Source organism: Lactococcus sp. S64 (assembly GCF_016516525.1).
Taxonomy (GTDB): domain Bacteria; phylum Bacillota; class Bacilli; order Lactobacillales; family Streptococcaceae; genus Lactococcus; species Lactococcus lactis.
Map to the genome: position 1 here is coordinate 115,344 of NZ_JACVUQ010000005.1, position 101,243 is coordinate 216,586.

At 35.6% G+C, this 101,243-nt stretch carries 103 protein-coding genes, 1 tRNA gene and 2 pseudogenes (1 of these 106 only partly in view); 16 read left to right on the top strand and 90 right to left on the bottom strand.

Annotated elements, in window-relative coordinates:
* The 6 genes from arcC (IAE51_RS07205) to argS form a co-directional block, all read right to left on the bottom strand.
* Nucleotides 1-914, bottom strand: partial view of a carbamate kinase gene (arcC, locus tag IAE51_RS07205; protein ID WP_012898533.1) — the 5' portion only. 31 nt of this gene lie to the left of the window's left edge; the window shows 914 of its 945 coding nt (coding positions 1-914); the start codon lies at nucleotides 912-914; its stop codon lies beyond the left edge, outside the window.
* A gap of 31 nt (nucleotides 915-945) precedes the next feature.
* Nucleotides 946-1,890, bottom strand: a complete 945-nt coding sequence (gene arcC, locus IAE51_RS07210; RefSeq protein ID WP_033900764.1) for a carbamate kinase — start codon at nucleotides 1,888-1,890, stop codon at nucleotides 946-948.
* A gap of 16 nt (nucleotides 1,891-1,906) precedes the next feature.
* A complete protein-coding gene (locus IAE51_RS07215) occupies nucleotides 1,907-3,487 on the bottom strand; it encodes a basic amino acid/polyamine antiporter (RefSeq protein ID WP_200095114.1) in 1,581 nt (526 codons plus the stop codon).
* Nucleotides 3,488-3,617: 130 nt separating this feature from the next.
* Entirely contained in the window at nucleotides 3,618-4,682 is a 1,065-nt protein-coding gene (gene argF / locus IAE51_RS07220; RefSeq protein WP_004254507.1) for an ornithine carbamoyltransferase, read from the bottom strand.
* A gap of 183 nt (nucleotides 4,683-4,865) precedes the next feature.
* Nucleotides 4,866-6,098 (bottom strand): arginine deiminase, encoded by a 1,233-nt coding sequence (arcA, locus tag IAE51_RS07225; protein WP_004254504.1) that lies wholly within the window; start codon nucleotides 6,096-6,098, stop codon nucleotides 4,866-4,868.
* A 301-nt stretch (nucleotides 6,099-6,399) separates the two neighbouring features.
* Entirely contained in the window at nucleotides 6,400-8,094 is a 1,695-nt protein-coding gene (gene argS, locus IAE51_RS07230; RefSeq protein ID WP_010906279.1) for an arginine--tRNA ligase, read from the bottom strand.
* A gap of 67 nt (nucleotides 8,095-8,161) precedes the next feature.
* Between argS and argR the strand changes: the two genes are divergently transcribed.
* A complete protein-coding gene (gene argR, locus IAE51_RS07235; RefSeq protein WP_004254487.1) occupies nucleotides 8,162-8,620 on the top strand; it encodes an arginine repressor in 459 nt (152 codons plus the stop codon).
* A 182-nt stretch (nucleotides 8,621-8,802) separates the two neighbouring features.
* Here the strand turns inward: argR and murC are convergent, their stop codons facing one another.
* From murC to IAE51_RS07270, 7 genes are all read right to left on the bottom strand, one after another.
* Complete coding sequence (murC, locus tag IAE51_RS07240; protein ID WP_025016838.1) at nucleotides 8,803-10,134, bottom strand: UDP-N-acetylmuramate--L-alanine ligase; 1,332 nt, start codon at nucleotides 10,132-10,134, stop codon at nucleotides 8,803-8,805.
* Nucleotides 10,135-10,336: 202 nt separating this feature from the next.
* Nucleotides 10,337-10,930: a hypothetical protein gene (locus IAE51_RS07245; RefSeq protein WP_010906281.1), complete on the bottom strand. Its 594-nt coding sequence runs from the start codon at nucleotides 10,928-10,930 to the stop codon at nucleotides 10,337-10,339.
* 215 nt (nucleotides 10,931-11,145) lie between these two features.
* Complete coding sequence (locus tag IAE51_RS07250) at nucleotides 11,146-14,250, bottom strand: DEAD/DEAH box helicase (protein WP_180259821.1); 3,105 nt, start codon at nucleotides 14,248-14,250, stop codon at nucleotides 11,146-11,148.
* A gap of 253 nt (nucleotides 14,251-14,503) precedes the next feature.
* On the bottom strand, nucleotides 14,504-18,856 hold the full coding sequence (locus tag IAE51_RS07255; protein WP_200095099.1) for a SpaA isopeptide-forming pilin-related protein: 4,353 nt from the start codon (nucleotides 18,854-18,856) through the stop codon (nucleotides 14,504-14,506).
* A 422-nt stretch (nucleotides 18,857-19,278) separates the two neighbouring features.
* Nucleotides 19,279-20,982, bottom strand: coding sequence for a pyruvate oxidase (spxB, locus tag IAE51_RS07260; RefSeq protein WP_012898585.1), 1,704 nt, complete (start codon nucleotides 20,980-20,982; stop codon nucleotides 19,279-19,281).
* Between the two features lie 226 nt (nucleotides 20,983-21,208).
* The gene (locus IAE51_RS07265; RefSeq protein ID WP_200095100.1) at nucleotides 21,209-22,165 is read right to left on the bottom strand and encodes a serine hydrolase domain-containing protein; all 957 of its coding nucleotides are present in this window, start codon (nucleotides 22,163-22,165) and stop codon (nucleotides 21,209-21,211) included.
* A 72-nt stretch (nucleotides 22,166-22,237) separates the two neighbouring features.
* On the bottom strand, nucleotides 22,238-23,017 hold the full coding sequence (locus IAE51_RS07270; RefSeq protein ID WP_010906285.1) for a CppA N-terminal domain-containing protein: 780 nt from the start codon (nucleotides 23,015-23,017) through the stop codon (nucleotides 22,238-22,240).
* Between the two features lie 353 nt (nucleotides 23,018-23,370).
* On the opposite strand from IAE51_RS07270, the gene IAE51_RS07275 reads away from it, so the two are divergent.
* A complete protein-coding gene (locus IAE51_RS07275) occupies nucleotides 23,371-24,156 on the top strand; it encodes a CPBP family intramembrane glutamic endopeptidase (protein WP_058204403.1) in 786 nt (261 codons plus the stop codon).
* A gap of 42 nt (nucleotides 24,157-24,198) precedes the next feature.
* Here IAE51_RS07275 and gla read toward each other — a convergent pair whose 3' ends face one another.
* Nucleotides 24,199-25,068 carry an aquaglyceroporin Gla gene (gene gla / locus IAE51_RS07280; RefSeq protein ID WP_012898588.1) on the bottom strand — a complete coding sequence of 290 codons (870 nt, stop codon included), beginning with the start codon at nucleotides 25,066-25,068 and terminating at the stop codon, nucleotides 24,199-24,201.
* 171 nt (nucleotides 25,069-25,239) lie between these two features.
* Between gla and IAE51_RS07285 the strand changes: the two genes are divergently transcribed.
* The 3 genes from IAE51_RS07285 (at nucleotide 25,240) to IAE51_RS07295 (ending at nucleotide 29,235) form a co-directional block, all read left to right on the top strand.
* Nucleotides 25,240-27,531: a Xaa-Pro dipeptidyl-peptidase gene (locus tag IAE51_RS07285; protein ID WP_058203724.1), complete on the top strand. Its 2,292-nt coding sequence runs from the start codon at nucleotides 25,240-25,242 to the stop codon at nucleotides 27,529-27,531.
* 1 nt (nucleotide 27,532) lies between these two features.
* The gene (locus tag IAE51_RS07290; protein ID WP_012898590.1) at nucleotides 27,533-28,243 is read left to right on the top strand and encodes a gamma-glutamyl-gamma-aminobutyrate hydrolase family protein; all 711 of its coding nucleotides are present in this window, start codon (nucleotides 27,533-27,535) and stop codon (nucleotides 28,241-28,243) included.
* A 149-nt stretch (nucleotides 28,244-28,392) separates the two neighbouring features.
* Nucleotides 28,393-29,235 carry an amino acid ABC transporter substrate-binding protein gene (locus IAE51_RS07295; protein ID WP_039116268.1) on the top strand — a complete coding sequence of 281 codons (843 nt, stop codon included), beginning with the start codon at nucleotides 28,393-28,395 and terminating at the stop codon, nucleotides 29,233-29,235.
* Between the two features lie 87 nt (nucleotides 29,236-29,322).
* Here IAE51_RS07295 and IAE51_RS07300 read toward each other — a convergent pair whose 3' ends face one another.
* From IAE51_RS07300 to IAE51_RS07315, 4 genes are all read right to left on the bottom strand, one after another.
* A complete protein-coding gene (locus tag IAE51_RS07300; protein WP_004254437.1) occupies nucleotides 29,323-30,645 on the bottom strand; it encodes an FAD-dependent oxidoreductase in 1,323 nt (440 codons plus the stop codon).
* 106 nt (nucleotides 30,646-30,751) lie between these two features.
* Nucleotides 30,752-32,203, bottom strand: a complete 1,452-nt coding sequence (gene gltX, locus IAE51_RS07305) for a glutamate--tRNA ligase (RefSeq protein WP_010906290.1) — start codon at nucleotides 32,201-32,203, stop codon at nucleotides 30,752-30,754.
* Nucleotides 32,204-32,366: 163 nt separating this feature from the next.
* Nucleotides 32,367-32,897, bottom strand: a complete 531-nt coding sequence (locus tag IAE51_RS07310) for a cysteine hydrolase family protein (protein ID WP_074453830.1) — start codon at nucleotides 32,895-32,897, stop codon at nucleotides 32,367-32,369.
* 98 nt (nucleotides 32,898-32,995) lie between these two features.
* Nucleotides 32,996-33,919: a phosphatase PAP2 family protein gene (locus IAE51_RS07315; protein ID WP_200095101.1), complete on the bottom strand. Its 924-nt coding sequence runs from the start codon at nucleotides 33,917-33,919 to the stop codon at nucleotides 32,996-32,998.
* A 228-nt stretch (nucleotides 33,920-34,147) separates the two neighbouring features.
* On the opposite strand from IAE51_RS07315, the gene IAE51_RS07320 reads away from it, so the two are divergent.
* On the top strand, nucleotides 34,148-34,642 hold the full coding sequence (locus IAE51_RS07320; RefSeq protein ID WP_012898594.1) for a GNAT family N-acetyltransferase: 495 nt from the start codon (nucleotides 34,148-34,150) through the stop codon (nucleotides 34,640-34,642).
* Nucleotides 34,643-34,734: 92 nt separating this feature from the next.
* Here the strand turns inward: IAE51_RS07320 and IAE51_RS12210 are convergent.
* From IAE51_RS12210 to IAE51_RS07345, 5 genes and pseudogenes are all read right to left on the bottom strand, one after another.
* Nucleotides 34,735-34,962, bottom strand: a pseudogene (locus IAE51_RS12210) (DUF1048 domain-containing protein); the annotation flags it as partial.
* An 81-nt stretch (nucleotides 34,963-35,043) separates the two neighbouring features.
* A pseudogene (locus IAE51_RS07330) lies at nucleotides 35,044-35,391 on the bottom strand (DUF1048 domain-containing protein).
* Nucleotides 35,378-35,740 carry a PadR family transcriptional regulator gene (locus IAE51_RS07335; protein WP_003129889.1) on the bottom strand — a complete coding sequence of 121 codons (363 nt, stop codon included), beginning with the start codon at nucleotides 35,738-35,740 and terminating at the stop codon, nucleotides 35,378-35,380. The pseudogene IAE51_RS07330 and the gene IAE51_RS07335 overlap by 14 nt, the downstream one beginning before the upstream one ends.
* A gap of 120 nt (nucleotides 35,741-35,860) precedes the next feature.
* Nucleotides 35,861-36,490, bottom strand: a complete 630-nt coding sequence (locus tag IAE51_RS07340; protein ID WP_003129888.1) for a hypothetical protein — start codon at nucleotides 36,488-36,490, stop codon at nucleotides 35,861-35,863.
* 64 nt (nucleotides 36,491-36,554) lie between these two features.
* Complete coding sequence (locus IAE51_RS07345) at nucleotides 36,555-37,640, bottom strand: PIN/TRAM domain-containing protein (RefSeq protein WP_200095102.1); 1,086 nt, start codon at nucleotides 37,638-37,640, stop codon at nucleotides 36,555-36,557.
* A gap of 230 nt (nucleotides 37,641-37,870) precedes the next feature.
* Between IAE51_RS07345 and IAE51_RS07350 the strand changes: the two genes are divergently transcribed.
* Nucleotides 37,871-38,557 carry a YoaK family protein gene (locus IAE51_RS07350; RefSeq protein ID WP_012898598.1) on the top strand — a complete coding sequence of 229 codons (687 nt, stop codon included), beginning with the start codon at nucleotides 37,871-37,873 and terminating at the stop codon, nucleotides 38,555-38,557.
* 43 nt (nucleotides 38,558-38,600) lie between these two features.
* Here IAE51_RS07350 and radA read toward each other — a convergent pair whose 3' ends face one another.
* The 34 genes from radA to rpsJ form a co-directional block, all read right to left on the bottom strand.
* Entirely contained in the window at nucleotides 38,601-39,962 is a 1,362-nt protein-coding gene (gene radA, locus IAE51_RS07355) for a DNA repair protein RadA (RefSeq protein WP_058203717.1), read from the bottom strand.
* A gap of 161 nt (nucleotides 39,963-40,123) precedes the next feature.
* The gene (locus IAE51_RS07360) at nucleotides 40,124-40,351 is read right to left on the bottom strand and encodes a heavy-metal-associated domain-containing protein (protein WP_010906294.1); all 228 of its coding nucleotides are present in this window, start codon (nucleotides 40,349-40,351) and stop codon (nucleotides 40,124-40,126) included.
* Nucleotides 40,352-40,649: 298 nt separating this feature from the next.
* Nucleotides 40,650-40,817: an isomerase gene (locus IAE51_RS12215; RefSeq protein ID WP_010906295.1), complete on the bottom strand. Its 168-nt coding sequence runs from the start codon at nucleotides 40,815-40,817 to the stop codon at nucleotides 40,650-40,652.
* Nucleotides 40,818-40,907: 90 nt separating this feature from the next.
* Nucleotides 40,908-40,980 (bottom strand) — tRNA-Thr (locus IAE51_RS07365).
* Between the two features lie 185 nt (nucleotides 40,981-41,165).
* Nucleotides 41,166-41,546 (bottom strand): 50S ribosomal protein L17, encoded by a 381-nt coding sequence (rplQ, locus tag IAE51_RS07370; RefSeq protein WP_003130558.1) that lies wholly within the window; start codon nucleotides 41,544-41,546, stop codon nucleotides 41,166-41,168.
* A gap of 18 nt (nucleotides 41,547-41,564) precedes the next feature.
* Nucleotides 41,565-42,503: a DNA-directed RNA polymerase subunit alpha gene (locus tag IAE51_RS07375; protein ID WP_003130557.1), complete on the bottom strand. Its 939-nt coding sequence runs from the start codon at nucleotides 42,501-42,503 to the stop codon at nucleotides 41,565-41,567.
* 47 nt (nucleotides 42,504-42,550) lie between these two features.
* A complete protein-coding gene (rpsK, locus tag IAE51_RS07380) occupies nucleotides 42,551-42,934 on the bottom strand; it encodes a 30S ribosomal protein S11 (RefSeq protein ID WP_010906297.1) in 384 nt (127 codons plus the stop codon).
* A gap of 20 nt (nucleotides 42,935-42,954) precedes the next feature.
* Nucleotides 42,955-43,320: a 30S ribosomal protein S13 gene (rpsM, locus tag IAE51_RS07385; RefSeq protein ID WP_003130555.1), complete on the bottom strand. Its 366-nt coding sequence runs from the start codon at nucleotides 43,318-43,320 to the stop codon at nucleotides 42,955-42,957.
* Between the two features lie 17 nt (nucleotides 43,321-43,337).
* The gene (gene rpmJ, locus IAE51_RS07390) at nucleotides 43,338-43,454 is read right to left on the bottom strand and encodes a 50S ribosomal protein L36 (RefSeq protein ID WP_001808836.1); all 117 of its coding nucleotides are present in this window, start codon (nucleotides 43,452-43,454) and stop codon (nucleotides 43,338-43,340) included.
* A 53-nt stretch (nucleotides 43,455-43,507) separates the two neighbouring features.
* On the bottom strand, nucleotides 43,508-43,726 hold the full coding sequence (gene infA / locus IAE51_RS07395) for a translation initiation factor IF-1 (protein ID WP_003130554.1): 219 nt from the start codon (nucleotides 43,724-43,726) through the stop codon (nucleotides 43,508-43,510).
* 297 nt (nucleotides 43,727-44,023) lie between these two features.
* The gene (locus tag IAE51_RS07400; protein ID WP_010906298.1) at nucleotides 44,024-44,671 is read right to left on the bottom strand and encodes an adenylate kinase; all 648 of its coding nucleotides are present in this window, start codon (nucleotides 44,669-44,671) and stop codon (nucleotides 44,024-44,026) included.
* 139 nt (nucleotides 44,672-44,810) lie between these two features.
* Nucleotides 44,811-46,130, bottom strand: coding sequence for a preprotein translocase subunit SecY (secY, locus tag IAE51_RS07405; RefSeq protein WP_003129919.1), 1,320 nt, complete (start codon nucleotides 46,128-46,130; stop codon nucleotides 44,811-44,813).
* A 77-nt stretch (nucleotides 46,131-46,207) separates the two neighbouring features.
* Nucleotides 46,208-46,651, bottom strand: a complete 444-nt coding sequence (gene rplO / locus IAE51_RS07410; protein WP_003129920.1) for a 50S ribosomal protein L15 — start codon at nucleotides 46,649-46,651, stop codon at nucleotides 46,208-46,210.
* A 274-nt stretch (nucleotides 46,652-46,925) separates the two neighbouring features.
* Nucleotides 46,926-47,105: a 50S ribosomal protein L30 gene (rpmD, locus tag IAE51_RS07415; protein ID WP_003129921.1), complete on the bottom strand. Its 180-nt coding sequence runs from the start codon at nucleotides 47,103-47,105 to the stop codon at nucleotides 46,926-46,928.
* Between the two features lie 10 nt (nucleotides 47,106-47,115).
* Complete coding sequence (gene rpsE, locus IAE51_RS07420; protein WP_003129922.1) at nucleotides 47,116-47,622, bottom strand: 30S ribosomal protein S5; 507 nt, start codon at nucleotides 47,620-47,622, stop codon at nucleotides 47,116-47,118.
* 18 nt (nucleotides 47,623-47,640) lie between these two features.
* A complete protein-coding gene (gene rplR, locus IAE51_RS07425) occupies nucleotides 47,641-47,988 on the bottom strand; it encodes a 50S ribosomal protein L18 (RefSeq protein WP_003129924.1) in 348 nt (115 codons plus the stop codon).
* A gap of 215 nt (nucleotides 47,989-48,203) precedes the next feature.
* Nucleotides 48,204-48,740: a 50S ribosomal protein L6 gene (gene rplF / locus IAE51_RS07430; RefSeq protein WP_003129925.1), complete on the bottom strand. Its 537-nt coding sequence runs from the start codon at nucleotides 48,738-48,740 to the stop codon at nucleotides 48,204-48,206.
* A gap of 216 nt (nucleotides 48,741-48,956) precedes the next feature.
* Nucleotides 48,957-49,355, bottom strand: coding sequence for a 30S ribosomal protein S8 (gene rpsH, locus IAE51_RS07435; RefSeq protein ID WP_003129932.1), 399 nt, complete (start codon nucleotides 49,353-49,355; stop codon nucleotides 48,957-48,959).
* Nucleotides 49,356-49,563: 208 nt separating this feature from the next.
* A complete protein-coding gene (locus IAE51_RS07440; protein ID WP_058206486.1) occupies nucleotides 49,564-50,187 on the bottom strand; it encodes a DUF6287 domain-containing protein in 624 nt (207 codons plus the stop codon).
* Between the two features lie 154 nt (nucleotides 50,188-50,341).
* Nucleotides 50,342-50,527, bottom strand: coding sequence for a type Z 30S ribosomal protein S14 (locus IAE51_RS07445; protein ID WP_003129946.1), 186 nt, complete (start codon nucleotides 50,525-50,527; stop codon nucleotides 50,342-50,344).
* Nucleotides 50,528-50,545: 18 nt separating this feature from the next.
* Nucleotides 50,546-51,088: a 50S ribosomal protein L5 gene (gene rplE / locus IAE51_RS07450; protein ID WP_003129948.1), complete on the bottom strand. Its 543-nt coding sequence runs from the start codon at nucleotides 51,086-51,088 to the stop codon at nucleotides 50,546-50,548.
* A gap of 19 nt (nucleotides 51,089-51,107) precedes the next feature.
* The gene (rplX, locus tag IAE51_RS07455) at nucleotides 51,108-51,413 is read right to left on the bottom strand and encodes a 50S ribosomal protein L24 (RefSeq protein ID WP_003129951.1); all 306 of its coding nucleotides are present in this window, start codon (nucleotides 51,411-51,413) and stop codon (nucleotides 51,108-51,110) included.
* 134 nt (nucleotides 51,414-51,547) lie between these two features.
* On the bottom strand, nucleotides 51,548-51,916 hold the full coding sequence (rplN, locus tag IAE51_RS07460; protein WP_003129953.1) for a 50S ribosomal protein L14: 369 nt from the start codon (nucleotides 51,914-51,916) through the stop codon (nucleotides 51,548-51,550).
* A 22-nt stretch (nucleotides 51,917-51,938) separates the two neighbouring features.
* A complete protein-coding gene (gene rpsQ, locus IAE51_RS07465; RefSeq protein WP_003129955.1) occupies nucleotides 51,939-52,199 on the bottom strand; it encodes a 30S ribosomal protein S17 in 261 nt (86 codons plus the stop codon).
* A gap of 20 nt (nucleotides 52,200-52,219) precedes the next feature.
* Nucleotides 52,220-52,429 (bottom strand): 50S ribosomal protein L29, encoded by a 210-nt coding sequence (rpmC, locus tag IAE51_RS07470; protein ID WP_003129957.1) that lies wholly within the window; start codon nucleotides 52,427-52,429, stop codon nucleotides 52,220-52,222.
* Nucleotides 52,429-52,842 carry a 50S ribosomal protein L16 gene (gene rplP, locus IAE51_RS07475; protein ID WP_003129958.1) on the bottom strand — a complete coding sequence of 138 codons (414 nt, stop codon included), beginning with the start codon at nucleotides 52,840-52,842 and terminating at the stop codon, nucleotides 52,429-52,431. Before rplP ends, rpmC begins: the two co-directional genes overlap by 1 nt.
* Before the next feature lie 3 nt (nucleotides 52,843-52,845).
* Nucleotides 52,846-53,499: a 30S ribosomal protein S3 gene (gene rpsC, locus IAE51_RS07480; protein ID WP_003129960.1), complete on the bottom strand. Its 654-nt coding sequence runs from the start codon at nucleotides 53,497-53,499 to the stop codon at nucleotides 52,846-52,848.
* A 12-nt stretch (nucleotides 53,500-53,511) separates the two neighbouring features.
* Nucleotides 53,512-53,859 carry a 50S ribosomal protein L22 gene (gene rplV, locus IAE51_RS07485; protein ID WP_010906302.1) on the bottom strand — a complete coding sequence of 116 codons (348 nt, stop codon included), beginning with the start codon at nucleotides 53,857-53,859 and terminating at the stop codon, nucleotides 53,512-53,514.
* Nucleotides 53,860-53,874: 15 nt separating this feature from the next.
* The gene (gene rpsS, locus IAE51_RS07490) at nucleotides 53,875-54,153 is read right to left on the bottom strand and encodes a 30S ribosomal protein S19 (RefSeq protein WP_003129963.1); all 279 of its coding nucleotides are present in this window, start codon (nucleotides 54,151-54,153) and stop codon (nucleotides 53,875-53,877) included.
* A gap of 159 nt (nucleotides 54,154-54,312) precedes the next feature.
* Complete coding sequence (gene rplB, locus IAE51_RS07495; RefSeq protein WP_003129965.1) at nucleotides 54,313-55,143, bottom strand: 50S ribosomal protein L2; 831 nt, start codon at nucleotides 55,141-55,143, stop codon at nucleotides 54,313-54,315.
* A 15-nt stretch (nucleotides 55,144-55,158) separates the two neighbouring features.
* Complete coding sequence (locus IAE51_RS07500; RefSeq protein WP_003129966.1) at nucleotides 55,159-55,452, bottom strand: 50S ribosomal protein L23; 294 nt, start codon at nucleotides 55,450-55,452, stop codon at nucleotides 55,159-55,161.
* Entirely contained in the window at nucleotides 55,452-56,078 is a 627-nt protein-coding gene (rplD, locus tag IAE51_RS07505) for a 50S ribosomal protein L4 (RefSeq protein ID WP_003129968.1), read from the bottom strand. The genes IAE51_RS07500 and rplD overlap by 1 nt, the downstream gene beginning before the upstream one ends.
* A 25-nt stretch (nucleotides 56,079-56,103) precedes the next feature.
* On the bottom strand, nucleotides 56,104-56,727 hold the full coding sequence (rplC, locus tag IAE51_RS07510; protein ID WP_003129970.1) for a 50S ribosomal protein L3: 624 nt from the start codon (nucleotides 56,725-56,727) through the stop codon (nucleotides 56,104-56,106).
* Nucleotides 56,728-56,745: 18 nt separating this feature from the next.
* Complete coding sequence (gene rpsJ / locus IAE51_RS07515) at nucleotides 56,746-57,054, bottom strand: 30S ribosomal protein S10 (protein ID WP_003129973.1); 309 nt, start codon at nucleotides 57,052-57,054, stop codon at nucleotides 56,746-56,748.
* A 312-nt stretch (nucleotides 57,055-57,366) separates the two neighbouring features.
* On the opposite strand from rpsJ, the gene mscL reads away from it, so the two are divergent.
* On the top strand, nucleotides 57,367-57,735 hold the full coding sequence (gene mscL, locus IAE51_RS07520) for a large-conductance mechanosensitive channel protein MscL (RefSeq protein WP_010906303.1): 369 nt from the start codon (nucleotides 57,367-57,369) through the stop codon (nucleotides 57,733-57,735).
* Nucleotides 57,736-57,774: 39 nt separating this feature from the next.
* Here mscL and IAE51_RS07525 read toward each other — a convergent pair whose 3' ends face one another.
* From IAE51_RS07525 to IAE51_RS07570, 10 genes are all read right to left on the bottom strand, one after another.
* Nucleotides 57,775-59,064: an MATE family efflux transporter gene (locus tag IAE51_RS07525; protein ID WP_033900722.1), complete on the bottom strand. Its 1,290-nt coding sequence runs from the start codon at nucleotides 59,062-59,064 to the stop codon at nucleotides 57,775-57,777.
* Nucleotides 59,061-60,551, bottom strand: coding sequence for a threonine synthase (gene thrC / locus IAE51_RS07530; RefSeq protein WP_058206485.1), 1,491 nt, complete (start codon nucleotides 60,549-60,551; stop codon nucleotides 59,061-59,063). Before thrC ends, IAE51_RS07525 begins: the two co-directional genes overlap by 4 nt.
* A gap of 102 nt (nucleotides 60,552-60,653) precedes the next feature.
* Nucleotides 60,654-61,211, bottom strand: a complete 558-nt coding sequence (gene nusG / locus IAE51_RS07535) for a transcription termination/antitermination protein NusG (RefSeq protein ID WP_003129977.1) — start codon at nucleotides 61,209-61,211, stop codon at nucleotides 60,654-60,656.
* Nucleotides 61,212-61,408: 197 nt separating this feature from the next.
* Nucleotides 61,409-61,603: a preprotein translocase subunit SecE gene (secE, locus tag IAE51_RS07540; RefSeq protein ID WP_003129978.1), complete on the bottom strand. Its 195-nt coding sequence runs from the start codon at nucleotides 61,601-61,603 to the stop codon at nucleotides 61,409-61,411.
* A 110-nt stretch (nucleotides 61,604-61,713) separates the two neighbouring features.
* A complete protein-coding gene (rpmG, locus tag IAE51_RS07545) occupies nucleotides 61,714-61,863 on the bottom strand; it encodes a 50S ribosomal protein L33 (RefSeq protein WP_010906305.1) in 150 nt (49 codons plus the stop codon).
* Nucleotides 61,864-61,903: 40 nt separating this feature from the next.
* A complete protein-coding gene (locus tag IAE51_RS07550; protein WP_039116455.1) occupies nucleotides 61,904-63,721 on the bottom strand; it encodes an acyltransferase family protein in 1,818 nt (605 codons plus the stop codon).
* A 101-nt stretch (nucleotides 63,722-63,822) separates the two neighbouring features.
* A complete protein-coding gene (locus tag IAE51_RS07555) occupies nucleotides 63,823-66,054 on the bottom strand; it encodes a PBP1A family penicillin-binding protein (RefSeq protein ID WP_003129980.1) in 2,232 nt (743 codons plus the stop codon).
* Nucleotides 66,055-66,362: 308 nt separating this feature from the next.
* Complete coding sequence (locus IAE51_RS07560; RefSeq protein ID WP_012898614.1) at nucleotides 66,363-66,998, bottom strand: DUF421 domain-containing protein; 636 nt, start codon at nucleotides 66,996-66,998, stop codon at nucleotides 66,363-66,365.
* A 16-nt stretch (nucleotides 66,999-67,014) separates the two neighbouring features.
* On the bottom strand, nucleotides 67,015-67,446 hold the full coding sequence (locus IAE51_RS07565; protein WP_010906308.1) for a DUF3290 domain-containing protein: 432 nt from the start codon (nucleotides 67,444-67,446) through the stop codon (nucleotides 67,015-67,017).
* A 113-nt stretch (nucleotides 67,447-67,559) separates the two neighbouring features.
* Nucleotides 67,560-67,937, bottom strand: a complete 378-nt coding sequence (locus IAE51_RS07570) for a pyridoxamine 5'-phosphate oxidase family protein (protein ID WP_033900715.1) — start codon at nucleotides 67,935-67,937, stop codon at nucleotides 67,560-67,562.
* 204 nt (nucleotides 67,938-68,141) lie between these two features.
* On the opposite strand from IAE51_RS07570, the gene IAE51_RS07575 reads away from it, so the two are divergent.
* Complete coding sequence (locus IAE51_RS07575) at nucleotides 68,142-69,008, top strand: RluA family pseudouridine synthase (protein ID WP_200095104.1); 867 nt, start codon at nucleotides 68,142-68,144, stop codon at nucleotides 69,006-69,008.
* Between the two features lie 38 nt (nucleotides 69,009-69,046).
* Here the strand turns inward: IAE51_RS07575 and IAE51_RS07580 are convergent, their stop codons facing one another.
* The 21 genes from IAE51_RS07580 to rlmH form a co-directional block, all read right to left on the bottom strand.
* Entirely contained in the window at nucleotides 69,047-69,856 is an 810-nt protein-coding gene (locus IAE51_RS07580) for a metal ABC transporter permease (protein WP_014570791.1), read from the bottom strand.
* Nucleotides 69,849-70,586, bottom strand: a complete 738-nt coding sequence (locus IAE51_RS07585; protein ID WP_012898617.1) for a metal ABC transporter ATP-binding protein — start codon at nucleotides 70,584-70,586, stop codon at nucleotides 69,849-69,851. The genes IAE51_RS07580 and IAE51_RS07585 overlap by 8 nt, the downstream gene beginning before the upstream one ends.
* A gap of 176 nt (nucleotides 70,587-70,762) precedes the next feature.
* Nucleotides 70,763-71,605: a metal ABC transporter substrate-binding protein gene (locus IAE51_RS07590; protein WP_017865154.1), complete on the bottom strand. Its 843-nt coding sequence runs from the start codon at nucleotides 71,603-71,605 to the stop codon at nucleotides 70,763-70,765.
* Nucleotides 71,602-72,039 (bottom strand): zinc-dependent MarR family transcriptional regulator, encoded by a 438-nt coding sequence (locus IAE51_RS07595; RefSeq protein WP_010906313.1) that lies wholly within the window; start codon nucleotides 72,037-72,039, stop codon nucleotides 71,602-71,604. The genes IAE51_RS07590 and IAE51_RS07595 overlap by 4 nt, the downstream gene beginning before the upstream one ends.
* 80 nt (nucleotides 72,040-72,119) lie before the next feature.
* Complete coding sequence (gene comGG, locus IAE51_RS07600) at nucleotides 72,120-72,404, bottom strand: competence type IV pilus minor pilin ComGG (RefSeq protein WP_017865155.1); 285 nt, start codon at nucleotides 72,402-72,404, stop codon at nucleotides 72,120-72,122.
* Nucleotides 72,405-72,442: 38 nt separating this feature from the next.
* Entirely contained in the window at nucleotides 72,443-72,889 is a 447-nt protein-coding gene (gene comGF / locus IAE51_RS07605) for a competence type IV pilus minor pilin ComGF (RefSeq protein WP_058203710.1), read from the bottom strand.
* A complete protein-coding gene (gene comGE, locus IAE51_RS07610) occupies nucleotides 72,852-73,148 on the bottom strand; it encodes a competence type IV pilus minor pilin ComGE (protein WP_033900709.1) in 297 nt (98 codons plus the stop codon). Before comGE ends, comGF begins: the two co-directional genes overlap by 38 nt.
* Nucleotides 73,120-73,551 (bottom strand): competence type IV pilus minor pilin ComGD, encoded by a 432-nt coding sequence (gene comGD / locus IAE51_RS07615; protein WP_029344526.1) that lies wholly within the window; start codon nucleotides 73,549-73,551, stop codon nucleotides 73,120-73,122. Before comGD ends, comGE begins: the two co-directional genes overlap by 29 nt.
* The gene (gene comGC / locus IAE51_RS07620) at nucleotides 73,511-73,894 is read right to left on the bottom strand and encodes a competence type IV pilus major pilin ComGC (RefSeq protein ID WP_080735951.1); all 384 of its coding nucleotides are present in this window, start codon (nucleotides 73,892-73,894) and stop codon (nucleotides 73,511-73,513) included. The genes comGD and comGC overlap by 41 nt, the downstream gene beginning before the upstream one ends.
* Nucleotides 73,895-73,907: 13 nt before the next feature.
* Nucleotides 73,908-74,981, bottom strand: a complete 1,074-nt coding sequence (gene comGB / locus IAE51_RS07625) for a competence type IV pilus assembly protein ComGB (protein ID WP_200095115.1) — start codon at nucleotides 74,979-74,981, stop codon at nucleotides 73,908-73,910.
* Nucleotides 74,875-75,813 (bottom strand): competence type IV pilus ATPase ComGA, encoded by a 939-nt coding sequence (comGA, locus tag IAE51_RS07630; protein WP_058206479.1) that lies wholly within the window; start codon nucleotides 75,811-75,813, stop codon nucleotides 74,875-74,877. The genes comGB and comGA overlap by 107 nt, the downstream gene beginning before the upstream one ends.
* Before the next feature lie 120 nt (nucleotides 75,814-75,933).
* Complete coding sequence (locus tag IAE51_RS07635; protein ID WP_162551487.1) at nucleotides 75,934-80,853, bottom strand: PolC-type DNA polymerase III; 4,920 nt, start codon at nucleotides 80,851-80,853, stop codon at nucleotides 75,934-75,936.
* 172 nt (nucleotides 80,854-81,025) lie between these two features.
* Nucleotides 81,026-81,562 (bottom strand): hypothetical protein, encoded by a 537-nt coding sequence (locus IAE51_RS07640; RefSeq protein WP_023189020.1) that lies wholly within the window; start codon nucleotides 81,560-81,562, stop codon nucleotides 81,026-81,028.
* A 5-nt stretch (nucleotides 81,563-81,567) separates the two neighbouring features.
* Complete coding sequence (locus IAE51_RS07645) at nucleotides 81,568-82,899, bottom strand: FAD/NAD(P)-binding oxidoreductase (protein ID WP_033900703.1); 1,332 nt, start codon at nucleotides 82,897-82,899, stop codon at nucleotides 81,568-81,570.
* Nucleotides 82,900-82,914: 15 nt separating this feature from the next.
* A complete protein-coding gene (locus tag IAE51_RS07650; protein WP_003130592.1) occupies nucleotides 82,915-84,765 on the bottom strand; it encodes a proline--tRNA ligase in 1,851 nt (616 codons plus the stop codon).
* Nucleotides 84,766-84,834: 69 nt separating this feature from the next.
* Nucleotides 84,835-86,121, bottom strand: coding sequence for an RIP metalloprotease RseP (gene rseP / locus IAE51_RS07655; RefSeq protein ID WP_033900700.1), 1,287 nt, complete (start codon nucleotides 86,119-86,121; stop codon nucleotides 84,835-84,837).
* 18 nt (nucleotides 86,122-86,139) lie between these two features.
* Entirely contained in the window at nucleotides 86,140-86,943 is an 804-nt protein-coding gene (locus tag IAE51_RS07660) for a phosphatidate cytidylyltransferase (RefSeq protein ID WP_003130590.1), read from the bottom strand.
* Complete coding sequence (locus IAE51_RS07665; RefSeq protein ID WP_003130589.1) at nucleotides 86,943-87,677, bottom strand: isoprenyl transferase; 735 nt, start codon at nucleotides 87,675-87,677, stop codon at nucleotides 86,943-86,945. The genes IAE51_RS07660 and IAE51_RS07665 overlap by 1 nt, the downstream gene beginning before the upstream one ends.
* A gap of 372 nt (nucleotides 87,678-88,049) precedes the next feature.
* The gene (gene yajC / locus IAE51_RS07670) at nucleotides 88,050-88,382 is read right to left on the bottom strand and encodes a preprotein translocase subunit YajC (RefSeq protein WP_003130588.1); all 333 of its coding nucleotides are present in this window, start codon (nucleotides 88,380-88,382) and stop codon (nucleotides 88,050-88,052) included.
* A 94-nt stretch (nucleotides 88,383-88,476) separates the two neighbouring features.
* On the bottom strand, nucleotides 88,477-89,175 hold the full coding sequence (locus tag IAE51_RS07675) for a DNA alkylation repair protein (RefSeq protein ID WP_033900689.1): 699 nt from the start codon (nucleotides 89,173-89,175) through the stop codon (nucleotides 88,477-88,479).
* Between the two features lie 18 nt (nucleotides 89,176-89,193).
* Nucleotides 89,194-89,673, bottom strand: coding sequence for a 23S rRNA (pseudouridine(1915)-N(3))-methyltransferase RlmH (gene rlmH / locus IAE51_RS07680; protein WP_003130585.1), 480 nt, complete (start codon nucleotides 89,671-89,673; stop codon nucleotides 89,194-89,196).
* 375 nt (nucleotides 89,674-90,048) lie between these two features.
* Between rlmH and IAE51_RS07685 the strand changes: the two genes are divergently transcribed.
* From IAE51_RS07685 to IAE51_RS07705, 5 genes are all read left to right on the top strand, one after another.
* The gene (locus tag IAE51_RS07685; RefSeq protein ID WP_200095106.1) at nucleotides 90,049-91,275 is read left to right on the top strand and encodes a S1C family serine protease; all 1,227 of its coding nucleotides are present in this window, start codon (nucleotides 90,049-90,051) and stop codon (nucleotides 91,273-91,275) included.
* A 125-nt stretch (nucleotides 91,276-91,400) separates the two neighbouring features.
* The gene (locus IAE51_RS07690) at nucleotides 91,401-92,399 is read left to right on the top strand and encodes a glycosyltransferase family 4 protein (protein ID WP_023189027.1); all 999 of its coding nucleotides are present in this window, start codon (nucleotides 91,401-91,403) and stop codon (nucleotides 92,397-92,399) included.
* Between the two features lie 125 nt (nucleotides 92,400-92,524).
* Entirely contained in the window at nucleotides 92,525-93,865 is a 1,341-nt protein-coding gene (locus tag IAE51_RS07695; protein WP_010906331.1) for a glycosyltransferase family 4 protein, read from the top strand.
* Nucleotides 93,866-93,972: 107 nt separating this feature from the next.
* A complete protein-coding gene (locus IAE51_RS07700; RefSeq protein WP_003130579.1) occupies nucleotides 93,973-94,197 on the top strand; it encodes a YkuJ family protein in 225 nt (74 codons plus the stop codon).
* A 141-nt stretch (nucleotides 94,198-94,338) separates the two neighbouring features.
* On the top strand, nucleotides 94,339-95,343 hold the full coding sequence (locus IAE51_RS07705) for a hypothetical protein (protein WP_058206476.1): 1,005 nt from the start codon (nucleotides 94,339-94,341) through the stop codon (nucleotides 95,341-95,343).
* A 39-nt stretch (nucleotides 95,344-95,382) separates the two neighbouring features.
* On the opposite strand, the gene IAE51_RS07710 is transcribed toward IAE51_RS07705, so the two are convergent.
* On the bottom strand, nucleotides 95,383-96,135 hold the full coding sequence (locus IAE51_RS07710; protein WP_003130577.1) for a tRNA1(Val) (adenine(37)-N6)-methyltransferase: 753 nt from the start codon (nucleotides 96,133-96,135) through the stop codon (nucleotides 95,383-95,385).
* A 355-nt stretch (nucleotides 96,136-96,490) separates the two neighbouring features.
* Nucleotides 96,491-99,124, bottom strand: a complete 2,634-nt coding sequence (gene polA / locus IAE51_RS07715; protein ID WP_200095108.1) for a DNA polymerase I — start codon at nucleotides 99,122-99,124, stop codon at nucleotides 96,491-96,493.
* Between the two features lie 237 nt (nucleotides 99,125-99,361).
* On the opposite strand from polA, the gene IAE51_RS07720 reads away from it, so the two are divergent.
* A complete protein-coding gene (locus IAE51_RS07720) occupies nucleotides 99,362-100,171 on the top strand; it encodes a Cof-type HAD-IIB family hydrolase (protein WP_200095110.1) in 810 nt (269 codons plus the stop codon).
* Nucleotides 100,171-101,094, top strand: coding sequence for a LacI family DNA-binding transcriptional regulator (locus IAE51_RS07725; RefSeq protein ID WP_200095111.1), 924 nt, complete (start codon nucleotides 100,171-100,173; stop codon nucleotides 101,092-101,094). The genes IAE51_RS07720 and IAE51_RS07725 overlap by 1 nt, the downstream gene beginning before the upstream one ends.
* Nucleotides 101,095-101,243 lie beyond the last annotated feature (149 nt).

Here is a 101,243-nt window from a genome sequence, read left to right on the forward strand (position 1 = left end):
TTGAGGAAGTCTTCAAGATTTTCCAAAGAAGTAATTGTTGCAGGACGACCGGTACGAGCAACAAATTCCATTGCTGCTTCGACTTTCGGAAGCATTGAACCTGCAGCAAATTGACCTTCTTCAATATAAGCTTTCATTTCTGCCATTGTTACTGTTTCTAGTTTTTTCTGATTAGGTTTATTGAAATTAACAAAAACATTATCTACCGCAGTCAAAATCAAAAGGTTATCTGCTTCAACAAGTTCAGCTACTTTCGCTGCTGAAAAGTCTTTATCAATAACAGCTTCAACCCCTTCATAACCATCCTTAGTTTCAATGACAGGAATTCCACCACCACCAGATACAGTCACCAAAACACTTGATGAGATTAGTGGCTTAATCGCTTCGGCTTCAACGATACGTGTTGGTTTAGGACTTGGAACTACTCTTCGATAGCCGCGGCCAGAATCTTCAACAAATACCCAGTCGGGGTATTGAGCTTTCATTTCTGCCAATCCTTTTTCATCGTAGAATGGACCAATTGGTTTAGTAGGTTTTTCAAAGGCTTGGTCATCTTTATCAACAACTGTACGAGTCACTACAGAGATGACTGGAACACGTTCCATATTATTTTTTATCAAAGCTCTCGTAAAAGCTTGCCCCATCCAGAAACCAATTTGTCCTTGAGTCATTGCAACAGCTGTATCAATTGGCATAGCTGGATTTTTAGGACTATCCGCCGCTAATTGTTGCAATAAAAGATTTCCGACTTGTGGTCCGTTACCATGAGTGACAACCATTTCCACATCATTATTTCTAATAAGAGGAATTAATTGTTCTGCTGTTGTTTCAAGTGCTTTTTCTTGCGCTTTTGCTGTTGGGTCATCTGTTAAAATAGCGTTACCACCTAGGGCTACGACCATACGTCTTACCATGAAATTATTTCTCCTCTATTTTTTTTCTTATTTAAGGAACAATTCTTGTTCCACTACCAGATTTGACAAAATTTTCAACATTGTCAAGGCTAGTAATTGTAGCAGTCTTACCTGTTCGTTCAACAAAACTAACAGCTGCTTCGACTTTTGGTCCCATTGAACCTTTTGCAAAGCGTTCTTCGTCAACATATTTGCGCATTTCAGAAACTTTGACTGTTTCCAAATGAACTTGGTTTTCTTTCCCATAGTTCAAATATACGTCACCACCGCTTGTTAAAATCAAAAGCTCGTCTGCTCCAACCATCTCAGCCAGTTTAGCTGCAGAGAAATCTTTATCAATTACGGCTTCAACACCTTGATAACCATTACCATCTTTAATGACGGGAATTCCACCACCGCCAGAAGCAATCAATAGACTACCAGATTCTAAGATTGGTCCAAAAGCTTTGGCTTCAATAATTTCAAGTGGTTTAGGACTTGGAACAACTCGGCGATATCCGCGACCAGCGTCTTCCATTAATTCCCAATCAGGAAATTGCTTCTTAATTTCTGGCAATTGTTCTTCTGTGTAAAAAGGACCAATTGGTTTACTAGCATTTTTAAAAGCTGGATCATTTTCATCAACCAATGTTTGAGTCACTGCTGAAATAACTGGATAACGCTCCAAGCCATTATTTGCCATTGCTCTTGTAAATGCTTGAACGGTCCAAAAACCAATCTCACCTTGGGTCATTGCTCCAACTGTATCCAATGGCATAGCTGGATTTTTTTCACTATCTGAACCTAGTTGTTGTAAAAGTAAGTTTCCAACCTGTGGTCCATTTCCATGAGTCACAACCATTTGCCGGTCATTATCTTTAATTAATGGCATCAATTGTTCAGCTGTAACTTCAAGTGCTTCTTTTTGAGCCTTCGCTGATGGGTCTTTCGACAGAATAGCATTCCCACCAAGGGCTACAACAATACGTTTTACCATTTCTGTACCCCTTCGCTTAATTTTTTATTTCTTTTTTGTTAATATCGTTACGAACGACAAAGTAAACAATAAATGTCACTACAATCAGTGGAACAACAGCAACAAGTAATGTATTACCATCAATTCCAAGTGCATCTTGCAAGCCAAGCCAGTTTCCATATACTCCAAAAACAGCAAGGATTCCTAAAACTGTTAAAACAAAAGTTGCAATTAATTCTGCTGTGGACATTTTAGTGCCATATTCTTTTTTGCCCAAAGCATAAAGAATGAAACCAACAGCATAGAGAATTAATGAAAGCCAAACAAATTGCCAACCTGAATAGTACAATGCTAAAATTTGGAAAGCAGCTGCGATGAAACCAATAATAATGTTACTTGTTTTCTTTTCTTGAATCCCTAATTTAAAGAGGTATAAACCAACTAAGGCGTAACAAATCATGATAACAGCAGTACAAAGGTAAACAAAAACATTGTAAGCATCAGCTACAAAATAAGTAACAATCAAGAAGATTTGAACTATTAATTGTGTCAACAAAAGTGAGTTTTTAGGTGCACCTTTGTCATTAAGTTTACCAAACCAACTAGGAAGTAATTTTTGTTCTGACAATTGTTGTGTTGCCTCAACTGGAAGCATTGTCCATGATAACCAAGCACCAAGAAGTGAAATCACCAGACCAATGGCCATTAGTGAGCCACCCCAACCACCAACCATGGCGTTCAAAATATGAACTAAACCAGGTTGTCCTGTGTTTGCTAACTCTTGTTGACTCATAAAACCAAATGGTAATAATGAGAGCAAGATATAAATTACTAACAAGGCAATCAAACCAAGAATTGAAGCTTTACCGGCATCTGATTTACGTTTTGCACGGTCACCCATCATAGCAGCACCTTCAATACCGACAAAGACCCAAATCATAACCATAAGTGAACCTTTGACTTGACTGAATAAATCTCCGCCAGTCATATTTGACCAAGTTAAACTCTTGATGACACCATCAGCATTTGTATTCGCAACGAAATTTTGCCAGAAGTGAGCGCTGAATACTCCAGCTTTAAATGTTACTATTCCAGCAATTACAAAAACAAACAAGGGAATCAATTTTGCAACGAGGACAATTGCATTAATAGCAGCAGCACCTTCAACACCTCGCATAACGAGTAAGGTCAATCCCCACGAAACAATTGAAACAACAATTACTGACAGAATGGTCAAAGAACCATTCTTAGCTTGAAATACGCCGGGGAAGAAATAGTCAACGGAAGTCATCATCAAAACAGCAAAGGCAATGTTACCTGCCCAGGCAGATAACCAATAACCCCAGCCTGAGATGAAACCAACCATATTACCAAAACCAGCACGTGCATAATCTGATACACCTGAAAGTTCAGGTTTATTTACCACCAAATGATTTAGTGATAAAACCAACATTAAAATACCAAAACCAATAACGATCCATGAAATGATAACACCACCAGGTGATGCATTTGTTGCTAAATCGTTAGAGAGATTGAATACCCCACCACCAATTGCTCCAGAAACAATAATCGCAACTAAAGCAGCAAGGCCAATTCCTTTTTTATTTTCTGCGTCCATATCAATCCTTTCAGTGATTTCAACCGCCAAAACAGTCTAATTTTATCTTAGACTGCTTTCAACGACTTAAATCAAAATCTATCAGTTTACTGACAGCTCTGTCAGTAAACTGACAAATTATCTATTTTAATTATTTAAAATCTTCAGGAACTGCTGGGATAAATAAATTACCCAAAGTTGCAGCCATGATTGCTTTGATAGAGTGCATACGATTTTCTGCTTCTTCAAATTGGCGAGCATATTTAGAACGGAATACTTCGTCAGTCACTTCCATTTCTGTCAAACCATATTTTTCTTTGATTTCTTTACCATATTCAGTTTCAGTATCATGGAATGCTGGTAAGCAGTGCATAAAGATCAATTGACCATTGTCAGCATTTCCAGTCATTTTAAGCATATCCATTGTGATACGATATGGAGTCAAAAGTTTAACACGTTCTTCCCAGTTAGATTCTCCCATTGATACCCAAACGTCTGAGTAAATAATGTTTGCGCCTTTAACACCTTCTTCAATATTTGAAGTTGCAAGGGGTTTAGCACCTGATTTTTCAGCAAATTTATTTGCAATATCCATAACTTCTTTAGTAGGATGAAGTGAATCTGGAGCAACAATATGAACATTCACACCAAGCATAGAACCAGTTACGATAAGTGAGTTTGCCATGTTGTTACGACCATCGCCTACGTAGACTAATGTCAAACCTTTAAGATGTCCAAAGTTTTCTTTAACAGTCATAAAGTCTGCAATCATTTGTGTTGGATGCCAATCATCTGTCAAACCATTCCAAACTGGAACACCAGAGTATTTTGCCAAATCTTCAACTTCTTTTTGAGAAAATCCACGACGTTCGATAGCATCAAACATTGAACCAAGCACGCGAGCTGTATCTTCTGTTGATTCTTTAATTCCCAATTGAATATCGTTAGCTCCAAGGTATTCTGGATGAGCCCCAAGGTCAATTGCAGCAGTCGTAAAGGCAGCACGTGTACGAGTTGAAGTTTTTGCAAAGAGCAAGGCAATATTTTTACCTTCAAGGTAGTGGTGAGGAATATTTTGTTGTTTCAATGCTTTCAAATGAAGACCAAAATCAACAAGGTAGTTAATTTCAGCTGGTGTGAAATCTTTTTCAGCAAGTAAGCTGCGACCTTGGAATACTGAGTTTACTTCTGCTTTTGTAATAAGTGGTGATGTCATTATTTTTTCTTCCTTTTTCTATTTTTATTATATTTAATGAATTTTTTAAATTACATTAATAAGCTAGTGATTCACTCTTTCCTAAATAATTTAATTATCAAGCGAATCTACGAAATTATAAGTTTAAAGTTTCTCTTCCTAAGCTATCAATGAACTTACGAAGATATTTTTAAATCTTTAAGATTACAAATCTTCACGCCAAAGTGGTTGTGACATACAACGTGCACCACCACGGCCACGACCAAGTTCGCTTGAAAGAATTTCATGAACTTTGATTCCATGTTCTTTCAATAACTCAACAGTTACATAGTTACGGTCGTAAGTAACGATTTCGCCGGGTGCGATAGCAAGTGTATTTGAACCATCATTCCATTGTTCGCGAGGAGCTGCAATTGGATCACCTGCACCACATTCAATTAAGTCAAGTTCTGAAAGATTCAAGACTTTCTTGAGTGCTGCTTTAAGGTCAGTCAAATGTTCAATTTCAACTTCGTCATCTTTACCAGGGCGAAGAATGAAGACATTGATATTACCAGCACCATCCATAATTCCTGGGAAGACAGTAAATTGATCATGGTTAATCATTGTAAATACTGTATCCAAATGCATCATTGCATGGTTATGAGGAATTTCAACCGCAAGTACAGTGTCAAATGTTGAAAGAGGGTTTGCAAACAACTCTTTAGCAAGATTTTGAATTGTTTTAGATGAAGTACGTTCTGAAACCCCGATAGCTACTGTTGTCTTGTTAAGAATTAATTCATCACCCCCTTCGATACGAGTGGTATGGTTACGATCACGCCAGATTGGAGTATCTTTGAAACGTGGGTGATTAGCCATAACATACTCTGTAATCAAGCTTTCAGGTTGACGAGCTGGGAAGGTCATTTTATTAATGGTCATTCCGACACCCATTGAAGCTTGTGGGTCACGTGTGAAGTAGGCATTTGGTAATGGATTGAGGTAGAAATAATTTTCTGCATCAGATCCTGCCATATCGCTAAGTGCTGTACGTTTGATATCCAATTCATTTTTACGAACGCCAGCATAGATTTTTTCGACCATATCTTTTGTTGACATTGAAGTCAAATATTCAGTCAAACCATCATATGTGCGTCCTGGACGGTAACCCGCTTCGTGTAATAAGTGACTTAAGAATTCTTCTTTTGTTTCAGATGATTTTTCAAAAACTTCTGTTGCAAGATTTTCGATATAAACAGTTTCTGCACCATTATCACGCAAAGTTTGAGCAAAGAAATCATGCTCTTTTTGAGCAATTTTGAGATATGGAATATCATCAAATAAAAGTTGTTTCATTGTGTCTGGGGTAATATTTTCAACTTCCGCACCTGGGCGGTGGAGGAGGACTGATTTTAATTTCCCAATTTCTGAGTTAACATTAATTCCATTGTTCATTTTGGAGTATCCTTTCTGATTTCGATTCGGTATTATTGGAATCGTTTACAAGGAAATTATACATCTATGCATATTTTTTGTCAAGCACTTATGCTACACTTTACAAAGGTTTATTCATTTATACATGTTTTTTTATATTCTGACAATTTCACGTTTATTCATTTCTTTTGTTATCATGCGATTCTTAGGCTTTTATTAAAAAAGCTTATTTTACAAAAGTATTTTAAAAAGGCAACAAAAAAATCTCTTATCCTAAAGAATTAAATCTTTTTGATAAGAGATTAAGTGAAAAATTTATTTTTTACATATTTTCAGGTGCAGCAACCCCAAGAAGACGCAATGCTTCTTTCAAGACGATTGAAGTAGCGCTAATCAAAGCCAAACGGCCATCCAATTGAGCATCATCTTCTAAAATGCGAACATGAGCATAATATTTGTTAAAAGCTTGCGCAAGCGAAATTGCATATTTAGCAATAACAGATGGTTCATAATTATCTGCAGCACGTTTAACAACATTTGGGAATTCTTTTAATGCTTTAACAATTTCCCAAGCTTCAGCGTCAGAAACTGCGAGAGAAATATTATTAATATCTACCTTACGGTTTGCTTTACGTAAAATTGATTGAATACGAGCATGTGCATATTGAACATAAGGGCCTGTTTCCCCTTCAAATGAAACCATTTCGTCCAAGTCAAAGTCATAACCGTTATTTCTATCAGTTTTTAAGTCATAAAATTTAACAGCACCAACCCCAACTTGTTTGGCAACTTCTTCTTTATTTTCCAAATTAGGATTTTTGGCTTCAATTTGTTTTTCAGCACGATCAACTGCTTCGTCAAGTGCCATTTCCAATTTCACGACATGCCCTTTACGAGTTGAGAATTTTTTCCCACCTTGAGTTACCATACCAAATGGAACGTGCACCATATCGTCAGACCAATCATAACCAGCTTCTTTCAAAACTGCTTTTAATTGTTTAAAGTGATTGGTTTGTTCGCCACCAACAACATAAAGAGATTTCACGAAATTGAAAGTTTTTTTACGGTAAGCTGCTGTTGCAAGGTCACGTGTAATATAGAGTGTTGCACCATCTGTTTTCTTAATCAAAGCTGGATTGAGGTTATATTTTTCAAGGTCAACAATCAAAGCACCTTTTGATTCGTGTAAAAGATTTTTACTTTCTAAATCTTCAACAATGGCGTCCATTTTATCACTATAGAAACTTTCACCCATGAAGTGGTCAAAACTTACACCAAGTTTTCCGTAAATACGGTTAAATTCAATCAAAGAAACATCTGAGAACCATTTCCAAATGCGAAGTGCTTCCTCATCGCCTTGTTCCATTTTAAGGAACCATTGACGTCCTTCTTCATCGACTTCTGGATCTTCTTTAGCTTCAGCATTGATTTTGACATAAAGTTTCAAGAGTTCATCAATCGGATTAGCTGTAATTGTAGCTTCATCACCATATTTCTTGTAAGCTGTAATCAAAAGACCAAATTGTTTACCCCAGTCGCCCAAGTGATTGATTTTGATTGGCTGATAACCCAATTTTTCATAAATTTTGGCGATTGAATCCCCGATAACAGTTGAACGTAAATGCCCAATTGAAAAAGGTTTAGCAATATTTGGCGCAGACATGTCAATCGGAACATTTCCTCCTTGACCAATATTTGCATCACCGTAATGTTCACCTTCAGTCAAGACTTCTCGAATTACTTCTGAGGCAGTTGCATTTTTATCAAGGAAAAAGTTAACATATGGTCCTACTGCGATAACTTTCTCAAAGCCTTTTGTATCTATCTTCTCAGCAATTTCTCCAGCAATGATTTGTGGAGATTTTCGGAGAGTTTTGGCCAATTGAAAAGCTGGGAATGCTAAATCTCCTAAATCTGACGATTTAGGTTTTTCGATAATAGCCGCGATTTGTTCTACTCCAAGAACACCATCGATTGCAGCAGACAGTGCTTGGCTTACTAATTGTTTTTCATCCATTCATTAATTATACAGAAAAAACACTAATTTTGTCAATATATAGTCCATTATATGGTATAATTATGCTATGAAAAGAGATAAAAGATTAGAAATTATTAAAGAAATTGTGACAAATAATAAAATATCGACTCAAGAAGAGCTTCAATCTCTATTATTAGAACGCGGTGTAGAGGTAACACAAGCTACTTTATCAAGAGATATCAGAAAATTAAATATTATAAAAAAACGAGATAAAGGAGAGAGTTTTTACTCATTTTTGACTTCTGGCAATTCCAAAATTAATTCTGATTTGCAGTTGTATTTTTATAATTTTGTTATTTCAGCAAAATCTGTCGGAGCTTTAGTGGTTATTCGGACAAAATTGGGTGAGGCCGATGTGTTGGCGAATGCTTTAGATGACGAACGTGATAGTCGGACAGATATTTTAGGTACAATTGCCGGAGCAGATACTCTGCTCGTTATTTGTGCGTCCGAAAAAGCGGCAAATATTCTTACTGCGGAAATAAAGTATATTTTATTAGGATAATTTTTAAACAAATTAAGGTTCGTTTAAGCGTTTACATTTATACTCATATTACTCCCTAAATAATTTCTTCATAAACCCCTTTGATTCAAGTCGCACTCCCGTGACTTGAATTTTTTTTACTAACAAAAATTGAATAAAACAAAAAAAAGTACTGACCAAAAAGCTGTCAGTACTTTTTTATTTTATTGTAAGTTAGTTGAGACTTGGCTAAGTAACTTTTCAAAAGCAAGTTCATATTTTTGAATATTTCCTGCTCCCATAAAGACGTAAACCCCACGGTCATGATCCAACAATGGCGAAACATTGTCAAGATCAATTACTTTGGCTGGTTTACGAACTTTGTCAGCTAAATCTTGTGCCGTAATTTCATGATGGTCTACTTCACGTGCTGAACCGTAAATTTGAGCAAGGTAAACGGTATCCGCATGGTCAAGCACCTCTGCAAATTCGTCAGCAAATGCAATTGTTCTAGTAAAAGTATGAGGTTGGAAAACGGCAACGATTTCACGATCAGGATATTTTTGACGTGCAGCATCCAATGTTGCTTCGATTTCAGTTGGATGATGAGCAAAATCATCAATAATGACTGTCTCACCTACTTTTTTCTCAGTGAAACGACGTTTCACTCCACGGAAAGTCAATAAGTGGTCTGCAACTTCCGTCATATCCAACCCAAGATTATGACAAACGGCTACAACTGACAAGGCATTCAATACATTGTGTTTACCATAAGCTGGAACGACAAAATGACCAATTTTTTCACCGCGGAAATAAGCATCAAAAGATGAGCCACGTGTACTTCTGACCAAATTTTCGGCACGATAATCGTCATTAGCCTCAAAACCATAATAGTAAATAGGTGCTTTGGCAGTCAATTTACGTAAGTTAACATCTTCCCCGTAAGCAAAAATACCTTTTTTAATATTATTTGCATAATCTTGGAAAGCTGAGGTGACATCTTCAATTCCTTCAAAGTAGTCAGGATGGTCAAAGTCAATATTTGTCATAATTGTATATTCAGGATGATAAGGCATGAAATGACGTTCATATTCATCAGATTCAAAGACAAAATATTCACTTCCCTCAATCCCACGACCAGTTCCGTCACCAATCAAGTAAGAAGTGTCCACGATATTAGACATCACGTGAGCTAACATTCCAGTTGTTGAAGTTTTACCATGTGCACCTGCAACCCCAATGCTAGTAAAATCTTCCATGAAATGTCCCAAAAATTCATGATAACGTTTGAATGGAAATCCATTTTTATGGGCAAATGCAATTTCAACATTGTTATCATCGCGAAAAGCATTTCCAGCAATCAATTCAAATTCGGGCTTAATATTTTTTTCGTCAAAAGGCAAAAGTGGTACGTTAGCTTGTTCAAGACCACGTTGTGTGAAAAAGTAATCTGTTGAGTCCGAACCTTGAACTTTCTTTCCCATTTGATGTAACATTAGCGCAAGTGCACTCATGCCTGAACCTTTAATACCGGTAAAATGATATGTTTTTTCCATGATAAAATTTTCTGTCAGTAATTCTATTTCTTTATCAATCACTGACAGAAATTTCCCTTCTTTTCTTACAATTATTTTTTTATTTACTTAAATTTTTATGAGCTCAAAGACACACAAAATAACTGACAAGTGATATCTCCAAAGTAAATTTTACCATAATAAAATTTAACTTCTCTGTCAGTTTTTCATTTAAATTTGAAAATTAAACGATTCCACGGTCAAAGATATTTTTCCGCTTATTTTCAAAATAACTTCCTTTTTGTGTGTCATTAGCAGCGGCTCCATGTGGAACTGCCTTCTTCATTCCGCCTTTAGCGACTGCATCAGAAACGTTCATTCCTTGATTTTTCATATCCCGAATTGGGTTATCATTAGCTGAAGGTCGCTTATTCAAAATTGCTGATGTTGAACGACGAACTGTGATATCCTCCTTGTCCCGCTCCAATGGTGAAACATATTGTTTAGGAGGCTTTGGAAGTGTTGCTGCTGCCCGTTTTGCCCGTTCTTTTGACTCGTCAACGCTAGTTTTCTTAGGCATTTTATCATAGGAACTTACGCCGTCATGATTAGAGTTTAGCGGACGATGCTGTGTGCTAAAGCTTGTTTTAGCTTTATAAGGTTTGAAACTCTCAGGTCTCTTGGCATCAGTTTTTGGCTTATTATTTTCAATTGAAGCTTCATCCTGAAGGCTGGGATTTCTTGTCAGCAACTGCTGGTTAGTAAAAATTACCCGAGTATCTTTTTGAAGTGCTTCGTCATCACCAATAACTGGAAATACCACTCTTCTTTCTACCATGTTTTGCCCTACTTTTTTATAGTTTGTTTAATCTATTAATTACACTTTAATTCTTTATGAAGATGATGAAAGTTTATCAAAGAACATTGAAAACTCTTGTCTTTCCTAGCTTTTATAGAATTTTTCTTCTACTAGATAAAATATCAAAACAAGATTTAGATTCTAAGATAACCGTTTCAATATCCATTATAGCTTAATTTCTAAGTTTTTTAAAGCTATACTCCAAGAATTTCACGAATTTCTGCTTCACTAAGGACTTTATCCACTGTATCGCCTTCTAAAACATTAGCAATTAAATCCTTTTTACGCTCTTGGATTTCCATAATTTTTTCTTCAATTGTACCTTTGGTAATCAAGCGAATGACTTCTACCGTATTTTTTTGTCCCATCCGATGGGCACGCGCAATAGCCTGTTCTTCAACAGCTGGGTTCCACCACAAATCAACCAAAATGACGACATCAGCACTGGTTAAATTAAGCCCAACCCCACCAGCTTTTAGTGAAACTAAGAAAGCATCACGACTACCAGCATTGAAGGCTTGAACCATTGAAAGTCGATCTTTAATTGGAGTAGAACCAGTCAGTTTATAAGCGGTCATTTCTTGTTCTTCCATCAATTTTTCAATATGTGGAAAAACTTTTGTAAATTGAGAGAAAATCAAAGGACGATGGCCTGAATCTTTAATTTGCGCCAATAATTCTCGTAAACGTTCAAGTTTCCCAGAACTTCCTTTATAGTCATCCATAAATAATGCTGGTGTATTACAAATTTGTCTAAGTCGTGTAATTCCTGCCAGAATTTCAATTCTTGAACGTGATAAAGCCGCACTATCCATTTCTAAAACTTGTTTTTGCATCAATTCGAGTTGTGCTAAATAGATTACTTTTTGATCATCAGCTAATTGGTTATAGACCGTAATTTCCATTTTTTCTGGAAGTTCTTCAAGCACATCTTCTTTTTTACGACGCATAATGAAAGGTTGAATCAATCTTGAGATAACAGATGGTTCCATCTTATTGAATTTTTCACGTTTTGGTAAAAAGCCTGGCATCACCACTTGGAAAATGGCCCAAATTTCTTCAATTCGATTTTCTAGTGGTGTTCCTGAAAGGGCAAAGGTATGTTCAACATTCAGAGCAGATAGTGATTTATTGGTTTTACTACTATAATTTTTGACAACTTGAGCTTCATCCAAAAGTAAGTAATTCAATTTTTTATCCTGATAGTCTTCAAAATCTTTCAAGAAGCTACCATAACTTGTGATATATATTTGATGTTTTTCTTGAATTTCTTTACTTCGCTCGGCTTTTGTCCCGTCAATAACAGCAAAATCAATCTCATCAGTAAATTTTTCAAATTCACTTGCCCAGTTATAAGTAAGACTAGCTGGTGCGGTAATTAGAACACTCTCATCTTTTTTCAGATTAGAAAGAATAAAAGTAATCGCTTGAACCGTTTTACCTAATCCCATGTCATCAGCAAGAATTCCTCCCAAATTATAATGAGAGAGCATACTCATCCAGCGAACACCCGTTTCCTGATAAGAACGCAAGGAAGCCTTAATATGTTCTGGTTTCTCGTAAGGAAACTCTTCAGGATGCGTCAAGTGTTGATAGAGTGATTTAAATTTTTCAGAGAAGGAAGTTCCACCAATATTTTCAAATATTTTAGAAATTTGGAAACTTCGATTAATATTAACATGTAAACTGCTTCCTTGAATAACAAATTGGTCGTCAAGTTCGTTTAATGCAGCTTTCAAGCGGTCAAATTTTTCATTAAAATGATAAAATTTCCCACTTTCACTGATATAAAATTCAGCATTTTCTTGTAATTTTGCAATAACATTTGCAAATTCACCATCTTCAACCTGAGGAATATCAAAGGAAATATCTAAGAGTCCTCCCTGACTATCAATATGAATTTCAGGAACTTCATCCATTCTCATATTTCTTAAAGTTGGCGATAGTTCAATCTGACCAAGTTTTTGAAAAGCAGGTAAGATTTTCAAAAAGAAATTCTCTGATAAATTTTCTGGAATATTTAATGACGAATTAAAAGCCTTAGCAAACTGCAAACGTTCCATCAGTGCAAAAATCTTTTGCTCTTTACGCAAATCTCTTGAAAATTCTAGGGTTTCTAAATCGTGGAAACTATCTATTGAGAAACTTCCATAATCAAAAGTCATTGCCAAACTAATGGTCTGATCTTCCAACAAATCAAAAGTAAATTTAGCATCAAAAGGTCTGACAACAAAATGGTCTGGCGCTTCAATCTCTCCCAAAGTTGATAATTGTTGAAGAGCCTGAGCTAATTTATCCTTATCAGCATATGAAAATTTAATTTGTGATTTTTTAGCAAATTGCTTATCTAAAACAAGGAGCAGACGCCGTTGTTCTTGATTGAGTTTATAAAATACATTATTGGCATAAAGAAGTGAATAATCATAAAAATTATGATAATCCTCACTGTAGAGTTTCAACTCGATATAATCTTGCTGACTTTCAACCTTAAATTTAAAAATCTCCGAATCATTATCAAGGGCTATAAATGTAAAATAATTGACCGTTCTACCTGTAATCTGAAGTTGATAATTCTCTAAAGCTGAAACTAAGTCCATTGCTTCTTCAAGGAATAAAAATGGAATATTAAGATAACGCCCATTTTTAATATATAAGGATTTGGTAAGTGCTTCATCGGATTTACTATCAATTTTTAAAAGAAAAGTTAAAAATTCTTGACTTGCTTCATCAAAATTATCAAAAAAGAGGTCAATATAGTGTAGAGAACCCAAAGAATACTGACTATAATTTTTTAAAGCACGTAGAAAATAAGGAATATCTTTAATAACGTATGAGCGGCCCAAATTTTTACTTCTTAATTTTAAATCAAAATACAAAAAATAATCCATTGAAAAATAATCATAAAGCTGACTATTATCCTCAATTTGAACTTCGATAGAATATTGGTCTGTATTGAAATTTAATTGTGTCTCACCATTTACAGCATCTAAAAAAGCAACATTTTCACCAAAAAGCGCTCGTTCAGCTCCTTTGATTTCTTTATCTTTTGTTTCCTGACTTCCTTTATCTTGATTTTTTAGATACTCTTCTATCGCTGCAATGTGTTTGCAATAGCGGTGGTTTTGTTGAAAGACTGCACAAGTGCAACTATCTTGCGCGCCATCTAGGTCATAACTTACCTCTTCACCATCAATTTCTGCTGTTAGTTTAAAATCAGTTTCAATTGGGTCATTTAAGAAGCCTTTCGCATAGAGGGCGATTCCCTCACTTCGCACTCGTGCCGGCATCATTCTACTCATATTTTTATATTTTTCCTCGAATCAATTATTTCAAAATTTTGCGTATATTATACCATAATTACCATTTTTTTGCTAGAGTTTTCCTCTTTCTTATCAATTTTTTCAATAAGAGCTGTTTTAGTAAAGAATATCCTCCTCTTTTTACTACTTATTCGGTGTCATGGTTTTGACTAATAATCTTATTATAACAAATATTAAAAATACCGACTAGCTGTCAGTATTTTTTAATCATCATTATTTACAAATATATTTTCTACTTTCCACGATACTTTTTCAATAAGTAAGCTGAGATGATAAGTAGTAACCCAACTCCTCCTACACCGATTGCTCCAAGAGCAGGGAGTTCTATGTTCGGTTTATTTGTTTCTTGCTTATTCTGCATCTCATTATTTTCTTCTTTTTCTTTCTCTTTTTCTTCACTTCCTCCTTCAGCTATTTTGTAATTTGCAAATACTATCCCTATTTCATCTTCCAAATCACCTTTATATTCTTTAAAGTCTTCTAAACTTCCAAACTCTAGGATTTCTGGATGAGTTGCCGAACGTTTGGCTAATCTAATATGAATGGTAGCTTTATCTGCATATCCTTGTGCCTTATCCATGTATGCCACAATAACAGTGTTAGTCTTTTGATAACCTGCAGGCACCTCCTCTTCACTTATGATATAAAGATTACCTCTAGCCATATGGTCTAAGGTTCTAGAACCCTTTTCAGTAGAAAGAGTGGCTCCTGCTTTGGCATCAATAGAAGTCTTACTACTCGTTGAAATATCATTTCCTGACAAGTCCAAAGTGTCAAGATTTAAACGCTCAAGGCTGTCAAAATCTTGAGTCGGTTCAAACTTCTCAACCCACCTTAAAGCAAATTGGGTGTCCATTGGTCTATTACTTTCTCCATCAACTTTTTTTATTGTAAAACTATGAGTAATATTAGAATGAATCTCAAAAGAAATTAAATATTCTGAGATTTTTTCTTGGAAAGATGAGTCACTTTTTACTTTTTCGACCTGAGAATCAGTACTCTCTAATGCTTTGAATTCTGGATTCTTTGTTTTAATAAGCGAAACGACACCGAGTGTACTTGGCGTTTGATTGATACTTTCTAGTATTGATTCATCTGGGGTTTCAAGTAAATCTCCACCATCAATTTCAATGTTATTATCTTCTTCATGTTCTTTAAGTTCATCCATATTTGGTGTTGTGATTATCCATTGGGAGGTTTCTCCAAAATTTGGAAATAATCCAATCGAACTTTTTTTAACCAATTTATATTGAGTATCATACTCTAAACTAATTGGAGATGTACTTTCTTGACCATTATTTTCATTGTCAATAACAGTTAGCTTGCCATCTGAATTAGATTTTAAGGCTATTGTTTCTCCTGTAAAGTCATTATTAAATGTTTTTAGTATTCTATCAAAATTATTGATTCTTTTTACGGAATCCGAATCAGTAGAATTCCTACCTAAGCGAGTCAATTCAAAACTTACTCCAGCTAAAGGGGAGGTAAAGTCATCATCTATCTTATCAACTTCTAACTGCAAGGGCGGAACGGCCTGATTATAAAAAATTAGTGTGAGATGCAAATCACCATTTTCTTCTTCATTCAATACTAATCCATTTTTTCCACTTTCATTTTCATCTAAAAATGGAATATCTATACCCTCACTACCAATAGCAACAATGCTTCCATTAAATTTGACTCGGAAAAAGTGAACTTCATCATCTCTGTAATATCCATTTGGGCTAACACTTTCTTGCAAGGCGTAAAGACCGGGTAATAGATTATTTGTGATTTCAAGGGGCTTAAGTTGGGTCAATTCATCATCTACTGATTCTATCTGATATAAATTAAAAACTGCTCCATCAAGTTTTTCTTCTGAATCAACCGCTCTTTTATCAATTGTAACAGAGTTTCTAAATTCCTCTACATTTATATCATTAGTGATATTGAGACTAATCATGAATTTATTATAGTGTTCATCTAAAGCGATTTGCTCTCCATCAACTTTTATTATAGGCTGCCCATTTTCAAGTTCAGTTTTTATTTTCCATGGTCCTTCCAGTGAGTGACCGGGCGATTTTATTTCGTGGAGTTGATATTCTTCTCCGTAATTTAAACGGGTCTTATCAAATAAAATTTCACCTTTTTCGTTCGTTACTGCCTTGTCAATTTCTTCTCCTTGACTATTTTTAAGTACAAATTCCACCTCTGACAATGGTTCATTATCATGGTTAGATGTTTTGATTAGCTGTAATCTAAACTTCTCTATGTTAGCAATTGTAGTTTTGTCTTCCCCAATTGTTATCCAATCATATATTTCGCTATTAAGAACAATCTCATCTTTTATTTCATAAATGAATTCTTCGCCCAAAATAGAATACTTAGGTAAATTTTCTAACTGACTCCGCCATTCATCATCCTCTTTAAGCGTAACAGTCTTGGTCCAATCAGATGATATTTGAGCACTTCTTCGGCCTATAAGCAGCTCAACATTCTCAGGTATATTTTCTGAATTAGCTAACCATTGTTTTTCAAGGGTAAGATTTATTCCTGATGATTTTGCTGATGGTACTCCAAAATTTACTTTATTATCTGGGTTACTACCGTTTGGAGTCAACGTCGTTTCTCCATTCATTTGATACCAATAATTAGTTTTAAAATCATCGTTTTCAGTATTTAATCGAACCTGATAATGAATTTGAACTTCTTGATTTTTCCCAATATTAAGATTTGAAATTTCTAATCCTTTTTCGTTTATCTTACCTGTTGGTAAATTATCAATTGAGTCTTCTCCGACACTAGTAATTTCAAACTTTGTATCCTTATATTCAAACTGAGCACCTAGTGGGTCGAGAATCAATCCATTTGTAATTGTGTTAAATCGACTTAGAACGACATTTGCTTGATTTTTTAAATAATCAGTAATATCATTTGCACTATTTGCATCTTGGTATAATCCTGTCGTAGCTATTAGACTGGTCCGACTTTTGACTTCTTCTTGACTCAGATAGCTTCCATCATTCCCAAGTTGAATTCCAAGTGTATGAATTTCTGATATCTTTTGTTTAGAAATTTCTGCCTCTCCTAATGTTGCGGCCCAAGTGTCCCGAATTTCGATATTACTTCCACCATTTATATCTTTAACAGAATATGGGCTTTGAATCTTAGAAGTGTTTCCTGGTTCATCTCGGCTTTCAGCAAAGCTTTGACCATAAATGACATTATCAACTTTTGAGGCAGAATTTACTTTGTAACTAAACGTCGGAACACCATCAGTCATCAAAATCATCATTTTTTGATTATCACTGGAGTCCTGTTCAAGCATCTCAGTTCCCTTACGAAGTCCCAATTGAGTAAAAGTTCCACCTGAAAATTGTGGTGCTAATGCTTGATTAATTGATTTAACATGGCTTTCTGATGATACTTTATCTATCGGTACAGTGATATATCCACTAGCTCCCGTTACATAATTCCCGGGACTAGAATATCCAACAATTCCAACATTGACATAGTCTGCATAAGCAGTGTTTTGAATCGTTGATAAAAAATCGCTCACTCCTTGCCGAACAGCAGTTTCTTTTGCCCCTTGCATCGAGCCTGACATATCAATTACCAAAACAATATCAACTGGTTTTATTGGGTTTTGAACATTTCCTCGAACATTTAAATAAACATCGTATAAGCCTGGTGTTTCTGTTTCTTTTGCATATTTTCTTAAGGCAAAATCGACCGGATTATTAACTCCAGCGTATTCAATATACGAATTTTCTAAATTTGTTGCTTCTCCATTCCAACTATTGACTCCATCCCACTGTGAAGAAAAAGAATTCCAGCCTTGATGATTGACCACTGTTGTATTTCCCGTAGGTATCCAAGAATGACTTGGAGAAATTCCTGTCTCATCTTGTCTATATTCAGGAGAAATATTTTCATAATTTTGCGCTAAATCATTAAAACTAGCCTTTATCCCAAAGTTTGAAGGGTAAGAAAATGCTAATTGTGAATCTTTTTTTAATTGACTAACAGTTTCTTCTTGACTTGACTCGTTATTTAATACTTCTTCTGTATTTTTATTATCCTTCTCTTTTGAATCTGCTTTATTATTTTCTGGAATATATAAGCTAAAAATTGTTGATTCATTCTTCGCTAAAATATCTTCACTGATGACTTCTTGATCGTTTTCAATACGTTTAGCATCTGCCTGAATTTCTAAGTTTAACAATGAAATAGAGTTGTTAGCTCTAAGTACAATCTTTCCTTCATTCTCTTTTTCAAAATCTGAAATTATTGTATTTTTTTCTTTAAGTGTCCAGCTTTCATTTTCCTCTATTTCAATAGGCTGATTCCCTTCAAAAGAAAACTTTAACTTTAATTCTTTATCATTTTCTGTTTTATTTATTCTATAATCAATTTCCCATTCGTATTGATTTTCTAAAGCTCGCATACTATATGAGATATTGAATGATTCATCATTAATAAGCTCAACTTTATCTTTATAATTTTTTTGATTTTCTGCAAATACTTGATGACCTTGCAGTAAGTTTGGAACAAAGTTTAGAACTAAGATTATTATACTTAAACAAACCGTCCATTTTTTTATCATCTATCATTCCTTTCTTGCGAATTTCATATTTATCGAAATTATTTTGGTAGAATTCTACTCCTTTCTATTTTTTATCCATGCTTCATATTTGAGTTTTAGATTAAATCTTTTTGATTTATAATTTTATTATTTTCACAACCATAAACTCATTTTACATAATTATTATCTCATATTGTTCTTATTTCCCAAATTGAAATACATTGTTTTGCTTTAGTATTTATAAAAATACATTCGCTAAGACAATGAATAACGCCTACAAATTCATATATAGTGACTAATAATACTATGATTTGACTTTATTTTTTTATAATCCCTATCTAACAAAAACTAATTTTATTCTAATTTATTCTTTTATTTTAATCTATCTAAAAAAGACATTAGAGCTCTCTTCTAATGTCTTTTTATTCTAATATTATTTATTTTTATTCTTGAATCAATTTGCTAAATGGAATCAATCCTTGAGTTTGATATTCTTTTTCAAATTCAGCAGAATCAAGTTGCAATTGTTCAACAGGTAATGGACGATGGTCAAAGATGTTGACATTGATGACCGTTGGACGATTCGCTTCTTTAGCTTTTGCAAAAGCTTCTTTTAATTCTGACAAATTATTAACATCAAAACCTAAAGCTCCCAAAGCCGCTGCAGAAGCGCCAAAATTAGCACCTATCAAATCAATTCCTGAGTGTGGTTGTTTGGCATCATCTTGTTCTGCTTCGATAAATCCAAGGCTCTTATTGGTCAAAACAACATTGATAATTGGTAAGTTATATTTGACCTGAGTAAGAATATCAGGCATCACCATTGCCCAAGCTCCGTCACCAGAAATTGACCAAACTTGACGGTCTGGATATTGCGCTTTCGCACCAATTGCTGCAGGTAGAGCATAACCCATTGTCGCATACCAGCCACTTGTTGTGAATTTTTGATCCTTACTTGTATCGAGAAGTCTCATTCCATCAATTGTGACATTTCCTACATCAACTTGGAAAATGGCGTCATCAGTGGCCATGTCATTAATGGCTTTAAAGACAGGTTCTACTTCCAAAGGTGAGCTGTCAATAACTGAACGTTTTTCAAGCCACTCTACCCAATTTTCTTTGTCTGCTAGTGCTGCGCGATACCAATTTGTTTCTGGAAGTTGTTCTCCCACTTCCATTAATTTTTTAATTGTCAGTTTGGCATCTGCCAAAATAGCTAAATCTACTTGATGACGACGGCCAAATTTAGTTCCGTCAATATCAACTTGTATGTATTTAGCATCTTTAGGAATAAAGAAACTTTGAAATGGCATATCTGAACCTAAGAACAAAACAGCATCTGTGTTAGACGCAATTTCTACCCCAGGTTTAGAGGCCACTCGACCAGCTGACCCCATGTAAGCAGGGGCATTGTCAGGAATAATTCCTTTTCCTAAGGCAGAACTCAAAATTGGAGCATGAAGCATTTTAGAAAGTTCTAAGATTTCCTTGCGGGCTCCTCTTGTTCCTTGACCAATATAAATCAAAGGGCGTTTTGCTTCTTTTAATATTTTCCAAGCTTCTTGGATTTTTTCAGCCGCAGGTTCTAGTGGCAAAGGCTTTTGATATAGATTAGCGCTAGAAACATAATTATCTTCAATTTCTTGCCAACCTAAATCTTTGGGAATGGTAATGACAGCAACACCACGTTTGGCATAGGCTTGACGAATCGCTTCATCAACTACTGCTGGCATTTGTTCTGCGGTCATTACTGTTCTGTTATAGACACTAACGTCAGCAAACATTGGATTTTCATTTAATTCTTGGAAATAATTAGTGTTCATTGCACTCGTTGGAACTTGACCAACCAAGGCAAGTACTGGAACATGGTCATATTGAGCATCATATAATCCATTTAACAAGTGAACGGCTCCTGGTCCTGCTGAACCAAAGGTTACTCCGATTTCTCCGGTTACTTTTGCTTCCCCAACGGCTGCTAAAGCACCCACTTCTTCGTGACGAACTTGAATGTAATTTAATGTGTCTCTTCGGTTATATAATGCGTTCATTGTCGAATCAATTGACCCACCGGGTAAACCGTAAATATTTTTGACACCCCAATCTTCAATAACTTTTAACATTGCATCTGATGCATTTATTTTTGTCATGATATTCTCCTTGACCTTAAATCTATCAACTACTAACTACTTTGAAACTACTTTATATACTAATTTCTCCTTTCGCCGTAAGTAAATAAATTACTTTTCAAGTAAATTATAGGTCAAAAAAATCTAAATGTAAACTATTTGAGTCCAGCCATTTATTTTTTTAGTCTGTCAGCAATAACTAAAAAAGAACTGTAAACTAAACAGTACAGTTCTTTTTATTTAAGTCTTAATCTAAGGTCAAATGGCTGATTAAAAATTTTATCAAGAAGTCACGTTCTTCAATCCATTTTTCTCGATTATCTTTTAAATGGACACGATTTGATAAGAAAACGACTGCTTTTTTGATGTGAGGGTTAATTAACAGAAAAGTTCCGGTATAACCAGTATGAAGCAACCAATCATCATTTGGCCCGAGTAAGTCCCAAGCCAAACTTCTTTTTTTATCTCCGTCAGCATAATTTTTTGTCAGCTTTAAATATTTTTCTTCTTGAAAATAAGCTTGACTGAATAAAATTAAATCAGACATCGTTGAAAATAAGCCGGCTGAGCCACAATGATTTTTTAAAACTTGAGCTTTAGGGTCATGAACTGTTCCTACTGGGATATTTTGACTTGTTGGGACTGCATTTTCTACTGGTCCAAAACTTGTGTCAGTCATTTTCCAGTCTTCAAATACTTGTTTGTAAAAGATTTCATCCAGACTTTCTCCATAATATTCTTCTAATAAAAAACCTAGTAAAATAAAATTAATATCTGTATATTTGAAGGTCTTATTGTCAGTAATTTTAATCTGATTAATTGCTTCTGTCAGTTCTTTTGCGTTTAGCTTATCTCTATTTTTTATGAAAGGATCAATACCAGAAGTGTGTGTCAGTAATTGCCGCAAGCTGACGCTTCTGTCAGTAAATTTAGAATAATATTTTTGAAGAGGGGCATCAATTTCTAACTTTCCTGCTAGGACAAGATTAATGACGGCTGTTCCGGTGCCCACTACTTTTGTCAAAGAAGCTAAATCCCATTTTTTTCCCTGAGTGAGCTTGATTGTTTTAGGATAAATTGCTGAATTTCCTAAAAGATACTCATTAACTTTTTCTCCTTCAATAATTGCGAAATTGACACCTGGGAAAACGTCACGCTCAATATAATCTTCGATTATTTTTAAAAATTCTTGTTGATTTTTCATGTTTCAACCTTCGTTTCTGATTTATTTTGAGTAAAAAAACTTGTCAAAAATTAACAAGTTTTTTTAAAATTATTATTTTACAAACCAAAGTTCTACATGGTCAGGAACTTCTAATGAAAAAGTTTTAGCTGAGCCATCCAAATATGTTCCGTCCACATCAGAAAATTGATGAGCAAAATCTTTCAAATCAAAATCTTTATCAATCATGAACACTAAAAACTCAAGGTCAAGTACTTCATCGGTTCCTGCAGCTAAATCTTCGCTTTCTTCAACACTAAAAGTCAAAGTTACAAAAGGAAATTCAATTTGGTTATTGATTGCTTTAAGACCAAAAACTGATTCATAAAATTCAATAATTGATTGGTCAGCAACATTCAAATCCATTGCTATAATTTCAAAATCTGACAAACCTTTAAAAGTTTTATCTTCCTCAAGCTCAATTTCTGATTTATCAATTTCTGTCAGTGATGATAAATCTGTCAGTAAATCTGATGTTACCAAAAAAAGTTCTGCTTCAGGCGAAAGTGCTGAAAAAGCAAAGCCGTTTTTTCCTTTATAGACCTTAGAAATCTTGTCCAAGTTACGAACAATTAATTGCTCAATCTCAGATGAATTAGCTTTGATCACCGTTTGCCCGTGTTTTTTCAATCCTTCAACAGGACGAAAACCTGGTGATTCTTCTAATTGAAACCGATCTTTTTTCGCTTCATGCCCACCAAGCCATACCATTGCGCCTTCTTCTACCAAGACCTTAAAGCCAAGCACTTCACGGTAGAAATCTAAATTTTCTTCACGATTAAGCACACGATAGACTGGTTGAAAAGCGGTAATATGATTTATAATCTCGCTCATTTTAGCCTCCATTGATTACATTTACAAATAACTATCTCTTATTTTCGCAAATTTCAAGGAAATTATCAACGATTTATATCTTTTAGTTTTTCTTTCTACATTAAATGTGTAATTTTAAAATCTCAATAAAAAAACTCATAGTCGTTAACCATGGGCATTTTTAAGGATAGTTTTAAGTACATATCTAGGTACGAACAAAGTTAGACTGACCTTTTAGTGTGGTTGCCAGATATGCACATTTTTGAGGTAGCTCTATTTTACTACAATTTATTCAAGTTCAGATTAACAAAAGTTATCAACAAAAATGAAATATTTTCTTCTGCTGACAGCTATTACTATGCTATAATATTGACATGTTTAATATAGAAAAACTTCAATCATTAGCCAAATATCGTTGGGTAATTGTAATTATTTTGGCGCTACTTTTTTCAGCCCTATCTGTCAGTATTTTTCATTTGCCATTTTTAATGACAGCTCTCGTATTATCGATTGTTGGATTAATTTTTGCTTATCACAAATCAGTTTGGTTGGTGCTCTTTATTTTATCTAACTTACCAATGCTTGCGACAACCATTTTTGCTTATCAGCACCATTTCACAACCTTAGATACCGTCATCTTTTTCATTATCTTTTTACTTACGATTATTTCTTCTTATCTGATTGCTCGTAAAGCTGAACTCATCCCTAAAATAAGCTGGAAATATTTTCCTCCTTTAAAAATAATAATTGGTTTTGCTTTGCTTTTTCTGGTCTCTATTCTGACAGGAATTTTTGCTCAAATTATCAATCAAAGTCCAACAACCAGTAATCAAGATTCACTAAACGAATTACAAAAAGTGATTCCAATTGCTGTCTTTGCGACCCAAACACTTGCTGCTGGTTTTTTAGAGGAACTTGTTTATCGGGTAGGAATTTTTGAAGTCATTTTCAAAAATCAAAAATATTTTGCTTTTTTAACGGCATTGCTCCTTTTTGCTTACATGCATGGTCCTACTGACCTCTACAGCTGGTTAACTTACGGTTTAATGAGTCTCGTGCTTACCAGCCTTTATGCTAAATATCGCAATTTTTATCTTAATATGAGCGTCCATCTTCTTTGGAATCTCTTTGGGTTAGTAATTGCGCTTGTGCTTAAATAAAAAAAATACTGACAGAAATTCTGTCAGTATTTTTTTTATTTTTTAAAGATAAATCATTTTAAATAGAGCTACGGCTGCAAGTGATGCAAGAATTGGTGCCAAAACTGGAACCCATGCATACCACCATTTAGAAGAACCTTTTGCTTCACCCAAAACTGATTTTGGTAAGAGACTGTGAACCAAACGTGGACCAAAGTCACGCGCTGGATTCAAACCAGGTCCTGTAGGACCGCCAAGAGCGACTACAAGTCCCATAACAAGGAATCCTAAGAATAAGTGAGCAACCATTTTAGAAGCTGAAGCTCCTGAGGCTTGAACCCAAATCTGATTCATAATGTCTGATGAAGAAACATCTGCTCCTTGACCTTTCAAGTAGTTTGTCATCCAAGTAATTGATTGACTACCAAAGAAGATATTTGTCGCAGCAACTGCTCCGAAGAACAAGACGAATGATCCAACAAATTCATTCAAGAAACCATTAATTGTGGCTCCCAAACGAGTTTTTTCATCATTGTCATCAACATTATCGATTGTTGAGAAAGTTCCAAGAATAGCATTTGGATTTTGTGTTTTAAGATAGTATGGGCGATAAACCATAACAATCAATAATTGTCCAAACATCGCACCTAAAACTTGCGCAATAATATATTGAGCAACATGTGCCCAAGGGAAAAGTCCTGAGGCTGCAAGTCCAAGTGTGAAAGCTGGATTAATTTGTGAAGTAATATTACCGAAAGCAACTGCTGGTAGCATTACACCAAGTCCATAACCCCAACCAATAATCATCCAAGATTGTGCGTGAGCTTTTGTACCTTTAAGTTCAACGTTGGCAACCGCACCATTACCCATGATGATGAGTAGCGCAGTTCCGACAAATTCAGTGATATATTTCACTGTCCATGTAACATCCATTTTTTATGGAACCCTCCAAAATTTGATTTTAATATAATAACCTCAGCTATTATATCAGAAAAGCGCGCTTGCTTCAAATATTCATTGGAAATTAGACCCTTTTAGTCTGATTATTTACTGAAAATTTGCTATAATTAAAAGAATTATCATGCTTTTTATGGAGGACTTAAGATGCGCTTTAATCATTTTTCAATTGTTGATAAAAACTTTGATGAACAACTAGCAGAACTTGATCAGCTTGGGTTTCGTTGGTCTGTTTTTTGGGATGAAAAGAAAATTTTAAAAGATTTTCTCATTCAAAGTCCTACTGATATGACTGTTTTACAAGCAAATACTGAGCTAGATGTCATTGAATTCTTAAAATCCTCTATTGAATTAGATTGGGAAATTTTCTGGAATATTGCTTTGCAACTTCTTGACTTTGTTCCAAATTTTGATTTTGAAATAGGAAAAGCAACTGAATTTGCTAAAAAACTTAATCTTCCTCAAAGGGATGTTGAAATGACAACTGAAACTATCATCTCTGCTTTTTACTATTTACTTTGTAGCCGTCGTAAAAGCGGGATGATTCTTGTTGAACATTGGGTTTCAGAAGGTCTTCTTCCTTTGGATAATCACTATCACTTTTTCAATGACAAATCATTGGCAACTTTTGATTCTTCGCTCCTTGAACGTGAGGTCATTTGGGTTGAAAGTCCAGTTGATACTGAGCAAAAAGGAAAAAATGACTTAATTAAAATTCAAATTATCCGTCCAAAAAGTACAGAAAAGCTTCCGGTTGTGATGACCGCAAGTCCTTATCATTTGGGAATCAATGAGAAAGCAAATGATTTAGCGCTTCATGAAATGAATGTTGATTTGGAAAAAAAGGACAGTCACAAAATTCATGTCCAAGGAAAGCTTCCACAAAAACGTCCGTCTGAAACCAAAGAACTTCCTATTGTAGATAAAGCACCTTATCGCTTTACTCATGGTTGGACTTATTCTTTAAATGACTACTTTTTGACGCGTGGTTTTGCTTCTATTTATGTGGCTGGTGTTGGAACGCGTGGCTCAAATGGCTTCCAAACTTCAGGCGATTATCAGCAAATTTATAGTATGACTGCTGTCATTGATTGGTTAAATGGCCGAACTCGTGCCTATACTTCTCGTAAAAAGACGCATGAAATTAAGGCCACTTGGGCAAACGGAAAAGTAGCCATGACTGGAAAGTCATATTTAGGAACGATGGCTTATGGTGCTGCTACTACTGGAGTCGATGGACTTGAAGTCATTTTAGCTGAAGCTGGAATTTCTTCTTGGTATAATTACTATCGTGAAAATGGTCTTGTCCGTTCTCCTGGTGGCTTTCCTGGTGAAGATTTAGATGTGCTTGCTGCACTGACTTACTCACGAAATCTTGATGGTGCTGATTATTTAAACGGAAATGCTGAATACGAAAAACGTTTAGCAGAAATGACCACTGCTTTAGACCGTAAGTCTGGTGATTACAATCAATTTTGGCATGACCGAAATTATTTAATCAATTCTGACCAAGTTAAAGCTGACGTCCTAATTGTTCACGGCTTACAAGACTGGAATGTTACACCCGAACAAGCTTATAATTTTTGGCAGGCTCTGCCAGAAGGTCATGCCAAGCATGCCTTTTTACATCGTGGGGCTCATATTTATATGAATTCTTGGCAATCCATTGATTTTTCTGAGACAATCAATGCTTATTTCTCTGCCAAATTATTAGATAGAGATTTAAATTTAAATCTTCCACCCGTTATTTTACAGGAAAATTCTAAAGAACAAGTTTGGTCAGCTGTCAGTAAATTTGGGGGCGATGACCAGCTCAAACTCCCTCTTGGGAAAACGGCGGTTTCTTTTGCTCAATTTGATAACCACTATGATGATGAAAGCTTCAAAAAGTATTCTAAAGATTTCAATGTCTTTAAAAAAGATTTATTTGAAAATAAAGCTAACGAAGCTGTCATTGATTTAGAACTTCCTTCTGAGTTAACAATTAATGGTCCAATTGAACTAGAAATCAGACTAAAATTAAATGATAGTAAAGGGCTCTTATCTGCTCAAATTCTTGATTTTGGTCCCAAAAAACGGCTGGAAGATAAAGCAAGAGTAAAAGATTTTAAAGTTCTTGACCGTGGCCGAAACTTCATGTTAGATGATTTGGTTGAACTTCCTCTTGTCGAAAGTCCTTATCAGTTGGTCACTAAAGGATTTACCAATCTCCAAAACAAAGATTTACTGACGGTCAGTGATTTAAAAGCTGACGAATGGTTTACGCTCAAATTTGAACTACAACCAACGATTTATCATTTAGAAAAAGCGGATAAACTTCGGGTCATACTCTATAGTACTGACTTTGAACATACGGTTCGTGATAATCGTAAAGTGACTTACGAGATTGATTTATCTCAATCCAAACTCATTATTCCTATTGAAAGTGTGAAAAAATAAGATGGCAATTATTGGAATTCTTGGAACTCCTTACAATACAGTTGAACAATCCCCCTTTTGGTGGAACAAAGTAAGCTATACTCGTCAATCATTTATTGATGTTTTTCAGGATTTAGGTCATACTGTGATTATTCTTCCTGTTGACAAAACCGAAAATATAAAAAATTACCTGACACTGGTAGATAAAATTGTACTGACTGGTGGGGCAGATGTCAGTCCTTATCTATATGGTGAGGAGCCTAATGCTAAATTAGGAACAACTGATCCGATTCGTGACCGTTTTGAGCTTGCCACAATCAAAGCTGCTCTAGAAGCAAATAAACCTATTTTGGGCATTTGTCGTGGCCTACAGTTACTCAATGTTTATTTTGGCGGAAGTCTTTATCAAGACTTGAGTCAAACTTCAAGTCAGATAAAACATCTCCAAAGTCCAACACCACAAGAAATTCCAACTCATCATATTAGTGTTGAAAAAGAAAGTGCCTTGGGCTTCTTGCCTGAAAATTATATGGTTAATTCTTTCCATCATCAAGTCATTAAAGATTTGGGCCAAGGCTTGACGGCCATTGCTCATGGAAACGATGGCTTAGTTGAAGCGATTGAAAATAAAGAAAAACATGTGCTTGCTGTCCAATGGCACCCAGAATGTACTTGGGAAACTGAGCATTTTGATAAGAAAATTTTTGAAATTTTCGCTAACGGAACCATATAAAAGTTAAAAAACCGTCATAAATCTTTTTTATGGTGGTTTTTTTAAGATTATGTTAATATTATGTCTATATTAAAAGTCAGCTCACTCGTAACCAACTTCCAAATTTAAAATAAAAACTGAGCTGACGAAATTTCTGAGGAGAAATTGATATGAAAAAAATAAAATTGTTGACTCTTGCAACAGTTGGAATTGCCTCAATTGGCTTACTTGCTGCTTGCTCGTCAAAAGATAATTCATCTTCTAAATCAACAGATAAAGTAACAACCGTAACTGTTGCAACTTCTGCCGCTTCTGTCCCTTATGAATACAGCGAAAATGGCAAAATGACTGGTTTTGAATATGATATTTTAAAAGCTGCTGACAAAGACATGAAGGATTATAAATTCAACTTTAAAGTCTATGAAGATAGTGCGATTTTAGCTGCTTTAGACGGTGGTCGTGCACAAATTGCGGCAAATAATTTTGGTAAGACAAAAGCACGTTCTGAAAAATATCTCTTTAGCTATCCTGTTCGCCAAGGAATTGATGCGATTTTCTCAACATCTAAAGAAAATATTACAAAAATCTCTCAACTTGCTGGTAAAACGACAGAAATTCCTGCTGGAACCAACTATGGTGATATGTTTGAAAGCTGGAACAAAAATCATCCAGACAAAAAAATCAATGTAAAATACAGCCAACGTCCTTTAGCCGACCGTTTATCTGCTGTTTCTAGTGGACAAATTGATTTCTTATTTGCTTCTAAAGCACCCGCAGAAAATTTGATTAAAGAACATGCAATCACAGGTTTAGTGGATACTGTTCCAACAGACTTGGATAAACAACCAGAATTTAAGACTTATGATTACTTTATTCTTGATAACAGCCAAAGCAAGTTGCAAAAAGATTTGAATGTTGAACTCAAAAAACTTTATGATAACGGCACACTTAAAAAACTATCAGAACAATATTTCCATGACAGCCATATTCCAGCTGCTGATCAATTCAAATAATTAAAAAAACTCGTCAATGACGAGTTTTTTTACTGACAGAAATTTTTTGTGCGATACTCACTCATAAAAGAAAGCTGTCAGTAACTTTTATTTCACTTCATTTTGAAATAAATCATTCAGACCTTCGCCCATTGTTGGATGAGTGAAAATTTGGTCGCGTAAAATTTGATAGGGCGTATGCATTTTCATAGCCAAACTTACAAGATTGATGACCTCATGAGAATCTTCATGATATAAAGTTGCACCGAGAATTTCATCTGTTTTTGGGTCAACAAGAGCTTTAAGAATTCCGCGAGTATCTTGAACAACTTTAGACTTAACAATTGGTGCCGCAGCCATCTTAAATAAACGATAATTAACCCCAGCTTTTTTCGCTTGTTTTTCATCCAAGCCAATTCGAGATAAGGTTGGACTAATAAAAACAGAATAGGGCACGAGTGTTCTGTCACTTAATTTACGCGAGTGATCACCAAACAATTGATTATTGACAATCCGAAAATCATCTGTTGACAGATAGTAGAATTGTCCACCTCCCCGAACGTCACCAAGTGCCCAGATATTTTCTGTACTTGTTTTTAAATCATCATCAACTTTAATATAACCACTTTCTGAAAGTTCAACACCAGCTTTTTCCAAATTTAAGTCAGTAATATTAGGCCTGCGACCTGTTGCCACTAATATCTTGTCAGCTGAATAGGTCTGACCTCCTGCCAAAACTTCGCTGTCAGTAATTTTTTCAACTTTAACCCCAAGATGAATTTCAACTCCTGAAGCCTTTAAATCTTTAAAAATTTCCCTTGAAATATCGTCGTCTTCTTTGGGTAAAAATGTTGAATGAGGTTCTAAAATTGTGACCTTAGACCCAAATTTATTAAACATTCCGGCAAATTCTAAACCAATATAGCCCGCGCCGATGATAACTAATTTCTTTGGAAGTTCAGAAAGTTCCATCGCTCCTTCAGATGTAATTACATTTTTGGATTCTTGAATTCCTGAAATTTCGGGAATCACTGGAGTTGCTCCCGTATTGATGAAAATGCGTTCTCCAATCACTTTGCTTATCTTGTCACCATTAACGACCTCAAGGGTTTCTTGATTAATAAAACGCGCAATTCCATCCATGACATAAACCAATGGTTCGTCAGCTGCCCCGTGATAGGCTCCATTGTGTAAAATTTCACGAACCTTGTATTTAGTAGCCATTGCTTCTGAAAAGTTCATATTTTTTTGTCCGGCAACAATTAGAGTTTTAGAAGGTGCACAGCCAACGTTGGGACAAGTTCCGCCGTACATCGCCTGGTCACGTTCAATAATCAGAGCTTCTTCTCCGTGCTGCGACAATGTTTTTGCCAAAGCTCGACCAGCCTTACCGAATCCAATAATAATATTTTTGAAATGTCTTGTTTCCATAAGTCTCTCTTTTCGTTAGTTTATCTCCTTATTTTATACCATTTGAATGTCTGAGTGTTCTATTTTGGTTTAATAAAAAGACGCCACACGGCGTCTTTTTATTATATTATTTATTTAAAGCAGCGTCCAAATGAGCCAATACTTTTTCTTTTCCAAGAAGTGCAATTGTTTCTGGTAATTCTGGACCATGCATTGAACCTGAAGCTGCAATACGAATTGGCATCCAAAGCATTTTACCTTTTACGCCAGTTTCTTTTTGAGTCGCTTTAAAGAGTGGGAAAATATTTTCCACTGTAAAATCATTTTCAGGAAGCTCAGCCAATTTTGCACGGAAAGTACTCAAAGCTAATGGTGTTGTTTCAGCAGCCAACATTTCACGAGCTTCATCAGTCAATTCTGGGAAATCTCCATAGAAAAGGTCTGTTAATTCAACAATTTCATCTGCTGATTTCATTTGTGGTTGATAAAGTTTAACCAGTTCCTCAGCACGTTCATCAAAGCGATTAGCAGCAACAAGGAATGGTTTTGTCAATTCAAATACTTTAGCAAAATCAGCATTTTTGATGTATTCATTATCCAACCAGTCCAATTTCTTTTGGTCAAAGGCTGCTGGTGATTTAGACAAACGATGTTCATCAAAAAGTTCAATTAATTCTTCACGAGAGAAAATTTCTTTTTCTCCGCCAGGATTCCAGCCCAAAAGTGCAATAAAGTTGAAAATGGCATCAGACATGTAACCTTTTTTACGGTAGTCTTCAATAAACTGAAGTGTATTTGTGTCACGTTTTGATAATTTTTTCCCAGTTTCAGAATTAATAATCAAAGTCATGTGACCAAATTGTGGTGCTTCCCAACCCAAAGCATCGTAAACAACTAATTGTTTTGGCGTATTGGCAATATGGTCATCTCCACGGATAACATGTGAGATTTGCATATCATGGTCATCAACAACAACAGCAAAATTGTAAGTTGGGTAACCATCACGTTTTTGGATTACCCAATCTCCACCGATGTTTTTACCTTCAAATTCAATGTCGCCTTTAACAATATCATTCCATTTATAAATTGCTTTTTCATCAACAGAGATACGAACAACCGGTTCAATATTTTGCGCTTTGCGCTCCGCGATATAAGCTGCTTTTTCATCATCACTCATGCCAGCATATTCGTTAATATAGTGTGGAGCAATTCCTGCCGCTTCTTGTTTCGCATGGTCAGCTTCAAGTTCTTCTGGCGTTTTATAAGAATAATAAGCTTTTCCTTCAGTCAACAATTGGTCAATATATTTTTGATATAAAGGCAAACGTTCTGATTGACGGTAGTTTTCATGTGTTTCAGGACTTTCATCCCAATCCATTCCCAACCAACGAAGGTTTTCAAGTTGTGAACGCTCACCATCTTCTACGTGACGTTCACGGTCTGTATCTTCAATACGGATGATAAAATCTCCCCCGTGATGACGGGCAAAAAGATAGTTAAAAAGGGCTGTACGAGCATTCCCGATATGCAAAAGTCCTGTTGGTGATGGTGCGTAACGGACGCGGATTTTTTTATTCATATTAATCCAATTCTCCTCATAAATTCGTTCACTTCTTTTCTGTAAGAAATGAATCGTTCTTGGTTTTAAATAGCCTAAACTACTCTAACAATCACCTCTATTTTACCACAAATTAAGAAAGCATGCCGACCTAAAATTCATTTGTAATCTATCATTGACAAATTTAATCTAAGAATTGAAGAAATCGTTCATCCCAAAGATGGTTTTCATAAAAATCAACGATTTCTTTTGCTGACAGCCATTTACTATCAAAAGTTGAACTTGCCCCCCTTTGCATCCAATTTTGATAGCCCAGACCATGAGCAAAAACAAGCGTCGTGTTAACACAAAATTCAGTTTGAGCACCGCAAAATTCAATCAATTTTACTGACAAGTCTGTCAGTAATTTTTGCAGTTCCGTTTGATAGAAACCATTGGCATGCGTTTTTTCAACATACTTGTCAGTAGATGCTGTCAGCAATTCTGGAATCATTTGCCAACCAAAACTTTCTTTTATCAGTTCATCATCATTATGCTGGATAAAAATAATCGGTTTTTTAGCCTTTCGATAAGTAATAATTCGTTGATTAATTTGCTCAATTAATTCTTCTCGCCGATAAATCCCCGCACATACCTCATTTTGCATATCAATTACAATCAAAGCATCACTTGTTTTCATCTTTTTATTCCTTTCAAAAATTGATTTTCTTAGCATTAGTATAAGACAATCTCTCCAGAAAACAAAGAATTTACAACCAAAATCAAAATAACACCCCAAAGAATGTTATTTTTGTAGTAATCTTTTATAATTTTCTAGTTGAGAGACTCTTCCTCAATAAATGAATAACCAATTGCCTTTGTGGCAACAAAAGTAACTAAAGACGCGATAATTAATGACATCGTGGTATCCGATAAGAAATGTGCACCAATTCGGACCCGAGCAGCCATCATTAAAAGTGTGAAAACAAATCCGCTGTAAGCCAAAATCTTTTGGCCTTTAAGATTTTTTCTGTCAGCAAAAAATGGTAAAAAGAGTGCTGCAGCCGCTGCGATTGTATGACCTGACGGGAATGATTGATGACCTGTTTGACCGTTCAAATGCCACCAATTAGTGAACGTTCCTTTGGTAGAGGAAACAATTTCCTTAACCTCATAAGGGCGAAAACGCCCCCAGTTAACTTTCATCATATTGACAATTGAGTTGCTGGCATAAACGACAGCAATCCCAGCAATCGCCACAATAATCAATTGACTTAATTCTTCGTAAGTTTTCTTGCTCAGCCATCTATAAATCAAAAATGTCCCGATGACCAGGATAATAAATGTAAAAAGTGCTTCAAGTCTGAAAGAATAAGTCGCTGTGGCTCCAATGCTGTTATTTGCCGCACCCAGTGGCTGATGATTTTTGATGTTATTAAGTGTGGTCACACCGTAAAACATCCAACCATCAACCCAGCCCCATGCTGACCAATAAGCAAAGCCAAGTCCAGAAATCGCTAAAATCCATTTTGTCAGTTGATTATCTTGTCTTAGACCATAAATGAAGATAATTTCCGCTGAAATAAAAGGGATAAGCGCTGACGGAAACATTCCAAATATCTGAAAAAGATTACCAAAAATTGAATTTTGATCCATAACCATTTTAGAAATTTGCAAATCCCCCAAAGACGCAATAATTAATAAAAGAGCTGAAATTCCAATTAAAATTCCTAGGAATTTTTTTCCGCTTGTGTTCATAAAACCTCCATTGGTTTGATTACTACCCTTTCATTTTATCCCATTCTCCAAAACTCAATGTAAATTTTTTGTAAATCTTAAGTAAACATTTAGTTAAACTTTATTTTATTAAAGATTTTAGATTTTTAAACCACTTCATATCCTTTAAATGACAAACTATTTATTCTTTTAATTACTAAGGATGATTATTGATTTCCTTTCTGAACAGTCTATGTTAGAATTAATTGTATGAATGAAATTACTTATACTCAAATTATGCCAAATGATATAGATGATGTCATCCGTATTGAAAGAGCTACTTTCTCAGAAAATGAAGCCCTCTCTGTAGAGTCAATGATCGAAAGAATTAACTTAATTCCTGATAGCTTTATCGCAGCAAGAAATAGTGAAGGAACTGTCGTAGGTTACGTTTCTGGTCCTGTTACAGAAGGTCGTTACTTGGATGATGAATCTTTTGAACGTACCGAAGCCAATCCCAAAACAGGTGGTTTCCAAAAAATCATCAGTTTAACCGTTGACCCTGATTATCAAGGCTTAGGAATTGCGACAAACTTACTCCTTTTACTTGAAAAAGAAGCCAAATCGAAAAAACGTTTGGGAATTAGTCTTACTTGCCATGATTATTTAGTTCCCTATTATGAAAAACACGGCTTTACTGACGAAGGACTTTCCGAGTCAAAATTCGGTGGAGAAACTTGGTACAATATGGTCATGGAATTTTAAAAAAAACAAAAGTTACTAACAAACCTGTCAGTAACTTTTTTTATTGATAAATTTTCAATTTTACTGACAGACTTATCAGTAAAATCTATTTATTACTTTTGAGCAAAATAATCATTCAAAGCTTGACGATATTTATTTCGCCAATCCTCTTTATTATCACTTAATAATTCATCAGCAAAAGTTGCAAAATCATCGCCCAGAACCTCTGCTGGGCTTCGCCCATCAACTACTGCCAGTTCAAATAATTCAATAATATCATTAAAAATATGCCAATCTGTTGCCCCCATTTTGAACATATATTTTTGAATTGAACGATAAGCCTGATAAAAATCTTTAGGTAATTTTTTAGCTCGATTTTGCGTTTCTTGCCAGTCTTTTTTTCAGCAAGAAGGTCACTAATTTTATATAAAACCATTTTTCAGCTCCTTATTAAGTTTATTTTTTTGCTTTTTTCCCCAACTATTATCATCCATCATCTCATCAATAAACGTCGCAACATCTGGACCAATTAAATCAGTCAATTCTTTGTCTTGGATTTTAGCTTCTTCAAGTAAATCAAGGACTTGTCCAAAAATAAATTTGAAATCTGCCCATTTCGTTACCCCAGAGTGCTATATATATTTTTTTAATTCCTTATAATCTTCATAATAATTCTCTCCAAGTTTCTGAGCACGATTTTCAAATTCGCGAAATTCTCTTTTTTCTTCAAGACCAATCATTCTATCAACAATATTTCTATGCTCCGCCATGATTTTCTCCCTTCTGCTCACTCAATAAATTTTGATGACGTAAAAATTCCAATTTTTCTGAAATAAAAGCCCATTTTTTCCAAAAATTTCCGCGCTCAATTTGCCCTGCCTCATTTAAACGATACCATTTTCGAGCGGGGCCAAGTTTTGAAGGCTTTTTTCTAATCTCAACATACCCTTTCTTTTCAAGACGCATCGTAATCGTATATACCGTTCCTTCTACAACATCTTCAAAACCAAGTTCTCGCAGTTTTTGAGTAATTTCATAACCATAGGTTTCCCCTTGACCAATGATTTCTAAAACACAACCCTCAAGAACTCCTTTCAACATTTCTGTAATTTGATTCATTTTTTCCTCCGCTATTTAGTAATACTAACTACATCTATATAGTAATACAATATAGCTAAAATATCAATATTTCCCACTTTTATTAAAATAAAAAAACTGCTAAAAAGCAGTTTTAATAAATTATTTTTCAAAATTAATAACTTTAGTTTGACCTTTAAAATTTTCATAAAGGGCCGATTCAATCCTTAAAGCAATAATTGACATATTCTCCGCATTTTCATGAAGAGATAGGATTAATCCTTCTTTTTTCACAATTTCTTGAGCTTTAGCCTCTTCTAAGATTTCTGCATGAACCCGATTTGAAGTCAAACGCCCTCCTTTTTCCAACTTATCAAACCAAGTCGTAAAACTCACTTGTGAATTTCTTTTTATATCACTAATCTTTGAAGCTTTTTTATCCGCAACCATGTAGAAAATATTTTCCGTTTTTTGAGCTTGAATAAAACTCATAATCGTTGTTGAACTCTTTGAATTTTCATCAGTCACACTTAAAGCAAGGTAGCCTGGAAAGTCTTTTAAAAGATAAGCAAGTTCATTTTCTACAGCATTCGTACCAACAACATTAGCCTTTTTATTAGTTTTAAAAATTGTTAAGAGAACAAGTGGTAAAGTAAGAAAAACATAAGCAATGATAAGTCCTAAAACAAATCTTAACCAATAATTTCCAAAATTCATTTCTAATATCAAAGCAAAAACAGCTAAAGAAATTAAAAAAACTACAAACAATTGAATAAAACGTTTTAAATACATATTAAACTCCTAAATACTCAAAATTCATTTAAGATAAAAACCGATAATTTATCGGTTTTCTTCTTTATTTTTTTACTAAATCAGCAAAAATCATTCGACCAGCACTTGTTTGTAGCACCTTAGCAACTTCAACAGTAACTGTTTTATCAATCAATTTTGCAGTATCTTCGATGACAATCATTGTTCCATCTGGCAAATAAGCCACGCCTTGTTGACGTTCAGAACCAGCACGAATAATTTGTACGTTAATATGTTCGCCCACAACAAGTTGTGTTTTCACAGCATTAGCAAGGTCATTAATGTTAAGAACTCGAACACCCTGAATTTCAGCAACTTTATTAAGATTAAAATCATTCGTCACTAATTTTGAGCCAGTAGAACTTGCATATTTAAGAAGTTTAGTATCAACTTCTCGAACATCTGGAAAATCAACTTGAGAAATTTCAACTTGATCAAATTTAGTCAATTCATTAACCAAATCCAAGCCCCGACGTCCTTTAGCCCTTTTCAGTGGGTCTGAACTATCAGAAATTAATTGTAATTCTAAAATCACAAAATTAGGAACAATAATTTTATCTGAAATGAACCCTGTTTTAATTACATCTAAAATCCGACCATCAATGATTGAACTTGTATCCAATAAAATACTATTATTACTCTTAGATTCACTGACAACTTCCTCAGCAACTTCTGCTGGTTCAGTTGCCATTGCTTCACGGCGTTTACGAAAAAGCACTCTAGCAATTTCGTCTCCTCGTCGATCAAACAAAACATATCCCAAATAAATCATCACCAAAACAAGTATGAATGAAATGATATTACTTAAAATAGGAACATTTAAAAATCTTAATGGAATACTTCCAATAACCCCAACGAGAAGACCAAGAACAATCCCAATAATATTGAAGACCATTTTTGACATATTCATTTTGGAAATTCTAGAATCTATTTTTTTCAACCCATTAAGCATTGAACCGGCAAATATAAATGAAAGAATAATAAAAATAATTGCACCAATCACACCGTCAACAGCTTCGTTCTGCAAAATCCCTGTGTCCCAACCAAATACCTTTAAAATTGATGGTACAACAGCAACACCTAGCGATGCTCCGATGACAGTCATAACAAGATGAATAATCCAACGACGCATATCTTTTCCTCCTTTTAGAAAATGGATAGGCTTACAAGAAAGCCCTGTGTCAATTATACCACACGCTCCTTTAATATTGCTTATCCAAACACAAGAAATCTATTTAATTTCTCATGCTATATTTATTATTTTATAACTTATATCCCTTATTAGCGATCATTTAATTTTTTATTTTAAATAGAGTACATTAGATTATCATTGTGCTATAATGACCTTATCTTTTACAGATTATGAAGGAAAAAATTATGCTTAAATCCGCAGTCCATTCTAAAGAAAGTTTACTTGTTGCTCTATTACTTGCCATGAATACAGGCTTTGTTGATGCCTTTACCTTTTTTCATTTTGACGGCCGTTTCGCTAGTCTCCAAACTGGGAATTTGATTCAGACTGGAATTAATTTAGCCCATGGAAATTTGGAGAAAGCTTTTCAATTTATTATTCCAATTTTATTTTTTGCACTAGGTGCACTTTTCAAGACCTTATTCACCAAATATAAAACCCAAAATAATCAAAGTGAAATTGAATCCCTTCTCTTCATACAAATGATTGGTATTTTACTCATTTCTCTCGCCTTCGCTACTTTTTTACATTTATCAGCCTCACTTTTTGTTGGAATTCTCTCCTTTTTTATGGTTATTCAAGGTGATACCTTTACTCGAGTCAGAGGACTTCCTTATGCTAATATCATGTCCACAGGTAATATCAAAGCTTTTGGAACAAATCTAGGTCAATATTTAGTTTCTAAAAACACTAAGGACTTAAAAAATTCACTCATCTTCTTATCTCTTGCTTTATCATTTGTTGTGGGAGCCTTTATTTCTTCTCTTTTAAGTTTATGGTTAGGTGATTTTACATTAATCGGCTCTAGTCTATTAATTCTATTAGCTTATTATTCTTATAAGATAAGTCATTCATAAAAAGCAAAGGCTATTTCATTAATGAAATAGCCTTATTTTTATATTAGCCAAAGACTAGTTTTAAACATTCAGTTAAAGTTGTTACTCCAATCACTTGAATCTGTTCAGGAATATCAATCCCTACAATTGAATTTTTAGGAGCATATACTTTTTTAAAACCTAGTTTTGCAGCTTCATTTAATCTTTGTTCAATTCGGGTCACCCGACGAATTTCACCCGTTAAACCAATTTCACCAATAAAACATTCACGCGCATCTGTTGGAAGTTCTTTATAACTTGAAGCCACAGCAACCGCAACCGCGAGGTCAATGGCTGGCTCATCCAATTTTACTCCCCCCGCAGATTTGAGGTAGGCATCTTGATTTTGCATCAAGAGCCCCGTTCTCTTTTCAAGCACCGCCATAATTAAACTTACACGGTTAAAATCTAGGCCTGAGGTCGTCCTTTTAGCATTTCCAAACATTGTCGGTGTCGTCAGTGCTTGTATTTCAACTAGTATAGGCCGTGTTCCCTCAAGTGCACAAACAATTGCAGATCCAGTTGAGCCCTCTAAGCGTTCTTCTAAAAAGACCTCTGAGGGATTAGTCACTTCGACCAAGCCATGACCCTGCATCTCAAAAATTCCAATTTCATTAGTTGAACCAAAACGGTTTTTTACAGCACGAAGAATTCTAAATGTATTATTTCGTTCTCCTTCAAAATACAGCACCGTATCAACCATGTGCTCCAACATCCTTGGCCCAGCCAGCTGTCCTTCTTTAGTCACATGACCAACAATAAAAGTCGCAATATCATTCGTTTTAGCAATTTGCATCAATTCTCCAGTCACTTCACGAACTTGACTTACAGAGCCTTGAGTTGATTGAATTTCTGGTGTCATGATTGTTTGAATGGAATCAATAATTAAGAAGTTAGGTTTTAAACGCTCAACTTCTGCACGAATCGACTGCATATTTGTTTCAGCATAGAGATAAAAGTCACGGTCAATATCTCCTAAACGCTCAGCTCTTAGTTTAATTTGTTGGGCTGATTCTTCACCACTCACATACAGCACACGCCCTCTAGAAGCCAATTGAGTAGAAACCTGTAAAAGTAAGGTTGATTTACCTATCCCAGGGTCTCCCCCAATCAGAACTAATGAACCAGGAACGACACCCCCTCCTAATACACGATTAAATTCATCTAGGTCCGTTTCAATCCGAGGAGTATCAAATAATTCAACTTCATCTAGCTTCATTGGTTTTGAACGTTCGCCAGTCATTGAAACACGTTGATTTTTAACTTCTTGGACTTCAACTTCTTCAACAAAAGAAGACCATTCGCCACAGTTTGGACAACGTCCTAAGTATTTTGCAGACTTATAGCCACAATTTTGACAAACAAATGATGATTTTTTCTTCGCCATTTTCCCTCCACTTATTCATACGTAAAATTTATTAAAATGTAACAAAACAGCGGATAATCCGCTGTTTTATTTGATTAAGGATTTTATTCTTTTACCATTTTATCATATTTCAGAGTGTCTGACACGAATCTTAGATAAAAAATAGTTAGCACATCATAGCTTTAAATTTCCGTAACTTTACTCTTTTGGACAACATAGCCAAGTCCCTCAACTTTACTAACTAAGTCAGTAGCAGTTACCTGATTGTCATCAAATTCTGCCTTGACTTTTGAAGCGTTGAACAGCACCTTTGCCATTTCTACTCCATTTGTTGTATTCAAAGCTCCTTCAATCTTAGCCATACATGATGGACAGCTCAATTCATCTAATTTCATTACTATTTTTGACATTTATACTTTCCTCCTGCAATTATGCATCAATATTTATAGTCTTAGTATAATTTTAAAAAGACTATAAAACATTGATTTACATCAAGAAAATATTATTATTTTTGTCCAAAATAGTTTTCATCAGCATTTAATTTCTTCTTAACATTCTGTAGAAATGGTTGGACAAGCCAGTAATATAAGGAAAATGGCTTGCAAAGTAAAAAAAGTCTGCCACTTTTTACCAATATTCAAATTTTGAAAGTACTTTTTGTCTTACGAATATTAATTGTTCCATCAAAGGCAACGAAAATTGCTTTTCTCATTTTTTGTTCACAACTATTCTATGAAAAATTGACATCATCATGTGATTGAAAGTAAGATGAATATCCTCAGCAATTTGCATATCATTAATAGGTGCGTGCATATTATCATCACTCATTTTATTAGGAGCCGTTTTTGTAAAACAAATGTATTTAACCGTGGACATTATTCGCTTTTTAAAGCTTTTAAAGTAAATAAAAAGTCTTATTTATAAAATAAGACTTCTCATATTTAAATATATCTACTGTAAAAAATATGCCATTGAACAGAATCGAACTGTCGACCTTCACCTTACCATGGTGCTGCTCTACCGACTGAGCTACAACGGCTAAAATAAATAAATTGAGTGGCCTGACTAGATTAGAAATTTAATCTAATCAGACAGAGCTAGACTATAAGCAAGGCTGATGCGAAAGAGAGTCAATCACAACTCAACACATGCACCCACAGAAACCCCCGCCAACATCATAACACTCAATTTAGTATTTTATTATTACTTCAAGATTTAATACAATTAAACCAATTCAATGATTGCCATAGGCGCAGCATCACCACGACGTGGTTCTACTTTAAGGATACGAGTGTAACCACCGTTACGTCCTTCGTAGCGTTTAGCAAGGTCGTTGAATAATTTTTGAAGGGCAGTTGGGAAAGTTTCAGTTTCTTCGTTGAAATCTTTAATTGCGATTTCATTACGTACGTAAGCAGCTGCTGCACGACGAGCTGAAAGGTCACCTTTTTTACCAAGCGTAATCATTTTTTCTACTGTACGACGAACTTCTTTAGCGCGAGCTTCAGTTGTAACGATAGTTTCGTTGATGATCAAATCTGTAGTCAAATCACGAAGCATAGCTTTACGTTGTGAAGATGTACGTCCGAGTTTACGATTGCTCATTTGTTTCCTCCTATATTATTATTTTCTTTTTTTAAGGGAAAGTCCCAATTCAGTCAATTTAACTTTGACTTCTTCTACTGATTTGTGACCGAGGTTTTTGACTTTAATCATGTCAGCTTCGCTCATTTCAACAATATCAGCAACAGTGTTAATACCTGCGCGTTTCAAACCATTGTAAGCACGAACTGAGAAGTCCATTTCTTCAATAATTTTATCGAGCACACGTTCTGTTTTAACTTCATCTTTAACAACAAGTGTTTCGGCTTCAGCTGCAACTTCTGAAAGATCAACGAACAAGTTCAAGTGGTCTGTCAAGATTTTAGCTGAGAGTGACAAAGCTTCGTCAGAAACGATAGTACCGTTTGTAGTAATTTCAAGTGTTAATTTATCATAGCTAGAATCTCCACCAACACGGGCAGGTTCTACTTGATAATTTACTTTACTTACTGGTGTGTAAATTGAGTCTACAGCAATTGTGCCAATTGGCGCTCCATCGACTTTATTTTCGTCAGCCGGAACATAGCCGTATCCTTTTTTAACAGTCATTACAGCACGCATTGAGTGACCTTCAGCAATAGAGAACAAGTAATGGTCTTTGTTGACAATTTCAATGTCGCTATCAGTTAAGATATCACCAGCAGTAACATCCATAGGACCAGTTACGTCAAGTTCGATTTGTTTTTCAGACTCTACGTATGATTTGATGGCAATTCCTTTAACCGCAAGAACGATTTGGATGACATCTTCACGTACGCCAGGGATTGTTGCGAATTCGTGTTGAACACCTTCAATTTGAATTGAAGTCACAGCAGCACCAGGAAGTGATGACAAAAGGACGCGACGCAGAGAGTTACCTAAAGTTGTACCATAACCACGTTCAAGTGGTTCAACAACGAATTTACCGTAATTTTCTGATTCGTCAAATTTAGTAATTTTTGGTTTTTCAAACTCAATCATGTATGTTCTCCTCTAAGCGAAAAGTGATTAGTGACAAGAGCAACTAATTATACACGACGACGTTTTGGAGGACGTGCACCATTGTGAGGTACAGGAGTCACATCACTGATAGATGTTACATTAAGACCAGCTGCAGCGAGTGCGCGGATAGCTGATTCGCGACCTGAACCAGGACCTTTAACTGTAACAGATACAGTTTTCAAACCTTGCTCTTGAGCAGCTTTAGCAGCAGCTTCTGAAGCCATTTGAGCGGCGAAAGGTGTAGATTTTTTAGAACCTTTAAATCCAAGTGCACCAGCTGATGACCAAGCAAGGGCGTTACCATGAACGTCTGTGATCATAACGATTGTGTTGTTGAATGTTGATTGGATATGAACAATTCCAGATTCAATATTCTTTTTAACACGACGTTTACGTGTAATTTTTGCCATTTTAACTCCTTTCTATTTAATTATTTTTTCTTACCTGCGATTGATTTAGCAGGACCTTTACGTGTACGAGCGTTGTTCTTAGTGTTTTGTCCACGTGTAGGAAGTCCACGACGGTGACGCATACCACGGTAAGAACCGATTTCCATCAAACGTTTGATGTTAAGTGACACTTCACGACGAAGGTCTCCTTCGAGTTTCAAGCCATCGAGTTCACGACGGATTGCATCTTCTTGATCTGATGTCAAATCTTTTGTACGGATATCTTCTGAGACACCTGCAGCTGCAAGTACTTTTTTAGATGTTTGAAGTCCAACACCGAATACGTATGTTAATGAAATAACAATGCGTTTTTCGTTTGGAATATCAACTCCAGCAAAACGAGCCATATTTTTCTATTTCCTTTCTATCCCTGACGTTGTTTGTGTTTTGGATTGGCAGGGCAAATTACCATTACACGACCGTTACGACGAATAACTTTACAGTATTCGCAGATTGGTTTAACTGATGGTCTTACTTTCATTGTGTCTTCCTTTCTATGGTTACTGTGCATCATGCACTCAATGAATGTCCGGATTACTTAAATCGGTAAGTAATTCGTCCGCGTGTCAAATCGTATGGTGAGAGTTCAACTTGAACCTTGTCTCCAGGCAAGATACGGATATAATTCTTTCGAATTTTTCCTGAAATCGTCGCCAAGACTTGGTGACCATTTTCGAGTTCAACCGTGAACATCGCATTCGGCATGGTGTCAACGACTTTGCCGTCTACTTCAATTACATCATCTTTTGCCAAGCAAAAGTACCTCCTTAGAAATTTCCCGAAAGATATATACTATATATATCTAAAAAGTCGGACTTATGTATTTTAGCATTTTTCAGCAACAAATGCAAGTCTTTCTTTCAGAAAAGCCTTTATTTTTCTAGCTTGAGTACATGTTTAATTTATTACTCGCTTTCAAAGCTGTTCATGGCAATGTTTTCGGGTGTTTCATTTTTTATAATTTTACTGACAGAGAGCTTGTCAGTAAAATTTTGTATTCTAATCTTGCTATTTTACTAAAAAAACCTCTGACAGAGGTTTTTATTTTTATTATCCTAAAACTTTTTTAATATCTTCTGTTACTTGGCTAATTTCTTGTTCACCTTCAATGTTTTTAACAAGTCCAAGTTCAGTGTAGTGTTCAATAATTGGAGCTGATTCTTTAATATTGACATCCAAACGATTTTTAACTGTTTCTGGAACATCATCCGCACGTTGATAAAGGTCATGACTACCACAAACGTCACAAACACCTTCAACTTTAGTTGGATTGAAGATTTTATGATAAGTTGCTCCACAGTTACGGCAGATGTAACGGCCACTTAAACGGTCAACCAAAATATCTGGGTTAACAACGATATTTACAACGGCATCAAGTTTAATTCCGAGTTCTTCAAGCATTGTATCAAGTGCATGAGCTTGGTCAATCGTACGTGGATATCCATCAAGCAAGAAGCCTGAAGCTTTGATATCATCTTGTGCTAAACGTTCTTTAACAATTCCGTTCGTTACTTCATCAGGTACGAGTTCACCTTTATCGATGAAAGATTTAGCAAGTTTACCCATTTCAGTTTCGTTTTTCATTGCGGCACGGAACATGTCACCTGTTGAAATGTGATTTACTCCATAATTTTTAACGATGAACTCAGCTTGAGTTCCTTTACCAGCTCCTGGAAGTCCCATGATTAATAAATTCATTTTGTTTTCTCCTGATTTTAATTTATAAATTACTGACAGAACTGTCAGTAAATTGCAGATGTTCTCTGTGATTTTACCTACACTATTTTAGCGTATTTTTGCTAAAAAATAAAGAAAAACCTTGTCTAATGACAAGATTTTATTTTGTTTCAAGTGGATTATCCATAAATCCTGCATATTTACGTTTGAGTAAATATCCTTCAAGTTGTTTCACTGCTTGTATAGCAACTTGAATCAAGATTAAGAGTGATGTTCCTCCAAGAGCGACAATTTTTGGAAGTCCCCAAACGTTTTGGGCGGCAATTGGAATGATTGAAATCAAACCAAGGAAGAGCGCACCTACCGTTGCAAGACGCATTAAGAGACGTGATACATACTTTTCGGTTCCTTTACCCGGACGAACAGATGGAATGTAAGAGCCTTGTTTTTGAAGGTTTTCAGCCATCTTTTCAGGATTGACCTGAACGAATGAGTAGAAGAATGTAAAGAGCACAATCAATAATGCGTAGAAGAGCATTCCTGTCCAAGTCGTATATGACAAGGCGTCTTGTAAAGTTGACAACCAACCTACATTACTTCCTTGCGAACGTTGCAAGAATTGCAAAATCGTAGCTGGAGCAGTTGTAATTGAACCAGCAAAGATAACTGGGATAACCCCAGCTGGATTGACACGAAGTGGCAAATAAGAACTTGTTGGTGCACCTTGAGTCAATTTAGTATATTGAATAGGTACTTTACGTTCTGCTTGTTGAACAAAAGTTGTTACATAAATAATGATAATTGCTGACAATACTAGACCAATGACAAATAACCAAGACATTGGAATTTCTGAAGGTCGAACGTTTAAGAATTTTTCATCATAAACAGATTTGACCGCCGATGGGATACTAGATACAATCCCAGCAAAGATAATTACTGAAACACCTGAACCAAATCCTTTTTCATTAATTTGTTCACCCATCCAAGTGACAACCATTGAACCAGTGGTCAAAATTGCACCAATCATCAAATAGCTTTGCCAATTTGGATTTTGCACAATATTTAACGAGCTCATGGCTTGGAAACCAGCAGTAATCCCGATAGATTGTGCCATAGCAAGCACTAAGGTAATGTAACGTGTCGCTTGATTCAGTTTACGACGTCCAATTTCCCCTTGTTTTGACCACTCAACAAATTTTGGTAAAATATCCATTTGCAACAATTGAACAATGATTGAAGCAGTAATATAAGGCGAAACCCCCATTGCAAAAAGTGAATAGTTTTGCATTGCATTACCAGAAACCAAGTTCATCATGTTCAAGAAAGGAAGATTACTTACTTCTGTCAAGTTTTGAACGTTGACGCCAGGTACCGTAATATGGGCACCTAAGCGGAAAACAAAAAGGATGAAAATCGTAAAGAGAATTCTTGCTCGGACGTCCTTGACCTTAAAGGCTTCCTTAAGCGTCTTAAAAAACATAAAATCTCCTTAAAGCGTTTTAATTGTAAATAGACAATAAGCGGTTGAAAATTCAACCGCCAATTGTAGTGTAAAAATTAAGCTTCTTCTACAGAACCACCAGCAGCTTCGATTGCAGCTTTAGCAGCAGCAGATACTTTAGCAACTTTAACTGTAAGTTTTTTAGCTGTCAATTCACCGTTAGCAAGAACTTTAACACCTGATTTAACGTCCTTGATGATTTTAGCAGCTACAAGAGTTTCAGCTGAAACAGTTGCTCCATCTTCAAGACGGTTCAAAGTTTCAAGGTTGACAATAGCGTATTCTTTACGGTTAACATTCAAGAAACCACGTTTTGGCATGCGACGGAACAATTCTGTTTGTCCACCTTCAAAACCAGGACGTACTCCACCACCTGAACGAGATTTTTGACCTTTTTGTCCACGTCCAGATGTTTTACCGTTACCTGATGATGTACCACGACCTACGCGATTACGTACTTTACGACTGCCTTCAGCAGCTTTCAATGAATGAAGTTCCATTTTTTTCTCCTTATTTTGTACCTTGCTGTCGCCTATTTTCCATGAAAGGAACGTGAAAAATAAACTCGCCGATACGTTAATATATTTATTTGCCTGATATCAGACTTCTATTATTTTACTATTTTTCGATTGGAATTACAAGCCATTTCGTCGTTTGCAAATATATTTTATTATTCTAAAAAATAGCAAATAATCTTTTTTAAAGTACTCTAGATTTCTGTCAGTAAAAAAACAATCCTGTCAGTAAAGACAGAATTGTTTTTTTTAATATTAATTATGCTTCTTCAACTTTTACCAAGTGAGAAATAGAGTTTACCATACCAAGAATAGCAGGTGAACCTTCTTTTACTACTGAGCTGTTGAGTTTACCAAGACCGAGTGCTTTAACAGTTTTGCGTTGAGCAGGGATACGGCCGATTGGTGAGTTTACCAATGTAATTTTAATTTGAGCCATTTTTTCCTCCTTAGGCGAAATCTGATACAGATTTACCGCGTAATGCAGCAACTTCTTCAGCACGTTTCAATTGATTCAATCCATCAACAGTTGCACGAACAACGTTGATTGGTGTGTTTGAACCAAGTGATTTTGATGTTACGTCAGCAACACCAGCGAGTTCGAGGACGGCACGAACGGCACCACCTGCGGCAACTCCAGCACCTTCTACAGCTGGTTTAAGGAGGATTTTGCCACCACCGAAGACACCAAGTGCTTCGTGAGGAAGTGTAGTACCTACCATAGGAACTGTAATAAGGTTTTTCTTAGCTGCTTCGATTGCTTTACGGATAGCTTCAGGAACTTCTTGAGCTTTACCAGTACCGAAACCTACGCGACCGTTACGGTCACCAACAACAACAAGTGCTGCAAAGCGAAGACGACGTCCACCTTTAACAACTTTAGTAACGCGGTTAATTGAAACTACGCGTTCTTCAAATTCGCTTTGTTCGCGATCATTTCTTCTGTTTTCTGCCATGTTTAATTACCCCTTTCCTTAGAATTTCAATCCAGCTTCACGAGCTGCTGTAGCGAGTGCTGCAACACGTCCGTGATAGAGGTAACCACCGCGGTCGAAGACAACTTCTTCAACGCCTTTAGCTTTTGCAGCTTCAGCAACGAGTTTACCAACTTCTGCGGCTTGTTCAGTTTTAGTACCAGTCAATTTAAGTGATGAAGCTGATGCAAGTGTTGTACCAGTTACGTCATCAATGACTTGTGCATAAATGTTTGTGTTTGAACGGAAAACGTTCAAACGTGGAGTTTCAGATGTTCCTGAAATTTTACCGCGTACACGTGTGTGACGTTTTTGGCGGAGTTTGTTTTTATCTGGTTTAGAAATCACAATTCTACCTCTATATTATTTTAAATTTCGATAGTTTTTGCCATCGATTTTCTTGCTGACAGTATTACTAGAATGCTGTCAGCAAGCGGGGAGTTTTTGTCTGTCTAACAAAGTTAGCATTGACAAAATACTGGCAATTTGACAAGTCAAACCACCAATTACGGATAACATTTTTTGCTAAATAAATGTTCAAGTGAACATTATTTTGACAAAAATTATTTACCAGTTTTACCTTCTTTACGACGAACGTATTCACCAACGTAACGGATCCCTTTACCTTTATAAGGTTCTGGAGAACGACGGCTACGGATGTAAGCTGCTGTTTGACCAACGGCTTCTTTGCTGATACCTTCAACAACGATAGAAGTTGGAGTTGCAACAACAAATTTGATGTTTTCTGGTGCTTCAACTTCGTCTTGGTGAGATTTACCAACTGACAATACAAGTTTAGTTCCTTGTAATTGTGCACGGTACCCAACCCCGATCATTTCAAGTGCTTTAGAGAAACCAGTTGAAACACCTTCTACCATGTTAGCAAGAAGGGCACGAGTAGTTCCGTGGAGCATTTTCATTTCTTTAGTGTCGTTTGGACGTTTTACAGTGATTTCGTTTTCAGCGATATCAAGTGTGATGTTTTCGTTGAATGAACGAACGAGTTCACCTTTAGGTCCTTTGACAGTGACAGTTGCACCGTTTACTTCTACAGATACGCCTGCAGGGATAACGATGACTTTGTTACCAATACGTGACATTTTTTTCTCCTGTTAAATTATCAGATTTAATTCAATCTGTTTTCACGGGTTTTAAATCAAAATTTGATTTAAAAGAACTTTTATTTTACTGACAGGCATAAAAATATTTCTGTCAGTAATTTTGACTTACGAAAAATTCGCTCGTCAGTTTAATATCATCAAAAGTCGATATTAAACATTTAGATCAACTCCATCAATGAAGTCTCTCCGAACTAATTACCAGATGTAGGCAATTACTTCACCACCAACATTTGTTTCACGAGCAACTTTATCAGTTACTACACCAGTAGATGTTGAGATGATTGCTGTACCAAGTCCGTTAAGAACTTTAGGAACATCATCAGATTTCACGTAAACACGAAGACCTGGTTTTGAAATACGTTTCAAGTTAGTGATAACTTTTTCACCGTTTTTACCGTATTTAAGGAAAACGCGGATTACGCCTTGTTTGTTATCTTCAACGTATTCAACGTCTTTCACGTAACCTTCAGCTTTGAGGATTTCAGCGATTTGACGTTTGATTTTTGATGCAGGTGCTTCAACAACATCGAATTTACGCATGTTACCATTACGAATACGAGTCAAGAAATCTGCGATTGGGTCAGTCATTACCATAGTGTAATTTCTCCTTATTTGTAGTTTGGGCTTGTTCAAATCCCACTTTCAAATTAATGAGGTCTTTTTCATAAAAAGACCGAACTTAATTAGTATAGCAGAAGTTCCGCACCATGTCAACACTTTTCTTTACAATGTTTTCGGGTGTGTCATGGTTTTTCTATAAAAAAATACTGACAGAATTTCTGTCAGCAACTTTCATCCTGGCTTACGAATTCGGACTTGTTGTATCATTACTTATCTTGTAAAAAAATGACGTTGGGTTAGTATCAAATATTTCCATACCCTCATCATTTGAAGTTATTGCAAATCTATCTTTTGTCCTATCTGTTTTATCCGTTTGTGAAGAGTTTGAAAAAGTTGGCGAGCTGTTAGCCGCAGCAAACATGAACCCCATGTATTTCCCAAGATTCACAGCACCGGCCATAATAATCCCATTCTTTGATTGTGGTCCAGATATAACTCTTTGATATTCTGAACTAAAAATGATGGTACCATTTTTCAGAACAGCTTTACCACCTCCGTCAGTAGTTTGCCATGTTCCGTTTAAAGAAGAATAGTCACCTGCAAGAATTTGTGAACTATTAGCAGCCTCATACTGACTAGTTGAACTTGGACTTATGTCCGAACTTGAACTCGTACTTATACTTGAAGATTGTGAACTACTGCTTGGGAGACTTTCCTTATTTTTTATACTTTGTGACGAACTAGTATGCTCAGCTTTTTCACTTTCTTTACTTCCGCTACCGCAAGCTGTTAAAGTCGCTAAAGCTCCTAAAAAAATTACAGAAACTGTTGCATATCTTTTAATTTTAACAAATATCTTTTCCATAAATTTCTCCTATTCTTTAGCTATTATAGCAAATTATTACATTTATTTCACTATTTTCGAAAACGCTCCCATCTCATAGAATTCTAAGATACAAAAAAAATTACTGACAGAAATTCTGTCAGTAATTTTTATTCGTTACACGATAATTAACAAATTACCATGAAGCTTTTTTAACGCCTGGCAATTGACCTTTGTAAGCCAATTCGCGAAGACAGATACGGCAAAGTTTAAATTTGCGGTAAACTGAATGTGGACGTCCGCAACGTTCGCAACGAGTATAAGCTTGTGTTGAGAATTTTGCAGGGCGTTGGTTTTTAACAACCATAGATTTCTTAGCCATTTATGTATTCTCCCTATCTTATTTAGCGAACGGCATGCCGAGTTTAGCAAGCAATTCACGTGATTCTTCGTCAGTGTTAGCAGTTGTTACGATAACAATATCCATACCACGAACTTTATCAACATCATCATAGTTGATTTCTGGGAAAATCAATTGTTCTTTCACACCAAGTGTGTAGTTACCGCGACCGTCAAACGCTTTGTTTGAAACACCGTGGAAGTCACGTACACGTGGGAGTGAAACAGTAACCAATTTGTCCAAGAATTCGAACATACGTTCGCCACGAAGAGTTACTTTCGCACCGATTGGCATACCTTCACGAAGACGGAAAGCAGCAACTGATTTTTTAGCTTTAGTAATCAATGGTTTTTGACCAGAGATCAAAGCCAATTCAGCAACAGCTTTATCAAGGTTTTTAGAGTTGTTTACAGCATCTCCAACACCCATGTTGATAACGATTTTATCAACTTTTGGTACAGCCATGATTGAAGTGTAATTGAATTGTTCAGTCAACGCTGGTACTACTTCGTTAGTATATTTTTCTTTCAAACGATTAGTCATATTATTTCTCCTTTCCGCCTTAGTCTAAAATTTCGCCAGATTTTTTGTTGAAACGAACTTTTTTATCGTCAACAACTTTGTAACCTACACGACCAGCAACACCATTTTTGTCGAGCACTTGTACGTTAGAAACGTGGATAGGAGCTTCGATTTCAAGAATAGCACCACTTGGGTTTTCTGAGTTTGGTTTTTGGTGTTTCTTCATGATAGCAACACCTTCAACGACAACTTTATTTACTTTTGGCAAAGCTTTGATTACTTTACCAGTAGTACCGCGGTCTTTACCTGCGATAACTTTAACTGTATCACCAGTTTTTACAAACATGTTTAATTCCTTTCTTACGCCCGATGGGCACCCTAATATTTTGTTACTAGGGGACTATTCTGTTAATAATAACAGTAAAATATGATTCTGTCAAAAAAATTTTTCCGACAAAACCATATCTCTATAATGCTTGATTAGAGTACTTCTGGAGCAAGTGAAACGATCTTCATGTAGCCACCTTCGCGGAGTTCGCGGGCAACTGGGCCAAAGATACGTGTTCCGCGAGGAGTTTTATCGTCACGGATGAGCACTGCTGCATTTTCATCAAATTTGATGTATGAACCGTCAGGACGTTTCGCACCAGATTTAGTACGAACGATGACTGCTTTCACAACTTCACCTTTTTTAACTGCTCCACCAGGGGCAGCTGATTTAACTGTAGCTACAACGATATCACCGATACCAGCGAACTTACGTGATGAACCACCGAGAACACGGATAGTCAAAAGTTCTTTAGCACCTGAGTTATCTGCAACTTTCAAACGAGATTCTGTTTGAATCATGCTATATTCCTCCTAGTTTTGCTTAGATAATAACTGCTTCTTCAACGATTTCTACAAGACGGAAATGTTTGTCTTTAGACAAAGGACGAGTTTCCATGATACGAACGATGTCGCCAGTTTTTGCAGAGTTGTTTTCGTCGTGAGCTTTATATTTTTTAGAATAGTTAATGCGTTTACCATAGACAGGGTGGTTACGCTTAGTTTCTACGACAACTGTGATAGTTTTATCCATTTTGTCTGAAACCACGCGGCCTTGATAAACTTTACGTTGTTTGCGTTCCATTTATAGTTTCTCCTGACCTATTATTTGTTCAATTCAGCTTGCACAGTTTTTACACGTGCAATAGTTTTCTTGACTTCATCAAGCTTAGCTGTGTTTTCGAGACGACCAGCAGCAGCTTGGAAACGAAGATCAAACAATTCTTTCTTCAATTCAGCTTCACGAGTTGTCAATTCTTCAACTGACAAAGCGCGCAAATCTTTAAGAAGTGATTTAGTTTCGCTCAATTTCATTACGCTTCACCTCGTTTCACAAATTTAGTTTTAACAGGAAGTTTGTGTGAAGCAAGACGCAATGCTTCGCGTGCAGTTGCTTCATCAACGCCGCCCAATTCAAACATGACAACGCCACGTTTAACTGGAGCAACCCAACCTTCAGGAGCACCTTTCCCTGAACCCATACGCACACCAATAGCTTTGGCTGTGTATGATTTGTGAGGGAAAATTTTAATCCAAACTTGACCGTTACGTTTCATGTAACGAGTCATAGCAATACGAGCTGCTTCGATTTGGCGGTTAGTAATCCAGTGAGATGTAGTCGCTTGAAGACCATATTCACCGAAAGAAATAGTATCGCCACCTTTAGCATAACCACGCATTTTACCGCGGAATTCACGACGGTGTTTTACACGTTTTGGTACTAACATGGATTATTTTTCTCCTTTCACAGATTTTTTAGTAGGGAGAACTTCACCACGGTAGATCCAAACTTTAACGCCGAGTTTACCATAAGTTGTGTCTGCTTCTTCCCAAGCGTAGTCGATGTCCGCACGGAGTGTGTGGAGTGGAACTGTACCTTCTGAATATCCTTCAGCACGGGCAATATCAGCACCATTCAAACGACCAGAAACTTGAGTTTTGATCCCTTTTGCACCAGCGCGCATTGCACGTTGGATTGCTTGTTTTTGAGCACGACGGAAAGCAATACGTGCTTCAAGTTGTTTAGCAATTCCTTCACCAACAAGATGAGCGTCCAAATCAGGTTTTTTGATTTCAACGATGTTGATGTGAACTTGTTTACCAGTAAGTTTGTTGAGTTCTGCGCGGAGTGCATCAACGTTAGCTCCTGATTTACCGATAACCATACCTGGTTTAGCAGTGTGCAAAGTTACGATAACTTTGTTAATTGCACGTTCAGTTTCAATCAATGATACTGAAGCATCAGCAAGTTTAGTTTGGATAAGTTGACGAATTGCCAAGTCTTCGTGAAGGTAATCCGCATATTCTTTTTCAGCATACCATTTGGCATCCCAATCGCGAATAACGCCAACACGCATTCCTATTGGATGTACTTTTTGACCCACGTTTTTACCTCCTTATTCTTTCTCAGCTACAACTACAGTGATGTGAGCTGTGCGTTTGTTAATTGGTGAAGCTGAACCTTTGGCACGTGGACGGAAACGTTTCATTGTTGGACCTTCATTAATAAATGTTTCGCTTACTACCAAGTTAGCTTTTTCAAGACCAAAGTTATTTTCTGCATTAGCGATAGCACTATTAAGTACGTTTTCAACTTCTACAGCAGCTTTAGTCGGTGTAAATTTCAAGATTGCAATTGCATCTGCAACACGTTTCCCGCGGATAAGATCGATAACAAGACGAGTCTTACGAGGTGAAACGCGAACTGTTTTTGCAGTTGCTTTAGCTGAAGTAATTTCTGCCATTTTTTTCTCCTCCTATTAGCGACGTGTTTTCTTGTCGTCAGCAGCGTGACCACGATAAGTACGAGTTGGTGCGAATTCACCAAGTTTGTGTCCAACCATATCTTCTTGAACGTAAACTGGTACGTGTTTGCGACCATCGTAAACAGCAATTGTAAGTCCTACAAAGTTCGGGAAGATTGTAGAACGGCGTGACCAAGTTTTGATCACAGATTTTCTTTCGGCGTTGACTTGAGCTTCAACTTTTTTCATCAAATGCTCATCGACGAAAGGTCCTTTTTTAAGACTACGACCCATTTTGCGAGTTTCTCCTTTAAATATTTGTACCACTACCGCTACTAAGGCGGAGTTGGCGGAATTTATAGATGCACTTTCGACATCTCATTAAATTTGACAATAAGTTTTATCAAATTTAACAAGACGCCGAGAAGGCTCTTGTGAAAATAAAGCGACTTATTAGTCGTTGATACGACGAACGATAAGTTTGCTTGATTTTGCTTTCTTGTTGCGAGTCTTGAGACCAAGAGCTGGTTTACCCCATGGAGTCATTGGAGACTTGCGACCAACTGGTTGACGACCTTCACCACCACCGTGTGGGTGATCGTTAGGGTTCATTACAGAACCACGTACTGTTGGGCGGATACCCATGTGACGTGTACGTCCTGCTTTACCAAGGTTGATTAAGCTTTGTTGTTCATTACCTACAACACCGATTGTAGCACGGCAAGTTGAAAGGATCATACGAACTTCGCCTGATTGAAGACGAACGAGTGTATATTTACCTTCTGAACCGAGTACTTGAGCTGAAGCACCAGCTGAACGAACCAATTGTCCGCCTTTACCAGGTTTCAATTCAATGTTGTGGATCAATGTACCAACTGGAATGTTAGCAAGTGGCAATGCGTTACCAACTTTGATGTCGGCTTCAGGGCCAGATACAACTGTCATTCCAACTTCAAGGCCTTTAGGAGCCAAGATGTATGATTTAACACCGTTAGAGTAAACGATCAATGCGATGTTTGCAGTACGGTTTGGATCGTATTCAATTGTAGCAACTTTAGCAACAACGTTGTCAGTTGTACGTTTGAAGTCGATTACACGATATTTACGTTTGTGACCACCACCGTGGTGACGAACTGTGATACGACCAGTGTTATTACGACCAGCTGTTTTGCTCATGCTTACAAGCAAGCTCTTTTCAGGAGTACTTGTAGTGATTTCAGCGAAGTCGCTACCAGTCATGTTACGGCGACCGTTTGTGGTAGGTTTGTAAACTTTAATTCCCACGATTTTCCTCCTCTATTATTCTGCGTCTTCGCCGAAGATTTCGATTGTTTTAGAATCTTCAGTCAAAGTAACGATAGCTTTTTTGTAGCCTGATTTAGTACCAGTGTATTTACCAACTCGTTTAGATTTTGGTTTAACGCTGATAGTATTTACTGAGGCAACTTTTACACCAAAGACAGCTTCAACAGCTTGTTTGATGAGAAGTTTATGCGCACGTGAATCTACCTCGAAAGTATATTTCTTTTGATCCATTGCAGCCATAGAAGCTTCAGTAATGATAGGTTTACGGATGATATCATAAAGTGACATTATGCAAGAACCTCCTCAATTTGTGTCAATGCTGATTGAACCACAAGGAGTTTGTCAGCAGAAACGATGTCAAGTACAGATGCTGAATTAGCAGTTGTAACTTTCACGTTTGCAAGATTACGTGCAGAGAGTTCTGCAAATTCGTTACCTTCGTTTGGAAGAACCACAAGAACTTTACGTTCGATTGAAAGTGCTGAGATTACTTTTGCAAATTCAGCAGTTTTAGGAGCTGTAAAGTCAAGTGTGTCAACAGCGATTAATTTACCATCAGCAACTTTTGTTGAGTAAACTGATTTAAGCGCCAATTGACGAACTTTTTGTGGAAGTTTGTAAGCGTAGCTACGTGGGTTTGGACCGAAGACAGTACCACCACCACGCCATTGTGGAGAGCGGGTAGAACCTTGACGGGCACGACCTGTACCTTTTTGACGCCATGGTTTTTTACCACCACCAGACACAGCAGAACGATTTTTGTGTGCGTGTGTTCCTTGGCGAAGGCTAGCGCGTTGTGAGATTACAACGTCGAATACGACTGATTCGTTTGGTTCGATACCAAATACTGAGTCGTTAAGTGTAACTTCACCAGCTTGTGAACCATCTTGTTTAAATAATGATACTTTTGCCATTATAGATTTCTATCTCCTTTCCTTCTTATTTAGCTTTGATTGCTGATTTAACAACAATCAATGATTTCTTAGCACCTGGGACATTACCTTTTACAAGGATAACGTTCTTTTCAGGAAGCACTTGTGCGATAACAAGGTTTTGTACAGTAACGCGTTTGTTACCCATACGTCCAGCAAGTTTTTTACCTTTTGGAACTTTGTTAGCTGCAACAGGACCCATTGAACCAGGACGACGGTGGTAACGTGAACCGTGGGCCATAGGACCACGTGATTGACCATGACGTTTGATTGGGCCTTGGAAACCTTTACCTTTAGAAGTTCCGGTAACATCAACAACATCTCCGGCTGCAAATGTATCAACAGTGATTTCTGCTCCTACTTCAGCGCCTTCGAGTCCTTTGAATTCACGAACGAAGCGCTTAGGAGTCGTATTAGCTTTAGCAGCATGACCTTTGGCAGGTTTGTTGGTCAAAACTTCACGAAGTGTATCGAAACCAACTTGAGTTGCTTCGTAACCATCTGTTTCAACAGATTTTACTTGAAGAACTGTGTTAGGAGTCGCTTCGATCACAGTAACAGGAATTAATTCACCGTTTTCTGTGAAGATTTGAGTCATTCCCACTTTTTTCCCTAAGATTCCTTTTGACATGAGAATTACCTTTCTTAATTAGAGTTTAATTTCGATGTTTACACCACTTGGCAAATCGAGTTTCATAAGTGAATCAACAGTTTTTTGTGTTGGTTCGATGATGTCGATCAAGCGTTTGTGTGTACGCATTTCGAATTGTTCGCGTGAGTCTTTGTATTTGTGAGTCGCGCGGATAACAGTGTAGACGCTACGGTCAGTTGGAAGTGGAATTGGACCACTTACTTCTGCGTTTGTACGTTTAGCAGTTTCTACGATTTTTTCTGCAGCTGCATCAAGGATACGATGTTCGTATGCTTTTAAGCGAATGCGAATTTTTTTAGTTGCCATTTTTTCTCCTCTCGTCTATTGTATTCAATAGGCTAGCTCCACGGGAAAACCGACACGTTAGGTATGGCAATACCTTCGGGTGTGTCGCAACCTCTCGTTTCGTCGCTACATACTGTTTTTAACAGCACTTGTCTATTCTATCAAAGGAGATGTGGCTTGTCAAGGACTTTTTAGACTTTTTTTCATTCTTTCTAAATCTTTTTGGGGAATGAAGGAATTTACTTGAAATGACAAGAAAGCTTACTTTGTCATCTTTAAACTTTTTGGTATAATTTGTTTGAAGGATTTATAAACTATTATATAGGAGGATTTATGTTAAAGGAATTTAAAAACTTTATTTTACGTGGGAACGTATTGGACTTAGCCGTTGGGGTTATCATCGGGGCAGCTTTTACTGCTTTAGTTAAATCTTTAGTTGATAACTTGATTAATCCGTTAATCGGAATGTTTGTTCAAAGTACTGCTCTTGCTCATTTGTCAGTAACTGTTGGAAAAACAAAATTCACTTACGGTGCTTTCTTAAATGATGTCATTAATTTCATCATTACAGCCTTTGTTATTTTCATTCTTATCAAATTCATCAACAAACTCTTCCCTAAAAAAGAAGAAACTGTCGAAGAACAAAAAAACGAAGAATTGGAAACTCTCCAAGAAATTCGCGATTTATTGAAAAAACAATAAAAAAATTACTGACAGAAAAGCTGTCAGTATTTTTTTATTTTAAATTTTGATTGTGAGGCTTCGATTAAACTTGATTTTGAGAAAAATAAATCTAAAGAGATTATCAAGTAAAACTGCTAACCAAACTCCCTCTAGCCCTAATTTTAATCCTAAGGCTAAAAATGCTCCTAAAAGCAAGCGAATGCCAAACATCCCTAGCGTTGTGGCATAAAAAGGAAGTTTTGTGTTTCCTATTCCCTGAAAAGCTGCTGTATAAGTTGTTGCTCCTGTGACGAAAAAAGTCGCTAAAAATGAAAACAAAATAACAGTGGTACTTGCATTCATGGCAATTCTGTCAGTAGTGAAAAATTGATTTAGAATATTGGCTGTCAGTAAAAGGGCCAAACCAATCACAAACATCATAATCGTCGCTAACCAGTAGGTCTTTTTGATATAAGCTTTAACATTTTCAATACTATTTTCAGCTGCTGCTTGTGCTACCAAAATTACTGTTACGGTTGCCATTCCGAAAACGGGCATATAATTAAATTGTGTAATGCTTTCACCAATTGCATTTCCTGCAAATACACGTTCGCCTAATCTGACAATAATCATCATGATGAGCAAATCGCCCAAACGCATTGACAAACGCTCTCCAGTTGCTGGTAAACTTAATTTAATCAATTGATGGTCCAATTTTTCTTTATAAAATTGAAGATCGGGTCGCTTATCTTTTAACTTATAATAGAGGAAAAGCGTCCCAATAAATCTAGCAATAACCGCTCCAAGTGCTGTCCCCAACACTCCTAAATGGAAAACAAAAATAAAGACAATTGACAGTATCAAATTTAGAAGACTGGCAAAAAAACTTGCCCACATCGGTGTCTTTGTATTTCCATCAGCCCGTAGAAAGGCTCCAAAAGTCGTCATTAAAGCCAAAAGGACAATCAAGCCACCTACTAAACTAAGATAAATAATGGAAAGCTCTAAAACCTGCTGACGAGCACCAAGTAAATAGAGAATAGGTCGTGCTCCCACAACTGAAACAATCCCCAAGGCAAGACCAATTAAAAAAGTCAGTTTGGTAGCAGAATTAATTAATCTTTTCGGGTTTTCCTCTACCTTCTTTGCAATAAGCACTTTGGCAAATAAACTTGAAACAATTGTTCCCAAAGCAATAAAAATCGCCTGATAGACCGTGATGAGATTATTAGCCAAAGAAACAGCTGCTACGGCAGAAAGACTAAGGTGAGCAACAATCATTGTGTCACTCACCCCTACAAGCATTTGTAAGAAATTTTCAATAATCGCCGGAAATGCGAATTTTAATATTTCTCTATTTGTTTTCATTTTAAGCCAAGATATTTTTCTACTTCTTTTTGCATTTCAGCGGCTGGAATAACGGTATGATGTAGAACTTCTGCTTCTTCAAGTCCGATGACTGCTTTTGGTAATGGAATCCCACTCAATTTTTCAAGTGATTTAACAGCAGCAAAATCGTCTCTATTTACTGACAGCTCTGTTTTATCATTTTCAAGCCCTTCTAAAACAACTTTTGGAAACTTATAAGGACTTGCCGTGCTGACCACAACTGTTTTTTCTTTGGGTTGAATTTGATGATAGACATAATTTGCTACTGCTGTATGAGGGTCCAGAACATATTTTTCATTTTCAAAAGTTTCTTGAATTTCTTTTGAAATTTCATCTTCTGATGCCCAGTCGGCCACAAATCCCTGAAGTTTAGTAATCATTTCTTTAGAAATTTGATAATGCCCTTCTACTGATAGGGCTGTCAGTAAATCTGAGGTTACTTTATCATTTTCGTCAGTTAATTCAAAAATTAAACGTTCAAGATTTGAAGAGACCAAAATATCCATCGAAGGTGAACTTGTTACATAGAATTCACGATTTTTATCATAAAGTCCTGTTTTGAAAAAGTCTGTCAGTACATTATTTTTATTTGAAGCACAGATGAGCTGATGAACGGGCAAGCCCAATTTTTTAGCATAATAAGCCGCTAAGATATTTCCAAAATTCCCTGTTGGAACTGAAAAATTAATTTCTTCTCCGTCAGTAATTTGACCAGTTTTGACAAGTTGTGCGTAAGCATAAATATAATAAGCAACTTGGGGAATCAAACGTCCAATATTCATTGAATTTGCTGACGAAAATTGTTTATTATTTTTCAAAAGTTGATCATGTAAAACTTTGTTATTAAACATTTCTTTTACTGCTGTTTGAGCTTGGTCAAAGTTTCCATCAATTCCAACAACATGAACATTTTCCCCTTTTTGAGTCAGCATTTGTTGCTCTTGAATATGGCTGACACCACCTTTGGGATAAAAAACAATAATTTTTGTTTGGGGCACATCAGCAAAACCGGCCATTGCGGCTTTCCCTGTATCTCCAGAAGTTGCAGTCAAGATAACAATTTCATTAGTCACACCATTTTTCTTAGCCGCTTGGGTCATTAAATGAGGTAAGATAGAGAGTGCCATGTCTTTAAAAGCAATCGTTTCACCATGAAAAAGTTCAAGAATATAGTGATTCCCAAGTCTTTTAAGCGGTGCAATTTCCGGACTATCGAATTTTTCTCCGTATGCTTTTGTCACCATTGATTTAATTTCGTCAGCAGAAAAATCATCAAAAAATGCTTTCAAAACAAGTTCAGCAATTTCTTGATAAGAAGCGTTTTTTAATTTTTCAAAGTCTAAATCAACTTTCGGGAAGTCAATGGGAACAAAAAGTCCACCATCTTCTGCCAAACCTTGTAAAATAGCTTGTGACGCTGTTTTTTTATTTGATTTATCACGTGTTGACTGATAAAAAGTTACCATGATATTTATTCCCCAATCACATTTTTTATAATTATAACAAATATTCTGTAAACTCGCAAAAAGCCACGAATTCTCGTGGCTTTTTTTTATTATAATACTTAATTAGGCTTGAATATCTTCAATTTGGTGCATGTCCAATTCAACTGGAGTTGCACGACCAAACATATCAACAGTCAGAGTCAATTTGTCGCCATTGATTTCTGTGATTGGAGCTTCAAATCCTGAAAAGGCACCATCAACAATACGAACACGTTTTCCAACAAAAACATCAAAGTCAATTTCACGAACAACTTTGCCCATGCCAACCAAAATATCTTGAATTTCTTGTTCAAAAAGTGGTGTAGGTTTTGACCTATTCCCGTGTGAACCAACGAATCCAGTAACATTTGGTGTATTACGGACAATAAACCAGGCTTCATCAGTCATATTCATTTCAACCAAAACATAGCCTGGGAATAAGTTTTCTTCAACTTCTTTCATTTTGCCATTAACTTCTGTACGAATTGTCTCAGTTGGAATTTCGACACGCAAAATTTTGTCAGCCATGTTATAAAGTTCAGCACGCTCAAGCAAATCTTCTTTAACTTTACGTTCATACCCTGCATAGGTTTGAATAACGAACCAACCTTGGTCAAAACTTACTAAATTATTATCTTCCATTTGAAATACCTCTGTATTTATTTTTTTTACTTAATCAGTTAAAATCCCAGCTGACAGAAATCTGTCAGTAATTTGGGTACAAGAAAAAGGGCCAAGCCCTTATCAGATAATATTATTATATCATATTTATCTTGAATTAAAAGGACTTTTAATAAAATTAGAAAAGAAAAATCTGTCAAAACTGACAGATTTATAGATTATTTAAGAAATGGGATTAAATGGTTAACACTAAATGTAATTCCATGTTGAGTTACCCAATCGAAAATTATGATGAACACCAAGAAGAAAGCTGTATATTCAATGACCATAAAAAAATCACGAACAGATTGTTTTCTGCTTGGCCAAGTGGTTAATTTCATTTCTTCAATAATGCTACCAATAAATTTAAACATAATCTTTTCCTATCACTGCCACAAATTTACTGACAGAGTCCATTTCTTATAAAAGTTTACTGACAGAATGTCAGTTCGACGTGTTTAAACCCTATTAAAGTAAATACGATTTAACGCGTTTCTTTGTGTAATGTGTGTTTGCCACAAGTACGACAAAACTTTTTAACTTCAACTCGTTTTTCTTTCGCAACTGACGAAAGATTGAGGGTGTAATTTCGTGAACCACATATGGTGCACGCTAATCCAGCTTTTCTTAACATATTATCTCTTATTCTATCAAAAATTATTTAGAAGCGCAAACTATTTTTCCACATTGGTCAGACTATTAGCTACTAAAGCGGCGTATTTTTCGGCCCCTGTTCCTTTAGGATGAATATTATCACTGTAGAACCATGAACTTTGACCAGATGCTTTTTTATTCCAATCAATAATTTTCAAATTTTTATATTTCTTTGCCATTTTCGTCAGCAAATTATTATTAGGTTTTGCCCAAACACGGTCTGCGTGGACATTCATCCAATAAACAGGTTTATTACCTGCCACTTTCATCGCAGCATCAATTTCATCTTCTTTAATTGTTCCATTTGTTCCTAGACCAATTAAGTAAGCATCAGGATTAGGCATTTTTGATTTAGCATTCGTTAAGTCTGTCGCCAGTGACTCTGCTTGTCTTCCAACTGCTGCATCAATATACATATGTGGAAAAACTTCTTGAAGATTTGTAGAAGCAGCAACCATAACCGAATCTCCAAGGGCTAGAACATTCATTTGAGAAGCTTTTTCAGCAACTACAGGTTGAACCTTATACTTTTCTGCTACCGCCTTTAAGGACATCGGTACTTTGTTGTTAGCCTCAGCCAGTTGTTTCTTTTGTAGTGCAACCTGTTGGGCCATTATTTTTTCTTCAATTACTCGTTGGTCATGGGGTGAAGGCGGTGAAAAAATAATGAAACCTAAGCTTATTAGAGCAAGCCCTGAAATGAGCATCGGTAAAATATTCTTTTTAAGTTTCCAACCTTTTTCTCGAACAAAATTTTGAAGGATTCCTAAAATATTACTATAATCAAAGCGCTGCGTTGGTAGCTCAATCAAACGATATGAAAGTTCCGTCAGAATAAGAATGAGCGCCAATTGCCAAATTAAATTATACCAAGCGGTAGGAGCAAGTACCTTAGCTTCAGCGAAAGCAAAAACAGGAAGTTGCCACAAGTAAATTCCGTAAGAACGTGAGCCAATATATTCAAAAACAGGGTTTGAAAATAGCTTGTTAGTCGGAAGACTTGGATGTGCCACCAAAGCAACCATTATCACACTGGCCAAACTTGCTAGCCACATTCCGCCATAATAAGTAAATGTCCCTTGAGCAGGCATAAAGATATAAGCAAGCAGCAAAAGCAAAGATAATCCAATAGTCAACTGCCAAGCAATTTTAACCGCTCGTTTATTAACCTTATGTGAAAGTTTATTCAAAGGCCAAATGAAAGCAAGACTAGCCCCCATCATCAAGCTAAAGAAACGCGTATCCGTTCCATAATAAACCCGCGTTGGGTCTGCTCCGGGAACGAAAAGAATTGCCATCCAAATTGCCGAAATCAAGGCCAAAACATTAGCAATGACAAAAATCCGACCTCTTTTTTTAACAAATTTTAGCAAAACAATCAACAGCAAAGGCCAAAGGATGAAGAATTGCCCCTCGATTGATAAATAATAAATATGTTTGAAAGGTGAAGCACCCGCAATATCAGCAAAATATGAACTTCCTTGCGAAATTTGCCACCAGTTTTGAACCGAAAATACAGCAGAAAGGAAATTAGAACGTAATCCCGCCCACAAATTAGGTTGAAAAATGATGATATAAGGTGTCACAAGAAGAAAAATTGCAACTAGTAATGGATATAGACGCTTTAATCTTCTTCCCCAAAACTTCCAAATATTAATCTTCTTATTTTTTTCATACTCGCGAAGGAGCGAATCCGTCACCAAATAGCCCGAGAGAACAAAGAATAAAACAACACCAAGAAAACCACCCTGAACATGGTTTGGCCAGAGGTGATATAGAATAACTGTTAAAACACCAATCGTCCGTAATCCATTAAAACCTGTGACGTAACGCTTCATTTTTCTTCTCGATTTCTATCTTTATTCTTTAAAATTTTCTTGTCTTAAAACTACTACGCTTTACCTCTAATTCTACCATATTTCTACCTCTTTTTTCAGTTTTAGTTGCCAAAAATCCCTTTAACTTTATCCCAAGCATTTTTAGCTGCATCTCCAATATCTTTACCTACTTTTCCAAGGTCCAAACCACCAGAATCTGAAGACGATGAAGAGCTAGAACTAGAGCTTTCTGGTGTATTTCCAGTCGTGTGAGCTTCTGCTTGTTCTTGGTCCACAATATCATCTTGATATTGTCTTTGTTGAGTCCAATAAGGTTCTTGTGCGGCAACACCTGCTTCCGCATAAGGATTTTCAACTGTAAATGCCGTTCCTTTAGTATAAGGCAACATATAACTAGCTTCCTGACGGAAAATGACTGAGGTTTGTCCTTCTGATGAACCTGTCAGTTTATATTTCCCATCCGCATAACCAACCCAGAGAGCCATAACCACATCCGGTGTATAACCTACTACCCATTGGTCTTGGTCTTCATTGGTTCCTGTCTTACCAGCAAGTGTATAAGACTTAGGTGAAGCTTTCCAAGCAGAACCATTAGTATAAGTCCCCAGCATCATTTGAGTCATTTTGTCAGCTGTATCTTTACTAATAACCCGTTTTTTGGTTACCTTTGCTGTTTTTACAACTTGTCCTGCAGCATTTTCAATTTTAGTAATCAAATGCGCATCATTCATCACTCCGCCATTTGCGAAAACTTGATAAGCCTGAGCAATTTGCCATGGATTCGTTTCAACTCCAGCTCCGAGTGCAGTCGGTAAAACATCATTTTTACTACTTAAATCTAAACCAAACTCACGCCCTAAAGCATTTCCGACTTTTGGTCCAATCGCTTGATATGTATTAATAGCTGGAATATTATATGAATTTGCTAAAGCAGTATACATTGGGATTTGTCCACGCCATTGATTATCAAAATCGGTTGGTTTCCAGCCATTATAATCTGCTGGTGAATCATCAACCGTTTTATCAATTGACCACCCCGCTTCAATTGCTGGAGCGTAAACAATAAGAGGTTTGATAACTGAACCAGGAGAACGTTTAGACATTGTGGCATAGTTATAATCAGTAAAGCTATTTGAACCTTCTGTATTAACATTTCCGACAAGAGCATTGACAGCTCCCGTTTTAGGGTCAATAGCAACCGAAGCAGATTGGGCATAAGTTCCATCAGATGCTTGTGGGAAGAAACTTGGGTCAGAATAAGTCTTTTGCAAGCCGGATTGCATATTTTGGTCCATGCCCGTATATATCTTGTAACCATTATTCATGATTTCTTGTAATGTCAGACCATACTTACGTTCCGCTTCAGAAATTACAGCATTATAATAGCTTGGATATTTATATTGACTACTTTTAGATTGATAATTGTCTTGCAATTGAGCTTGTAAGTCAACTTTCATAAAAGTATCTGCCTGTGACTGCTCCAAATAACCAGCATTAACCATATTTTGCAAAACTGTATTACGTCGGTCAGTCGCATATTTTCCTTTTTCGTAAAGAGGATTATAAATTTCTGGCCCTTTTAACATTCCCGCAAGACTGGCTGCTTCATCAACAGTTACTTCACTTGCTGGAACACCAAAGTATTTCAAAGCTGCATCCTGAATTCCCCAAACACCATTACCAAAGTAAGAATTATTCAGATACATATCAAGAATCTCATCTTTACTATAATGTTTATTGATTTCAAGTGCCAAGAAAAACTCACGGGCTTTACGGTCAATCGTTTGTTCTTGAGTCAAATAAGCATTTTTGGCCAATTGCTGAGTGATTGTTGAACCACCACCAAAACGCCCAAGAGTAACGGCTGCTAGAGCAAAACGTTTCAAATTGACACCATGATTTTTATAGAAAGTTCTATCTTCAGTTGCCACAACAGCATTTGTAATATTTTTGGAAATTTGGTCAATCTTGACCGGTGTTCCTTTTTGACCATAAAGATTTCCAGCTTCATTATTATCTTTGTCATAAATGACTGTTTGTGCCGAAATAGAACTTTGCAGTACTTTAACATTAGCTGTTTTAGCTAAGTAAAAAAGATATGAACCTGTCGAAACAATGGCTACTAAGACAAAAATAATTGTGATTTTTGTCAGATTATAACGTTTCCAGAACCGTTTAATTGGTTTCATGAATTTACCGAACTTCGTTTTAGCCGGTTTTTCTATTTCTTCTTCAAGCTTTTTTTGTTTTTTAGGGCGTAAATTAGGAATTTTTAAACTATTTTTTTTAGATTCCTTTTTATTACGCCGACTGAAATTATTATTTTCAGACATATATCGTTCCTCAGATGCTTTTTATTTCTTTACTTACTCAAATGAATACAGCAATACCTTATTTTAATACTTTTCTGCTTTTTTTGCCTTACATCTTTGTAAGGTATTTAGATTTCATTTTTTCAGTTCTGATTATTTTACCAAAAATCCCTTTGGCTTACAATGTAAGTTTGTAAAACGAAAGGGATTTATGTTTTATTATAAAGGTTTCTCTAGATTTTTCAATTGTTTCACTTCTAACACCAAATTTCTATTTATAATTTAGCTAACTAACTCTAAATTAAAACAAGAGTATTCGCTTTCTAATATTATTTTGTATATCCGTAAAGTTTAAGTTCACCTGATAGGTATTCTCCTAAATATATTTCCTTAATTTGGTTATATCCTTGCAGATTAATTTGTTGTTCAAGCCAATTTTCATCTTTATCAATTAATTCGAGAACATCAAAATTAGCTTGTCCATCAACAATAATTGGATATTTAATATTTTCACCACCAAATTCAATCAATGTCAATTGACCATTTTGTTCTAAAATAGCTCTTTTAACATTATGTATCTCATAGATACCATTAGAACGTAATTTAAACATTAATTCATTAGCTGAGATTCCATTTCTGAGACATTCATTTACTCTCACTTTTCCATCTTGAATCAGAGTCAATGGTTTACCATCAACGATTAATTTTACATAGCGATTGTGCTCCTTTGCAAATTTTAAAATTAATACTAACAGTGTCCATATGATTAGAACCAAGACAAATTGTAAAACCGTAATAGAATCATTATAGATGACTCCACCAATAATTCCCCCTAAAACATAATTTTGAACTTGATCCATTGCTGATGAGGGGGCAAGATTACCTTTCCCCATTAAATTTATTTGAATAATTAAACAAATAATACCTAAAGCAAATTTTAGTATTATTGGGCTGTATAATTGCATTTTAACTCCTAATTTTTTATTTTTCGGGATTAATCAAGTAACTTTTAGTAAGGGTGTATGACTGTTGATCAGCACTAAGGTTAACTTTATAATAATCACCTTTTATCTTTACAATCACACCATCAGCTAATTGCGTGGAATTAACAAAAATATTATTTTTATTCGTTCTTTCGTTTTTAGCGACTCTTTCAATAAATCCAACCATCTGTGAAGATTGAGTATGCTTAGACTGATTAATTTGATAATTTGAATATTGTATACCAATCTCTAAAATAATAAATAATAATAAAATAATACTAAGATCTCTATATTTCGTTTTAATTCTATGCTTAATATATATAGCAAATACAATAACAAGAACTACAAGACTCCCAAAAATAAAGATATATCGAAGATAATCACTAAGTCCAGCTTGCGATTTTAAAAATTCAATATCATAAAATTTCATATTTTTCACCCCTTAATAACTATTATATTAAAAAAATGATTAATAAATCATTTTATAATTATTCAAACCTCATTTAATTTTATAAATAAACCTTCTAAGATGAAATATTATCTTTATAATAGTTGTTCTACTTCCACCGGAGTAAGTTCAAGAACTGCTCGCAAAAATGGATACTTTTCTTTCATCATTTCAAATTCTGGACCATTTGAAATAAGTTTTGCTTTAGCACTCACCCTAAAGCCAATCCCTTGATAGCCATTTTTACCTTCGACTTCTCTAACCCCAAGCATCAGATAAATTGTATCATTCACTTTAATATCCTCTTCTAAATAATGCATCCCTGCTGCTGGTGCCAATATTCGTTCATCACTGGTAAGCTGTAAATAAGAAATCCATGTTCCTGTAACATGAGGACTTTCCTCTGCTCCCCATGAAGTGAGGGAAACTGAACCTTCATATTTTAATGTTTCTTTAAATTTTTTTGTTAGCATTTCTTTCTCTTTCTATAATTCACTCATAATATTTATTATTTTTTACATTTTGAGTTATCTTTATTACGTATTTTTAAGAAGATACTTTGATTATAACAAACCTAGAGTTAATTGAAAAGTAATTCTCTTGATAATCCCGATGCTGTCACCCTTTCAGTTTCTTATATTTTTGGGCCAAATAAAAACTTATAGTATAATGTGAATATGGAATATAACTTCATTTTACCCGAAAATTTTATAGAACAGCCTGTCTCTGATTTACTCGAAAAAACTTGGTTCATTCCCCGTAAACAAAGACACTTTCTAAGAATGAAAAAACATTGCTTAGTCAATAACAAGATTATTAACGAAAATCAGCTCGTCCATTCTGGAGATAAAATCACTCTTATTTTTGATAATGAGGATTTCTCTAATTTATCTCTAAAATTCGGTTCAGCAAATTTAGCTGACATCCTTTATGAAGACGAACATTTGATTGTTGTTAATAAACCTGAAGGAATGAAGACCCACGGAAATACGGCTGATGAATTAGCCTTACAAAATCATGCTGCAGCGGCAATCAACCAAGAAGTTTTTGTTGTCCATCGCCTGGACCAAGCAACATCTGGTGCTGTTTTATTTGCAAAAAATCAATTTGTTCTCCCTATTCTTGGTAAAATGTTTGAAGAAAATAAAATTCATCGTGAATACTTGGCACTAGTCAAAGGTCATTTCCCAGAAAATCAATTTACCATTGATCGAGCCATTGGTCAGAATCGCCATGATAAAAATAAACGAATCCTTTCCGCAAAGGGTCAAAAAGCAGTGACTCATGTTGAGATTATCAAAAAATTTACTGACAAAACTCTTGTTAAATGTACCTTAGATACTGGAAGAACTCACCAAATACGTGTCCATTTATCTTCATTAAATCATCCTATCATTGGTGATGCTTTGTATGGTCAAAAATCACAGGAGAGAATGATGCTTCATGCTGGTAAAATTATTATTCCCCATCCGTTTGAAAATAAAATTTTAGAAATTTCAGCAATTAGTACTAGTTTCCTTGACATTTTAAATAAAACAAAATAAAAAGAAGTGATTTTTTACCACTTCTTTTTATTTATTTCTTAGGCTCGAATCAATCGTTTTAAACTTGAAGTTACCAAGAAAAGGACGATGAAAATTAAAGTAATTGCGGCAGATGCTGGAGCATCCATATAGTAAGAGGCAATCAAGCCAGCATTTAAACCAATAAAACTTACAATAACCGAGATAAACAACACAGCTTTAAAAGATTTGCCTAGACGCATCGCAATTGAAGCAGGTAAAACCATAATTGCCGAAACAAGTAAAGCCCCCGCTGCAGGAATCATCAGGGCAATAGCAACCCCCGTGACAATATTAAATGCAATCGAAATCCATCGAACAGGAAGTCCATCAACAAAAGCTGTATCTTCATCAAAAGTCATCACGTAAAGCGGACGTAAAAAGAGAATAAATCCAAGCAAAACAACTGCTGCTAAAACAAAAAGCATAATCACTTGCGATAAGGAAATTGTGATAATTGAGCCAAATAAATATTGCTCCAAACTAACACTTGTTGCTCCTTTTGAGGAATTCAAAATCAAAAGGGCAATGGCAAGCCCTGCTGACATCAAAATGGCCGTCGCAATTTCCATATAGTTATGATAAATTGTTCTTAAATACTCTAGAAAAACAGCCGCAATTACAACTGTAATTAAAGTTGTAATCGTTGGATTCCAACTTAAGAGAACCCCAAAAGCGACACCGGCTAATGAAACATGTGATAATGTATCTGACATTAAACTCTGTCTACGTAGTACAAGAAATACACCAAGCAAGGGAGAAAATATTGAAATAGCGGTTGCTGCTAAAAGAGCGTTTCGCATAAAATCATACTGAAATAATTCAAACATCAGTTTCCTCCTTTAATTCTTGTTGCTTTTCTTGAGCTACTCTATCGCGGTCTGTATGCAAATCAAAGCAAGCAAATTTCCCATTTTTATCTTTCAATAAATGGATATTTCGGTCAGCATAATCTTTCACTTCTTCTGGATCATGAGTGACCATTAAAACAGATTTTCCATGTTTATGAGCCGCATGGTGCATCAATTCATAAAAGTCACTACTTGATACATCATCCATTCCTGTTGTTGGCTCATCAAGAATAAATAAGTCAGGATCACTAGCAAACATTCTTGCAATAGCAATTCTTTGCTTTTGCCCTCCAGAGAGTTCACCAATACGCTTATTTCTGTAGTCCCACATTCCTACTGAGTCAAGGGCTGCCTTAACGTGTTCTGAGTCGTGAGCTGTCATTTTTTTAAACCAACCTTGTCTCGGATAGCGTCCGCTCATAACAAATTCATGAACCGAACTTGGAAAACCAGCATTAAAACTTGCAACTTGCTGAGGAAGATAAGCAATTCTTAATTTTTCTCCTCGGTTATTTTTGGGAGAAATTTTTATTTTACCTTTTTTAGGTTTTAAAATTCCCAAAGTTGTTTTTATAAGAGTTGATTTGGCAGCACCATTCTCACCTGTTAATGTGACAAATTCACCGGAATCAACATGATAGCTGATATTTTCTAAAACTGGCTCTCTATCATAATAGAAAGTCAAGTTTTCAACATTGATATATCTCATTTTTTCTCTTTATATCTCTAATAGTAATTCTTATTTCGGTGTTTTTCTTACTAATCTATTTTTATTTCAAAAACACGAAACTCCCGTTCATGAGAACGAGAGTTTCAAGGAGTTTTATGAAAAGATTTTTTGGAAGAAATTCATTATAAATCCTTCATCTTAATTTTTCCTTAAACTCACTTGATAGTTTTCTTTAAAGCAGTCAAATTATCTTGCATCAGTGTGAGATAATTGTCACCATTTTTTTTCTGCTCGTCAGATAATCCTTCAACAGTATTGATACCAATAAGGTTCGCCCCTGCTGATTTTGCTAAAGTCTCAGCAATTTTACTGTTAGCATTTCCTTCAAAATAAACATTTTTTAGTCCTGCTTTTTCCATTTCAACTTTTAAATTAGCTAGCGTTGATGCTGAAGGTTCTACTTCTGGATCCAATCCAGCAATCGCAATTTCTTTCAAACCATAATCACGACTTAGATAAGCAAAAGCTTCATGTTGTGTAATAAATGTTTTTTGTTTAGCGTCTTTCAAAGTATCAAATTCACTGTCTAGCTTTTTCAATTTAGCAACATAACTCGCTGCATTTTTTTCAAAAGTTGCTTTATCATCTGGGAATTTTTTCCCAAGCTCAGAGGCAATGGTATTAACTTCAATAATTGCTTGCTTTGGACTAATCCAAGTATGAGGGTCACCAGATATCTTATCAACATCCTTGCTGGCTTCGATTTTAATCCCTTTATTATTTACTTTTTTGGCCCATTTTTCAAGGTCATTAGAATTGTAAACAATAGCTTCAGCATTTGTCATTGTCGCAACTTGCTTTGCACTTGGTTCAAATTCATGAACTTCCTGATTAGCAGGGACAATATTTTCGACATCGACTTTGTCACCAACAATTGCCTTCGTAAACTCATACATTGGCTCAAAAGTCGTGACAACTTCTGGCTTACTGGCTGATTTTTGACAACCTGCCAAGAGTAAAACTGCTGGAATAGCAAGTAACATCAATATCTTTTTCATTGAAATTCCTCCGTAAGTGCTGATAAGAATTTACTTATCACTTCTTGTTCTTCGTCAGTAAATTTGTTCCCTAATTCCTGGTAAGTACTCAGAGTTTTCTCGTGATGAGTAGCATGCTCCTTAGCAACCGGAACCGCTTTTTCAGTCAAGCTCCAAAGGACCACGCGTTCGTCATTTGTGGCTCGACTTGATTTAATTAGTTCTTGCTCTTGTAATTTCTTTAGAGCTTTAGTTACTGCTGCTGGAGAAATCTTTAGTTTTTCGGCAATTTTAGCATTTGTCGATATTTGTTCTGCCAAAAGCATTAAAATATGTTCTTGTGTGCTCGTTAGTTTCACATCACTTTCGCACTTACCAAGTAATATTTCATGCTTATTTTCTGCAAATTGCATGATTGTCCCAAGAAACTGGTCGATTTGATTTGCTAAACTCATCGTATTTCGTCCTCCATAATTAGTTTACTGGTTAATTATATAGCAAAGAAAAAATAATGTCAACCAGTTAACGTTATTTTTTAATTTTTTATTTGAAAGTTTGCGCCATCTTTTAGATGGATACTAAATTGATAAGTTTTTTCATCACTTGAATGGTCAGTAATTTTTGAACTGGCTGACGAATCTGTCAGTAAATTGTAGGACAAATCTCCTGAATCAAAATGAATTTGACCTTGAGATTTTAAATCAGTCTTTAAAGCTACTGACACCATTAATTCAGCTGTTAACTGCTCCTTTTCACTTCTTAATTGTCGAGCATCATCTATTTGCCTTTGCAAATAGAACTGAAGAAACATTGAAAACATCAATAATAAGACTAGCGTATATAGAAGTATTCCTCCTCTTACGTATCTTCCGGAAATTGATAAATAAATGTTCTCTCACCTCCTTGATTAAAATCAATTCTTATGGTTATTAAATTTTTAGTAGCTTGAATCTTAGCCGCTTTTATATCATAAAGCATTGGCTGATAACCCTGACCTTTGTCATCAGTCTTCCGGAAATCATCTCTCATAAAACCAAACCTTAGTTTTTTGTCTTTAGTTACATACAGAAAATCCTGCTCTACCCTATCTAATTTTGTTCCTGAGAGTTCAAAACGCATTTGCTGACAGAAAATTTGCCAATCTTTTATGCTATCACTTTGACTAATCGCCACTTGTTCTTTCAACATCTTTGTTAAACCTGAGATGACAAGGACTGAACCAGAAATTGCAAGAAGTGCCACCAAACACTCCAACAAGGTAAATGCTTTAACTTTGAAGTTCAAGTTGCATAATTTCCTTTCCATGATTACTAATAATCAGTAAATTTTGGTTTTCTTTTATCTTTATATCAGAACCGTTGATTGATAATTCTGTTAAATGACTTTCAATCGCCATTTGTGCCACGTTTAAAGCTTCAATCTTTTGATTTTCTTCCGTATCTTTTTGTCTTACTTGCACAAGAGAACTTACGATAAAGCTGACTAGAAAAGCGAGTAGAGCTATACTAATTAAACTTTCCAAAAGCAAATATGCCTTAACTGATTTTCTTTTTAAATTTTCCACTGCCTATCTCCAATTGATAAGTGATGAACTTTTTTTCGTAAGGTAAAGAAATTGTGAGTTTTTGTAAGCTAGAATTCTCTCCCTTATCATCAAATTTAACTGTAAAATCTTTAACTGCTACCTCCTTTGGAATTGTGATACTTCTATCTTCACAGATTAATTCTTGATTTTTAGCAACTAAACTTTCAGATTTTTGAAGCAGCGCAGCATCTTCTTGACTCCTTTTATAGAAATTTTCAAACTGGAGAACAAACAATTCTCCCTTAAAAAGATGGACTGTTTGTATTATTTCTAAAGAAAAAAGAGTTGTGATAAAAGAAATAATCAACAAAACTAGAAGAGACTCTAGTAAAGTAAATGCTCTAGTCATTAAAATTTCGTTCTTCATTTTTATTCTGATCATAGTAATTATCGTAAGCAGAAATTTGTTTTTGAGTAATCATCCCAGCGCTGAGCAATTCTGACAGAGTCGGCTTCTCATCATCATGATCTAATTCATAAAGTTGGGCTTGACTTTCTACTACTTTCACAACTGCCGCTTCTCCAGTTTTTTGAACTTGTGATTTTTCTTTAATTAAATTTGGAACAAATAGTAATATCAAAATACTAATAATAGCTAGTACAATTAACATCTCTATCAAAGTAAAAGCTCTTAGCTCTTTCTGACGGCATTTTTTTTCACAAATTTTAACGAATAAAAATATTTTTTGTATTTTCTTTAAAATAAACTTCTTAGTTCTTTCCATTTTTTCATCCTTTCTATATTCCAGAACCCATATTTGAATAGATGGGGAGTAACATGGCTGCATATAGCAAAATAATCATCAATGCTACAAAAATAAAAACAAGAGGTTGGATTAATTGCATTAAACGATCTATCTTTGTAAAAAATTGTTCCCAACATTCATCCGCATACAGCGAAAGCTCTAAGCCTAATTTATCTTTAATAGCTCCATATTCAATCATTAACGAGAGCTCGGGTAAAAAAAGCGCAAGTTTACTGACAGCTTGTTCAAAAGACCAACCAGCATTCAATTCTAAATCAAGATTCTTGCCAACTTCTGAAAAAATTCGACTTTTTTGTTTTTTCATCAAGTTAATAATTTGACGTAATTCAACACCTTGAGCAATTAGATTTCCCCATTCTCTTGCAAAGTAAGCTGTTAAATATAAACGGATAAAAGAATGAACCAGAGGTAATTTAACAAGAAATGTAAAATTCATTATTGCTGATTTTCGTTTAAAAAGAGTTACTGACAAAGCTGTCAGTAAAAATATAAAAGCTCCAAACGAAAAAAATACTAAGGGTAAATGATTAATCAATAGAGTAGCAAAGTTACTGCCACTATTGAGTTGTGGTAGTAAATAATTTTTTAAGCCCCACATAATTCCAATCAGAAAAATTAATAACAATATTGGATAAGTAGCAACTTCCACTAATTTATTTTTAACTTTAAGCTGTTTTTTTAGATGAAGTTCAACCAATTGCATCGTCCCTGACAAGTTACCATGCACTTCTACCAAAGCAAGTTGTGTCACCACATTTTTAGAAAATGAAAGACTTTCTAAAATCTCTGATAAAACTTGACCAGAAGCGAGACCTTCTTTCATTTTTAATGTAAATTCTTTTTCCACAAGTTTTGATAAAGATAAGAAATTTATCACTTCTCCTAAATTAAATCCACTATTCAAAAGATTTCCCATCAGTTGGATAAGTTTGGCTTGTTTAATCAGTCTTAATTTTTTCCCTTTTGGCTTCAGTAGGTGTGAGATATCCATTTGTAAGTAGCTGATCAATTTTTTTATTCCAATTTTCTGATGACCAAGACTCAAATTCGTTTTTGGCAATGTCTAATACTCCTTTCCCAGCTATTAAACGCTGATAAACAACACTTGATAAAGCATTTTTTATTTCCCAATGACTTAAACCCAGCTCTGATAGTCTCTGAATGACACCTCTAACAGAAGAGGCATGAACGGTTGAAAACACTGTATAACCTGTCAAACTAGCCCGTAAAACTGCTTGAGCGGTCAATTTATCACGAATTTCACCAACGATTAACAAATCTGGGCGATGCCTCAGTGATAATTTAATTAATTCATCATAACTATTACCAATGACTTCGTTGACTTGTAACTGAATAAAATCGGAATCAATCAACTCAACGGGTTCTTCAATAGTGATAACTTGTAAATCTGTAAAATGACGACGAGCTAAATCAAACATTAAAGATGTTTTTCCCGAGCCTACTGGACCGGCAAAGAGATGCAATCCTCTTTTACAATCATAATTCTCTAGCTCTTCATCAAACCAAAAATCAAGTTCTTTGTTTTGATCATGCAAGAGACGTATTACTAAAGATTCATTACCCTCGAAATCCCCCACTGTTGAAAGACGCAAACGTTTTGCATTACTTTCCTCTAATTCATACCAACAAGCTCCCAATTGAACTCGTCTGCGTTCTCCTGTATTCATCCCAGCTAGAAACTTAAAGTGAGTAAGTAGTGCTAAGCCAACTTCTAACCCAATTTCTTCTACCAGATCACGTGCTGTCATTTGTCGAAAATAAAGTTTATACTTTTCTTTTGAAGCAATCAGATAAATATCTGATGCACCTCTATCAATTGCTCTTTGAATTAATTCTTTTGCCATTTTTGGTATCATACTAGACTATACGCAAATAATCAGTTAATGTAACAAAAAAGCCGAAAATTTTTCGACATTTTGTTATTTCTAAAAATAAAAATACTCTTATCATTTAAGATAAGAGTATTTTATGAAAAATCAAAAGAAATCATCAAATAGACTTAATTGATTATCATCAGGCATTCCTTCAAGAACACCCATATTGGTCATGTTTTCAATAATCGTTTGTGAAACACCACCACGCTTACGAAGTTCCATTTTACTTAAAAATTCACCTTCAGCACGCGCTGCAACGATTTGTTTTGCTACGTTTTCACCCAATCCGTCCATTGTTACAAATGGCGGAATTAAAGTATCACCATCAATAACAAACTCAGTAGCCTCCGAGCGATAAAGGTCAATTTTACCAAAAGTGAAACCACGCTCTAACATTTCATTACAAAGCTCTAAAGTCGTATAGAGGTTAGTTTCAACATTTGTTGCATCAAAACCTTTATCTTTAATTTCTTTCATTTTGGCTTTGACTGCTTCAAGACCTGCTCCCATTACCCCAATATCAAAGGCAGTTGCTCTAATAGAGAACCATGCACAATAATACAATATTGGATGATGAACTTTGAAATAAGCTACCCGTAAAGCCATCATAATATAGGCTGCCGCATGGGCTTTAGGGAACATGTATTTAATCTTTGAACAAGACTCAATGTACCATTCAGGAACATCATGTTCTCGCATAGCTTCTACATATTTTTCACGTTCTTCGGCGGGAATTTTATTCCACATTCCCTTACGCACCCGTTCCATAATTGTAAAAGCAAGACCGTTTTCTAGCCCCTTATGAATAAGATAAACCATGATATCATCCCGACAGCCAATAACGCTTGATAAGTCGGCAATCCCTGAACGAATTAAATCTTGAGCATTTCCTGACCAAACGTCCGTTCCGTGTGAAAGTCCAGAAATTTGGAGTAAATCTGCGAAGTTTTTAGGTTTGGCTTCGGCAATCATGTTCATTGAGGTGAAAGTTCCCATTTCAGGGATTCCCAAAGTTCCTAATTTTACCCCTAACTGTTCTTCGGTCAAGCCCAAAGATTCTGTCCCAGTGAAAAGCTTCATCACTCCTGGGTCATCCATTGGAATATCTTGAGGAACAATACCAGAGAGACTTTGTAATTTTCGAATCATCGTGGGGTCATCATGTCCAAGGATGTCAAGTTTTAAGATATTGTCATGAATCGCATGGAAATCAAAGTGAGTCGTTTGCCATTCGGCATTAACATCATCGGCCGGAAATTGTACAGGAGAAAAATCATAAACATCCATATAATTTGGAATAACGATAATCCCACCAGGGTGCTGTCCTGTTGTTCGTTTAACACCAGTTGATCCAGCAGCTAAGCGGTCAATTTCTGCATTTCCATAAAATTGATCATAATCACGTTCATAACCTTTGACAAAACCAAAGGCTGTTTTTTCAGCAACCGTACCAATTGTTCCTGCTCGAAAGGCATAATCTTCACCAAAGATATCTCGAACGTCCAAGTGAGCAAGGGGTTGATCATCCCCAGAGAAGTTCAAATCGATATCGGGAACTTTGTCTCCCTTGAAACCTAAGAAAGTTTCAAAAGGAATATCATGCCCATCTTTGATGAGTTTATGATCACATTTAGGGCAATTTTTATCTGGCATGTCATAACCAGAACCGAAAGATCCATCATCATAGCATTCAAAATATTGACATTCTGGGCAACGATAATGTGGAGCCAAAGGATTTACTTCGGTAATCCCAATCATTGTCGCAACAAGTGATGAACCAACAGAACCCCGTGAACCAACGATATAGCCTCGGTCATTAGAACGTTTTACAAGTTCTTGTGAAATAATATAAACAACTGAGAAACCATTTCCTAAAATCGATCGAAGTTCTTTTTCAAGTCGTGCGTCAATAATATCTGGCAATGGATTACCATACCACTCATGTGCTTTTTCATAAGTTAAGCGAACAATTCGTTCTTCGGAGGTTTCTCCTCCATCAAAAACCATCTTAGGTGTATATAAATCATCCCGAACTGGAGTCAATACATCAAATTCATCCGCCATCTTTTGCGTATTGTCAATGACAATTTCACGCGCGGTCTTCTCATCAAGAAAACTAAAGGCTTCAAGCATTTCATCAGTTGTTCTAAAATGAGCTTCGGGTAATGGAAGAGGTTTGGCATGTTCCCCATGTCCTTGAGTCCAGTTAATTTCAGCTCCAAGACCAAGCGAGCGAACAATAATTTCTCGATAAATAGCATCTTCTGGGTTCAAATAATGTAAATTACCTGTGGCCAGAACTGGCTTGCCTAAAGTCTTACCAATTTTTATCAAATCTTTAAGCGTTTGTTCCAATTCTTTTTCTGATTTGAAAGAACCACCAACAACAAGTGAACGATAAAGAGCTGGTGGAAATACTTCGATAAAATCATAAAACTTGGCGATTTCAAGCGTTTCTTCAAATGTTTTATTGATTGCTGCATCAAAAACTTCACCAATTTCGCAGGCCGAACCGACCAACAAACCTTCACGGTTGGCTTCTAAAACAGAACGTGGAACCCGAGGAAGACCAGCATAATATTTAACATTCCCAAAACTAACAATTTTAAAGAGATTTTTTAAACCTTCTTGTGTCTTGGCATATAAAGTCACGTGTTTTGGACGAACTTTTTTATAAGAATCTTCACTGACCAATTTGTCATTAAGTTCTAAAAGACTTGTCCATCCTGTATTTCTAGTACGTAATTCTTCCAAAAATACAAAGAGCAAACGTCCGGTTGCTTCCGCATCAAAGTTGGCCATATGGTGATGTTCAAGTCCAATTTGGAATTTCTTAGTCAATTGACCCAAACCAAAACGTTTCATTTCTGGGTAGAGATTACGGGCAAATTCAAGGGTATCAACCACTGGTTGCGTGATAATCGGCAAACCATTTCGTGAATAGTTCATATTCATGAAGCCCACGTCAAATGTTGCATTGTGAGCAACAAGAATTGTTCCTTCACAAAACTTTTGGAATTTTGTTAGAACTTCATATAATGGTTTGGCATTTTTGACATGGTCATCTGTAATTCCGGTTAATTCTGTTGTAAATTCGCTCAAACGATATCCTGGATTGATAAATTCATCAAATTCATCAATTGGATTTCCTTTGTGCATTTTTGTTGCCGCAATCTGAATCAAATCATTATGAACTGCCGAAAGTCCTGTTGTTTCCACGTCGAATACAACATAAGTTGATTCATACATGTCAACGTCAGTTTCATTGTAAACAATCGGAATTTTATCTTCAACAAGATTGGCTTCGACGCCATAGATAATCTTGACGCCATTCTTCTTTCCAGCCGAGTGAGCTTCAGGGAAAGATTGCAAACCACCATGGTCAGTAATTGCAATAGCTTTATGTCCCCATTTAGCAGCCTGAGCAACCAAACTAGAAGCAGAAGGAATGGCGTCCATTTGACTCATATTAGTATGCGCGTGAAATTCAACACGTTTTTCATCTGATTTGTCTTCACGAACATTTTGTGTCGGAATTTCAATCAAATCAGTCAATTGTAGGACTAAATCATTTTTGAAATTATCCCGTTGAACATTCCCGCGGACTCGACACCATAGTCCCGCTTTAATTTGTTTGGCTAGCTGAATTTCTTCCTCGCCACGTAGCCATTTCTGAACATAAAAACTTGAAGTGTAATCAGTCATTTCAAATTCAAGAAGGTAACTAATATTCCCTGTTTTACGTGATTTAATTTCACGGAGTTCGCCTTTAAAGACATATCCTTCAAAAACAACTGGTCCGTTAGTCGAAAATTCACTGACAGAACGCATCGGAGTGACGGGTTCATTATTTTTGATTTCGCGACCTAATTGAATTTTATCTGATTTTACAGCTTTGATTTGAAGAGCAACACGGTCAATGGTTGGTTTAGGTTTAATTTCCACAACCGCATTAGCGGTCATCACCAAATCATCTTTGTATTTGTCGTGTTCAATATTTCCTTGTACACGCAACCAAAGAGCATCAGATAAGCTGTCAGTAAAATTATCTTCTCCATCAGTACGGTCAGCTATAATTTTTTCATTCATAGCTTTGACAGTACTGACAATTTGGTCAAATTGGGCAATTTCTTCATCCTTACGACCCCATTTTGAAATCATAAAAGTTGAAGTTTCATCAGCCATTTTTAATTCTAAAATATGGTTGACTTTGCCTGATTCTTTTCCCGTAAACTCACGGTGTGCGGCTTCAAAAACAAGTCCCTCAAAAATAACGCCAAAACCTTCTCCAGCAATAAAAGACATGCTGGTAATTGGACTTTGTCCGCTGATTTTTCGGCCAAAGAAAATGCCGTCAGAAAGTGCTGTTTCCACAAATTCTGGTTTTGCTTCTCTGGTATTTTTGCTTTCCCGTTCTTCTGAACGTTGTTTTTTGATTTCAGAAATTTGGGCTTGTTCTGCAGTTTGAGCCGCCAAGCGAGCCGCAACTTTTTCAGCGTGAGCAGCTGCTTGCATTTCTGTCAGCTCCTGGTCAACTAGAGGGGTTATTCTTAATTCTCCAAAACCGAAAGACTTAAATTTTTCCTCTAGAATTGGAAAATATTTTTCCACAAAAAAATCCATTTGCGGATTATCTTCCACCATTAAGTGAATTTTTTCTTCTTCTTCCTTTTCAAGATGATATTTCTTAAAAATACTTGAAAAAGCAGAATCGCATAATTCTGGAAGTGTAAGTGCATATTGATAATAATCATTCAGATTTTGCTCATCAATATTTTGATTTCGACTGCTGACAGAAATTTCTGTACGAGCAATTGTCGAAAAAGCAGTTTCCGTCAGTTCTGTCAGTAATTTATATGTATCAATTGGTAAAATCTCATCAAAAATTAACTGAAAGTGCCAGAGCTTACTTGCCGTGTGCACTTCAACATTTTCAATATCAGCATGCTCAAATTGGCTAGAACGACGCAAATTTGGTGGCATTTTGATTTGTTCCATCAATTTTTCAAACAGATTTTCCATGTTTTTTTGACCCTTTATCTTATTTTTTCTATCCTTAGCAAATAGAATTTCATTTCTCATTATAGCATAAAAAAATGTTGCTTTTCATACTTTTTTAAGAATAAAATAACTGACAAAACTGTCAGTTATTTTATTTTAAAATTAATAGTTACTGACAGAGCTGTCAGTAAAACTATTTACCAGTTGAGCGATTTTCTTCATCCATTTCCCAAAAATAGAGTGCTTCTTCTACTGTCTGTGCTTCGCCACGTTTCATATAGCGAATCATATGACTGACAGCTTCTATTGTTTTAAATTGTGTGGGAATTCGTCGAAAATGATTTAATTCTGTCTGAATTTTTTCTTCATCTTCTTTAAGTTTGTTCAAATCAGCATTTAAAGATTTCATTTTTAGAGAACTTTCACCCTCTAAAGCTAATTTTTCTTTAAATTTTTTGGAATCATATCTGAACAAAAGACAAAAAATGAATAAATAGACAACTGAAATCACCAACAAAAGAACTAATGACAACTTTAAAAATATTCCTACTCCTAAAATAATAAGAAGAACTGCTAATTTTAAAATCAATGATAGAGTTTGATGAGTATGAACTTTTTGCTTATCAGAGTGTTCAGCAAAAGATTCAATGCTTTGTTGAACTTTCTGCAAATCCTCAAGCAAGTGAAGCACTTTTTGACAATAAACTATCTCTTTATTAGTCGTTTCCACACAATCTACCTTTCATTCTCCCTTACTAGTCGAGCTAATATGCGATTGAGACCCCGAGGGTCTTTGTAGCCATGTTCAAAATAAAAGTCTGTGAACTCAATATCCTCAATTTTTAATTCTTGTTGAATCGCAAGTGAGAAAATATTGACGTACTCTGCCATATCGCTCGTTTTTCCAATACATTGTAAACCAAGAATTTGATGAGTGCGTCTCTCATAAATCATCCAAATATTACTTGGTGAATGTCCGTCTAAGTGTTCATTTAGTAAATGAACCGCATCTGCATCATAACCAGCATCAACTGCCTGTCTTATTGTAATCCCAGTCATAGCCATCACTAAATTATTCATTGGAACATGATAAGTTCCCTGACTACTATTAATTTTTTGGCGAGGAGCAAGTAAATTAATCGCCGCAATTTCACCATCGCGAACAGCATCCGAAGCATGTGGCAGATAATAGCTTTTTCCCAACAAATTAACATAAGTCGTTGAAACATCTCCGACAGCAAAAACATCTGGACAAGTGGTTTGCATGTATTCATCAACAATAACCGCTCCGCTATCTCCTAACTCAACTTGTTGATTCAGAAGATAAGAATTAGGCCGAAAACCAATCGTAAAGATTACTCCATCAACAGGAATTTTCTGACCATTTGCTGTTTGAATGATTGTATTTTCTTCGTCAAACCCAATTTCTGTCACTTCTGTATTTAATAGAAGACGCATTCCCTCTGCATTCATCCAACTTTCCAATAAATGACTTGCTGGTTCATCAAGATAATCGTTTAAAAGATTTTTATTGCGATGAATGAGTGTTGTCTGAATTCCTCTTTCTTGGGCAATCCGAGCAACTTCAACTCCGGTCATTCCACCACCAATTACTGCAATATTTTTGGCTGTTTTCAGAAATTCATCTGTTTTTATTGCATCATCCATACTTTTTAAAAAGTAAAGTTTGCTTTTTTTATCAAAAGGAACAGAGGTCATTGCCGGATAAGAACCCGTAGCAAAAATCAATTTATCATAGAGAGCGAGTTTCGTCTTTTTGGAATTGACTCTCCGATAAAATAGCCGTTTATTTTTGGTATCAATCTCTTCAACCACCGTTTCCATTTGCATGTTTAAACCAGCAGCTTTTAGTTCTTCTACCGATGAATAACTAGATTGATTAAGGACAGATTTTTGACCCGCCAGATAAGAAATAATTCCTTGAGAAACAAAAGAAACCTGATTACGCTTATCATAAAGCGTAATTTCGGCTTCTGGGTATTCTTCAAGCGCACGTAATCCGGCACAAATTCCGGCGTGGGAGCTTCCAACAATAACAATTTTCATAGTAAATCTCTTTTATTATTTACTTAAAATTTCAATGGTATTGACAAGTTCATCTTTATTAATTTCAACAACTTCACCTGTCGCACGAATTTTAACTTCAACAACACCCTCAGCAGCTTTTTTACCGATTGTCACACGAACTGGCAAACCAATCAAATCGCTGTCAGCAAATTTAACACCTGCACGTTCATTACGGTCATCTACTAAGACCTGATAACCTTTGCCACGCAATTTTTCTTCAAGTTCAGAAGTCAATTCCATTGCTGCTTCATCTTTAACATTAACTGGAACAAGATGAATATCAAATGGTGCTAATTCTTTAGGGAAATTAATTGACCAGCTAAATTTAAATTCTTCTCTTGGCGTTTTTTCAACATAGATACGAGCAAATTGTTCCAAAATAGCTGAAAGCAAACGACTTACACCGATTCCGTAACAACCCATGAGCATTGGAATTGAACGACCATTCGCATCAAGAATATTGGCATTCATCGCTTCTGTATAGCGAGTTCCTAATTTAAAGATATGTCCAATTTCGATACCACGCGCAAATTTCAAAGTTCCACGGCCATCTGGTGAAATCTCACCTTCATTAACTGTACGTAAATCAACAAACTCTTCAACTTCATAATCACGGCCAAAGTTAGCATTTTTATAATGGAAACCATCAACGTTAGCTCCAACCACAGCATTTTTAATTTGTTCAACTTTGCGGTCAGCAATAATCTTGACATTTTCAAGCCCGATTGGTCCAAGTGAACCAAAATGAGCTCCAAATTTTTCTTCAACTTCTGCTTCACTGGCAGCTTCAATAAATGATGCTCCAAGATAATTGGTCAATTTGACTTCGTTGAGTTGGTCATTACCATTTAACAAAATAACCACTAATTCATCATCTGCGTGATAAACCAATGTTTTAACTGTTTGTTCTTCATCAATTTCAAGGAATTTTGAAACTTCATCAATTGTTTTAGCACCTGGTGTCGCTACTTTTTCAAGTTCAAGTTCTTCAGTATAAGCTACATTTGGTTCAAATTGACTGCTGGCCATTTCAATATTTGCCGCATAATCACCACCTTCAGCGTAGACAATTGTATCTTCACCAGCAATCAACCATTTGCCAAGTTCTTCTTTGATTTCTGAAAGGACAGATTCTGGAATTTCTTCGATTGATGTAATATTCTTACTCAAAACGAGCCATTTTTCAAGATTGATTCTATCATCTGTAATAGCAATAAATTCTTGACTATCTTTACCACCCATTGCTCCAGCATCGGCAATAATTGGTTTAAAATTTAAGCCAGCACGTTCAAAGATTTTTTCGTAGGCTTTTTTGTAATCATTATAAGTCTCGTCCAATGAATCTTGGTCAGCATGGTAGCTATAACCATCTTTCATCAAGAACTCACGACCGCGCAATAGTCCATAACGTGGACGTTTTTCATCACGGAATTTTGGAGCAATTTGGTAAACATTAAGTGGTAATTTTTTATAAGAAGTAATTTCATCACGGACAAGAGAAGTCATTGTTTCTTCATGTGTTGGTCCTAAAATAAAATCAGAATTATCACGGTTTTTTAATTTATATAAATCCTCACCATATGTGTCATAACGGCCAGATTCACGCCAAAGGTCAGCTGTCAAAAGACTTGGGGCAAGAAGTTCTACTGCACCAATTTCGTCAAACTCTTCACGCATGATATTTTTCAACTTTTCAAGTACGCGGTTTGCTAATGGCAAGTAAGCATAAATTCCTGCTGAAACTTGACGAACATATCCTGCGCGCATAAGTAAGGCATGGCTGATAACCTGGGCATCAGAAGGCATTTCCCGAAGGGTTGGTATAAGCATTTTTGATTGTTTCATAATTTTAAAATTTCCTTTATGAGTTTGGTTCAGCTTCTTTCCTTTTGAAATAGAAGACGAATAGATATATTAATTTACAAAGGCTCGGAGAATATCATTCCATGTTACTGCTACAAAGAGCACAAGCATGAAGACAACTCCTACCATTGTGATGATTGATTCCTTTTCTTGTGAGAGTGCTTTGCCACGAATTGCTTCAATAATATTTAGGACAATTTTTCCACCATCAAGTACTGGAATAGGAAAAAGATTGACAATCCCTAAATTAATTGAAAGCATAGCTAAAAGATTAATAATCGTCGGCAAACCTGCTCTCGCGGCTTGGCCACTGAGTTGATAAATAGCAACTGGACCACCAAGTTTATCAAGACTCGGTCGTGCAATCAAACTTCCTAAAGCTTTAAAGATTGCTGTAGCTGATTGGCCTGCTTGAACAAAGCCACCTGTAATCTTATCAAAGAAACCTGTTTTCATTGATTGCATAATGCCAACACGGTAACTTCCGTCCATTTTTTTAGGTGTAACTGATAAGGTTTCCGATTTGCCTGAACGGCTAACTTCAAGTTTTAATTCTTTTCCTTTAGAACCTGAAATTTCAGTAACAACATTGTTCCAATCTGCCGTTTTAGTTCCATTGACTGCTTCAATTTTATCACCAGCTTTTAAGCCAGCATTGTAAGCGGGTGTTCCTTTTTCAACTTGGCCAATAGCATTAGTAGTTGAAGGAACGCCTCCTTGAACAAAGGTTAGAACGATAAAAGCAATGATTCCTAAAATAAAGTTATTCAAAGGACCACCGAAGTTTGTCAACATTTTATGAAAGACACCGGCTGATTGATATTGAACATCGAGTGGTGCAATCCGAACTTCTGTTCCATCTTCTTCAATGATTGTTGCATCATGATCAACAGAATAACGTTTGATTTCCCCAAAAACTTCTCCTTCAATGAAAAGTTCTTTTTCAAAATCATATTCAGTAATCAACATTGGAATTGCTTCTTCTAATTCAACATGTTCTGACAGATTAATTCTTCTGACGATATTACTGACAGAATTTTCAGCTTCTGGATTTACTACTTCAGATTTACTGACAACAAGACTTGCAGCTTGTCCTTTTTTGATTTCAGTCTTGTCATCACCCCAACCAGCCAAACGAACATAGCCACCGAGTGGAAGAATTCTTATCGTGTAAAGTGTCCCATCTTTTGCTTGGTGAGCAAAAATTTTCGGGCCCATTCCAACGGCATATTCACGCACTAAAATTCCTGAACGTTTTGCCCACCAAAGATGGCCATATTCATGGATAGCGACAATAATACCAAAGATAATAATAAAAGTAATCAGTGTTTCTATCAATCGACTTCCTCCTTAAAATTAGAATAGTCCAAGTAGATGCATAATCGGGAAAACAAAAATCAAATTGTCAAAGCGGTCAAGAATTCCACCATGACCTGGTAAAATTTTACCTGAATCTTTTACGCCAAAATGACGTTTAATACTTGATTCCACAAGGTCACCAATCTGACCAACCACTGAAAAGATAATTGTAAAGATAACAAGTTTCACAAAGCCAATTTGCGGCAATTCCTTAGTAAATAAGAAATACATGACTAAGGCAACAACAACGGCTGAAACAATTCCTCCAACTGAACCGACCACTGTTTTATTTGGTGAAACAGATGGCAAAAGTTTTTGTGGAAAGCGGTCTTTAAGCGAGCGGCCAAAAGCATAGGCCCCAATATCTGTCGCCCAAACGATAAATAGAGCTAAAAAGACAATATAAACACTTGTTTGACGTGCTGTCAGTAAATTTTGAAAACCAATCCCTACATAGAAAGCCGAAAGAAAAGGAAAACCAACATCAACAAAAGAATATTTCCCGTTTGAAAGGACCATTCCTGTTAACATCATGAATAAAAAGAGTGTAAAGAGCATCACTCCCCCGTCAGCATTTAGACCTAACCAATGTTTACCGACTGGCAAAGCAAGTGACAAAGCAGCTAAAGTCGCTAAAATTCCTTCAAATGAAAAAACTTGTAATTTATACATTCTAAATAGCTCTTGCATTGCAATAATAACAAGCAGAGCGACTAAAATTTGAAAGTAAGCTCCTCCAAGAAGCAAGAGGGCTAAAAAGATTCCTCCCGCAACTACTCCTGTGATAATTCGTTGCATCATTATTTGACTCCTCCATATCTGCGGTCACGCTTTTGAAAAGCAGAAATAGCCTTGTCCAATTCTTTATCATCGAAATCTGGCCAAGCAGTTTGCGCAAAATATAATTCACTATAAGCTGACTGCCAAGTCAAGAAATTAGACATTCTTTGTTCACCAGATGTTCTGATAATCAAGTCTGGATCCCGAAGATTTTCAGGCAAAACAGCAGTTTGTAGATGTTTTGACAACTCTTCTTCTGTCAGTAAACTTAAATCCTGACCACTTTTAGCAAGCTCTTGAATGGCTAAAATAATATCACGACGGCCACCATAATTCATTGCAAAATTCAAAATCATTCCGTCATTTTCAGATGTTTCTTGAGCCGCACGGTCAATTGAATCTAACGTTGCTTTTGGCAAACCTTCGCGTTCACCAATCATCCGAATCTGAATATTTTCTTCTTTTAAAACTGGAACATATTTACTATAAAAATCGATAGGTAAACTCATGATGAATTTCACTTCATCAACTGGTCTTGTCCAATTTTCTGTGGAAAAAGCATAAACGGTCATCACTTTTATGCCACGTCTCGCACCATGAACAGCAACATCTTTTAGCGAATCCATTCCTGCTTTGTGTCCAAAGATTCGTGGTTTCCCTTTCTGCTTAGCCCATCGTCCATTACCATCCATGATAATTCCGATATGCTCTGGAAGTAATTCTTCTTGCTCTTTATTTTTTAAGTTATTAAACATAGTACCTCACATGAGAATTTTATGCAAAAATATTTATCATAAATTCACCATTATGCTCTTTGGTTATTAAAGTTTTTTTACACCAAAGACTCTAAGAAAGAAATTCTCTTCTTCTTATTTTTTTCTTTATCAATTTATTCAAAAACTTTCTCTACTGTTTTTTTCAAAAAAGACAGTATTACTTTTCCATTTTACCATATTTTAATATAGATTTGTATCTCAAATTTTATTGGTCAGTAATCATAAGTTATTCTATTTGCTAAATTCAACTGACAGATAAATCTGTCAGTAAAATATTTTATAAAAAAATCCTGTCAGTAACTGACAGGAAAATAAATGAAATCTATTTTCTCATTAAATGTAGAAAAGAGATTAGTTTTCTTCAATTGGGCTTTCCACTTTTGTTTCGGCCGGTGTTTCTTCAACAACAGTTGTTTCTGGTGTTACACCACTTTTTACAGTTTTTACGGCTGCACGGTCGAAAGTCAAAATCACACCTTCACAATCAAGTTCAATTGTTCCTTTTGCTGAATCAATGCTTGAAAGAATTCCGTGCAATCCACCAATTGTTACGATTTCTGAACCTGGTTGCATTGCATCCAATTGTTCTTGGCGTTTAGATTGTTGTTTCTTTTGTTGACGGTTCATGAAGAACATCATCCCACCCATAACGACAACGATAAAAATAAGAGATAAGCCTGACATTTCTGTCTCCTTTATAAGTTTTATTCAAATTTAAGTTCACTTTCGAACATTCTTCTTATTCTATCATAGTTTGAAAACTCTGTCAAATCAAGCTTTAGAGATGTTTACTTGCTTCTCGAATTGAAAGTTTTGCCATTTTATTTTCATGTTCTTCAATAAATTTTATGACCCAAGCAGAATTTGTTTTTGCCAAATCTCGCAAAGCCCAACCTATTGCTTTCGTAATAAAAAATTCATCAGCAAAAGAACTTCCTAAAAGATTTTTTTCAATATTATATGAAAGTAATTCTAAATCTGTTTGATTTTTAAAGCTTAATTGACAGTCAATTGCAATTCGTCGAATCCAAAAATTTTCGGCTTGAGCCCATTCTTTCACGAGAGTCTTGACCTGTTCATAAGCAGTTGAGTCATTTTCGGTCGCTTGTTTACGACCTGTCAGTAAAAGATGACCAACTAATTCATCTAAAGCATCAACCGTATCCCACCATGATTTACTGACAGTCAATTTTTTTATCTTTTCCATGTCATCAAAAATAAGCCATTTCTTCATTTGATGAAGATAATCTAAAGCCAGATATTGAAATTCACGCTCAGGCAAATTCCAAAATTCAAAAACAAGCTCCCAATCAATTTGCTTATCTCCCTTCTTTTCCTTTAGAAAATCTTTTGCCAAAAGACGTCTTTCTGGCGTTTTTAAACCAATAAATTCAAACTGGTGACGCAAATATGCTGCTTGTTTTTCAGCATTTTCTTCATTCTTATATTGGCGAAACTCTTCTATAATATTAATCATTTCATTCCTTTCAAATTTTTACTTATGATAAGCCGAACCTCGATTAATCATTTGTGCCCGATAAATTTGTTCTACTAAAACCAGACGCATCAGTTGATGAGGAAGTGTCATTCGCCCAAAAGAAATTTGCAAATCACTTCGTTGATAGACTTCCTTTGAAAGTCCTAAAGAACCTCCAATTACAAAAACAAGATTTCCTGTTCCGTAAACTTCAGCTTTCTTCACAAAATCAGCCACTTCCTCTGATGACATTAATTTTCCTTGAATGGCTAAAATCGCTAACTGATCTCCTGCTTGAATCCGTGATAAAATTTTCTCACCTTCACGTTTTTTCAATGCCTCTGCTTCTTTTTCGGAAGCATTATCTGGAATTTTTTCATCTGCTAGCTCAATAATTTCAAGTGGCAGCATCGTTCCCATTCGTTTAACATATTCAGCAATTCCATCTTTTAAATACTTTTCTTTAAGTTTTCCAACAACTACTAATTTAATCTTCATTTTTATTTTTCTCTCTAAATTAAAACTTTATTACTTAAAAATTAACAACTTTTCCCCAGTTTTTTGATTACTTTTACACTTTCAAGAATAAAAACATTTATAAATTCTTAAATTTATTTTATAATTTTACCCTTTTCCCCCATTGAAAACAAGATGAAAACATGATTTATCAACATTTTTTTACTTTTTTCCACTTTTCTGTGGAAAACTTTATTAAAATATCCACTTATCCTCATTAATTTTTAGATTATCCACAAAAATGTGGAGAAACTATATTAGTTTGATTTTTGTTACTATTAAGGTATTATTAAGTGAGAGTAGATATAATTACATCATAGAAATGCTACAAAGAGTAATAATTGAAAGGAATTATTTATGGCAAAAGCTAATATAGGAAAATTGCTATTAACAGGTGTCGTGGGCGGAGCCATCGCACTTGGAGGAAGTGCAATCTATCAAAGCACTACAAATCAATCGGCAAATAATAGTCGTTCAAATACAACTAGTACAAAGGTTAGTAACGTTTCGGTAAATGTCAATACCGATGTTACCTCTGCAATTAAAAAAGTTTCAAATTCTGTCGTTTCTGTTATGAATTATCAAAAAGATAACTCACAAAGTAGTGACTTCAGTTCAATTTTTGGTGGAAATAGCGGTTCAAGTTCATCGACTGATGGCTTACAGCTTTCTAGTGAAGGCTCTGGTGTCATCTACAAAAAATCTGGTGGTGATGCCTACGTTGTAACTAACTACCACGTTATTGCTGGTAATAGCTCACTTGATGTTCTGCTTTCTGGTGGACAAAAAGTCAAAGCTTCTGTGGTTGGTTATGATGAATACACAGACCTTGCTGTTCTTAAAATCAGTTCTGAACATGTCAAAGATGTGGCGACATTCGCTGATTCTAGTAAATTAACAATTGGTGAACCTGCCATTGCCGTTGGCTCACCTTTAGGTAGTCAATTTGCTAACACCGCAACTGAAGGAATTTTATCTGCAACAAGCCGTCAAGTGACTTTGACCCAAGAAAATGGTCAAACAACTAATATCAATGCAATTCAAACAGATGCTGCCATTAACCCTGGTAACTCTGGAGGGGCTTTGATTAATATTGAAGGACAAGTTATTGGAATTACTCAAAGTAAAATTACAACAACTGAAGATGGTTCTACTTCTGTCGAAGGTTTAGGATTTGCGATTCCTTCTAATGATGTCGTAAATATCATTAATAAACTTGAAGCTGATGGTAAGATTTCACGCCCTGCTTTAGGTATCCGAATGGTTGACCTTTCACAATTATCAACAAATGACAGTTCTCAATTGAAATTACCAAGCAGTGTAACAGGTGGGGTTGTTGTTTACTCCGTCCAATCTGGACTTCCTGCTGCCTCAGCTGGTTTGAAAGCTGGAGATGTAATTACAAAGGTTGGCGATACAGTAGTAACTTCTTCAACAGACTTGCAAAGTGCTCTTTACTCACACAATATCAATGATACAGTAAAAGTTACTTATTATCGTGATGGTAAATCAAATACAGCAGATGTTAAACTTTCTAAATCAACCAGTGACTTAGAAACAAGCAGTTCATCTTCTTCTAATTAATAACTTAATAATTTAATGAAAGTCTTCTGTAAATAGAAGGCTTTTTTCATACTAAAGTCTGAAATTTTTAAAAATAATAAATTTCCATTTTTCTTTTATTGATTTATGGTAAAATAAAGTTAAGCATGAAAATTTTACTTTACTTAGAAGCCGAACAATTTTTGAGTCATTCAGGAATTGGCCGTGCAATGAAACATCAACAACGCGCCCTTGATTTAATGGGCATTGACTGGACAAAAAATCCTGAGGATGATTATGATATCCTCCATTTAAATACTTATGGCTTTAGCAGTTGGAAAATGTTAAAGAAAGCAAAAAAAGCTGGAAAAAAAATAATCTTCCATGGTCATTCGACCAAAGAAGATTTTCAAAATTCCTTTATTGGCTCAAATATTGCTGCTCCTTTCTTTAAACAATATTTAATGCACTTTTATCGTGCTGCTGATTTAGTCATTACACCAACTGATTATTCTGCTAGTTTGCTCCGTTCTTACGGAATTAAATGTCCAATCTTACCTATTTCAAACGGAATTGATTTGACTAAATATTCTCGAAGTGAAGCCAAAGAGCAAGCCTTCCGTGAATATTTTTCACTAAAATCTGACCAAAAAGTTGTCGTGACAGCTGCCCTTTATTTTAAACGTAAAGGGATAGATGATTTTATTAAAGTGGCTGAAAGAATGCCCGATGTGACTTTCATTTGGTTTGGTTATCAAAATCTTTGGACTATTCCTGGTTGGATTCGTCGAATTGTTAAGAAAAATCATCCGAAAAATGTTCTTTTCCCAGGTTATATCAAGGGAGATATTTTTGAAGGAGCCATGTCTTCTGCAGATGCCTTCTTTTTCCCTTCTCGAGAAGAAACTGAAGGAATCGTTGTTCTTGAAGCACTTGCTAGTCACCAAAAAACTGTCGTTCGAGACATCCCAGTTTATCATGGCTGGCTTGATTCAACTTGTGTAAGTATGGCAACAGATGTTGAAGGTTTTGTCAATCAACTTCAGGATGTTTTAGATGGAAAGGTTGACAAGACAAAAGAGGCTTATCAAGTAGCTGAAAGTCGGACAATTGAAAAAGTTGCCCAACAATTAGCTGATGCTTATCAGCAAACTTTAGAACTTTAATTTTTAAAAATTACTGACAGAAAGAAAAAGTAGTTGCTGACCAAGCTGTCAGTAAAATTTTCTTACTAAAATTCTTGTCAGTAAAAAAATAAAAAATTTACAGAAATATAAACGGGAATTTATTTATGAGAGTTGGACTTTTTACAGATAGTTACTTTCCACAAATCAGTGGAGTAGCAACAAGTATTCGCACTTTGGCCCTAGAGCTTGAAAAATTAGGGCATGAGGTTTTCATTTTTACAACAACAGATCCAAATGCTGATGTGGACCACGAACGAAATATTATTCGGCTGCAATCCATTCCTTTTGTGAGCTTAGCAGAACGTAAAATTGTCCTCAAAGGTGTTTTTGCTGCTTATTTAATTGCTAAAGAATATGATTTAGATATCATCCATACGCAAACTGAATTTGGAATGGGAATTTTAGGTAAAATGGTTGCTGCTCAATTACGCATCCCTGTCATTCATACCTTACATACTAAGTATGAAGATTATGTTTACTACATCGCCAAAGGACGCTTAATCCGTCCAAGTATGGTTAAATACATTATTCGTAATTTCCTGCGTGGAACTGAAGCGATTATTTGTCCAAGCGAAATGGTTTTGGAAACTGTCAATAGTTACGGTGTCACTCTTCCTAAACGTGTCATTCCAACAGGAATTGAAATTGACCGTTTTAAACGTGATGACATTGAACCTGAAGAAACAGCAAAATTAAGAGTCGAGCTTGGTCTTGCAGAAAATGAAATCATGTTGCTCAGTCTCTCACGGATTGCGGCTGAAAAAAATATCCAAGCAGTGATTCATGCATTACCAGATATTTTAGAAGAGTTTCCCGTGAAACTTGTAATCGTTGGTCATGGCCCATATGCCGAAAATCTAAAAGAATTAGTTAAAGAACTTGAACTTACTGATAAAGTTGTCTTCACAGGCCCAGTTGAAAATGAGAAAACAGCCTATTATTATAAAGCTGCTGACTTCTTCATTTCTGCTTCTACTTCAGAAACCCAAGGCTTGACTTATCTTGAAGCAATGGCAGCAGGGACAAGAGTCCTAGCTGCTAAAAATCCTTATTTGTCTGAATTAATTAATGACGATGAATTCGGACAACTCTTCATTGGTGATGATGATTTAGCTGAAGTTACCAAAAAGGCAATTCGTGATTTACATCCCATTGATAAAGATAAATTTGAAAAGAAACTTTATGAAATTTCAGCGGAAAATTTTGCTAAAAAAGTTTATCTCTTCTATATTGACACCATTATTGAATACAATAACCTTAAGTCTATTGAGGCGGAACGTTTTCCAATGAAAATGGAAGATACCATTCGTCAAATGCCAGTTACTGTTAAACGTTCACTTAAAAGAGAACAAATTCGAGCAAAATATTTTGCCAGAAAAGCCAGTAAACTTGCCAAAAATCTACAAAGTTATGTTAAAATAGATAAGGACAAAGAACAGGACTAATGGGGTCAATCCTAAGAACTGTCCCTTTGAAAAACAATTGGAAGTAAAAAACAATTTTATAAAAACAGAGTTTTGCTTTGCAGAACACCGAAAGGAATTTTTAAGAAATGAAATCACATTTGTTAGCAATTATGAATCGCTTAAACCGTTTGGTTGAAGGTGGTGACCCAAAAGAAACTTATAATTTTGAACGTGAAGGCGAAGTAATGCTTACTGTAAGTTACAGTCCAGAAGATGAAGCTTTTGCTTTGCGTTATCCTAAACAAAAAGATGCTTCATTGTTCGATGATATCGACCTTGTTGCCATTGAAATTTATGATATGATTTATTAAAAAGTTACTGATGAAAAGATTAGGATAAACCTAAGAGCTTTCATCAGTATTTTTTTATCTTAATTCTAACATTTCTTAAATGTTGTTGAACTTTTACATTTTTTATAGTAGAATATCAATAAAAAACAATTGGAGATGTTTATGAAAAAGAAAATTTGGATGTCCTTGGGGCTTGCTGCACTTGCAGTTTTTTCCCTTTCTGCTTGCTCAACTAAAAACTCTGATGAGGCCAAAAAGGCCTTTATTTCAGATACAGTTGCCTTGAATAATTCTAAAGACTATAATGCTCAAAAAGTAAAAGTTGATATTAATGAATTCAAAATTCATGGTGGTGGAGATAATTCTGAATTCAACAAGATTTTTAACAAGGGTGCTGGCCTCGATTTTAATATTGGACTTGATAAGACTAACCAACTTGCAGTTCTTGATGGAAAATTGACAGTCGCTAAAAAAGATTATGATTTAGGATTTATGATGTCACAAAAAGGGCTTTATATTAGTAGTTCAGACATTAAATCACTTTATGATAACAATAAAGATTTAATTCCAAGTTCTGCCGAGGATACGGCTACAATTTACGGAGCTATGATTGATAGTCTCAATAAATCATACTTACTGATTGATTCGCAAACGCTTGATTCAAATGTTCAATCTTCTAAAGATAACTGGGAATCAACGCTTAAGCAACTTTTTGAATCAAATTCAAAAATGAGTGAAGCTGATTTAGAGAAACAATATAAAGAGATTCCGAATTCTGATTTCACCAAATCTGGAAATAAAGTGACTGTGGAATTTTCTGGTAAAGATATTGACCTCAATGATTTAATCAATAATTTGAGTGCTACTTATTCTATTCCTAAAGAACAAACAGAGCGATTAATCAAAGAAAGTAAAAATATTGATATCAGCAAACTTTCTGTTAAATTAACTGTAGATAAAAAATCTCATGAAATGACTGGAAAACTGACTGGTAGTATTTCTAATACAAAAGAAAAAACAAGTGCTGACCTTGATATTTCTTTAGCCTCAACGCGTAGCAAACTAAAAGAAACACTTAAAGAGCCTGCTGCTACAGACACTAATACACTCGAAGAAGTGCAAAATGCAGCCATTGAAAAATTAATGGCGCAAGCAAGTGCGATTTAATAAAAAAGTTACTGATAGAAATTTCTGTCAGTAACTTTTTTAATGTTTTCCATAATAAATTTCATCAATTTCATCAGTGTAAGTTCCGTCATCATTATGAACAATCAAAGGCGGTAAGAAAATTTCGCCCCCTTCTTTGCCGTCTTTAATCGCATCAATCAATAAAATATTTGCTGGTTGATTTGCCTTAGGATAAACAAATTGAATCCATTTAGGTTGCAAATTATTAGCACGCATTTTGTCTACAATTTCTAAAAAACGCTCTGGTCTATGAACCATGGCAATATGTCCGTTTGTTTTGAGTAATTTTTTACTGACAGAAAAAATTTCATCCAGATTTGTCGTCAATTCATGACGGGCCAAAGTATAATGCTTACTTTCATTTAAATGACTTTCATCTGAATCCACTTTAAAATAAGGTGGATTACAAAAAATCAAATCTGCACTTGAAGTATGAAGATGGTCAAGCGCCCGATTAAGATTATCATTAATGACAGACATTCTGTCATTAAGTCCATTGAGTTCAATTGAGCGAGTTGCCATATCAGCCAAACGTTCTTGAATCTCTAATTCAATAATTTGAGCATTTGTTTTAGAACTCGCAAAAAGTCCGACAGCTCCATTTCCCGCACATAAATCTACAATTTTACCCCGTTTTGGTAAGCGCGGAAAACGAGCTAACAAAATCGCATCAATGCTAAAAGAAAAAACCTCTCGGCTTTGAATAATTTTTACCCCACTGCTGGCGATTTCATCAATTCTCTCATCCATGTTCAATTCGATATTTTCCATTATTTTATTATAACACAGCCAGTAAGGCGAAACAAAATTTCGTGCTGTTGGCTCTCCATCTAATTACTATTTCGCTCCCTTCGTCAGCTGAATTGTCCATACTCTCTACGGCAGTAAACTACCAAGTTCTAGTGGCAATCAAGTCCCATCGGGCTTAGCGGGTTGCCTTTCGACTAATCCGAAAAAGGGCACAGCCAGCGAAGATACGGGCAATGAGTATTTTAATATAGCCCCTAACCCTTCTTCTAACAGCACCCGTTAAAAAACGATAATCAGCCCCAGCTAATTATCGTTTTTATTTATTTTGTCAATAAACGTGAAGAAGTGAACGGTTTAATTCTATCAATAATCTTTATTATTTAGCTTCATACCAAGTCTTACCAGTATTTTCATCCACTTTTAATGGGACAGCAAGTTCAATCGCTTCTTCCATCGTTTGTTTTACCAAGGCCTTAATTTCATCTAACTCCTCTAAAGGAACATCAAGGATAATTTCATCGTGTACTTGCAATAATAATTTTGATTTAAAATCACGAGCACTCAAAGCTTTATCCAAATTAATCATCGCAATTTTTAAGATATCAGCTGCCGAACCTTGAATTGGTGAATTAATAGCCGTCCGTTCTGCAAAACCACGAACATTAAAATTACGAGCATTAATATCTGGAATCTTACGACGACGGTGACTCATTGTTTCAACAAAACCTTTGTCTCGTGCCTCGCGAACAATATTTTCCATATAGGTTTTAATCCCAGGATAACGTTCAAAATAAGTTTCAATGTAATTTTTAGCATCCTTTCTTGTAATTCCAAGATTTCTTGCTAAACCAAAATCGGAAATTCCATAGACTACTCCAAAATTGACTGCTTTAGCATTTCTACGATCATTAGCAGTCACATCTTCTGCTTTTTCAATGCCAAAAACACGCATAGCCGTTGAAGTATGGATATCAGCTCCATGTTTAAAGGCATCAATCAAATGTTCATCCCCGGAAATATGTGCCAAAACCCGCAATTCAATTTGTGAATAGTCAGAACTCAATAAAAGCGAATCCTTGCTTGGGACAAATGCTTTACGAATTTTTCGTCCCTCCTCAAGTCGAACAGGAATATTTTGTAAATTCGGGTCAACTGAGCTCAAACGTCCAGTTTGAGTCAAATCTTGAACATAACGTGTATGAATTTTTCCATCATCTGCAATTTGAGGAATCAGACCTTTCACATAAGTTGATTGTACTTTATTGATTTGACGATATTCCAAAATTTTTGCTACAACGGGAGATAAAGCAGCTAAGTCTTCTAAAACATCCACTGCCGTTGAATAGCCTGTTTTTGTTTTCTTTCCAACCGGTAGCTGTAATTTTTCAAATAAAATCACACCCAACTGTTTTGGTGAATTAATATTAAATTCTTCACCAGCCAAGTCGTAAATTTCACGCGTCAAAGAAGCCAATTTTTCTTCATTTTCCGCACCAATTTCTTCCAGTGTATTTTGGCTGACAGCAATCCCTGTAATTTCCATTTTTGCTAAAACTTCTGCTAATGGTAATTCCATGTCAGATAAAAGATGCTCTTGTTCATTTTCAAGCAATTCAGCCATCATTTTTTCTTTGGCCAAGGCAAGCACTTTAATTTTACGAGCTAAATGTTCAAATAAAACCGCATCATCAGGTAAAGCAATTTTTGTCCCTTTGCCAAAAATTTCTTCATCCGTTGCCAAATGTCCGCTATTGAAAAGTCTTGCAATCGTCGAAATTTTATTATCTTCTGTTGTTGAAATTAGATATTTTGCAAGCATTGCATCAAATTTGACCAAAGGTAATTCGATATCCAAGTGACTCAAAAGTACCCGATTTTTCTTGAAATCATAAGTATTTTCAGGGAACTTCATTTTTGTCAGTAAATCTATATTTTTAGAAACATAAATTTTATCAGCATTTCCCCAGGCAAAAGCCACAATTTGCTCACGATGATAATTTTCCCCTAAAGTTTCCAAATAGAAGAAATCATCAGCATTTACCTTTTCACTGATAGAGCCATCAGTAACTATTTCAAAATCAATTTCGTCAACAACTTTTTCGTCAGTAACTTCTCCACCAGCCTCAGCCAATAATTTACTTTTGAATTGAGCAAATCCCATTTCATCATAAAATTGACTAAGTTCATCAACCTTTTTACCTTTTAAAAGCGTATCATCTAAGCCAATTTCAATTGGAGCTTTCGTATTTATCGTTGCCAATTGTTGTGACAAAAAGGCCATTTCTTTGTCAGCAATTAGATTTTCTTTCATTTTGCTGGCTTTCAAAGAATCAACATTTTCATAAAGATTTTCAAGCGACCCAAACTCTTGTAAAAGTTTAAGACCAGTTTTTTCGCCAACTTTTGTCACGCCAGGGTAATTATCAGAAGAATCGCCCATTAATGCTTTTAAATCAATAAATTGGGCTGGAGTCAATCCCATTTTTTCTAAAAGATAATCAGGTGTAAACTCCTCAAACTCAGCAACACCCTTCTTAGAAATTTCAACTCGCGTATTTCCATCCACAAGCTGAATCATATCCTTATCACCCGTCACAATAGTAACATCAAAATTAACATTTGGGGCTTCCGCCATTTTGTCCAAAGTCCCAATAATATCATCAGCCTCATAGTTAGCTAACTCATAATGACGAATTCCCAATTTCTCAATCATTTCCTTGATAAAAGGTAATTGCTCACGAAATTCATCTGGTGTTTTTGAACGTCCACCTTTATAGTCAGCAAACATTTCCGTACGAAAAGTTGTTTTTCCTGCATCAAATGCAATCAAAACATGTGTGGGCTCAATCCGTTCCATCAATGAAGAAAGCATTGTATGAAATGCAAAAATAGCATTAGTATGTAACCCATTTGGCGCTTTAAAGCGATCTATCTGATTATATAGCGCAAAAAAGGCCCGAAAGGCAACCGATGACCCATCAATTAGTAAAAGTCTGTCCTTGTTCTCCATTTTATTTCCTATCTCTTCCATATTTCTATACTTTTATCCATTCATCTAAGTAAATATTATCTAAAACACATAAAAACGAGCTTTACTAAATTATAACATTTTCACCACTTCTTTTGGAACTGCTCAACTTTAAGCATGGTCATTCAATTATTTTAAAAATAAATAATCAATAATCCTTGACATGGAACGCGTTCCATAATTTAAAATAGACTTAATCAAACAAAGGAGCTTAACCACATGAAAATTAAACACATTTTTACAGATATTGATGGAACATTACTTGACTCACACGGAAGTGTATCAGACACGAACCACTGGTCTATTTATTACAGTGACCTTCCAATCACATTAGTTTCAGCCCGTAGTCCCTTGGAAATGAGCAATATTGTAGAAAAATTACAACTCAGAACCCCTCAAATCGCCTTTAACGGGAACCTAACCTTCACCCAAAATCAATTTGGACTACAAATTATTGATAAAAATCCCCTAGCTTCAGAAACCGTCTCACAACTATTAAATTACATCTCAACAGAATTTCCCAATGTCAGCTTAAATTGGTACAGTCTTGCTCACTGGTACATTAACAAACAAGACAAAGGAACCTTTATCCAAAAAGCAATAACAGGTATAGAACCTAAAATCAAAGCCTTTGATGGTCAATCAGAAATATATAAAATAATGATGATTATCTTTGATTCTCAAGAACTCTTACAACTTCAAGCTCAACTAAATAATCTAAACATCCCCAATATTTCAGTTCAACAAAGCGGACAATGGTATTTAGAAATTACATCTGATAATAAAACAAAAGCCGACGCTGTACAATCAATACTTGATAATAAAAATTTAGACTTTCAGGAAATTGCCGCTATTGGTGATGGTCATAATGATATTCCACTTCTCCAATCAGCTGGACTCGCTATTGCCGTAGATAATGCTAACTCCGAGGTCAAAAAACATGTTAAAATGGTTGTAGCAAAAAATACTGAACATGGTGTTGCTGAAGCAATATCAGCTATTAATACCATTAACGAACAGGTGATATAATGACCTCTTTATCCGATTTATCGAAACTTAGCGGCTATTCAAAAGCTACCATCTCTCGTGCCCTTTCTGGGAATGGCTATGTTTCAAAAGAAACACGTAAAATTATTTTGGACTTAGCTAAAGAACTTGACTATACTCCCAATGCAATCGCACAGGATTTATCGGCTGGTACAACAAAAAATATCGGAGTTGTCCTCCCCTACGTCAAGCATCCGTTTTTTGGGCAAATATTAGAAGGAATTCTGGATAAAAGTTTTGAAACTGGCTATAAAATCGTCATCCTCCCTTCAAATTATGACCAAAATCTAGAAATTCAATACTTAGAACAACTCCGTAAAAAAGCATTTGAAGCATTAATTTTTACCTCAAGGGAAGTTTCTGAACAAACCGTTCATAAATACCAAAAATATGGCCCAATTATTTTATGCCATAAACCTAAAAGTAAAAAAATAGCCGCCAGTTATGCAGAAAGAAAAATTGGATATCGAAAAGCTCTAGAATGGCTTCAAGAACAAAATTGTAATAATATTGGGTTTCTCTTTGCACGTTATAAAAGTCCAACTACCTCTGTTACTCTCCAAACCTATAAAGAAATATACGAAGAAAAAGTAAGAGATGAACAAATAAAAACGGGTGCAGTATCTTCAGCAGACGGTTACAAATTGGGGCCCCAACTTACACAATTTGATGCAATATTTGCAAATTCTGATGATATTGCTGCTAATGTTTGGCGTTGGTTTGAACAACAAAAAATACCTAAACCTGTTATTATTGGCCAAGAATCATTAATATCTGGTCAGGTTCTCAAAATTCCAACCGTAAATAATCACTTTCAACAAGTAGGACGTTGCGCATTTGAATTGGCTATTTCCAAAGAAATTCAGCAACTAGCAATTAAATCAGAGTTTATTCTAAATCGTTAAAAAAAAGGCCCGAGAGGTCTTTTTTATTTATTCATACATCCTATCTCTTGAATCTCGTTAGCGAGATAAAAAAAGAGGAGCCATAGCTCCTCCAGTTCACTTGGCCACTCGCCTATCTCCCAGGGGGCAACCCCCAAGTACTTCCGCCG

Coding starts and splice junctions, on each gene's coding strand:
- IAE51_RS07215 (WP_200095114.1), bottom strand. CDS start 3,487: ATGGACGCAGAAAATAAAAAAGGAATTGGCCTTGCTGCTTTAGTTGCG.
- IAE51_RS07570 (WP_033900715.1), bottom strand. CDS start 67,937: ATGCTAACAAAAAAATTTAAAGAAACATTAAAATATGAAGGTTCAGTT.
- mscL (WP_010906303.1), top strand. CDS start 57,367: ATGTTAAAGGAATTTAAAAACTTTATTTTACGTGGGAACGTATTGGAC.
- rpsQ (WP_003129955.1), bottom strand. CDS start 52,199: ATGGAACGCAAACAACGTAAAGTTTATCAAGGCCGCGTGGTTTCAGAC.
- rplQ (WP_003130558.1), bottom strand. CDS start 41,546: ATGAGCAATCGTAAACTCGGACGTACATCTTCACAACGTAAAGCTATG.
- IAE51_RS07315 (WP_200095101.1), bottom strand. CDS start 33,919: ATGAACACAAGCGGAAAAAAATTCCTAGGAATTTTAATTGGAATTTCA.
- IAE51_RS07255 (WP_200095099.1), bottom strand. CDS start 18,856: ATGATAAAAAAATGGACGGTTTGTTTAAGTATAATAATCTTAGTTCTA.
- IAE51_RS07290 (WP_012898590.1), top strand. CDS start 27,533: ATGGCAATTATTGGAATTCTTGGAACTCCTTACAATACAGTTGAACAA.
- rpmJ (WP_001808836.1), bottom strand. CDS start 43,454: ATGAAAGTAAGACCATCAGTTAAACCAATCTGCGAATACTGTAAAGTT.
- IAE51_RS07665 (WP_003130589.1), bottom strand. CDS start 87,677: ATGTTTAATAACTTAAAAAATAAAGAGCAAGAAGAATTACTTCCAGAG.
- gltX (WP_010906290.1), bottom strand. CDS start 32,203: ATGAATAAAAAAATCCGCGTCCGTTACGCACCATCACCAACAGGACTT.
- radA (WP_058203717.1), bottom strand. CDS start 39,962: ATGGCGAAGAAAAAATCATCATTTGTTTGTCAAAATTGTGGCTATAAG.
- rplC (WP_003129970.1), bottom strand. CDS start 56,727: ATGTCAAAAGGAATCTTAGGGAAAAAAGTGGGAATGACTCAAATCTTC.
- IAE51_RS07300 (WP_004254437.1), bottom strand. CDS start 30,645: ATGGAAACAAGACATTTCAAAAATATTATTATTGGATTCGGTAAGGCT.
- rpmG (WP_010906305.1), bottom strand. CDS start 61,863: ATGTTAAGAAAAGCTGGATTAGCGTGCACCATATGTGGTTCACGAAAT.
- IAE51_RS12215 (WP_010906295.1), bottom strand. CDS start 40,817: ATGTCCACGGTTAAATACATTTGTTTTACAAAAACGGCTCCTAATAAA.
- rpsK (WP_010906297.1), bottom strand. CDS start 42,934: ATGGCAAAAATTACACGTAAACGTCGTGTTAAAAAGAATATTGAATCT.
- IAE51_RS07295 (WP_039116268.1), top strand. CDS start 28,393: ATGAAAAAAATAAAATTGTTGACTCTTGCAACAGTTGGAATTGCCTCA.
- rlmH (WP_003130585.1), bottom strand. CDS start 89,673: ATGAAGATTAAATTAGTAGTTGTTGGAAAACTTAAAGAAAAGTATTTA.
- IAE51_RS07565 (WP_010906308.1), bottom strand. CDS start 67,446: ATGAAATTTTATGATATTGAATTTTTAAAATCGCAAGCTGGACTTAGT.
- comGF (WP_058203710.1), bottom strand. CDS start 72,889: ATGGAAAGGAAATTATGCAACTTGAACTTCAAAGTTAAAGCATTTACC.
- IAE51_RS07675 (WP_033900689.1), bottom strand. CDS start 89,175: ATGATTAATATTATAGAAGAGTTTCGCCAATATAAGAATGAAGAAAAT.
- rpmD (WP_003129921.1), bottom strand. CDS start 47,105: ATGGCTCAAATTAAAATTACATTGGTAAACTCACCAATCGGCCGTATC.
- IAE51_RS07285 (WP_058203724.1), top strand. CDS start 25,240: ATGCGCTTTAATCATTTTTCAATTGTTGATAAAAACTTTGATGAACAA.
- IAE51_RS07345 (WP_200095102.1), bottom strand. CDS start 37,640: ATGCGTCGTTGGATTATTCATCTTGTTATGACTGTCATCGGAGCATCG.
- comGA (WP_058206479.1), bottom strand. CDS start 75,813: ATGATACCAAAAATGGCAAAAGAATTAATTCAAAGAGCAATTGATAGA.
- rplD (WP_003129968.1), bottom strand. CDS start 56,078: ATGGCAAAAGTATCATTATTTAAACAAGATGGTTCACAAGCTGGTGAA.
- IAE51_RS07590 (WP_017865154.1), bottom strand. CDS start 71,605: ATGAAAAAGATATTGATGTTACTTGCTATTCCAGCAGTTTTACTCTTG.
- IAE51_RS07310 (WP_074453830.1), bottom strand. CDS start 32,897: ATGCTAAGAAAATCAATTTTTGAAAGGAATAAAAAGATGAAAACAAGT.
- thrC (WP_058206485.1), bottom strand. CDS start 60,551: ATGGTAACTTTTTATCAGTCAACACGTGATAAATCAAATAAAAAAACA.
- polA (WP_200095108.1), bottom strand. CDS start 99,124: ATGGAGAACAAGGACAGACTTTTACTAATTGATGGGTCATCGGTTGCC.
- IAE51_RS07270 (WP_010906285.1), bottom strand. CDS start 23,017: ATGAGCGAGATTATAAATCATATTACCGCTTTTCAACCAGTCTATCGT.
- arcC (WP_033900764.1), bottom strand. CDS start 1,890: ATGGTAAAACGTATTGTTGTAGCCCTTGGTGGGAATGCTATTCTGTCG.
- rpsM (WP_003130555.1), bottom strand. CDS start 43,320: ATGGCTCGTTTTGCTGGAGTTGATATTCCAAACGAAAAACGCATTGTT.
- arcA (WP_004254504.1), bottom strand. CDS start 6,098: ATGAACAATGGAATTAATGTTAACTCAGAAATTGGGAAATTAAAATCA.
- IAE51_RS07275 (WP_058204403.1), top strand. CDS start 23,371: ATGTTTAATATAGAAAAACTTCAATCATTAGCCAAATATCGTTGGGTA.
- comGD (WP_029344526.1), bottom strand. CDS start 73,551: ATGATCAGAATAAAAATGAAGAACGAAATTTTAATGACTAGAGCATTT.
- secY (WP_003129919.1), bottom strand. CDS start 46,130: ATGTTTTTTAAGACGCTTAAGGAAGCCTTTAAGGTCAAGGACGTCCGA.
- rpmC (WP_003129957.1), bottom strand. CDS start 52,429: ATGAAATTGAGCGAAACTAAATCACTTCTTAAAGATTTGCGCGCTTTG.
- IAE51_RS07700 (WP_003130579.1), top strand. CDS start 93,973: ATGAAATCACATTTGTTAGCAATTATGAATCGCTTAAACCGTTTGGTT.
- IAE51_RS07695 (WP_010906331.1), top strand. CDS start 92,525: ATGAGAGTTGGACTTTTTACAGATAGTTACTTTCCACAAATCAGTGGA.
- IAE51_RS07575 (WP_200095104.1), top strand. CDS start 68,142: ATGGAATATAACTTCATTTTACCCGAAAATTTTATAGAACAGCCTGTC.
- IAE51_RS07265 (WP_200095100.1), bottom strand. CDS start 22,165: ATGAAAAATCAACAAGAATTTTTAAAAATAATCGAAGATTATATTGAG.
- IAE51_RS07360 (WP_010906294.1), bottom strand. CDS start 40,351: ATGTCAAAAATAGTAATGAAATTAGATGAATTGAGCTGTCCATCATGT.
- rplO (WP_003129920.1), bottom strand. CDS start 46,651: ATGGAACTTCATTCATTGAAAGCTGCTGAAGGCAGTCGTAAAGTACGT.
- IAE51_RS07650 (WP_003130592.1), bottom strand. CDS start 84,765: ATGAAACAATCAAAAATGCTTATACCAACCCTTCGGGAAATGCCTTCT.
- comGC (WP_080735951.1), bottom strand. CDS start 73,894: ATGGAAAGAACTAAGAAGTTTATTTTAAAGAAAATACAAAAAATATTT.
- rplE (WP_003129948.1), bottom strand. CDS start 51,088: ATGACTAATCGTTTGAAAGAAAAATATACTAACGAAGTAGTACCAGCG.
- spxB (WP_012898585.1), bottom strand. CDS start 20,982: ATGACAAAAATAAATGCATCAGATGCAATGTTAAAAGTTATTGAAGAT.
- IAE51_RS07645 (WP_033900703.1), bottom strand. CDS start 82,899: ATGAAAATTGTTATTGTTGGAAGCTCCCACGCCGGAATTTGTGCCGGA.
- IAE51_RS07320 (WP_012898594.1), top strand. CDS start 34,148: ATGAATGAAATTACTTATACTCAAATTATGCCAAATGATATAGATGAT.
- IAE51_RS07250 (WP_180259821.1), bottom strand. CDS start 14,250: ATGAGTAGAATGATGCCGGCACGAGTGCGAAGTGAGGGAATCGCCCTC.
- IAE51_RS07585 (WP_012898617.1), bottom strand. CDS start 70,586: ATGAGATATATCAATGTTGAAAACTTGACTTTCTATTATGATAGAGAG.
- IAE51_RS07710 (WP_003130577.1), bottom strand. CDS start 96,135: ATGGAAAATATCGAATTGAACATGGATGAGAGAATTGATGAAATCGCC.
- comGG (WP_017865155.1), bottom strand. CDS start 72,404: ATGTTTTCAATGTTTCTTCAGTTCTATTTGCAAAGGCAAATAGATGAT.
- IAE51_RS07720 (WP_200095110.1), top strand. CDS start 99,362: ATGAAAATTAAACACATTTTTACAGATATTGATGGAACATTACTTGAC.
- IAE51_RS07525 (WP_033900722.1), bottom strand. CDS start 59,064: ATGAAAACAAATAGAGAAATATTAAAATTCGCATTTCCGGCGATTATT.
- IAE51_RS07685 (WP_200095106.1), top strand. CDS start 90,049: ATGGCAAAAGCTAATATAGGAAAATTGCTATTAACAGGTGTCGTGGGC.
- nusG (WP_003129977.1), bottom strand. CDS start 61,211: ATGGAAGATAATAATTTAGTAAGTTTTGACCAAGGTTGGTTCGTTATT.
- IAE51_RS07440 (WP_058206486.1), bottom strand. CDS start 50,187: ATGGAAAAGATATTTGTTAAAATTAAAAGATATGCAACAGTTTCTGTA.
- IAE51_RS07350 (WP_012898598.1), top strand. CDS start 37,871: ATGAAGGAAAAAATTATGCTTAAATCCGCAGTCCATTCTAAAGAAAGT.
- rplN (WP_003129953.1), bottom strand. CDS start 51,916: ATGATTCAAACAGAATCTCGTTTGAAAGTTGCAGATAACTCAGGTGCT.
- argS (WP_010906279.1), bottom strand. CDS start 8,094: ATGGATGAAAAACAATTAGTAAGCCAAGCACTGTCTGCTGCAATCGAT.
- IAE51_RS07445 (WP_003129946.1), bottom strand. CDS start 50,527: ATGGCTAAGAAATCTATGGTTGTTAAAAACCAACGCCCTGCAAAATTC.
- rpsJ (WP_003129973.1), bottom strand. CDS start 57,054: ATGGCAACTAAAAAAATTCGCATTCGCTTAAAAGCATACGAACATCGT.
- secE (WP_003129978.1), bottom strand. CDS start 61,603: ATGTTTAAATTTATTGGTAGCATTATTGAAGAAATGAAATTAACCACT.
- gla (WP_012898588.1), bottom strand. CDS start 25,068: ATGGATGTTACATGGACAGTGAAATATATCACTGAATTTGTCGGAACT.
- murC (WP_025016838.1), bottom strand. CDS start 10,134: ATGGAAAAAACATATCATTTTACCGGTATTAAAGGTTCAGGCATGAGT.
- yajC (WP_003130588.1), bottom strand. CDS start 88,382: ATGTCAGGCTTATCTCTTATTTTTATCGTTGTCGTTATGGGTGGGATG.
- IAE51_RS07340 (WP_003129888.1), bottom strand. CDS start 36,490: ATGTATTTAAAACGTTTTATTCAATTGTTTGTAGTTTTTTTAATTTCT.
- rplV (WP_010906302.1), bottom strand. CDS start 53,859: ATGGCAGAAATTACTTCAGCTAAAGCAACTGCAAAAACAGTTCGCGTT.
- IAE51_RS07245 (WP_010906281.1), bottom strand. CDS start 10,930: ATGGTAGAAAGAAGAGTGGTATTTCCAGTTATTGGTGATGACGAAGCA.
- IAE51_RS07705 (WP_058206476.1), top strand. CDS start 94,339: ATGAAAAAGAAAATTTGGATGTCCTTGGGGCTTGCTGCACTTGCAGTT.
- IAE51_RS07550 (WP_039116455.1), bottom strand. CDS start 63,721: ATGAAGCGTTACGTCACAGGTTTTAATGGATTACGGACGATTGGTGTT.
- IAE51_RS07335 (WP_003129889.1), bottom strand. CDS start 35,740: ATGAATCAAATTACAGAAATGTTGAAAGGAGTTCTTGAGGGTTGTGTT.
- IAE51_RS07595 (WP_010906313.1), bottom strand. CDS start 72,039: ATGAGTTTAGCAAATCAAATCGACCAGTTTCTTGGGACAATCATGCAA.
- IAE51_RS07555 (WP_003129980.1), bottom strand. CDS start 66,054: ATGTCTGAAAATAATAATTTCAGTCGGCGTAATAAAAAGGAATCTAAA.
- IAE51_RS07500 (WP_003129966.1), bottom strand. CDS start 55,452: ATGTCACTTTATGATATCATCCGTAAACCTATCATTACTGAAGCTTCT.
- rplP (WP_003129958.1), bottom strand. CDS start 52,842: ATGTTAGTACCAAAACGTGTAAAACACCGTCGTGAATTCCGCGGTAAA.
- rpsE (WP_003129922.1), bottom strand. CDS start 47,622: ATGGCAGAAAACAGAAGAAATGATCGCGAACAAAGCGAATTTGAAGAA.
- IAE51_RS07580 (WP_014570791.1), bottom strand. CDS start 69,856: ATGTTTGAATTATTTCAGTATGATTTTATGCGAAACGCTCTTTTAGCA.
- IAE51_RS07375 (WP_003130557.1), bottom strand. CDS start 42,503: ATGATTGAGTTTGAAAAACCAAAAATTACTAAATTTGACGAATCAGAA.
- IAE51_RS07400 (WP_010906298.1), bottom strand. CDS start 44,671: ATGAATTTATTAATCATGGGACTTCCAGGAGCTGGTAAAGGAACTCAA.
- rplX (WP_003129951.1), bottom strand. CDS start 51,413: ATGTTTGTAAAAACTGGTGATACAGTTAAAGTTATCGCAGGTAAAGAC.
- IAE51_RS07560 (WP_012898614.1), bottom strand. CDS start 66,998: ATGCAATTATACAGCCCAATAATACTAAAATTTGCTTTAGGTATTATT.
- rpsS (WP_003129963.1), bottom strand. CDS start 54,153: ATGGGTCGTAGTCTTAAAAAAGGACCTTTCGTCGATGAGCATTTGATG.
- argR (WP_004254487.1), top strand. CDS start 8,162: ATGAAAAGAGATAAAAGATTAGAAATTATTAAAGAAATTGTGACAAAT.
- IAE51_RS07725 (WP_200095111.1), top strand. CDS start 100,171: ATGACCTCTTTATCCGATTTATCGAAACTTAGCGGCTATTCAAAAGCT.
- IAE51_RS07660 (WP_003130590.1), bottom strand. CDS start 86,943: ATGATGCAACGAATTATCACAGGAGTAGTTGCGGGAGGAATCTTTTTA.
- rpsH (WP_003129932.1), bottom strand. CDS start 49,355: ATGGTAATGACTGACCCAATCGCAGATTTCTTGACTCGTATTCGTAAT.
- IAE51_RS07635 (WP_162551487.1), bottom strand. CDS start 80,853: ATGGAAAATCTGTTTGAAAAATTGATGGAACAAATCAAAATGCCACCA.
- rplF (WP_003129925.1), bottom strand. CDS start 48,740: ATGTCACGTATTGGTAACAAAGTCATCGTTATCCCTGCAGGCGTATCT.
- IAE51_RS07690 (WP_023189027.1), top strand. CDS start 91,401: ATGAAAATTTTACTTTACTTAGAAGCCGAACAATTTTTGAGTCATTCA.
- argF (WP_004254507.1), bottom strand. CDS start 4,682: ATGACATCACCACTTATTACAAAAGCAGAAGTAAACTCAGTATTCCAA.